The 115,343-nt window shown below is 62.3% G+C and carries 109 protein-coding genes and 2 pseudogenes (2 of these 111 running past the window's edge); 51 read left to right on the forward strand and 60 right to left on the reverse strand.

What is annotated here, in order from left to right; translation table 11 throughout:
* Positions 1-2,568: the 5' portion of a TonB-dependent receptor gene (locus tag EKO19_RS33720; RefSeq protein WP_129781827.1), read on the reverse strand. Its footprint begins 117 nt before the window's first position; 2,568 of the gene's 2,685 nt are visible here — the first part of the coding sequence; its start codon is at positions 2,566-2,568; its stop codon lies beyond the left edge, outside the window.
* 366 nt (positions 2,569-2,934) lie between these two features.
* Here EKO19_RS33720 and EKO19_RS33725 point away from each other — a divergent pair, with 366 nt between their 5' ends.
* The 4 genes from EKO19_RS33725 to EKO19_RS33740 all read left to right on the forward strand — a co-directional run bounded on the left by EKO19_RS33725 (position 2,935) and on the right by EKO19_RS33740 (position 8,189).
* Positions 2,935-3,687 (forward strand): winged helix-turn-helix domain-containing protein, encoded by a 753-nt coding sequence (locus EKO19_RS33725; RefSeq protein ID WP_157995568.1) that lies wholly within the window; start codon positions 2,935-2,937, stop codon positions 3,685-3,687.
* Between the two features lie 147 nt (positions 3,688-3,834).
* Positions 3,835-7,068, forward strand: a complete 3,234-nt coding sequence (locus tag EKO19_RS33730; protein ID WP_129781829.1) for a sensor histidine kinase — start codon at positions 3,835-3,837, stop codon at positions 7,066-7,068.
* On the forward strand, positions 7,065-7,712 hold the full coding sequence (locus EKO19_RS33735; protein WP_129781830.1) for a response regulator: 648 nt from the start codon (positions 7,065-7,067) through the stop codon (positions 7,710-7,712). The genes EKO19_RS33730 and EKO19_RS33735 overlap by 4 nt, the downstream gene beginning before the upstream one ends.
* Before the next feature lie 66 nt (positions 7,713-7,778).
* A complete protein-coding gene (locus EKO19_RS33740; RefSeq protein WP_129781831.1) occupies positions 7,779-8,189 on the forward strand; it encodes a DoxX family protein in 411 nt (136 codons plus the stop codon).
* A 48-nt stretch (positions 8,190-8,237) separates the two neighbouring features.
* On the opposite strand, the gene EKO19_RS33745 is transcribed toward EKO19_RS33740, so the two are convergent.
* From EKO19_RS33745 to EKO19_RS33765, 5 genes are all read right to left on the reverse strand, one after another.
* The gene (locus EKO19_RS33745; RefSeq protein ID WP_129781832.1) at positions 8,238-8,651 is read right to left on the reverse strand and encodes a GFA family protein; all 414 of its coding nucleotides are present in this window, start codon (positions 8,649-8,651) and stop codon (positions 8,238-8,240) included.
* 795 nt (positions 8,652-9,446) lie between these two features.
* Entirely contained in the window at positions 9,447-12,389 is a 2,943-nt protein-coding gene (locus EKO19_RS33750; RefSeq protein ID WP_175597287.1) for a TonB-dependent receptor plug domain-containing protein, read from the reverse strand.
* Positions 12,390-12,492: 103 nt separating this feature from the next.
* On the reverse strand, positions 12,493-13,452 hold the full coding sequence (locus EKO19_RS33755) for an alpha/beta fold hydrolase (RefSeq protein WP_157995569.1): 960 nt from the start codon (positions 13,450-13,452) through the stop codon (positions 12,493-12,495).
* A gap of 86 nt (positions 13,453-13,538) precedes the next feature.
* On the reverse strand, positions 13,539-14,030 hold the full coding sequence (locus EKO19_RS33760; RefSeq protein ID WP_129781835.1) for a DUF3237 domain-containing protein: 492 nt from the start codon (positions 14,028-14,030) through the stop codon (positions 13,539-13,541).
* Positions 14,031-14,070: 40 nt separating this feature from the next.
* Positions 14,071-15,021 carry a LysR family transcriptional regulator gene (locus EKO19_RS33765; RefSeq protein ID WP_129781836.1) on the reverse strand — a complete coding sequence of 317 codons (951 nt, stop codon included), beginning with the start codon at positions 15,019-15,021 and terminating at the stop codon, positions 14,071-14,073.
* 98 nt (positions 15,022-15,119) lie between these two features.
* Here EKO19_RS33765 and EKO19_RS33770 point away from each other — a divergent pair, with 98 nt between their 5' ends.
* The 9 genes from EKO19_RS33770 to EKO19_RS33810 all read left to right on the forward strand — a co-directional run bounded on the left by EKO19_RS33770 (position 15,120) and on the right by EKO19_RS33810 (position 24,764).
* The gene (locus EKO19_RS33770; protein ID WP_129781837.1) at positions 15,120-15,974 is read left to right on the forward strand and encodes a p-hydroxycinnamoyl CoA hydratase/lyase; all 855 of its coding nucleotides are present in this window, start codon (positions 15,120-15,122) and stop codon (positions 15,972-15,974) included.
* 46 nt (positions 15,975-16,020) lie between these two features.
* Entirely contained in the window at positions 16,021-18,120 is a 2,100-nt protein-coding gene (locus EKO19_RS33775) for an acetate--CoA ligase family protein (RefSeq protein ID WP_129782009.1), read from the forward strand.
* Between the two features lie 15 nt (positions 18,121-18,135).
* A complete protein-coding gene (locus EKO19_RS33780) occupies positions 18,136-19,587 on the forward strand; it encodes an aldehyde dehydrogenase (protein ID WP_129781838.1) in 1,452 nt (483 codons plus the stop codon).
* A gap of 63 nt (positions 19,588-19,650) precedes the next feature.
* Positions 19,651-20,448: an enoyl-CoA hydratase-related protein gene (locus tag EKO19_RS33785; RefSeq protein ID WP_129781839.1), complete on the forward strand. Its 798-nt coding sequence runs from the start codon at positions 19,651-19,653 to the stop codon at positions 20,446-20,448.
* A 15-nt stretch (positions 20,449-20,463) separates the two neighbouring features.
* The gene (locus EKO19_RS33790; protein ID WP_129781840.1) at positions 20,464-21,108 is read left to right on the forward strand and encodes a glutathione S-transferase family protein; all 645 of its coding nucleotides are present in this window, start codon (positions 20,464-20,466) and stop codon (positions 21,106-21,108) included.
* A gap of 4 nt (positions 21,109-21,112) precedes the next feature.
* Positions 21,113-21,421: a YciI family protein gene (locus tag EKO19_RS33795; RefSeq protein WP_129781841.1), complete on the forward strand. Its 309-nt coding sequence runs from the start codon at positions 21,113-21,115 to the stop codon at positions 21,419-21,421.
* 117 nt (positions 21,422-21,538) lie between these two features.
* Positions 21,539-22,279 (forward strand): GntR family transcriptional regulator, encoded by a 741-nt coding sequence (locus EKO19_RS33800; RefSeq protein WP_175597288.1) that lies wholly within the window; start codon positions 21,539-21,541, stop codon positions 22,277-22,279.
* A gap of 101 nt (positions 22,280-22,380) precedes the next feature.
* A complete protein-coding gene (locus tag EKO19_RS33805; protein ID WP_129781842.1) occupies positions 22,381-23,202 on the forward strand; it encodes a TauD/TfdA dioxygenase family protein in 822 nt (273 codons plus the stop codon).
* Positions 23,203-23,204: 2 nt separating this feature from the next.
* Positions 23,205-24,764, forward strand: a complete 1,560-nt coding sequence (locus EKO19_RS33810; protein WP_129781843.1) for an ABC transporter substrate-binding protein — start codon at positions 23,205-23,207, stop codon at positions 24,762-24,764.
* Here EKO19_RS33810 and EKO19_RS33815 read toward each other — a convergent pair.
* From EKO19_RS33815 to EKO19_RS33840, 6 genes are read right to left on the reverse strand one after another with little or no spacing between them, the layout of a single operon-like run.
* Positions 24,761-25,744 carry an ABC transporter ATP-binding protein gene (locus tag EKO19_RS33815; RefSeq protein WP_129781844.1) on the reverse strand — a complete coding sequence of 328 codons (984 nt, stop codon included), beginning with the start codon at positions 25,742-25,744 and terminating at the stop codon, positions 24,761-24,763. The two genes, EKO19_RS33810 and EKO19_RS33815, sit on opposite strands and share 4 nt — an antisense overlap.
* Positions 25,741-26,736, reverse strand: a complete 996-nt coding sequence (locus tag EKO19_RS33820) for an ABC transporter ATP-binding protein (RefSeq protein WP_129782011.1) — start codon at positions 26,734-26,736, stop codon at positions 25,741-25,743. Before EKO19_RS33820 ends, EKO19_RS33815 begins: the two co-directional genes overlap by 4 nt.
* A gap of 34 nt (positions 26,737-26,770) precedes the next feature.
* Positions 26,771-27,688 carry an ABC transporter permease gene (locus EKO19_RS33825; RefSeq protein ID WP_129781845.1) on the reverse strand — a complete coding sequence of 306 codons (918 nt, stop codon included), beginning with the start codon at positions 27,686-27,688 and terminating at the stop codon, positions 26,771-26,773.
* 15 nt (positions 27,689-27,703) lie between these two features.
* Positions 27,704-28,597, reverse strand: a complete 894-nt coding sequence (locus EKO19_RS33830; protein WP_129781846.1) for an ABC transporter permease — start codon at positions 28,595-28,597, stop codon at positions 27,704-27,706.
* The gene (locus tag EKO19_RS33835) at positions 28,594-29,583 is read right to left on the reverse strand and encodes a D-2-hydroxyacid dehydrogenase (protein WP_129781847.1); all 990 of its coding nucleotides are present in this window, start codon (positions 29,581-29,583) and stop codon (positions 28,594-28,596) included. The genes EKO19_RS33830 and EKO19_RS33835 overlap by 4 nt, the downstream gene beginning before the upstream one ends.
* 18 nt (positions 29,584-29,601) lie before the next feature.
* On the reverse strand, positions 29,602-30,600 hold the full coding sequence (locus EKO19_RS33840; RefSeq protein ID WP_129781848.1) for a TauD/TfdA family dioxygenase: 999 nt from the start codon (positions 30,598-30,600) through the stop codon (positions 29,602-29,604).
* Between the two features lie 185 nt (positions 30,601-30,785).
* Between EKO19_RS33840 and EKO19_RS33845 the strand changes: the two genes are divergently transcribed.
* Positions 30,786-33,584 carry a TonB-dependent receptor plug domain-containing protein gene (locus EKO19_RS33845; RefSeq protein WP_175597289.1) on the forward strand — a complete coding sequence of 933 codons (2,799 nt, stop codon included), beginning with the start codon at positions 30,786-30,788 and terminating at the stop codon, positions 33,582-33,584.
* Between the two features lie 68 nt (positions 33,585-33,652).
* Here EKO19_RS33845 and EKO19_RS33850 read toward each other — a convergent pair whose 3' ends face one another.
* From EKO19_RS33850 to EKO19_RS33875, 6 genes are read right to left on the reverse strand one after another with little or no spacing between them, the layout of a single operon-like run.
* Positions 33,653-34,822, reverse strand: a complete 1,170-nt coding sequence (locus EKO19_RS33850) for an enolase C-terminal domain-like protein (RefSeq protein WP_175597290.1) — start codon at positions 34,820-34,822, stop codon at positions 33,653-33,655.
* Position 34,823: 1 nt separating this feature from the next.
* On the reverse strand, positions 34,824-36,035 hold the full coding sequence (locus EKO19_RS33855) for a mandelate racemase/muconate lactonizing enzyme family protein (RefSeq protein ID WP_175597291.1): 1,212 nt from the start codon (positions 36,033-36,035) through the stop codon (positions 34,824-34,826).
* 28 nt (positions 36,036-36,063) lie between these two features.
* A complete protein-coding gene (locus EKO19_RS33860) occupies positions 36,064-36,690 on the reverse strand; it encodes a fumarate hydratase C-terminal domain-containing protein (protein ID WP_129781852.1) in 627 nt (208 codons plus the stop codon).
* A gap of 9 nt (positions 36,691-36,699) precedes the next feature.
* Positions 36,700-37,569 (reverse strand): fumarate hydratase, encoded by an 870-nt coding sequence (locus EKO19_RS33865; protein WP_129781853.1) that lies wholly within the window; start codon positions 37,567-37,569, stop codon positions 36,700-36,702.
* Between the two features lie 9 nt (positions 37,570-37,578).
* The gene (locus EKO19_RS33870; RefSeq protein ID WP_129781854.1) at positions 37,579-38,556 is read right to left on the reverse strand and encodes a phosphoglycerate dehydrogenase; all 978 of its coding nucleotides are present in this window, start codon (positions 38,554-38,556) and stop codon (positions 37,579-37,581) included.
* A gap of 48 nt (positions 38,557-38,604) precedes the next feature.
* Positions 38,605-39,546: a D-2-hydroxyacid dehydrogenase family protein gene (locus EKO19_RS33875; protein ID WP_129781855.1), complete on the reverse strand. Its 942-nt coding sequence runs from the start codon at positions 39,544-39,546 to the stop codon at positions 38,605-38,607.
* 149 nt (positions 39,547-39,695) lie between these two features.
* On the opposite strand from EKO19_RS33875, the gene EKO19_RS33880 reads away from it, so the two are divergent.
* From EKO19_RS33880 to EKO19_RS33900, 5 genes are read left to right on the forward strand one after another with little or no spacing between them, the layout of a single operon-like run.
* Complete coding sequence (locus EKO19_RS33880; RefSeq protein ID WP_129781856.1) at positions 39,696-40,346, forward strand: glutathione S-transferase family protein; 651 nt, start codon at positions 39,696-39,698, stop codon at positions 40,344-40,346.
* Positions 40,343-41,569 (forward strand): CaiB/BaiF CoA transferase family protein, encoded by a 1,227-nt coding sequence (locus tag EKO19_RS33885; protein WP_129781857.1) that lies wholly within the window; start codon positions 40,343-40,345, stop codon positions 41,567-41,569. The genes EKO19_RS33880 and EKO19_RS33885 overlap by 4 nt, the downstream gene beginning before the upstream one ends.
* 33 nt (positions 41,570-41,602) lie before the next feature.
* Entirely contained in the window at positions 41,603-42,241 is a 639-nt protein-coding gene (locus tag EKO19_RS33890; protein ID WP_129781858.1) for a carboxymuconolactone decarboxylase family protein, read from the forward strand.
* Positions 42,238-43,137: an amidohydrolase family protein gene (locus tag EKO19_RS33895; RefSeq protein ID WP_129781859.1), complete on the forward strand. Its 900-nt coding sequence runs from the start codon at positions 42,238-42,240 to the stop codon at positions 43,135-43,137. The genes EKO19_RS33890 and EKO19_RS33895 overlap by 4 nt, the downstream gene beginning before the upstream one ends.
* On the forward strand, positions 43,137-43,901 hold the full coding sequence (locus tag EKO19_RS33900; protein ID WP_129781860.1) for an enoyl-CoA hydratase-related protein: 765 nt from the start codon (positions 43,137-43,139) through the stop codon (positions 43,899-43,901). Before EKO19_RS33895 ends, EKO19_RS33900 begins: the two co-directional genes overlap by 1 nt.
* Positions 43,902-43,906: 5 nt before the next feature.
* Here the strand turns inward: EKO19_RS33900 and EKO19_RS33905 are convergent, their stop codons facing one another.
* The gene (locus EKO19_RS33905; RefSeq protein WP_129781861.1) at positions 43,907-44,497 is read right to left on the reverse strand and encodes a HupE/UreJ family protein; all 591 of its coding nucleotides are present in this window, start codon (positions 44,495-44,497) and stop codon (positions 43,907-43,909) included.
* 87 nt (positions 44,498-44,584) lie between these two features.
* On the opposite strand from EKO19_RS33905, the gene ureG reads away from it, so the two are divergent.
* From ureG to EKO19_RS33940, 7 genes are read left to right on the forward strand one after another with little or no spacing between them, the layout of a single operon-like run.
* A complete protein-coding gene (gene ureG / locus EKO19_RS33910; protein ID WP_129781862.1) occupies positions 44,585-45,217 on the forward strand; it encodes an urease accessory protein UreG in 633 nt (210 codons plus the stop codon).
* On the forward strand, positions 45,214-46,047 hold the full coding sequence (locus EKO19_RS33915) for an urease accessory protein UreD (protein WP_129781863.1): 834 nt from the start codon (positions 45,214-45,216) through the stop codon (positions 46,045-46,047). The genes ureG and EKO19_RS33915 overlap by 4 nt, the downstream gene beginning before the upstream one ends.
* 23 nt (positions 46,048-46,070) lie before the next feature.
* Positions 46,071-46,373 (forward strand): urease subunit gamma, encoded by a 303-nt coding sequence (gene ureA, locus EKO19_RS33920; protein WP_129781864.1) that lies wholly within the window; start codon positions 46,071-46,073, stop codon positions 46,371-46,373.
* A 20-nt stretch (positions 46,374-46,393) separates the two neighbouring features.
* Entirely contained in the window at positions 46,394-46,699 is a 306-nt protein-coding gene (locus EKO19_RS33925) for an urease subunit beta (RefSeq protein ID WP_129781865.1), read from the forward strand.
* A gap of 29 nt (positions 46,700-46,728) precedes the next feature.
* Complete coding sequence (gene ureC / locus EKO19_RS33930) at positions 46,729-48,399, forward strand: urease subunit alpha (protein WP_407676676.1); 1,671 nt, start codon at positions 46,729-46,731, stop codon at positions 48,397-48,399.
* Positions 48,400-48,409: 10 nt separating this feature from the next.
* A complete protein-coding gene (gene ureE, locus EKO19_RS33935; protein WP_129781867.1) occupies positions 48,410-48,871 on the forward strand; it encodes an urease accessory protein UreE in 462 nt (153 codons plus the stop codon).
* Positions 48,858-49,535, forward strand: coding sequence for an urease accessory protein UreF (locus EKO19_RS33940; protein WP_129781868.1), 678 nt, complete (start codon positions 48,858-48,860; stop codon positions 49,533-49,535). Before ureE ends, EKO19_RS33940 begins: the two co-directional genes overlap by 14 nt.
* Here EKO19_RS33940 and EKO19_RS33945 read toward each other — a convergent pair.
* The 15 genes from EKO19_RS33945 to EKO19_RS34015 all read right to left on the reverse strand — a co-directional run bounded on the left by EKO19_RS33945 (position 49,508) and on the right by EKO19_RS34015 (position 67,788).
* Positions 49,508-49,702: a hypothetical protein gene (locus EKO19_RS33945; protein ID WP_129781869.1), complete on the reverse strand. Its 195-nt coding sequence runs from the start codon at positions 49,700-49,702 to the stop codon at positions 49,508-49,510. The two genes, EKO19_RS33940 and EKO19_RS33945, sit on opposite strands and share 28 nt — an antisense overlap.
* 7 nt (positions 49,703-49,709) lie before the next feature.
* A complete protein-coding gene (locus EKO19_RS33950) occupies positions 49,710-51,299 on the reverse strand; it encodes a flavin monoamine oxidase family protein (RefSeq protein ID WP_246039014.1) in 1,590 nt (529 codons plus the stop codon).
* Positions 51,296-52,141: an alpha/beta fold hydrolase gene (locus EKO19_RS33955; protein WP_129781870.1), complete on the reverse strand. Its 846-nt coding sequence runs from the start codon at positions 52,139-52,141 to the stop codon at positions 51,296-51,298. The genes EKO19_RS33950 and EKO19_RS33955 overlap by 4 nt, the downstream gene beginning before the upstream one ends.
* On the reverse strand, positions 52,138-52,560 hold the full coding sequence (locus EKO19_RS33960; protein WP_129781871.1) for a c-type cytochrome: 423 nt from the start codon (positions 52,558-52,560) through the stop codon (positions 52,138-52,140). Before EKO19_RS33960 ends, EKO19_RS33955 begins: the two co-directional genes overlap by 4 nt.
* The gene (locus EKO19_RS33965; RefSeq protein WP_175597292.1) at positions 52,557-55,358 is read right to left on the reverse strand and encodes a TonB-dependent receptor domain-containing protein; all 2,802 of its coding nucleotides are present in this window, start codon (positions 55,356-55,358) and stop codon (positions 52,557-52,559) included. The genes EKO19_RS33960 and EKO19_RS33965 overlap by 4 nt, the downstream gene beginning before the upstream one ends.
* 275 nt (positions 55,359-55,633) lie before the next feature.
* A complete protein-coding gene (locus EKO19_RS33970; protein ID WP_129781873.1) occupies positions 55,634-56,026 on the reverse strand; it encodes a RidA family protein in 393 nt (130 codons plus the stop codon).
* Positions 56,027-56,055: 29 nt separating this feature from the next.
* A complete protein-coding gene (locus EKO19_RS33975) occupies positions 56,056-56,865 on the reverse strand; it encodes an ABC transporter permease (RefSeq protein ID WP_129781874.1) in 810 nt (269 codons plus the stop codon).
* A 30-nt stretch (positions 56,866-56,895) separates the two neighbouring features.
* Positions 56,896-57,858 (reverse strand): PDR/VanB family oxidoreductase, encoded by a 963-nt coding sequence (locus tag EKO19_RS33980; RefSeq protein WP_129781875.1) that lies wholly within the window; start codon positions 57,856-57,858, stop codon positions 56,896-56,898.
* Between the two features lie 10 nt (positions 57,859-57,868).
* Entirely contained in the window at positions 57,869-59,179 is a 1,311-nt protein-coding gene (locus tag EKO19_RS33985) for a Rieske 2Fe-2S domain-containing protein (RefSeq protein ID WP_129781876.1), read from the reverse strand.
* A gap of 19 nt (positions 59,180-59,198) precedes the next feature.
* On the reverse strand, positions 59,199-60,254 hold the full coding sequence (locus tag EKO19_RS33990; RefSeq protein WP_129781877.1) for a nitrilase-related carbon-nitrogen hydrolase: 1,056 nt from the start codon (positions 60,252-60,254) through the stop codon (positions 59,199-59,201).
* Complete coding sequence (locus tag EKO19_RS33995) at positions 60,251-61,231, reverse strand: ABC transporter substrate-binding protein (protein WP_129781878.1); 981 nt, start codon at positions 61,229-61,231, stop codon at positions 60,251-60,253. The genes EKO19_RS33990 and EKO19_RS33995 overlap by 4 nt, the downstream gene beginning before the upstream one ends.
* Positions 61,228-62,088, reverse strand: coding sequence for an alpha/beta fold hydrolase (locus EKO19_RS34000; RefSeq protein ID WP_129781879.1), 861 nt, complete (start codon positions 62,086-62,088; stop codon positions 61,228-61,230). The genes EKO19_RS33995 and EKO19_RS34000 overlap by 4 nt, the downstream gene beginning before the upstream one ends.
* A complete protein-coding gene (locus EKO19_RS34005; protein ID WP_246039015.1) occupies positions 62,085-63,323 on the reverse strand; it encodes an alpha/beta fold hydrolase in 1,239 nt (412 codons plus the stop codon). Before EKO19_RS34005 ends, EKO19_RS34000 begins: the two co-directional genes overlap by 4 nt.
* A gap of 14 nt (positions 63,324-63,337) precedes the next feature.
* A complete protein-coding gene (locus EKO19_RS34010) occupies positions 63,338-64,924 on the reverse strand; it encodes a flavin monoamine oxidase family protein (RefSeq protein WP_129781881.1) in 1,587 nt (528 codons plus the stop codon).
* A gap of 2 nt (positions 64,925-64,926) precedes the next feature.
* A complete protein-coding gene (locus tag EKO19_RS34015) occupies positions 64,927-67,788 on the reverse strand; it encodes a TonB-dependent receptor plug domain-containing protein (protein ID WP_129781882.1) in 2,862 nt (953 codons plus the stop codon).
* 217 nt (positions 67,789-68,005) lie between these two features.
* Here EKO19_RS34015 and EKO19_RS34020 point away from each other — a divergent pair, with 217 nt between their 5' ends.
* The 5 genes from EKO19_RS34020 to EKO19_RS34040 all read left to right on the forward strand — a co-directional run bounded on the left by EKO19_RS34020 (position 68,006) and on the right by EKO19_RS34040 (position 72,410).
* Positions 68,006-68,824 (forward strand): GntR family transcriptional regulator, encoded by an 819-nt coding sequence (locus EKO19_RS34020; protein ID WP_129781883.1) that lies wholly within the window; start codon positions 68,006-68,008, stop codon positions 68,822-68,824.
* Positions 68,825-68,979: 155 nt separating this feature from the next.
* The gene (locus EKO19_RS34025) at positions 68,980-69,996 is read left to right on the forward strand and encodes a nitrilase-related carbon-nitrogen hydrolase (RefSeq protein WP_217705773.1); all 1,017 of its coding nucleotides are present in this window, start codon (positions 68,980-68,982) and stop codon (positions 69,994-69,996) included.
* Positions 69,997-70,045: 49 nt separating this feature from the next.
* A complete protein-coding gene (locus tag EKO19_RS34030) occupies positions 70,046-70,984 on the forward strand; it encodes a dihydrodipicolinate synthase family protein (protein WP_129781885.1) in 939 nt (312 codons plus the stop codon).
* Positions 70,975-71,760: an SDR family oxidoreductase gene (locus EKO19_RS34035; RefSeq protein ID WP_129781886.1), complete on the forward strand. Its 786-nt coding sequence runs from the start codon at positions 70,975-70,977 to the stop codon at positions 71,758-71,760. Before EKO19_RS34030 ends, EKO19_RS34035 begins: the two co-directional genes overlap by 10 nt.
* Positions 71,760-72,410 carry an aspartate/glutamate racemase family protein gene (locus EKO19_RS34040; protein WP_129781887.1) on the forward strand — a complete coding sequence of 217 codons (651 nt, stop codon included), beginning with the start codon at positions 71,760-71,762 and terminating at the stop codon, positions 72,408-72,410. Before EKO19_RS34035 ends, EKO19_RS34040 begins: the two co-directional genes overlap by 1 nt.
* A 25-nt stretch (positions 72,411-72,435) precedes the next feature.
* On the opposite strand, the gene hydA is transcribed toward EKO19_RS34040, so the two are convergent.
* Both hydA and EKO19_RS34050 read right to left on the reverse strand, forming a co-directional pair.
* Positions 72,436-73,911, reverse strand: a complete 1,476-nt coding sequence (gene hydA / locus EKO19_RS34045; protein ID WP_129781888.1) for a dihydropyrimidinase — start codon at positions 73,909-73,911, stop codon at positions 72,436-72,438.
* 31 nt (positions 73,912-73,942) lie between these two features.
* The gene (locus EKO19_RS34050) at positions 73,943-74,257 is read right to left on the reverse strand and encodes an NIPSNAP family protein (RefSeq protein ID WP_129781889.1); all 315 of its coding nucleotides are present in this window, start codon (positions 74,255-74,257) and stop codon (positions 73,943-73,945) included.
* Between the two features lie 117 nt (positions 74,258-74,374).
* Here EKO19_RS34050 and EKO19_RS34055 point away from each other — a divergent pair, with 117 nt between their 5' ends.
* Positions 74,375-75,256, forward strand: coding sequence for an ABC transporter ATP-binding protein (locus EKO19_RS34055; protein ID WP_217705774.1), 882 nt, complete (start codon positions 74,375-74,377; stop codon positions 75,254-75,256).
* A gap of 7 nt (positions 75,257-75,263) precedes the next feature.
* Here EKO19_RS34055 and EKO19_RS34060 read toward each other — a convergent pair whose 3' ends face one another.
* Positions 75,264-75,953 carry a transposase gene (locus EKO19_RS34060; protein ID WP_129781890.1) on the reverse strand — a complete coding sequence of 230 codons (690 nt, stop codon included), beginning with the start codon at positions 75,951-75,953 and terminating at the stop codon, positions 75,264-75,266.
* 56 nt (positions 75,954-76,009) lie between these two features.
* Here EKO19_RS34060 and EKO19_RS34065 point away from each other — a divergent pair, with 56 nt between their 5' ends.
* Complete coding sequence (locus tag EKO19_RS34065; RefSeq protein ID WP_217705775.1) at positions 76,010-76,384, forward strand: hypothetical protein; 375 nt, start codon at positions 76,010-76,012, stop codon at positions 76,382-76,384.
* Between the two features lie 25 nt (positions 76,385-76,409).
* On the opposite strand, the gene EKO19_RS34070 is transcribed toward EKO19_RS34065, so the two are convergent.
* Entirely contained in the window at positions 76,410-77,342 is a 933-nt protein-coding gene (locus tag EKO19_RS34070; RefSeq protein ID WP_129781891.1) for a universal stress protein, read from the reverse strand.
* Positions 77,343-77,534: 192 nt separating this feature from the next.
* Between EKO19_RS34070 and htpX the strand changes: the two genes are divergently transcribed.
* Genes htpX through EKO19_RS34085 form a run of 3 tightly spaced genes read left to right on the forward strand, consistent with a single transcriptional unit; the run spans position 77,535 to position 80,038 of the window.
* On the forward strand, positions 77,535-78,449 hold the full coding sequence (gene htpX / locus EKO19_RS34075; protein ID WP_129781892.1) for a protease HtpX: 915 nt from the start codon (positions 77,535-77,537) through the stop codon (positions 78,447-78,449).
* Positions 78,450-78,464: 15 nt separating this feature from the next.
* Positions 78,465-79,265, forward strand: coding sequence for an ATP-binding cassette domain-containing protein (locus EKO19_RS34080; protein WP_129781893.1), 801 nt, complete (start codon positions 78,465-78,467; stop codon positions 79,263-79,265).
* Positions 79,266-79,267: 2 nt separating this feature from the next.
* A complete protein-coding gene (locus EKO19_RS34085) occupies positions 79,268-80,038 on the forward strand; it encodes an ABC transporter permease (RefSeq protein ID WP_129781894.1) in 771 nt (256 codons plus the stop codon).
* A 35-nt stretch (positions 80,039-80,073) separates the two neighbouring features.
* Here EKO19_RS34085 and EKO19_RS38770 read toward each other — a convergent pair whose 3' ends face one another.
* From EKO19_RS38770 to EKO19_RS34115, 7 genes and pseudogenes are all read right to left on the reverse strand, one after another.
* Positions 80,074-80,586 carry a flavodoxin family protein gene (locus EKO19_RS38770; protein WP_175597277.1) on the reverse strand — a complete coding sequence of 171 codons (513 nt, stop codon included), beginning with the start codon at positions 80,584-80,586 and terminating at the stop codon, positions 80,074-80,076.
* 45 nt (positions 80,587-80,631) lie between these two features.
* A pseudogene (locus tag EKO19_RS39675) lies at positions 80,632-81,238 on the reverse strand (PEP/pyruvate-binding domain-containing protein); the annotation flags it as partial.
* A gap of 546 nt (positions 81,239-81,784) precedes the next feature.
* Positions 81,785-82,822, reverse strand: coding sequence for a universal stress protein (locus EKO19_RS34095; protein ID WP_129781895.1), 1,038 nt, complete (start codon positions 82,820-82,822; stop codon positions 81,785-81,787).
* A gap of 303 nt (positions 82,823-83,125) precedes the next feature.
* Positions 83,126-83,590 carry a CDP-archaeol synthase gene (locus EKO19_RS34100; RefSeq protein WP_129781896.1) on the reverse strand — a complete coding sequence of 155 codons (465 nt, stop codon included), beginning with the start codon at positions 83,588-83,590 and terminating at the stop codon, positions 83,126-83,128.
* A 22-nt stretch (positions 83,591-83,612) separates the two neighbouring features.
* Complete coding sequence (locus tag EKO19_RS34105; RefSeq protein WP_129781897.1) at positions 83,613-83,978, reverse strand: hypothetical protein; 366 nt, start codon at positions 83,976-83,978, stop codon at positions 83,613-83,615.
* Positions 83,979-84,003: 25 nt separating this feature from the next.
* The gene (ftsH, locus tag EKO19_RS34110) at positions 84,004-85,917 is read right to left on the reverse strand and encodes an ATP-dependent zinc metalloprotease FtsH (RefSeq protein WP_129781898.1); all 1,914 of its coding nucleotides are present in this window, start codon (positions 85,915-85,917) and stop codon (positions 84,004-84,006) included.
* Positions 85,918-85,921: 4 nt separating this feature from the next.
* Positions 85,922-86,911: a sugar phosphate nucleotidyltransferase gene (locus tag EKO19_RS34115; protein ID WP_129781899.1), complete on the reverse strand. Its 990-nt coding sequence runs from the start codon at positions 86,909-86,911 to the stop codon at positions 85,922-85,924.
* Between the two features lie 112 nt (positions 86,912-87,023).
* Between EKO19_RS34115 and EKO19_RS34120 the strand changes: the two genes are divergently transcribed.
* Both EKO19_RS34120 and EKO19_RS34125 read left to right on the forward strand, forming a co-directional pair.
* On the forward strand, positions 87,024-87,317 hold the full coding sequence (locus tag EKO19_RS34120) for a hypothetical protein (RefSeq protein ID WP_129781900.1): 294 nt from the start codon (positions 87,024-87,026) through the stop codon (positions 87,315-87,317).
* An 8-nt stretch (positions 87,318-87,325) separates the two neighbouring features.
* Positions 87,326-88,132, forward strand: coding sequence for a Clp protease/crotonase-like domain-containing protein (locus tag EKO19_RS34125; protein ID WP_129781901.1), 807 nt, complete (start codon positions 87,326-87,328; stop codon positions 88,130-88,132).
* 16 nt (positions 88,133-88,148) lie between these two features.
* Here the strand turns inward: EKO19_RS34125 and EKO19_RS34130 are convergent, their stop codons facing one another.
* The gene (locus EKO19_RS34130) at positions 88,149-90,131 is read right to left on the reverse strand and encodes an SDR family oxidoreductase (protein ID WP_129781902.1); all 1,983 of its coding nucleotides are present in this window, start codon (positions 90,129-90,131) and stop codon (positions 88,149-88,151) included.
* A 154-nt stretch (positions 90,132-90,285) separates the two neighbouring features.
* Here EKO19_RS34130 and EKO19_RS34135 point away from each other — a divergent pair, with 154 nt between their 5' ends.
* The 8 genes from EKO19_RS34135 to EKO19_RS34170 all read left to right on the forward strand — a co-directional run bounded on the left by EKO19_RS34135 (position 90,286) and on the right by EKO19_RS34170 (position 98,916).
* Positions 90,286-91,725: a WS/DGAT/MGAT family O-acyltransferase gene (locus EKO19_RS34135; protein ID WP_129781903.1), complete on the forward strand. Its 1,440-nt coding sequence runs from the start codon at positions 90,286-90,288 to the stop codon at positions 91,723-91,725.
* 116 nt (positions 91,726-91,841) lie between these two features.
* Entirely contained in the window at positions 91,842-92,345 is a 504-nt protein-coding gene (locus tag EKO19_RS34140; protein WP_129781904.1) for a phasin family protein, read from the forward strand.
* Positions 92,346-92,354: 9 nt separating this feature from the next.
* Positions 92,355-93,563 (forward strand): patatin-like phospholipase family protein, encoded by a 1,209-nt coding sequence (locus EKO19_RS34145; protein ID WP_129781905.1) that lies wholly within the window; start codon positions 92,355-92,357, stop codon positions 93,561-93,563.
* A 107-nt stretch (positions 93,564-93,670) separates the two neighbouring features.
* On the forward strand, positions 93,671-95,362 hold the full coding sequence (locus EKO19_RS34150; protein ID WP_129781906.1) for an AMP-binding protein: 1,692 nt from the start codon (positions 93,671-93,673) through the stop codon (positions 95,360-95,362).
* The gene (locus EKO19_RS34155) at positions 95,334-96,038 is read left to right on the forward strand and encodes an FFLEELY motif protein (RefSeq protein ID WP_129781907.1); all 705 of its coding nucleotides are present in this window, start codon (positions 95,334-95,336) and stop codon (positions 96,036-96,038) included. The genes EKO19_RS34150 and EKO19_RS34155 overlap by 29 nt, the downstream gene beginning before the upstream one ends.
* Positions 96,038-97,642, forward strand: a complete 1,605-nt coding sequence (locus EKO19_RS34160; protein WP_129781908.1) for a GMC family oxidoreductase — start codon at positions 96,038-96,040, stop codon at positions 97,640-97,642. Before EKO19_RS34155 ends, EKO19_RS34160 begins: the two co-directional genes overlap by 1 nt.
* A 219-nt stretch (positions 97,643-97,861) precedes the next feature.
* A complete protein-coding gene (locus tag EKO19_RS34165; protein WP_129781909.1) occupies positions 97,862-98,212 on the forward strand; it encodes an HPF/RaiA family ribosome-associated protein in 351 nt (116 codons plus the stop codon).
* A complete protein-coding gene (locus EKO19_RS34170) occupies positions 98,209-98,916 on the forward strand; it encodes a dienelactone hydrolase family protein (protein ID WP_129781910.1) in 708 nt (235 codons plus the stop codon). The genes EKO19_RS34165 and EKO19_RS34170 overlap by 4 nt, the downstream gene beginning before the upstream one ends.
* Here the strand turns inward: EKO19_RS34170 and EKO19_RS34175 are convergent.
* Genes EKO19_RS34175 through acsA form a run of 5 tightly spaced genes read right to left on the reverse strand, consistent with a single transcriptional unit; the run spans position 98,861 to position 104,099 of the window.
* Positions 98,861-99,142, reverse strand: coding sequence for an acyl carrier protein (locus EKO19_RS34175; RefSeq protein WP_129781911.1), 282 nt, complete (start codon positions 99,140-99,142; stop codon positions 98,861-98,863). The two genes, EKO19_RS34170 and EKO19_RS34175, sit on opposite strands and share 56 nt — an antisense overlap.
* Positions 99,139-100,338, reverse strand: coding sequence for a dihydrolipoamide acetyltransferase family protein (locus EKO19_RS34180; protein WP_217705776.1), 1,200 nt, complete (start codon positions 100,336-100,338; stop codon positions 99,139-99,141). Before EKO19_RS34180 ends, EKO19_RS34175 begins: the two co-directional genes overlap by 4 nt.
* Positions 100,339-100,345: 7 nt before the next feature.
* The gene (locus EKO19_RS34185) at positions 100,346-101,350 is read right to left on the reverse strand and encodes an alpha-ketoacid dehydrogenase subunit beta (RefSeq protein ID WP_175597293.1); all 1,005 of its coding nucleotides are present in this window, start codon (positions 101,348-101,350) and stop codon (positions 100,346-100,348) included.
* The gene (gene pdhA, locus EKO19_RS38775; protein ID WP_175597294.1) at positions 101,347-102,324 is read right to left on the reverse strand and encodes a pyruvate dehydrogenase (acetyl-transferring) E1 component subunit alpha; all 978 of its coding nucleotides are present in this window, start codon (positions 102,322-102,324) and stop codon (positions 101,347-101,349) included. The genes EKO19_RS34185 and pdhA overlap by 4 nt, the downstream gene beginning before the upstream one ends.
* Entirely contained in the window at positions 102,321-104,099 is a 1,779-nt protein-coding gene (gene acsA / locus EKO19_RS34195; protein ID WP_217705777.1) for an acetate--CoA ligase, read from the reverse strand. The genes pdhA and acsA overlap by 4 nt, the downstream gene beginning before the upstream one ends.
* A gap of 348 nt (positions 104,100-104,447) precedes the next feature.
* Here acsA and EKO19_RS34200 point away from each other — a divergent pair, with 348 nt between their 5' ends.
* Together EKO19_RS34200 and EKO19_RS34205 are read left to right on the forward strand one after the other, a co-directional pair.
* Complete coding sequence (locus EKO19_RS34200) at positions 104,448-105,989, forward strand: hybrid sensor histidine kinase/response regulator (RefSeq protein ID WP_129781916.1); 1,542 nt, start codon at positions 104,448-104,450, stop codon at positions 105,987-105,989.
* 22 nt (positions 105,990-106,011) lie between these two features.
* Positions 106,012-106,857 (forward strand): phosphoribosyltransferase, encoded by an 846-nt coding sequence (locus EKO19_RS34205; protein ID WP_217705778.1) that lies wholly within the window; start codon positions 106,012-106,014, stop codon positions 106,855-106,857.
* On the opposite strand, the gene EKO19_RS38515 is transcribed toward EKO19_RS34205, so the two are convergent.
* From EKO19_RS38515 to groL, 8 genes are all read right to left on the reverse strand, one after another.
* The gene (locus tag EKO19_RS38515) at positions 106,854-107,009 is read right to left on the reverse strand and encodes a hypothetical protein (RefSeq protein WP_157995571.1); all 156 of its coding nucleotides are present in this window, start codon (positions 107,007-107,009) and stop codon (positions 106,854-106,856) included. The two genes, EKO19_RS34205 and EKO19_RS38515, sit on opposite strands and share 4 nt — an antisense overlap.
* 76 nt (positions 107,010-107,085) lie before the next feature.
* On the reverse strand, positions 107,086-107,601 hold the full coding sequence (locus EKO19_RS34210) for a host attachment protein (RefSeq protein ID WP_129781917.1): 516 nt from the start codon (positions 107,599-107,601) through the stop codon (positions 107,086-107,088).
* 16 nt (positions 107,602-107,617) lie between these two features.
* A complete protein-coding gene (glgP, locus tag EKO19_RS34215; protein ID WP_129782016.1) occupies positions 107,618-109,312 on the reverse strand; it encodes an alpha-glucan family phosphorylase in 1,695 nt (564 codons plus the stop codon).
* Entirely contained in the window at positions 109,302-110,300 is a 999-nt protein-coding gene (locus tag EKO19_RS34220) for an alpha/beta fold hydrolase (protein WP_129781918.1), read from the reverse strand. The genes glgP and EKO19_RS34220 overlap by 11 nt, the downstream gene beginning before the upstream one ends.
* 19 nt (positions 110,301-110,319) lie before the next feature.
* Positions 110,320-110,490, reverse strand: a complete 171-nt coding sequence (locus tag EKO19_RS38520) for a hypothetical protein (RefSeq protein ID WP_157995572.1) — start codon at positions 110,488-110,490, stop codon at positions 110,320-110,322.
* Positions 110,491-110,520: 30 nt separating this feature from the next.
* The gene (locus tag EKO19_RS34225; RefSeq protein ID WP_129781919.1) at positions 110,521-110,805 is read right to left on the reverse strand and encodes a DUF2934 domain-containing protein; all 285 of its coding nucleotides are present in this window, start codon (positions 110,803-110,805) and stop codon (positions 110,521-110,523) included.
* 55 nt (positions 110,806-110,860) lie between these two features.
* Positions 110,861-111,298: an Hsp20/alpha crystallin family protein gene (locus EKO19_RS34230; RefSeq protein ID WP_129781920.1), complete on the reverse strand. Its 438-nt coding sequence runs from the start codon at positions 111,296-111,298 to the stop codon at positions 110,861-110,863.
* Between the two features lie 284 nt (positions 111,299-111,582).
* On the reverse strand, positions 111,583-113,199 hold the full coding sequence (gene groL, locus EKO19_RS34235) for a chaperonin GroEL (RefSeq protein WP_129781921.1): 1,617 nt from the start codon (positions 113,197-113,199) through the stop codon (positions 111,583-111,585).
* 172 nt (positions 113,200-113,371) lie between these two features.
* On the opposite strand from groL, the pseudogene EKO19_RS38975 reads away from it, so the two are divergent.
* Positions 113,372-113,597 (forward strand): annotated as a pseudogene (locus EKO19_RS38975) (hypothetical protein); the annotation flags it as partial.
* A gap of 73 nt (positions 113,598-113,670) precedes the next feature.
* On the opposite strand, the gene EKO19_RS34250 reads toward EKO19_RS38975, so the two are convergent.
* Entirely contained in the window at positions 113,671-114,123 is a 453-nt protein-coding gene (locus EKO19_RS34250) for a universal stress protein (protein WP_129781923.1), read from the reverse strand.
* A 487-nt stretch (positions 114,124-114,610) separates the two neighbouring features.
* Between EKO19_RS34250 and EKO19_RS34255 the strand changes: the two genes are divergently transcribed.
* Both EKO19_RS34255 and EKO19_RS34260 read left to right on the forward strand, forming a co-directional pair.
* On the forward strand, positions 114,611-115,108 hold the full coding sequence (locus EKO19_RS34255; protein WP_129781924.1) for a CBS domain-containing protein: 498 nt from the start codon (positions 114,611-114,613) through the stop codon (positions 115,106-115,108).
* On the forward strand, positions 115,105-115,343 hold the 5' end (the start) of the coding sequence (locus tag EKO19_RS34260) for a BON domain-containing protein (RefSeq protein WP_129781925.1). It continues 427 nt past the right edge of the window; 239 of the gene's 666 nt are visible here — the first part of the coding sequence; it begins with the start codon at positions 115,105-115,107; the stop codon falls past the right edge of the window. Before EKO19_RS34255 ends, EKO19_RS34260 begins: the two co-directional genes overlap by 4 nt.

Here is a 115,343-nt window from a genome sequence, read left to right on the forward strand (position 1 = left end):
CAAGTTGTTACCCTCGAAGTAGACATTGATCTGATTCGACAGCTCGTAGCCGGCCTGGAGGTCGAGCGTCGAGAAGCGCTCTGCCCAGGCGGCCGAGCGACCTTCACCACGGATGTCGGGATCGACCAGGAAGGGATCGCGGCTGTTGTAGGCGAGCCGCAGGCTGAAGCCGTATTTCTCGTAGAACGCCACAATGTTGTAGGTGAACTTGGAAAGGCCACTGAACGGGTGCGACGGTATCTCGTTCACGGGATCGGCGTCCACTTGTCCCTTCGCATAGGTGAGATTGGCCTGGACTCCGAGGCCCGACCAGATCGATGGCAGGAAATCGAACGATTGTGCGTATCCGAGCTCCGCGCCTCTGACGTAGCCGCCCTGACCGTTCACCGGCAGCACCCGGTTGAATGTACGACCCTGGATATCGAACGCCTGTGCGCCTTTTTGGATGAAGGATCTGATCTGCTTATCGAACAACGACACGGACAGCAACGAGCCAGGACGCGCATACCACTCGAGCGACAGATCGTACTGATCGGCACGGAACGGATCGAGATCGGGATTGCCGCCTGAAACGAGCGCCGGGTTCACTGTCACCGAGTAACGAGGCACGAGCGATTCGAGGGTAGGTCGAGAGAGCACCCTGGCCGCGGAGAAACGCAGCAGCAAGTCTTGCGAGAGATCCACGATGGTATTGAGGCTCGGCAGCACGTCGGTGTAGCTGCGATCGAACGTTTGTTTGCCGGCCGGGGGCACGATCGCCGCCGGCGCCGGCGGCATCGGCGCGGGCTCGATGAATTGGATCGCGTCGAAGTCGACTGCCGAGTTCGTGATCGTCTGCTCCGTTCTCACCACACGCACGCCGAAGTTGCCCCGAACGGGACGCCGGGTACTGAGGCGAAAATCCGCCATGAGATAGGCAGCGCTGGTTTCCTCCGTGATTCGGTATTGATCGCCTGGATTGAGCTGTGGACGGGTCGTCGGCGCGCGGGCCCAGTTCCGATACGAGCCATCGAACGCAGCATCGAGGTAGAGCTGGCTATCGTAATAAGGAGCATCACCAGGGAGAACCGCCCCGCCATGGTAGTTCGCAAGCAGTCCGTGGACTGGCGAGCGCCCGGCGAAGCGACTGATGTCAGTGCCCGCCAGCGAGGAATCCAGCAGGAAGCGGGCGCCATTGTCCCGACTGCGATCGGCGAACCGCAGACCGCCCTTGATCGATTTGATGACGCCGAGGCTGCCGGTATAAGTGACGTCGAGTTGCTCGGACCAGAGCCGGTCTCGCCGATCGGTGACTTGGCCACCGATGTAACCGTTGAGGTATGAGCTGGGATCAGCGACGTCGAAGCGAGGATCGATGACAAACGAAGGGATCGGCTCGCCTGGAATGATATCGTATCCGCCGGAGACAGCCGTACCGAAGCCACGCGAGCCCCAGCGCAACAGGTCGAAGCCGATCTCCTCGGAATGTGTGGTCGACTCGCTGTAGGCTAGCTGGTTCTCGGCCTTCCATACCGTGGACAGCCACTCCAACCGCAGCGTGTGATTGTCGAGTTCGCCCTCGTCCCACTGGTGGAAATTTCCCGTCCCGATGTAGATATCATCCCCTACCGCGCGGGTGAGGACATTGGCCGAGTTCACTGCATAATCGAAGGTCGCCGGCTCGAAGGAGAAAACCGGTCTCAGTGCAAAGCTACCGGAGATACTGTCGCCTGCGAACTTTGCGTGGATCGTCGTCACGCTCGCCGTCATGGAATCGTTCAGCTCCAGCTGCACGGCACCGTAGTATGTCTTGGTATCGCGCAGCTGATCATTGAAGTTGGCGGAGTTGTTGTTGAGGATCAGCGCCGTGCCATTCGCCAACGACACGGGGTCCAACTGAGCTGTATCGGTCGCCTGCCCCTGGAAGAAACGTCGATTCCATGCGGCACCGACCGTCAGTCCCACACGACCTCCGAGCCAGCGATCGGAGTACAACCCGGCGAGGTTCGGCTCCGGCTCGTCCTTGATGTCGTACTTCTGTGCCTGCGCCGAGAACGCGATCCGGCGACCATCGATGTCGAAGGGTTGCAATGTTTTGATATTGATGGTCGCCGCAACGGCACCCTCCTCCAGATCGGCCCTCGCTGTTTTGTAAACAGCGAGCGCGGCGACGAAATCCGGAGCCAGCAGGCTGAAATCGAAGTTGCGATCGGCGCCGCGCACGATCTGGTTATCGCTCGCGCTCGTGACCGCCTGCCCGTTCAACGTCACGAAGTTGAACTCGGAAGGCAGTCCGCGCACGTTCACGAACTTGCCTTCATTCGCCTCTCGCGTGATCTGCACGCCCGTCACACGCTGCAGCGCTTCGGCTACGTTGTGGTCCGGAAACTTGCCAACGTCCTCGGCGGTGATGACGTCGGCGACCACATCCAGGTGACGTTTGTCCTCGATGGATTTGCTGACGCTCAGGCGGATGCCCGTGACCACCACCTCCTCCTCGGTGGTTTCAGGCTGCGCCGCATAGGCTCTCGGCCCGAGCACAGAGACAGCCACGACAGCCAGCAGGCCATTCGAAATGAATCTCTCCATTTGCTGCCCGTTAGCGGCCAGCCCTGGTGGCGTGGGAGCGAATAGTGTAGCCACGGAGATGACAGTAGCTGCGAGCCGCCGTTATACGTTGCGACTCGATTCTGGGAGTGCGACCGGCTTGCCGCACCCCTCCAAAGCAGCCAGCCTCCATCCCTCTTTCGAGTAACTCGGCGTAGCGACACGAGACGGTATTCGTTGCTCCATGGAGTGCTCGAAATGTTCTGCTTTGTGGGCTGTTCTCGAGCTGCGCGCACTGCCACGATTTGTCCAGGCTCGATCACCGCAGGGCCGTCCCGAGATTGCCGCCGCGGTTCGCCCGGTTTGCCCGACCAGTTCAAACGGATGTCTCTGCCGGAAGGAACTCTCATGACTGCCCTCGCAGATTACACATCTTTGCAGACTGCGTCTCGGGATCGAGTCATCGCCAGCACGCGTTCGGTGTCGCCGGTCCCGATGAGCGGCGAGATCTTCTGTTTCGGCCGCTGTCGGCTGATCGTTCGCGAACGCCAGCTACTGAAGGACGATGTGCTGGTGAATATCGGCGGCCGGGCGTTCGACCTGCTGCTGGCGCTGGTGGAACGTGCCGGCGAAACCATCGACAGCCGGGAATTGTTCGCACGGGTGTGGCCAAAAGTCATCGTCTCTCCAGTCAACCTGCGCGTCCACGTGGCCGGATTGCGCAGGGCGCTGGAGGACGGACGGGACGGCAATCGATTCGTCATCAGCGTGCCAGGCATAGGCTATCGCTTCGTCGCTCCCGTCAGTCGCCTGCAGCCTTCGGCGGCGCCGGCGTTGTCGCGTTTGCCAGCGCACACGCTGGCCGCTGATTACAGCGCGGTGTGCCGCGTCGACCTGGCCAGCGTCGAAGATCCCGCTCACGTCGCAAAGTCCGTGGCCACCGCGCTTGGCTGCGAGGCGGAGCCGCCCGACGCGCAGAGCTGTGTGATCGATTACCTACGGGACAAAGAACTGTTGCTGGCGTTCGACCATTGCGAACATGTATTTACCGGCGTTGCGCAACTCACCGAGCGATTGTTCACCGACGCCCCCATGGTCAACATCCTGATCAGCAGTCGAGCGACGTTGCATTGGTCGCGTGTTCGCACCGCTGACACCTGATCACAGGCCCGGCTCAACCTGCCGGGCCCTGCGCACGAATAACGTTCAACTGGTGGCGTCGATCCGATTGCTGCCACTATTAGGATTCGATCCGCGCTGCTACAGTCTTATAATTAAGTGAATCCACGTCAGCGGACGTCACGACGTATGAGACTTTCCGCCCAGCTGGCAGTGATACAGTTCGTGCTTGCCTTCGCGACCTGCTGCGCACAGGAAACTGCCGGGCCTGCACGCGCGCAGATCGACCCACACATCGTTCATCTTGGCGTGACCGACGCGACCGACCTGCGCTTCGTGCGTTTGTCCCGTTCGCAGGGGCTCTCGCAACAGCGCGTGACCAACATCGCTCAGGACGAGCGCGGCTTTCTCTGGTTCGGCACACAGTACGGTCTGAACCGCTACGACGGCTATCGATTCCGGGTGTTCAAGAACGAGCCCGACGATCCGGGCAGCCTGTGCGATGTCCACATCACCTCACTGATCAATGACCGCGACGGGCGGATCTGGGTCGGGTGTGCGAATTCGGTCGATCGATTCGATCCGGTGACCGAAAAATTCGTGCACTACCCTCTCGAGCCGGCAACCACCACGCACACCAACGGCGCGGTACGACACATCAGTCAGGACAGCGAAGGCCGCCTGTGGCTGTCGACTGGAAACGGACTGTACTCGCTCGATCCGGTCACAGGCTTCGTGCAGCGCTTCGCCCATGACAACGACGATCCGTTCAGCCTGAGCAGCAGTGAGATCCGGTCCAGCGGCGAGGATCGGTCCGGCGCCTTCTGGGTGGCGAGCACCGCCGGCATCGATCGTTTCGATCGACGCAGCGGTCGTGTCACGCTGCGCGTGCCGCTGCGTGAAGCGGAGGATCTGAGGTTCTATGAAGATCGGCAGGGGACGTTCTGGATCCTGCAAGATTCCGGTCATGGTCTGTCGATCCTGGACCGCCGCACGCACCGCCTGGTGCGTTATTCCTTTGCCACCACGGCATCTCCCGAGCTTTTCCTGACCGGCGTGCGCTCGATGCTCGAGGACCGCAATGGCACGCTGTGGGTTGGCACGATGGCCGACGGTCTTTTGAAATTCGACCGGGCGCGACGACAATTCACCCGCTATCGCAACGATCCCACCGACATCGAGAGCCTGTCCGAGAACCGGGTCCTGGCGCTCTACGAAGATCGTGAAGGTCACGTCTGGACCGGCTTCCATGCGATGGAACCGGGCTTCTTCATGACCCGGCCGCTGCCGTTCACGAAGCTGCCGTTCGACGCGCGCAATCCAAACAATCGCGGCGAGACGCTGGTCAATGTCATCTATGAAGATCGCCAGGGCATCCTGTGGATAGGAACGACCGGCGCACTCAACCGCTTCGATCGCAGCAGCGGACAGCTCACTCACGTCGATGTCCCCGGCGATGGCAGCGTCGGCGAAGTCCTGTCGCTCATCGAGGATCCCTCCGCCGAGGCGCTTTGGATCGGCACTGGCGGTCAGGGACTGTATCGCCTCGATACCCGAAGCCAGCGTTTGCAAGGATTCCGCCACGATGACACCAACCCGGCCAGCCTGAGCGACAACCGCGTGATACGCCTGTTCTATGACGCCCGCGGGCGACTGTGGATCGGCACCTTCGATGGCTTGAACCGCTTCGATCCCGCCACCGGCAGCTTCATCACCTATCGCCACGGCAACGGCACTACGCCGCATGTGTATCGCTCGATAGTGGAGGATGCGCGTGGCACCCTTTGGTTGGACGCCGACGGCGACGGCGTACAAACCTTCGATCCCGAGACCGGGCGCTTTACACCCGTAAATTTGCAGTCGGGTTCTGACAGCCCGCTGTTATACAAACGTGTGCAGTCCCTCCACGTGGATCGCGGGGGTGCCATCTGGGCCGGAACGGGCAATGGCTTGTATCGCTACGATGTCGAAACGGGGGCGAGCACCTACTACAGCGAACGCAACGGGCTGCCGAGCAATACGGTGAGCTGCGTGTTCGAGGATAACTTCGGTGAGCTGTGGATGGGCACCAGCGCGGGCTTGTCACGACTCGACCAGGCACGCAAGACCTTCAAGAATTACTCGATTGCAGACGGACTGCCGGGGCTGGATTTCACCGGCTGGAGCGCATGCTTCCGGGGCGCCTCAGGTGAAATGTTCTTCGGCGGCTTCGCGGGCGCGGTCGCATTCCGTCCGGAAAACGTGCGTGACTTCGATTACGCACCGCCGATGGCACTCACGGGTTTCAGGCTCGCGGGTGTTCCGGAGGAGCCCGGACCGGGTTCACCCCTGTCGCGTGCCCTTGGCTACACCCAGGCGGTGACGTTGCTGCACCATCAGAACAGCTTCTCGATCGAGTTTACGACGCTGAGCTTCCGCAGCCCGTCGACGAACCGCTTTCGCTATCGTCTCGAAGGTCTGGAGGATCGATGGCAGGAAGTCGGCAGCGACCGTCGCTTTGCCAACTACACGACCTTACCTCCCGGCCACTATCGCTTTCGAGTTCAGGGCGCCACCAGCCGAGGTCCCTGGAGCACTCCGGGACTCGAGGTCGCCATCGATATACAGCCGCCCTGGTGGGCAACGTGGTGGTTCCGCAGTCTGCTGGTGCTCATTGCGCTGGCGACGATAGTCGGCGCCTATCTGCTGCGCATCCGACAGATCGCGCATCAATTCAACATGCGATTGTATGAGCGGGTGAACGAGCGCACGCGCATCGCTCGCGAACTGCACGATTCGTTGTTGCAAGGCTTTCAGGGCTTGATCTATCGCATGCAAGCCGTGCGTACACTGTTACCGGATCGCGCTGCCGAGGCGGTGACGCTGCTCGAGACCGCTCTCGACAGCGGTGACCGCTCGATTGCTGAAAGCCGTGCAGCCGTGCACGACCTGCGTTCGAACGCGCCGGTCGCGAGCGATCTCGCCGATTCTCTGGCCGCGCTCGGTGAAGAACTGACGTCCGGCGGCCTGCATCCACTCACTTTCCGGATTCTGGTGGAGGGCAAGGCGCGGCCAGTCGCCCCTCTCGTGCGAGATGACGTCTATCGTATTGCCCGCGAAGCACTGCGAAATTCGGTTCAGCATTCGCAGGCACAAAATATCGAGGCCGAACTGCATTACGCAGAGCACACGCTTACGCTGCGATTGCGCGACGATGGCATTGGCGTCGATGCGAAAGTAATAAGCGAGGGCCGGCGCGCCGGCCATTGGGGACTGCAGGGTATGCGCGAGCGCGCCGAAGCCTTCGGTGCGCGCTTCGCTGTTTGGAGCGAACATGGAGCGGGAACCGAGGTTGAGCTCTCGGTCCCCGCGGCGATAGCCTATGGGGGTACGGTGAGTCATCGGTCCTGGTTCAAAATTCCTATATTCGGAGGCCGTCCATGAACGCCAACACGCCGATCCGCATCCTGGCCGCGGACGACCATCCGGTATTGCGTGCCGGGATCGCAGCCCTGATCGGCACCGAGCGCGACATGAAAGTCGTTGCGGAAGCTGCGACCGGACGCGAGACGGTCGAGCGATTCCGCGCGGTTCTTCCAGATGTGACTCTGCTCGACATCCAGATGCCGGAGATGAGCGGCATCGATGCGCTGATCGCGATCCGCAGCGAGTTTCCTAGCGCGAAGATCATCATACTGACTACTTATGGCGGCGATGTGCTCGCCCAACGAGCGCTCAAGGCCGGTGCATACGCTTACATTCTCAAAGGCCTGGTGCGCAAGGACTTGCTGGACACCATTCGGGCGGTGCATCTGGGCCAGAAGCGGATTCATCCTGAGGTAGCCGCAGGGCTGGCCGTCCATCTCGGCGAAGACCCGCTCTCGGAGCGTGAAGTTGAAGTGCTGCGACTAGTGGCAGCCGGTAATTCCAACAAGGAAATCGGCGTACGCCTGTCAATCACGGAACATACCGCCAAGGCCCATATGAAGCGCATCGTCGCCAAACTGGGGGCCAACGATCGGACGCATGCCGTAACGGTGGCGCTGGAGCGCGGCATCCTCACCCAGGCCATTCCCCCAAAGGGGTAATTGCCTGCTGCTTGTTCGGGGGACTCGGTTGAAAGCAAACGTTGGTAGGGTCGCTGCCGAACACTCATGCAGCGAATCTTCTCCACATTCCCCGACAAGTGGCCCGGCCGCGGCCTGTTGCTCCTGCGCATTGCCGGCAGCGTGCCGCTGTTCGTGGTTGGCCTGTCGAAACTGTGGGGAGACCCCGCCGACATAGCGGTTTGGATCCGAGTCCTCAGCTGTGTGTCGGCGACGTTGCTGCTGGCGGGATTCTGGACCCCATTCGCCGCGACCCTGCAGGCACTGCTCGAAGCATGGTTATCCTGCGCCGGGACTGCGTTCGAATGGACGCATCTCATCCACGCATTCATCGGTCTGAGCCTGCTGATGCTCGGGCCGGGATACTGGTCGGTCGACGCGCGCCGCTACGGCCGCAAGCGCATCGTTCTCGAATATTCGCAGCGCCCGCCGGGCGAGCGCGATCTCGAAGACCCTTGAAGCAACATCCGCGCCCCTGCTCAAGGGCCAGATGTTCGAGCCGCCGGCTCAGGCCGGCATACCAGGGAACTGAGGCAGGTCGAGCGGCTTCGCCCAGGGCAAACGTCGCTTGGTGAACATCTCAAGCTTGGGTGCGATCAATTCGGGCCGATCGAGGCTGCCCAGGGTGACGAACACCAGGCCCGGGAAGCTCTCCAGATTGCTGGAGAATATCCGGGCACCGCAGTCCGGACAGAAATTCCGGTCCAGTCCTTTGCCAGAATCGGCAATATAATGAAACGCCTTCGGCTTGCCCTGGGTCAGCGTGAAATCATCCGTCGGAACGCCGAAGAACGTGGCCGCCTCACCGCCCGACGCTTTCTTGCAATCGTTGCAGTGACAAACGGCGACAAACGCCGGGTCGGTCTCGAACTCGAACCTGCAAGCGCCACAGGCACACCGGGCAGTGTGTTTCTTCGTCATGTTCATGTCCTCGGATGCTGAGCTATAGAGGCATTGCCGCCCTCGCGAAGCACAGCTTATCCGCACCGATACTCGCCGTCCGTGCCTTTAACGCTTATTAACCGCTGTTACTTTTCCAACCGCCGGCCGGATCGATCTCAATTCAGCTTGCGCGCAATGAAGGCGCCGTCGCCCGCCTTTCGAATCTGCCGTCCTTATTACGTTTGCCGAGTTCGACCTTGCCTACCATCTCAGTCTCCAGGGAAAGCGCATAGCGCATCGCTCCGACCACCTTTCCCATGCGCGAGCATGACGCCAGATGTGCATCGTACTAAGCGAACGCCGATCAGCGTAATGTCCAGAGTTGAAGCACTTGGGGTTTCGCCACTTTCCCGGCGATGCTCCAAGTATCAGCTACAAACCTTATCGCCGGATCTCTCGGCGATAAGCTACCCTTGCTAGCGCCCCCAATAGGAACGCCTAAAAATCTATAAAAAACATCCGCCCCCCACTCTTAGGCGTTTTAGAAATGTTTCCATGAGATTGCCGCGTCAACCTCGCGATCTCCCCTGATCGTTTGATCTCACTCTCTTAATCAGATGGTCAACCGCTGTCGCACTGTGTGGGGAACTGTCGCAAACCGTCTCGACTCGTGGATTTCGCCGTGCACCGTTGAGTGGAATGGGTTTTCATTTCGAACCGGCATACGTTCCCGCACATTTTCGAAATGGACACGGCACCGCCTGCGACGCAGGATGAACGTCGCAAGACAGTCATGGACATCGTCCTTCGCGGGTGCCGCGTGCCTTCAGGCAGCTAAAAGCCGACCCGCACTCCAAGCTTATAAAATCGCCCCATCACATCGTAGTGAGTGCCATTGGTCTGAGTGAGCAGCGTCGCCGAAGGAATGATGGGCGGATCGCGATCGAACAGATTGTTGACGACCCAGAACAGCTGCGCACGGCCACCTGCCGTCAAGTCGTACGTGCCCGACAGATTGAACAGGAAATAGTTGCCGATATGGTTGGTCTCGGGATCGATATCGGCAGGTGCGGTAGCGGTCGGCGCCTCACGATAGGCATTGTCGATCTTGCCGGGCCCGACCCAACGGACTTGCGTGGTCAGGCTGAACGGCTGCAGGCTGTACGTGAGCGATACATTGGCTTTCCATCGCGGCGTCGCGCCTTCGCTGGTATCCAGCTGACCGGCTTGCTCGTTGATGGACGGCGCTTCGCCGGGAGCCCCCGGCACGGCGATTGTGAATCTGTCGACATAGGTTGCATTGGCTCGCAGACTGAGGCCGCCTGCCCCGAGGTCCATGCTGTACGTACCGACCAGATCCACACCGCGAGTGCGCAACGACGACAAATTCCTGAGCTCATTGATGACGCGAATCAGCGCGCCGGTGTTGTTGAACTCCAGTAGATCGCAGTAGACCTGCACGCCGTGTTCGCATAGCCGCGCTATTTCCACCTGACCTACGGTTGCGATCACGTCGTCCACGTCGATATCGAAGAAATCCGCCGACACGCTCAGTCCCGAAGCGAACGCCGGCGTATAGCTGGCCCCGAATGTCGTCGTGTGCGAGCGCTCTGGTTGCAGCCGCTTGTTGCCGATCGTGTCGATCTGCACGCCAGGATGAGTCGTTCCGTTGTAGAGCACGTTATTGAGCGACGTTGTCGCGGGTGAATCGAGTTCATAGATGCTTGGCGCGCGAATGTCGAGCGAGTGCGTGCCACGAATGAGCAGCCCGTCGAACGGTTCCCAGGTCACACCGCCCTTCCATGTCGTGGCGCCGCCGAAGTCGGAGTAGTCCGCATATCGAATCGCTCCGTTCAACGCGAGCGAATGCGCAAACGAAGCATCGCTGATCAGTGGCACGGTCGTCTCGAAGTAGCCTTCCTTGACGTTGAAGCTGCCTTCGAACTCACTGCCTAGCGAGAGATCGTAGACACCGGTTTTCGCCACTTCGTCGAGGACGGACTCGAGCGTCTCGTGACGCCACTCGGCACCGAACGCAACTGCGACCGGACCGGCCCAGTTATCGAAAATCGTGCCTTGGAAGTTGAGCTGCGCCGCCTGCTGGCGGTAAGTCACCCGGGCGAAAGGCGTGCCCGAGTAATACTCGAACGCTGCCCGAGAGGGCGTACCGTTGCCGAAGAGATTTACTGGCACGCAGCCGTTGTTTGGATCGGTGAGCGTCGATCGGCAGATGGGATCCACGACACCCGGCGTCGCGGGATTGTCGATCACGTCCGCGGCGAGCGCATAGAGCGCTCGATTGCGCATGTTGTAAGTACGGCGGAAATATTCGTTTTCGCCGTAGGTGTACGCGGCGTTCCAGGTCCAATTGCCGCCGAGCGCGCCATCGAGCCCCGTGGACGCGGTGTACGCAGTATCGCGCAGCACAGTCTGCGGTGGCTCATTGTCATAGGCGACTCGACCCAACACGAAAGATTGGGCCGGCGGAGTTGACGTCGAAGCCCCCGCAGGCATCGGAATGGCCGCTCTCAGGGCGTCCGGAATGAAGGGATTGTCCGCATAGATGCGTGCCTGTGTTCCAACCAGCGTCGTCGGATTGAACACGCTCACGCGATCTCGGATCGGCTGGTTGGTTTGATCTCCGGTCGATCGTCCCCACGAAGCGTCGAGAAACATGTCGAGACCGTCATTGATCCGATAACTGGTCCGGCCGTAGAGCACCTGCCGCTCCACCGCCGGAATCATGCTGTACTCAGCCCCATCCGGATTGTTGCCACCCGCCTGATTGGCCGCGAACGTGGTCGGTGTCGTCGCCGGATTGAACTCACCGCGCACGAACGGAGAAACACTGGTCGCAGAATCGAATTGCAAACCGATGAGTGCCGCGCGCTGCGCGGCGGTTCCACCAGCAGCATTCACGATGAGACCGCCTGGCGTGAAGTTGCCAGGCTGCGTGTTGCGCCTCATCACCATTCGCGGCCGGCCGTTCGCGGCGGAGGCTGAGGGATCGGTGTAGAACTGCCAGTAGTCGTCGGCCCAGTCGCGACTGCGGTAATTGCCAAGCCCGTCGTTCTTGGTGAAATCTCCGGAGAACACGACGTGCCCGCGCTCGTCCGCGAAAGAGAATCCACTCACCATGCCGGCCCGCCACTCGCGGCCGTCGCCCCGTTCGGACGTACCGCCTTGAATTTCGGCGTGAACCCCCTCCACTTGTTTCTTGAGGATCAGGTTGACGACGCCCGCGACGGCATCGGAACCCCATTGCGCGGAGGCGCCGCCGGTCACGATGTCGATGCGATCGATCATCAGCGCCGGAATCAAATTCAAGTCGACCTGATAGGGATTGCCGACACTGGCCGACGGCACGCTCGGAACAAAACGCCGGCTATCGACGAGCACGAGCGTGCGTGGCGAGCCCAGTCCGCGCAGATCGGCGAATGTTTGTCCTGGAGTTTGAGTTCGAACGCCGTTGGCGGCACCACTCAGGCGCGAATTGAACGCCGGCATCTCCTGCAGCAGGCTATAAACATTGTCGGCCCCCCGCTCCTGAAGTTCGACGGCGCCGATGGTCTGGGTGGGCGTCGGAGCGGTAAAAGGAGAACGAATGCGTGTGCCGGTCAACACGACCTCTTCGAGCACTCCGTCTTCAACCGCAGCTCGCAGGTGAGATTCGCTTGCGTCTGCAGGCTGCGTTTCCTGCCCGACGGCCACCGAGGCCCACGCGGCAAGACCAATGACAGAGCAATACGGCCGGCTCGAACGCGCGGAATCGGTCATGTCTCCCCCTTCGGACATTGTTCGTGGGCGCGCCAGTACCGGCGCTTACCCGTTAAAGTTCGTATTACTAGCCTTACGCATCTACCCCCTGAGCGTCAAGCTGTCATTTGCCACGCGCGCGGTGTTTGTTGAAGAACTCGAGCAGCGAGCGATTGAATGCCACCGGTTGCTCCCAGTAAGCCGAATGCCCCGACTCGCTCACGACGACAGCTTCGGCGCCCGGCACATGCCGCGCGAACTCGCGCAGTCTTGCGGGTGGCATGTACAGATCGGCATCGCCAGTGATCAGCAAAGCGGGTGTGCGAATCGTCTCGATCGCCGACCATGTCAGTGAATACGCGGTAGGCTGGCGCACACTCTCCTCGGCCCGATTCATCTGATGAAGCTCCGACCAGCGCGCGACACCCGTGGGATTGGCGGCGCGGTAGGAGGGTCCGATCTCCCGAAATTCGACTGGCAGGTCACGAAAGCCGCGTGGCATCAGAGCGCGCGTGACACTTTGATACTGCTCATCCTGCACCCCTCCCAAGCTGCAGGCGATCGTCAGGGATAGCAATTTCTCCGGATGCGATAGCGCGTAATCCGGCACGATAAAGCCGCCGGCCGCCGAGCCGACCAGATGAAAGCGGTCGATTTTCAGGTGTTCGATCAGCTCGTGAAGATCGCCGGACCCCGTGCCTGCCTGGTTGGGATTCATCTCCGAGGCAGCTACCTCCGAGCGAAAATAGCCGCGTCTCGAATAACCAATCACACGATAGCCCGCGGCAACCAGCGCCGGCTGCTGATACTCCCAGATTGCGCCGTGACCACTCGCCGGATGAAGAAGCACGACCGGCTCTGCGTCTCCACCGGTGTCCCAATACCAAAGCCGCGCGCCACCGGGCAGGTTCGCGATACCTTCTGTGACTCGTGCCTGCACAGGCGGCGAACTCCAACTCGTCTGAGCCGCCAGCACGCGCACCTGGGCATCTGTTGAGGCCGCCCGTGCACTGACCAGCGCTGCTCCGCTGGCGATCAGCGCGCCCTGCAGCAGCGCTCTGCGATTCCTGTTCTGAATGCTCACCTGGTGACCCTCTGCGTATTTTCTCTTCAGCTAGCTTTATAGCTCTAGAAAATACAGCGACACGAGGGCACGTCAATAGCGAGGGCTTAGAGCAGCTCGTGAAACCGGACGATCGCCGCTGTCGCAGTCCGCCGCGCGACGCCGACGAAGAGTGCACGATTGAGCCAGGCATGCGCGCTGTCGAGCGGCGCTTCGAACTCGGCGCAGGTACGGAAATAATACAAAGCAGGATCCACCGCCTCTCCCCGACTCAACTTGTCGATGATTTCCGGCGAGCCGTGGCGCAAGCCGCGATTGGTCACCATGATCGAGACACCGTCCGCGGCCTGCAGCGTGTATTTCGCCTCGATCTGCAATACCCCATCCGGACGCACGAATTGCCAGTCGGCGCCGCCCGGTATGACTCGGCCCTGCAGGCGCGGACCAGTCACCTCTCCGCCGGTGACAGGCACGATCCGCCGGAAGCCATGCGCACTCGGTCCGATGACGACCGGGCCATCGACCAGCACGTGCGCTTGGAAAGCGAAACGGGTTTGAACCGGCGCGGCCTCGGCGGCGAATTCTTTGCGATCGATCATCCCGATAGCCTATCGATCCAGCGCGTCGATGCAAACCACCTCAGCGCGAGCGCTTCTGAGTACGCTTGCGTCGCTCCGGCTCGCCGACCTGCAGGAACAGCTTGGAAATCAAACCGCGCAGCCAGCGGATTCTCGCATCGTTGTGAAATCGCGTATGCCAGTGCTGCCGGACCACCGGTGACTTGACCGTGAAAGGCGGTTCCATCAGTCGCAAGCCGGTGAGCTGCGACAGGCTCGCACCGATGGCATGCGGCACCGTAAATATCAGGTCCGACTGCTTCAATATCATTGGTACCGCGAGAAAGTTACCGACGCGAACGACGATACGGCGATGAAGACCCTGCTCCGCCAGCTCGTCCTCGAGAATGTCGTTGGTGCTGCCCTGCGCATGGACCACGCCATGCAAGGCTTCGATGAATTGCTTGCGACTGATCTCCTGCCCCAGGCGTCGGTTGTTATCGCGAGTGACGCAGACAAAGGAATGCGCGAACAACCGCTGCTGATACAAAGCCGCGCCCGTCAGGCTCGGGTACGAACCGATCGCCAGATCGACAGCGCCGGAACGCAGGGCCGGCTCGATCTCCTCTTCGGGAAGCTGGACGGTGGAGACGTCGAGACCGGGCGCGAGCTCCATGAACGCTTCGAGAATACGCGGCATGAGCACCAACTCGCCGATGTCGTGCATGGCGATCGTCACGGTGCCTCGGGCCGTCGCCGGCTCGAAGCTGGCCTGCTGCAGCACGTCCGAGCGAATTCGCTCCAGCACTTCCCGCACCGGAATCGTCAGTCGCTCCGCGAACGGGGTCGGCTCGATGCCTCGCGGCGTCCGAACGAACAGCTGGTCGCCAAACAGTTTGCGCAGCCGGTTGAGCGAATAGCTGGTCGCCGGCTGACTCATATCCAGCAGCTTCGCGGCAGCGGTCACACTACGTGCCCGCAACAGCACATCCAGAACCACGAGCAGATTCAAATCGATCTTGGCGATATCCATCGTCTTTATACTCTACATAAATCGCATCGAACTACTCAAAGCGAGCCCAGTGCCCGACACTTCCGGGTCTGATCCGACAGTCCAAAGAGTGAAGTTCCATGAGCACCCCCTCGGCCGCGGCGACCGACAGCGATAACAGCACATTGGTGAGTGTCGAGATCCGCGACCGCATCGCCTGGGTGAAATTCAACCGCCCCGACAAGCGCAACTGCATGAGCCCGCGCCTCAATCGGCAGATGATGGTGGTTCTGGACGAATTAGAATACCGCAACGACGTGGGCGTGCTGGTCCTGAGCGGCGCAGGCACGGCCTGGTCCGCAGGCATGGACCTCAAGGAATATTTCCGCGAGAATGAAGCCAAAGGGCTTGGCGCCATTCGCGGTTCGCAGCGTGAAGCCTACGGCTGGTGGCGCCGACTCCGCTGGTTTCAGAAGCCCACCATCGCGATGGTGAATGGCTGGTGCTTCGGTGGCGGCTACGGCCCCTTGTTCGGCTGCGATCTCGCTTTTGCTGCCGAGGAAGCTCAGTTCGGTCTGTCCGAAATCAATTGGGGCATTCTGCCCGGCGGCGGCGCCACCAAAGTCGCGCGCGAGTTGTTGTCGTTCCGTCGCGCGATGTATCACTCGTTGATGGGCGAGAACATCGATGGCCGCACGGCGGCCGAATGGGGCCTGGTGAATGAAGCCCTGCCCCTCGCCAAGCTGCAAGCACGCGTCGAGGCAGTGGCGCGAACTCTTCTGGCAAAGAATCCGGTCGCGCTGAAAGCCACCAAGGACGCGATCCGACGGGTCGGCGAGATGACCTACGACAACGCCGAGGACTATCTGATCCGCGCCCAGGAGGCGGCGAACTCCTTCGACAACGAAGGCCGCAAGGAAGGCATCCGCCAGTTCATCGACGACAAGACCTACAAGCCCGGGCTCGGCGCTTACGACCGCTCCAGGCAGACCTGAAGGACTTGTCGTGAAACCTGTCGTCGATATCACGTCCCAGCGACGTATGGATGCTATTGCGCGCCTGTTGCAGCCGCGGTCGGTGGCAATTGTGGGCGCGTCGGCGACGCCCGGAGCGCTCGGCGCTGCGGCGATCGCGAACCTGGATCGTTTGAAATTTCAGGGCGAGGTGCATCTGGTCAATCCGAATCGCGACCGGATTGGCGAACGCCCTTGCCTGTCGTCGGTCGACCAGTTGCCGCTCGGCGTCGACGCTGCCGTACTGACGATTCCTCGAGATGCAGTACTGGACACCCTCCGGGCGCTGGCACGCCGTGAGGTCGCCAGCGCTGTGATCTTTTCCGCAGGCTTCGCCGAAGGTGGCCAGGCCGGCCTCGATCAGCAGCGCGACCTCGCGCGGATCGCGAACGACCATGGGATGGCAGTCGAAGGACCCAACTGTCTCGGCTTCGTCAACTACGTGGACGGCGTAGCACTCACCTTCGTCGAAACACCCGCTCAACCACTCGCCGGGCGCACCGGCATCGGCATCGTCTCACAGAGCGGCGCGATGGCCGCCGTACTCGGAGTCATGCTCTCGAGCCGGCAACTCGGCATCTCCTATTCCATTTCAACCGGCAATGAAGCCGTCACCGGTGTCGAGGACTACCTCGAGTATTTGTTGACGGAACCGAACACCCAGGCATTCGGACTCATCGTCGAACAGTTCCGTCAACCGCGACGCTTCATCGAGCTTGCGCGTCGTGCGCGCGACCGTGGCAAGCTGCTCGTGTTGCTCCACCCCGGTCGTAGCAGCGCCGCTCGCGAATCGGCGGCCACGCACACAGGAGCAATCGCAGGCGACTACGATGTGATGCGTACGCTGGTGGAACGGGCCGGAGTCATCGTGGTGGACAGCCTCGAAGAGCTCGGAGACGTGCTTGAAGTGGTCACACGCTGTCCGACGCTACCGAGTGGCGGCACGGCGGTGCTCACCGAATCCGGCGCCTTCAAGGCACTGACGCTGGATCTGTGCGAGAAGATTGCGCTGCCTTTGCCACCGCTGACGGATGACACCCTGCCGTCGCTGCGCGCAGCACTGCCGGCTTTCATACCGGTTAGCAATCCGATGGACCTGACCGCACAGGCGTTGGTCGATCCTGATTTGTATCGTCGCACGCTCGAGGCGCTGCTGGCAGACTCACGTTTCGGCAGTATCGTGTTCGGAATCATCCAGACGAATCCCGGCACCAGTGACCTGAAGTTTCCCGCCATCATCAACGCCATTCGAGAGTTGCGGCCGAAGACGCCGGTGATCTTTGCTGGCCTCGATGAGGGCGCGGCGGTTCCGCCCGAATACATCGAGCGGCTGCGCGAACTGCGTGTGCCTTACTTTGCTTCTCCGGATCGCGCACTGCGCGCTGTCGCTAGAATCAGCGAGCTGGCAGCGCGTGACGACGCGGCCATTGCCGTGACTGCTGTCACGATCACAGGCAACCTGGCCGACGGCATGATGCCGGAGTATCGCGCCAAGGAATTGTTGGCAAGTGCCGGCATTGCGTTTCCGCAAGGACAATTTGTCACGACGCTGGAGCAGGCGTACACCGCCGCCGAGCGCATCGGTTATCCCGTTGTGATCAAGGCCCAAGCCGCAGCCCTGCCTCACAAGAGCGATGCCGGCGGCGTACTCTTGAACCTGAAGGATCGTGGCGCACTGAGCGACGCCTGGCATCGTCTGCACGACAACGTCGCTCGTCATTCACCCGGGCTCGTGCTCGATGGCGTACTGGTGGAACAGATGACTGCGCGCGGCGTCGAACTCATCGTTGGCGGTCGCAACGATGCGCAATGGGGGCCAGTGCTACTCATCGGCTTCGGCGGCGTCCAGGCCGAACTGATGAAGGACGTGCGCCTGTTGCCGGCGGACCTCACGCTCGAGCGCATCGTCGAGGAACTGCACTCGCTCAAGCAGGGCGCGCTCTTGCGAGGTTTTCGAGGTGCACCCGTGGCGGATGTGCAAGCCGTTGCGCGCATCGTGGCGCGTGTGGGCGCAATCGTCCGGGGCAATCCCGATATTCATGAGATCGAACTGAATCCAGTGATCGCGCATCCGCAGACGCAAGGCGCGCTGGCGCTCGATGCACTGATCGTGATTCGGCAAGCCTGATAAACGGAGCTGTGCATGCGTGAAGAAAGTCTGCTGATCGGCGGCCGCTACCAGGCTGCGAAAGGCGACCGCCGCTTCGAGCGGTCGAATCCAATCACCGGCGAAGTGGTCTGTCGCGCGGCGGCGGCCACGGTGGATGATGTCGACCTGGCCGTGAACGCGGCTCAAGCGGCGTTCCCTGCATGGGCCGCACTGTCACCGGGTGAGCGGCGCATGCGCCTGCTCAAGGCCGCGGATCTGCTCGACGCACGAACACCGGAGTTCATCAGCGTCGGCATGGCCGAGACCGGCGGTACGCCGGGCTGGTACGGATTCAACGTCATGCTGGCGGCCAACATGCTACGCGAAGCGGCGGCGATGACGACGCAGATCAGCGGCGAAGTCATTCCGAGCAATGTGCCGAACAATCTGGCGCTGGCGGTACGTCAACCTTGTGGCGTCGTGCTGGGCATCGCGCCGTGGAATGCACCTGTGATTCTCGGCGTGCGCGCGTTGGCAATGCCGCTGGCCTGCGGTAACACTGTCGTGCTCAAGGCGTCGGAACAGTGCCCGGGCGTTCATGGCTTGATCGCCAAAGTGTTGCACGAGGCTGGGCTCGGCGACGGCGTCGTCAATGTCATCAGCAACGACCCGGAGGATGCGCCCGCCATCGTCGAACGTTTGGTCATTCATCCAGCGGTACGTCGTGTGAATTTCACCGGCTCCACGCGAGTGGGACGCGTCATCGCGAAGCTGGCTGCGGAACATTTGAAGCCGGCACTCTTGGAGCTCGGCGGCAACAATCCGCTCATCGTGCTCGACGACGCGGACCTCGACGCCGCAGTCGCTGCGGCTGCCTTCAGCGCCTTCATGAACCAAGGACAGATCTGTATGTCCGCCAGCCGCATCGTCGTCGCGGCGAGCATTGCCGATGCCTTTATCGAAAAGCTGGCGAGCAAGACCGCTACTCTGAAAGCGGGCGCCCCCGGCAAGGAAGGTTTCGCGCTCGGGTCGCTGGTGAACCCCGAAGCCGCCGCCCGTTGTTCGAAACTTATCCGCTCCGCCGTCGAGAGCGGCGCTCGCCTGGTCACGGGTGGCCAGGTGGACGGTGCGATCATGCAACCCACAGTCGTCGATCACGTGACACCCGCCATGTCCATCTATACGGAAGAATCATTCGGCAATCTGGTGACGGTGGTTCGCGCGAACTCCGACGTCGATGCCGTGCGTATTGCAAACGACACCGAATATGGTCTGTCGGGTGCGGTCTTCAGCCGCGACATTGCTCGTGCGCTCGGGGTTGCGAAGCAGGTCCAGTCAGGCATTTGTCACATCAACGGTCCCACGGTGCATGATGAAGCGCAGATGCCGTTCGGCGGTGTCAAAGCCTCCGGCTATGGTCGATTCGGCGGCAAGGCGGCCATCGACGAGTTCACCGACCTGCGCTGGATCACCATCCAGACGGGATCGCGTCACTACCCCATCTGATCTGCTTCGCGCGCCGGGCGGGCGCTGCTTGACCCGCCCGAGATTCCCTCTTAGGCTAGCTTTATGGCCTTAGAACGCGCACCGACCCTGGACGGTCGAGTCAGCTCAAATCGGGAACCGGGCGGAGTTGCCTTGCTCACCATCGAGCGGGCCGCGAAGCGCAACGCCCTTTCTCTTCACATCAAAGCCGAGCTGGCCGATGCCGTATCTCGATGCGCAGCCGATCCCGAGGTTCGCGCGATCGTGCTTACGGGGGCGGGCGGCGTTTTCGTTGCGGGCACCGACGTGGCCGAGATGGTCGAGATGAATCCACTCGACCATGTGCACGCGCAGACCGACCGCGTCTTCACTGCCCTACGCAACTGCTCGAAACCTCTCATCGCCGCCGTGGAAGCCTATGCATTGGGCGGTGGATGCGAGCTCGCCCTCTGTTGCGACATCGTTATCGCCGGTAGCAGCGCGCGCTTCGGCCAGCCGGAAATCCGGCTCGGCATCATGCCCGGCGCGGGCGGCACGCAACGCTGGGTGAGAGCCATGGGTTCGTATCGGGCCCTGCCATACCTGCTGAGCGGCGAATCCTTGACCGCGGAGGACGCTCTCGCTGCGGGACTCATCTCGGAAGTCGCGCCACAAGGTGAAGCGTTACAGCGGGCAATGGCGCTGGCCACCACCATCGCCGCGCTTCCACCACTGGCGGTCAAAGCGATCAAGGCATCGGTGAAGCTCGGCGAGAACGCGGGGCTGGATGCCGCCCTCGCCTTCGAGCGTCACAATTTCCAATTGCTGTTCGGCAGCCACGATCAGCGCGAAGGCATGCGCGCCTTCCTCGAAAAGCGCGTGGCGCATTTCGAGGGGCACTGACAGTCAGGTGAACTCATGATTCTTCACTGGTCGCCCCGCTCGCCGTTCGTCCGCAAAGTAATGATCTGCGCGCACGAGCTCGGGCTGGCCGAGCGCATCGAAAAAGTTCGCTCCGTCACCAACATGCTGCTGCCCAACGAGCCGCTCATGCAATTCAATCCCTGGAGCAAGATCCCGACGCTCATCACGGATGAAGGCCAGGCGATGATCGACTCGGACGTGATCTGCGAGTACCTAAATACCCTGCAGCGAGCCCCTCAGCTGCACCCCGATGGCACGACAGAGAAATGGCGCTGCCTGCGCTGGCGCGCATTCGGCAACGAAATGCTACACGCGCTGATCCTCTGGCGGAATGAACGGGAGCGCCCGAAGGACAAGGCACTCGCACCGTTGATGACTGCCTTCGCACGCAAGCTCGAGGCTGGCCTCATCGCCCTCGAGAAGGAATCGGCGCAACTATCGTCGACGCCCTTCAGCGTCGGCCACATCGCCATCGGCACGGCCTTGGGTTACCTGGATCTGCGCTTCGCGGAGCTGCAATGGCGCCAGGCGGTCCCGGGCCTGAGCGCATGGAACGAGGCATTCAAGGGCCGACCGTCCGTACGTGCCACCGAGCCAGTGGACGATTACGTGCGCCCCGCCATTCTGGATCAGCCCTAACATCATGAGCTCAACCGCCCTGTTCCTGGTCAGATTGACCGACCACGCCGATAAATCCGCCGTGCGCAGCCAGTTCCTGGAGGCACACAAAGCCTGGCTCGCCGAAAATCGCGAGCGAGTGCGTGCCGCGGGACTCCTGCGTCCGGACACGGACCAGCCGGCGGTCGGCGCATGCTGGATCGTCTCGGCCGCGAGCCGCGCTGAGGTTGAAGGACTGGTGAAAAGCGATCCCTTCCATGTCCAGGGACTGCGCGCGAGCTGCGAGATTCTGCACTGGAGCCGGGGGTTCCCGGCGGGCGCAGTGTCGATCTAAGAACCGGGCATGGATTGCGACTAAAGTGCGCAAACTCCATACTATGCACCTATAGTCTTCGGTTCCCAGGGAAGCCGGACGCATCCTGTTCTTAACGCCGCAGTGAGACCTCGTGCCATGGACACGCACCGCCCTACCATTCAACTCGGTCGCAGTGCTGTCGCCCGGTATATCCAGCTGGCCACGCTGTTCCGGCGGCGCATCGAATCCGGCGTCTGGGCCTCCGGGTCGCAGATTCCCACCATCGATGAGCTGGTAGTCGAGTGCGGCGTGGCGCGCGCCACGGTCCGTCAGGCGCTCGGCCTGCTGGAAGAAGAAGGATTGATTGCCCGCCATCGGGCCAAGGGCACCTTTGTGCTCGAACGGCCACGAGAAGGCTTCTGGTGCGAAGTCACGACCGACTGGAACGGTCTGCTGATCTCACGCGCCGACGCCACCATCAAGGTGATTGGCGATCGTATCGTCGAGGCGCCGCCCCACGTGCCTCATCCCATCGGCGAGCTCTGCCCGTCCTACCGGCACCTGCGGCGCCAGCATTGGCGCAACAACCAGCCCTTCCTGATCGCGGATGTCTACATCGACGCCGCGCTCGCGAAGAAACTCCCCAAGGCGGCGTTCACGACTCAGACCGCCATGCGAATGGCGGCGAATCTGCCCGGGGTCGAGGTGACCGATGCGCGACAGACGCTGACAGTCGGCGGCGCCGACATGGAAACGGCCGAAGCCCTTGAAGTCGCCATCAATGCGCCGATCGCGCATGTCCATCGATCCGTGGTGGATCAGAACAAGCGGCTCGTGCTCATCGCGAGCGGCATCTACCGCGGCGACGTCATCAAGGTGGACGTCAAGCTCAAATAAATCCACGGCGAACGGTCGGGTGGCTTGGTTGCTTAAAAGGCTATAAAGGTAGATTATAGGCCATAGCATCATCACAGCCCGCGTCTCGAGGTCGATTTGCAATGAGCGATACCCTCCTGGTCCGTCCAATGTCTGGCCACGCCGGCGCCGAGATCGACAACGTCGATCTGAGCAAGCCGCTCTGCGTCGAGCAGAAAAACGGGATTCGCGACGCGCTCGCCCGCCACGGCGTGGTGTTCTTTCGCAAACAGTCCATCACTCCGGCGCAACACGACCGCTTCGCCCGCCTGTTCGGCGAGCCTACCGACGTGAAGATGGTCGATACCGTCCCTGATTTTCCTCACATGTCGCTCGTGGCCAAAGCCGAAGAGCAATTGGACAACATCGGCGGCGGCTGGCACGCGGACCAGACTTTCCACGACGTGCCGCCGTGGGGTACGGTGCTGGTCGCTCGCGAATTGCCGGCGTTCGGTGGCGACACGCTCTTTTCCAGCATGGGTGCCGCGTACGAGGCACTGTCGGAAGGGTTGAAGAAGATGCTGGACGGGCTGCGCGCCGTGCACGATAACTCCATGATCGGAAAGTTACTGGCTTCGAAAACCGGTAAGCCTCATATCCCTCGCACGGCGGTCCATCCCGTGGTCGTTCGCAATCCGCTCACCGGTCGCAAATCGCTCTTCGTCAATCGCGCCTACACCACGCATTTCGAAGGCTGGAGCGAGCGCGACAGCGAAGCCTTGTTGAGCTACTTGTTCATCCACGGCCAGCGGCCCGAGTTTCAATGCAGATTCCGCTGGGAACCGGGCTCCATCGCGTTCTGGGACAACATCCAGGTGTGGCATTACGCGGCGAATGACTATCACGGCCAGCGACGCGTCATGCACCGTATCGCTATCAAGGGCACGCCTCTCATCGCCGCTTGAGCATGTACTCAAAATCCGAGAGCGCGCCGACCAGACGCGACATTCTGCGCGGGGCCGCTGGACTCGTTGCCGGGGCCGCGCTGAATTGGAATCCGTTGCGAGCCAATGCGCGCGCCAACGACCGTGTGGTGGTCGCCATCAACCAGATGCCGCCCACACTGGACTACAGCCTGGCCGGCGGTGGCGTAAACGCGGTTCGGCCTTTGCTCGACAACATCATCGAAGGGCTGGTCGCACGCACGCCGACGGGCGACACGGTGCCGGCGCTTGCGGAGTGGACCGCGTCGCCCGATGCGCAAGTCATCCGCTTCAACCTTCGACGCGGCGTCCGCTTTCACAACGGCGCGCCGTTCACGAGCGCCGACGTCGAGTTCAGCCATCAGCGCCTGAGCAAACATGCGCCGTTGTATCGCAGCCGTACCCGTCATCTGCAAGAAGTGAGAGTCATCGACGAGCACACGGTCGATTTTCATTTCAAAGGGTCGGGACTGTCCTTCGTTCGTAGCGCCGTGCTGCAGATCTTTTCCAAGCGGCATCACGACGACGTTGGTGAACGACGCTTCGTCGCCGACCCGGTCGGCACGGGCCCGTATCGACTCGCACGTTACCGTCACTTCGAATATGCGGACCTCGACGCCTTCGAGGACTACTGGGGCGGCAAGCCGGAGATTCCCGGTGCGCGCCTGGTCTTCGTCCAGGAAGATATGACTCGCGTGGCGATGCTGCGCTCGGGCGAAGCGGACGTGATCATGGCGACGCCCTTCGCCATGGTGCCGATGTTACGAGAAGCCGGCTATCCCAGCGTCCAGGCCGACGTGCATCCCACGTTCAGCGTGCGTTTCCAGCTCGCGAATCGGAACACACCGTGGGCCGACCGTCGCGTGCGACTCGCCATCGCGCATGCCATCGATGCCCCGGCGATCATCCGCGGCTTGTTTGGCGACATGCCCAAACACTATGCGGGCTTTGCGCCCGGCGAGCTTGGTTACGATCCGGTGCTGATGCCTTATCCCTACGACCCCGGGCTGGCTCGCGCGCTGCTCAAGGAAGCGGGGCACGCGAACGGATTCAGCATGCCCCTCACCTATTGGGCCAACTCGTACTACGGCATCCGCGAGACCACCGAAGCGGTGGTGCTGTATCTGAAAGCCATCAACATCAACTGCGAGGTTGCAGGCATCGATACCACACAGGGCCTGTCGATGAATCGTTCCCTGGCGAAAGATCCGAACGGCCGCGCCGTGACCATCGCGCCAGCCTTGCTCGCAAGCTACGCCGATCCGATCGAAGCCATGCGCCAGGGCTACCACAGCAGCTCGGCCTATTCCTGGTACCACGACGCCGAGTTCGATTCGCTCGTGACTCGCGCAATGCAATCGACGGACGCTACGGTCCAAGCCTCGGCGCTGCGCGAATGCGCCCGCAAGTTGCATCACGACCTGCCCATCATTCCGATCTGGAACAACGTCGTCGTGTATTCGATGCGTGCGGGGCTGAGCTTTGCGGCGACAGCCCGCGACATTCCTTCGATGCTGCTGAAGAACCTGCGCTTCAGCTCCTAGCTGACCGCGGCTGGCGTTGCAAAGTGACAGGCCGCGCGGCTCACACCGGTGTCGACTGACGCCGGCACCTGTTCCGCACAGATGGCTTGCGCGTGCGGACAGCGCGTACGAAAGACACAACCCGACGGCGGATTGATCGGAGACGGCAACGGGCCCAGCAGCTTGATGCGCTCCGGCCGACGATCGGGATGCGCCGGTAGTACTGACGAGAACAGCGCCTTCGTGTAGGGATGCTGCGGCGAGCGGCGCACCGCCTTCATGGAGCCCGCCTCCACCACCCTACCGAGATACATCACGACCACATCCGTGCACATGTGCGAGACGATATCCAGATCGTGTGAGATGAGCAGATAGCTCAATCCATAGCGCTCCTGCAGATCCTGTAGCAGGTTGAGGATCTGCGCGCGAATGGAAACATCGAGCGCCGACACCGGCTCGTCCAGGATCACCAGCCTCGGCCGCAGGGCAATCCCGCGCGCAATAGCGATACGCTGCCGCTGACCTCCGCTGAACTCGTGCGGATACAAATTCGCCGCGTCCTCGCGCAGCCCGACGACCCGCAGCAACTCCGCCACGCGCTCGGAGATCTGCTCCTTCGTCAGTTCGCCAGCGGCAATCAGCGGTTCCGCAATCGCATCGCCGATTCGCCGACGAGGACTCAAGGAACTATACGGGTCTTGGAAAACCGCCTGGACGTTGCGCCGATACGCGCGCAGCTGGGGACCGGTCGCGCGCTGCACCTCCGTCCCGTCGAAACGAATCGCACCGTCGCTTACGTCTTCGAGCCGCAATAACAACTTTGCAGTCGTCGACTTTCCGCAGCCCGACTCACCGATCAATCCGAGGGTGCCGCCGCTGGGAACCTGGAAGCTCACATCTTCCACGGCATGCACGACAGACCCAGGGCCGCGGCGAAACATGCCGCCAGGCAGCGGATAATGTTTCTTGAGCCGTACCACATCGAGCAATGGAGCCGTCATACTTCCCCCGCGCGCCAGCAGCTAGCAACGTGACCATCACCCATCTCGCGCAGTGGCGGCGGCAACTCGTGACATTTCGGCCGAACATTCGGACATCGCGGCGCGAAGGCGCAACCTTGTGGCAGACGTGCGAGATCGGGCGGCTGTCCCTCGATGGTTCGCAGCCGACCCTGGCGGTCTTCCTGCGCCTGCGGAATCGCAGCCAGCAATGCTTGTGTATAGGGGTGGCGCGGATGATCGAAGATCTCACGCACCGGGCCGCGTTCCACCACCGAGCCCGCGTACATCACGAGCACGTCATCGCATAACCTCGCAGTCACACCGAAGTCGTGCGTGACGACGATCAACGCGAGCTGATAGGTATCGCGCAGTCGCGCCAGCAGATCGAGGAACTGAGCTTGCGCGGTCGGATCGAGCGCCGTCGTAGGCTCATCGGCGATCAACAGCGCCGGGTTGCACGCGATGGCGATGGCGCCCACCACTCGCTGCAACATGCCGCCACTCATCTGATGCGGGTACTGACCGAGGCGTGTTTCCGGAGAAGGAATACTGACCGCCTGGAGCAGACTGACCTGGCGCTCTCGCAAAGCCGCGCCAGACAGTTTCAGATGCCGCTCGAGCGGTTCGGCGAGCTGATCGCCGATCGTGAACAACGGATCGAGCGCAACCATCGGGTCCTGAAAGATCATCGAGATCTTTGCGCCGCGCAGCTCACGCATTTCCTTTTCGGACTTCGCCAGCAGATTCTCGCCGGCAAACTGAACCTGGCCGCCGGCGACACGCGCCGAGCCGGGCAAGAGCCCCATCAGTGCGAGCGCAGTCGTCGACTTGCCGCAGCCCGACTCACCGACGATGCCGAGGGTTCTGCCCCGATGCAGCGGAAAGCTCACGCCATTGACGACATTCAACAGGCGCGCGCCATCCCGGCTGCGCAGCTGAATGCGCAGATCTCGAACCTCGACCAGCGGCTCGCTCGGCGTGGGCTCGGGCATCAGCGGTAGTACCTTCGCGGCCATTGCATCGGCTTTACTCATAGCGGATTCGAGGATCGACCAGACCGAACAGCAGATCGACGAGCAGGTTCGCGCCGACGGTGAAGAAGGACACCAGCAACGCCCCCGCCTGAATGACCGCGAAGTCGCGTGCGTTCAAGGCTTCGACCATCAAGCGGCCGACGCCCGGCCAGTTGAACACGGTCTCGACGATGACCGCGCCACCGATGAGATAGGACAGTTGCAGCCCCAACACCGCGATGACGGGAATGGACGCGTTGCGCAGCGCATGCTTCCAGACGATGAGCGACTTGGACATGCCTTTGCTGCGGAGAAAACGAATGTAGTCGGCGCTCATCGTCTCGAGCATCGCCGAGCGCGTGAGTCGCAGGACGACGGCGACGGAGCTCAAAGCGAGCGCCATCGTCGGCAGCACCATGTGCGCCAGGCTCATCCGGCCGCTCGAGGGTAGCCACTGCAATTCCACGGAGAACAACAGAATGAGCATCATGCCGAGCCAGAAGCTCGGCGCCGCTTGACCTACGACGACTACGCCGCGCAGGCCACTGTCTATCCAGGTGTCCCGCTTCAGCGCGGTGACCACGCCTAGCAACACGCCGACGATCGTCGAGAGCACAAAGGCTGACAACCCCAGCTGCAGCGTCGCGGGCAACACACTCAGCACCAGCGACAGTGCCGGCTGTTGATAACGAATCGACGTGCCGAAGTCGCCCTGCGCGACATGCTCGACGAACACGACGTACTGCATCCAGATGGGTTTATCGAGCCCGAGCTCGCTACGGATCTGCGCAAGCTCCTCGGGCGTGGCGTCTTCCGGTGCGAGCTGTAACGTCGGGTCGCCGGACAACCGTGCGACGACGAATACGATCACGGAGATACCGACGATCGTGACCAGGGCTCGCCCGAGCCGTCGAAAGAAATAAAACAGCATCGCGCCTCCTGACGCTCAGAGCAAGCTGGCCCTGGCATCCAGCGCATCGCGCAGCCAGTCGCCGAGCAGGTTGGAGCCGAGACAGGTCAACGTGATCGCAAGTCCGGGGAATGCGGGAATCCACCAGGCCGTGGCCAGGAACGTGCGCCCTTGCGACACCATCAATCCCCATGCGCTGTCTGGAGGTTGCACACCGAGCCCGAGAAAGCTGATGCCCGCCTCGGTAACGATGGCACGCCCGAGTTGAATGGTGATCAGCACGATACAGGTGCCGAGCAGATTGGGAAGGATGTGCCGGGTGATGATCCAGTAGTCGCTGCAGTTGGCCACACGTGCCAGCGACACATAGCCGCGTTCGCGAAGAGTGAGTGTTTGTCCGCGGATCACCCGGGCGAAGCTCGCCCAGAACAACACGACGATGCTGATGACGATGGTGGCGAGGCCGGCTCCGATCGCACCGCCGAGCAGGATGATGAGCAGCGTCGCCGGAATCGACATCTTGACGTCCGCCAGCTGCATCAGCAGCGCGTCGACCCTGCCGCCATAGAATCCGGCGACCAATCCAATCGTCACCCCGATCAGCGCGGACCCGAGCGTGCCCACGACCGCAACGATGAGAGTGACCCGCGCGCCGTCGATGAGCGTGCTGAACAGATCTCGCCCGAAACTATCGGTCCCGAGAAGGTGGCTCCAATCGCCGCCATCGAGCCACGCAGGCGGCTGCTTGGTGTTCGCCAGATCGATGAGTGCTGGATCGTGCGGCCAGATCCAGGGGCCGAATACACCGAAAATCAGGACCGGCGCGATCATGAGAATGGCCAACCAGGGAAGGCGCTGCAGCCCGGACGCCCACTTGACCACTCGCGGCCACGCAGCGCCGCGGTTCGGCAGCGCAATTTCGCCAGTCATTCTCGGCTTGCTCCGGAGCTCGTCGGAAAGGTGAGGACATTCTCCAGAGCCTTGCCCGCCACGAAGCGCTGAAGATTGCGCTCTACAGTATCGGCCAGGCGTTGCGGTGACAACGTGCTACCGCCGCCACCACAGTGGGGCGAGATGATCAGGTTCGGCGCGTCCCAGAGCGGATCGTCCGCCGGCAGAGGTTCCGGATCGGTGACATCGACTGCGGCCCCGGCGATGCCGCCCGAGCTCAAGGAAGCCGCGAGTGCTCTTTGATCGATGAGCCCGCCCCGGCCCACGTTGACGAGGTAGGCCGAGCGACGCATCGCCGCCAGCGCCGACTCGTTCACGATGTGACGCGACTCGTCCGTCAACGGCAAGGCCAGCATCACCGCATCCGATTTGGCCAGCGCCGCGTGCAACTGCTTCGTGCTGAAGGACTCGTCCGCCAATTCATGCGACGAGCCCGACCGCGTCACGCTCAACACGCGAATCTGAAATCCCTTCAAGCGCTTTGCAATCTCGACGCCGATGTGACCGAAGCCCAGCACGGTCGCCGTCTGGCCGTACAAAGACTTGTATCGCTGCCGGAAATCTCCGCCCCAGGTGTGCCGCCCTTTATAAGCAACGAAGTCCGGGACCGCGTGCGCGATGGAGAGCAGTAGAGCCACGGCGTGCTCGGCAACCACGGGCGCGTTGTGCCCTCCGCTGCCGGTAACGGTGACGCCGGCGCGAATCCCGTGGGTCGCCAGCCCATCGTTGCCGGCCGCCACGGTCTGGAACCATCGCAGCGACGTGCCTCGCTCCTGGATCGTCGCCGCGACTTCCGCTGTGTATTTGGACGCTCCTCCGGAGATCATGCCTTCGGCGCCATCGAGCACCGGCCCGAGCTCCCTCGGATCGTCGATCACGATCAGCTCGACGCCCGAGGCCCCGCCGATCCGGTCGAGAATCGCTTTCTTGTACATCGGCACAGGAACCCAGACCACGATTCGCATCGATTCGCTCCTGTTCGCTCAGCCCGCCGCGGCCGCCGGCTGATTGTAGATCCACTCGAACGAGCGGCCTCGCAGCGTCAAACCCGGCGTCACCGGCCGACCATTCGCCACATCGAGCCAGAGTCGCAGCAGCAGCCGCTTGCGCTCCGCGGAGTTCTTGAACGCGCGGCGGGAATGCAAATGGGTGTAGTTGTTCCAGAGAAAAATGTCGCCCGGCTCGAGCAGGAATTCGGCCCGCACCTCCGGGCTGGTCGCGACGGCGTCGAAATACTTCAGCGCCTCATCCAGCTCGGCGGGAAAAGGAATCTTGCGCAGCTCCGCGGCGCGCCGCATGTACGAGGCCGCATAGTTACAGCTGACGACGCCGTCGACATTGCAGAACACCGGTACTTTGTCCGGCGTCGTGGGGCGTTCGGTGAATTGCAGCTCCTGCAACGTGAAGTAGAACCCTTCATATAAGGGCTCCAGCAACTCCGGCCGCGTACGCAGGATTTCATTGTGAATCGTCAGCGCGCTGGCGAGGCTGCTCTCGCCACCGGACTCCGCGCGCTGGACGCACATGAGGCCGATGAGCTCGAAGGCGTCCGTGTGCATGCCGAGAGCCGCCGAGCTGCGATAACCACGGTCGGTGGGATTCTCCTCCTCTTCTTGCACGTAGCCGAGCAAGTCGCCCTTGCGGCTCTGGGGAAGCCCGCGCCCCAGATACGTGCCGAGTCCCCAATAGATGCGCTCGAAATCCTCGTCACTATATCGATCGCGCGTGAGGCCCGTCAGGATGACCACCCCGCAGCCGTGCATGATGATCTCGCGCACTTCGTCCATCAGCGCGTTGATCGCCGGATCCTCGAACTGAGCCCTCGTAACACGAAGGGGCGCCGTGTCCCGCGTGGCCGCCAGCAATCGATCCAGCGCGGCGAGCTGCTCCGGCGAAAGCGGGTGAGAAAACGTGGACTTGTTCGCGGTCGCGGGCGTCCATGCATTCGGGTGGTCGATGATCTGGCGGTGAATACTGGTCATGTCGGTTCAATCCCCTTGGCTGCGGCGTCCGACTATAATGCTATAAAACTAGCCTTTCAACTTTAGCAGTGCTATAGATTGTCGAAATGGCGTCGAAAGCCAAGCACTACACCAGCCAGACTAGGGGATGAAGCATGCGAATCTGCTCCAGGGGTGATCGGCTAGAACGGTCGACTTTTCAGCGATTGCTCGGCGTATCCGGGCTCGCCGCCGCAGCGTTCAGTGGCGCCACATCCGCGCAGCAGGTCGATGCTGCCGCGGATGATGGCGTTACGGAAGTCATTGTCACCGCAACACGCGCCAATGTGGCTGGCTTCAGCGCACCGACGCCGACCACCGTCGTCAACGCGGAGGATCTCGAGCGCACTCAGGCGACCAACATTGCCGACGTGCTGATGACGATTCCCGCCTTCAAGCCCTCCGCCTCGCCGGCAGCAAACGGGGTCAAGACCCAACTCCCCGGAGCAAACCAGGCGGACCTGCGCAGCCTGGGCCCCAACCGCACTCTGGTGCTGGTGGACGGCATGCGCGTCGTGCCGCAAGCGCCCGCGAGCAATACCGGCACCCCCGTCGCACCGGACTTGAATCAGATTCCTTCGCTCATGGTCGAGCGCGTCGATGTGGTCACGGGAGGCGCTTCCGCTCAATGGGGATCGGATGCGGTGGGCGGCGTCGTGAACGTCCTGCTGCGCAAGCGGTTCGACGGCGTGCAGGTCACCGCACAAGGCGGCATGACCGAGCGCGGCGATGGCGACAACTACCGCGTCGGCGCTATTGCGGGTCAGAGCTTCTTCGACGATCGCCTACATGTCGTCGCAGCGTTCGATCACACCCGCTCGGACCCAGTCGGCGATATCTACAGCCGCGATTGGGGACGCAAGGAGTATCAGATCGTCACGAACTCCGCATCCGCCAGCAACGGACTGCCGGTCAATCTGATCGTTCCGGATGTGCACATCTACAGCTCGCCCGGAGCGCTCATCACCGGTCCGGCGAGCTTTCCGTTCCGAAACTATGAATTCCAGTCGAACGGCACGGTCACGCCCTTTCAAACAGGTTCGATCGTCAGCGGCACGTCCATGATCGGCGGCCAAGGCGCCTCGCAGGCCAAAGGTCTGTCCCTGTCGCCGGGCATCGAGCGGTTCGATCCCTACATCCGTGTTCAATATGACGTGAGCGACACGTTGAACATCTACGCAGTCGGCTCCTACTCCATGCTGCGAACCGAGCTCAATCCCCTCCCCGCACGCATCACGGGCGGCACGATCCGCGCGGACAACGCTTTTCTGAATCAGCTGTATCCACAGATCGCCGCGGCCATGGCGCCCAACGGCAGCTTCACGTTCAACCGCATCAGCTATGACCTGAACACGAATGGTGTCAACGGGCCGGCGATAGTCCACAACGATACGCCGCATTTCGCACTCGGAGCGGAAGGCAGCTTCGGCTCGATCTGGAGTTGGGATGGACACGTGGGCTGGGGCAGCAACCGGTACACGAATGAAACTTCCGGCAATGCCATTCGCCAGAGACTCGACTATGCGACCGACGCGGTTCTGAACAATGGTCAGATCGTCTGTCGCGCGCTGGTGCCTGGCAGCACCACGTACAATCCCACGGCTGCCGCAGGCTGCATGCCGATCAATCTCTTCGGCGAAGGCTCCCCCTCCGCCGAAGCAAAGGCCTACGTCATGGGGACCGCCCGCTCCGAGGCGCGTTATGACCAGACGACGGCCGCATTCAACTTGCACGGTCAACCCTTCTCGAGCTGGGCAGGACCGATTGCCGTGGCGGCCGGCCTCGAATATCGGCATGAGAAAGAGCGCGTCACGGCGGATGCGATCAGCGCGGTCGGCGGTTTCCTCATCGCCAACGCCGCACCGTTCGAGGGTTCGTTCGACGTGAAGGAGGTATATCTCGAAACCGTGACACCGCTGCTGGACGATGCTCCATTCGCGAAGTCACTCGATCTCAACGCGGCCGTGCGCGTTGCCGACTACAGCACCGTCGACACGCAGACCACGTGGAAAGCGGGCCTGACTTACCAGCCGATCTCGGGATTGCGTTTTCGGGGCACCCGATCGCGCGACATCCGTGCCCCCGCGCTGTTCGAGCTCAACAGCCCGGGCTCGATTACGAACAACAGCGTGAGCGTGCGCAATCCCGGCACTGGCACGACTTACACCAGCAACATCCCGGTCAACATTACCGCCGGCAATGAGAACCTCGATCCCGAGCGGTCCGACACTTCCACGCTCGGGGTGGTCTTCGAGCCTGTGTCTCTTCCAGGATTCAGCGCGTCGATCGACTACTACGACATCGACGTGCAGGACGCGATCACATCGCTCAGTTCCACCGCCGCCGCCAGCCTTTGTAACGCGGGTGACACGCTCTACTGTTCGGCTTTCACGTTCAGCCCCGCCGGTCCACCGACAGCACTGAATCTCGGCGTACAGAATCTGGCGAGCGTCCGCGTGAAAGGCGTGGATGTCGCGCTCTCGTACCGCTTCCCGCTGCCGTTCCTGCCAGGAAACGTCCAGACCAGCCTGACCGGCACCTACACGACCGATGTCCTGGTCGACACCGGTACCGGCGCGGCGGCCATCGACCGCTCGGGAGAGAACAGCGCGATCAACACTTACGCGACCCCGCGTGCGCGCATCAACGCATCGCTGGGTTATGCCCTGGGAGGATTCAGCACCACAGCGCAGCTCGCCTATGTGTCCTCGGGCAGGATCGACAACACCTTCAATACCTCACCCACGACCACCAGCAATCTGAATCATGTGCCGGCGGTCACCTACTTGAACCTGTTCACCGACTATGACTTCAATGGCTCGGTGCAATTGTTTGCCTCGGTTCGCAATGCCTTCGACAAAGATCCGCCGCCGGTGCCGAGCGTTTCTTTGAACGTCGCCACGAACGGGCAGTACTACGACACGCTCGGACGTAGCTATCAACTGGGCATGCGAGTGAAATTCTGAGGCGATGCCGAAAGCGAGGCGTGGATGAAAATCCACGCTTCGCGATCGAGGGCGTTACGAACGTGCGCTCAGACGGACCAGGGCGCAAAATCTTCGGGCAGAAACTCCATTCCAAAGCCCGGCGCATCGGACACCACCAACTTGCCATCGCGCGGCACAGGCATTCCCGGGATGCGATTCGCATCCTGCAACGACACGCCGGGCGGCGAGCGCAGGACGTACTCGACGAGCGTGGATTCCGCCGTCGCCGCAGCGAAGTGCTGGCCGGCGGGCATGCCGCCCCCGCCATGAGGAATGGTGGCAATGCCGGCAGCCTCCGCGATCGTGTAGATCTTCATGACTTCCGACAGGCCGCCGGCCCAGCGAATATCGGGCTGAAGCACGTCCGCGCAGCGCCGTTCCACCAGCTCGCGAAACGCGTGCCGGCCGTGATGATCCTCGCCAGTTGCGATCGGCAGCGTGGGCACCGCCTGTTTCAATCTCACCAACCCTTCCGTGTCGTAGGGCATGAGCGGCTCTTCCACCCAGCGCAATCGGTAGGGGCGCAAGCGCTCCATGACTCGAATGGCATATTCGACATTGAAGGACATGACCGGGTTGAGCATCAGATCGGCATCGGGACCGACCAGCTCACGCGCCTTCGCCACTTGTTCCTCGAGTCGATTGATGCCCTCGATGCCATCGTCATAGTGGGCGGAGTTGCGCATCTTGAAGGCTTTGAAACCCAGCTCGCGTGCCCATTCGAGATTGCCGGCCGTCACGTAGCAATCGAGCGTGCTCCGACAGGGGCCGCCCAGCAAACGATAAACCGGTTGCGCCAATACTTTTCCTTTGAGGTCCCACAGTGCCAGATCGATTGCGCTACGCGCGAGCGATGCCACGCCGGTCGCGCCGAAACGTTGCGCCGAGCGCCACATCAGATCGTTGAGCAGCTCGATCGCGAAGCAGTCGCGCCCGACCAGCAGCGGCCCGAAGAACTTATCGACCAGCGGCGCGGCGTAGTCGCCCCAATGCGTATGCCCGAGGCCCCACTCCCCATTCTCCGCCGTCACCCGCACCCACATTTCGCCGCTGACTTCGCCCGGCGTCGTGGCCGGAGTCCGCCCGAACTCTGGGTACTTGTGAATAGGAAACGGCACGCCAACGACGCGTGCACCAGCACCCGGCGCATTGGGAAGCGGCGCCGGCAGAGTATGAGCGCGGATGAGCCGAAGCGTCTCGACGGATCGAATCTTCATCTCAAGCATCCGCCCGCTTGCCGGACGGTCCTTTGCTGCCGGGATGCGCGCGTGCCACTTCTTCATCGATATCCGCGCCCCAACCGGGAGCATCGCTCAACACAAACTCGCCGTTCTCGACTCGGTTGGGCGCGGTCAACAAGTCCGTCCCCCAAGGCACCATGTCCGCTTCGTACTCCATGATGCGAAAATTGGGAATCGCCGCGCAGAAGTGTGCACTCATCAACGCACCCAGCGGCCCAGCGGAGCAATGCGCGGCGACGTTGACGTCATAGGTGTCGGCAAGATGCGCCATCTTGGTCGATTCGAGCACGCCATTCCATTGCGGATCGACGATGGCTACGTCCACCGCACCGGCGTCGAGGAACGGTCGGATGTTCTTTCGACCCAACTGCATTTCCAGAGAGCCGATGGGCGTGTGAGTGGAGTTGCGGATGCCAGCCAGCGCTTGCGGATCGGGCATGTCCATCTCGAGCCACATCAGATTGAAGCGTTCGACGGCGCGTGCGAGACGGCGGAACCCTTCCGGCTTGTAATTGAAATTCAGATCGACGAGCAAAGCCACATCGTTGCCGGCACCCGCTCGCAGCGCGCTGAGCTGATCGACCAGCGCGGCGATGATTCGATCGTCGACATTCAACTCGGGATGGCCTCGCAAACTGCCGCGCCCGATGCCGGGACTGTAGGTCGTCGGTTTCGGACCATCGAATCGCAACAGGTTGGTCTTCAACGCACGATAGCCAGCAGCCGCCACCTCCTCGCCGCAGCGACGCAGATCATCCAGAGTGCGCACCGCGGGCTTGCCAATCACTTGCTCGAAGAGATTGGCGTAAGAGAGACGAAACAGTCCGCAATGCGACCAGTAAACAGGCACGCGTTCGCGAACGGCACCGCCCAACAGCCGATGCACCGGCACTCCAAGGCTCTTCGCGGCCACATCCAGACAGGCATTGAGAATCGCGCCGGCAGCGCGGGCCACCAGCCCCCCCGGGGCAGGACGCTGCAATGTATAAAGCAGCGCATCGATCTCGTTGAGATGCGTGGGATCTCGTCCCAGGACGCGCGCGGCCATCGACTGAATGACGGCCGGAATCGTGTCATGCCCGCTGAATTCCGCCCACCCGACCAGACCGCTGTCCGTCGACAGCTTCAGATAGGAGAAGACGGCCCAGCCGCCATCGACGTGGATCGTTTCAAGCGCAGTGATCTTCATGCCTTCCCCAAAACGCGTCGTGACGCTCTCAGCGGGCTCGTTCGTTGCGACTCGCCGCAAGGTCCGCGAGGATCTGCGGCATGCGGCTCTCGGCCTGAGACTGCAAACTGTCATAGACACTGTTGCCGTGCGCATCGATCGCAACCGTGCCGGGGCCGAGATCCTCCACTCGCAACTTCACCAGCCGGTAGTGAAAGATGAAGTCCTGCCAGGCCACGGTCACGACTTCTCGAATGGCATTGGTGTACAGCGTGCAGGCGCCACCGGGAAACGACAAATAGACGCAGCCCTGCTCCTTCATCGCCTGCGCAGAAGCCGCGTCCAACCCGCCCTTGCCGCCCACCACACGCAATCCCAAGGAGCGTATCAACCGGGGCATGTAGGGATTGAAGCGCGTGCTCGTGGTCGGATTCATGTAGCGCACATCGAAGGTGCCGTCGCTCTCACTGTTGTATCCGCCGAAGTGAAGCAGCACAGCGCCGTTGAGGTCGATCGGCAGCGCCGCGCCAGAATCCAGATGAGAGATGAGCCGCTCATGCGTCGGCAAGCCGGCGCAAAGGGTGATCTCGCCCTTCAGATAGACGAAATCGCCGACCGCCAGCGAACGAACATCTGGTTCGCTCAAGGGCGTCCGCAGGTGGTGAGTGGTACTCATGGCAACAGCCTATTCCGAATACACCACTTCGCCGGAGTTGAAGATCCGCGCTCGCGCACGTCGATTGATCCAGCAATTGAAGCACACCGCGACCGGCGTGAACCCATGACCCGAAGCGTAGTTGATATGCACCGCCATCGCGGTCGTATCGCCGCCGGTGCCCATCGGACCGAAGCCGGTCGCATTCACCGCACGCAACAGGCGCTCTTCCATCCCTGCAACGATCGGCTCCGGATGCCGCTGGCCGAAGGGCCTGAGCACCGCCTCCTTGGCGATCTTCGCCGCGTAGTCGAACGTGCCGCCGATGCCGACGCCAACGACGACCGGCGGACAGTGCTGGGAGCCGGCGCGCAACACCACATCCAGGATGTACTTTTCAATGACATCCAGCGTGGGGAAGCTGAAAATTTCGAGCGCCGCCCAACGCCCCGAGCCGAGCGCCTTGGGCGAGCAAGTGATATCGACATAGTCGGCACCGTCGAGCAGATCGAATGTGACGATCGGCATGTCCTTGCCGTGATAGCCGCGCTCGAGCGTCAGCGGATTCGTGACATGCTGAAGCAGCGGCGGCTGAATGGTACGCACCAGGTCAGCGAAGCCATCGACGATGGCGCGCTTGAAATCGCCCTCGAACTGCACGCGCGTGCCGACTTGCACGAAGTACACCGGCACACCCGCGTCCGAGCAGACAAAGTGATGCTGGCGCTCGGCGGCCGCAGCGCTTTCCAACATCACTCGAATCGTCTTGCGAGCCGTATCGCTGCGCTCGGTCAGGCCCGCTCGCGCCAACGCCTGCTTGGTATCTTCTGGAATCTTCCTGAGCGAAGCGTCGTAAAGCTGCGCGGTGACGGCCTTCACCAGATCGTAAGTGACTGCCATGACTACTCGCTAAGCATAGATGTCGCGATTGACCACTGTAGACGGCCGTTCGCCATTCAGCACGGCGACGATGCTCCGTGCGGTCGAAATGGCCACACGCTCGATCGCTTCCCGCGTGAAGGTCGCCATGTGCGGCGTCACGATGATGCCAGGGACGCCGATCAAAGGGCTCTTACTGTTGGCGCCCTGCTCTTGCAGCACATCCACCGCCGCACCGGCCAACTGGCCGCTGCGAACGGCCGCGACGAGCGCCGGCTCGTCGACCAGGCCGCCGCGCGATGTGTTGATCAAGTAAGCGCCGCGTTTCATCCAGCCAAGCGTACGCTCGTTGATGAGATGGCGGGTATCCGGTGTGAGCGGGGCATGCAAAGAGACGAAGTCGGCAGTGCGGAGCGCGGTCTCGAGAGAAACGATCTCCACACCATGAGCGGCGGCGAACTCCCTATCGGGGTTGCGGCCCACCGCGAGCACTCGCATGTCGAAGCCGCGGGCGCGTCGTGCGACGCCTTTGCCAATTCTTCCGAGCCCCACGATCGCCAGCGTCTTGCTCCAGGTTTCGGTACCGGTCACGCGCTCCCACTTGCGCTGCTGGCAAGCCTGGGCAGCATCCAAGATGCCACGCGTGGCGGTCAGCAATAGCCCCAATGTGAAGTCGGCAACACTCTGGTCGTTGGTGCCCGCGGCAATCGTGATTGCGATTTTTCTTTCCGTGGCCGCCGCGGCATCCACCGTGTCATAGCCCACCGCCGGGCGCGCAATCACCTTGAGATTCTTCGCGGCCTCGATCAGACGGCGGGTCACGGGCTCCATCGTGAAGACCAAGGCATCGACATCCCGACAGTGCTCGATCAACGCCTGCTCAGCCAGCATCGCGGGGGTGATCTTCAGATCGACCTCGCATCCTGCCGAACGCAAAATCTCCAGCGCCGCCGGCGAGCCGGCGAGCGATTTAGCCGTGATCAGAACCTTACGGCGCGGCTGATTCATACTGCCCCCTCATAGCTAAAGGACAATAACCTAGCCCAATGAATCCGGTCAACCAGCCCGGCGGCACAGCCAGGCACGAAGGCTCTCGACGCACTGACCATAGATATGGCGGTAGTTGGCTTGGCCGACATAGCCGATATGCGGCGTGGCGAGCACATTATCCAAGCGGCGAAACGGATGCTCCGGCGGCAAGGGCTCTTGGTCGAAAACATCCAAGGCCGCGCCTGCGATCCTGTGCTCCTGTAGCGCGGCGATGAGCGCCCGTTCGGAAACGATCGGTCCACGGGAGGTGTTAACGATAAACGCGCTCGGCTTCATGAGGCGCAATTCTCGGTCTGCGACCAGACCGCGGCTGCGGGCGCTCAGCACCATGTGGATGCTCAACACGTCGGCACGTCGAAAGAGCTCGTCCCTTTCCACCCACTCGACGTCGTAACCGGCAGCAGTTTCGCGCGTGAGATTTTCACTCCACGCAAGGACTCGCATGCCGAACGCCTGGCCGTATCGAGCCACCCGCGCACCGACCTTGCCCAGGCCGAGAATACCCAAAGTTTTTCCGGACAATTCCATCCCCAAGCCCACCTGCCAGCCGCCTGCGCGAACCTCATTGACCTGCGGCACGAGGTTGCGCGCGAACGCCAGGATCAGGGCCCACGTCAGCTCGGGTGTGGCGTGCGGTATTGTCTCGGTGCCCACGATGTCGACACCGGCTCGCTTCGCCGCCTCGTAATCGATCGCGGCGTTGGTTTTGCCGGGACTCACGATCAGTCGCAAGTTCGGCAGCTGTTCGATCAGCGCGGCGTCGAGCCTGGTGCGCTCACGCATCAGTACCAGCACCTCGAAAGGTCGGAGCCGCGCAACCAGCTCGCGGTGATCACGCGCCGGCTCGTGGAAGAACGTAACGACGGCCCCCGACCCAAGCGATGACCAGGGCGCGAGCCCTTCGGCAACCCTCTGGTAGTCATCGAGAACAGCCACGGACACGGACATACGCGACTTCCTTCCGCCGAATGGCGTGGACCTGAAAACTCGGGGCATTCCGCGGCGCGGGCGCCCGGCTAGCATTATGACCTATAAAGACCATTCTCCTAGCCTATAGACCATGATAAGGTGACCGCACTCCGGGCTGGACTCGCCGCGTGAAACTGCACTGGTCGCCAAAATCGCCGTTCGTACGCAAAGTGATGATCGCCGCACACGAGTGCGGCGTGGCCGATCGCATCGAGCGGGTTCGCAACGTCGCCGCCATGACCCGGCCCAACGCCGCCATCATGGCCGACAATCCGCTCTCCAAAGTTCCCACTCTCAAACTCGACAATGGCGTGGTGCTGTACGACTCCACTGTCATCTGTGAATACCTCGACAGCCTGGCAACCCGCGACGAGCGCCAGCAGCCATTGTTTCCAGCGGACGGCGCGGCCCGATGGGAGGCTCTGCGTCGTAACGCGCTCGGCAGCGGACTGCTCGATATTTTGACTTTGTGGCGCAATGAGCGTGAGCGCAGCCACCCCTCGCACGAGCTGCTCGCCGCGTTTGACACCAAGACACGGGCCTGCCTCGAGCAGATGGCGACGGACCTGACCGCCGCGTCGGCGCATCGCTTCGACATTGGTGACATCGCGATGGGCTGCGCCCTCGCCTATCTCGACTTCCGCTTCGAAGATCTCGACTGGCGCGCTTCACAGCCTCTGTTGGCAACGTGGTTCGCACGATTCTCACAGCGTCCCTCCGTGCTCGCGACGCGCATCGTCGATGACTCCCCGAGCAATTTGCGAGCGCAGCTGCCATGAACACCGCCGGTCCGCTTTCTCACATTCGCGTCCTCGACCTCAGCCGCATCATGGCCGGTCCCTGGGCCAGCCAGATTCTTGCCGACCTGGGCGCGGACGTAATCAAAGTCGAGCGCCCCGGCGCAGGCGACGACACCCGCGCGTGGGGCCCGCCCTTCCTAAAGGACGAGGACGGCAAAGCTACCGCCAACTCCGGCTATTTCCTTTGCGTGAATCGGGGCAAGCGCTCGATCACGTTGAACCTCGACACTCCCGAAGGCCAGGACATCGTGCGCGCCCTCGCCGCCCGCAGCGATGTGCTGCTGGAGAATTACAAAGTCGGCACGCTGCAAAAATTCAATCTGGGTCCGGAGCGGCTGCGCGAAATCAATCCGCGCCTGATCTATGCATCGGTGACCGGCTTCGGACAGACGGGTCCGCGCAGTCACCAAGCGGCCTACGACTTCATGATCCAGGCGCTCGGCGGTTTGATGAGTGTCACCGGCGAGCGGGACGACCGTCCTGGCGGCGGGCCGCAAAAAGTCGGCGTGCCCATCGTCGATCTCATGACCGGCATGTACACGACCGTCGGCATCCTGGCCGCGCTCGCGCGCCGCGAACAGACGGGGCGTGGCGACTATATCGATATCGCCATGCTCGATGTGCAGGCCGCGTTCCTGGCCAATCAGTCGATGAACTATCTGCTCTCGGGCAAACCGCCCAAGCGTGCCGGCAACAGCCATCCGAACATCCAGCCGCAAGACGTCTTTGCTTGCCGTGACGGACACATCGCGCTTGCGGTCGGCAACGATGGTCAGTTCGTGAAGTTCTGCGAGGCCATCGCTCAACCTCAACTCGCGATCGACGTGCGCTTTGCAAAGAACGCCGATCGTGTGCGCAATGTAGCGGAGCTCACGGACATCGTTTCGACGGCACTGCGCGCCGACACGATGCAGGCCTGGGATGCAAAGCTGTCCGTGGCCGGCGTGCCGTGCGCGCCGATCAACACGGTGCCGGGCGTGTTCAACGATCCGCAGATCATCCACCGCCGGATGCTGCAGCAGGTTCCTCATCCACTATCGGGCACGGTGCCGCAAGTGATCAGCCCACTGCGCTTTACGGAAGCGCCACTTCGCTTCGACCGCGCCCCACCGCTACTGGGACAGCATACCGCCGACGTGCTGAACGAGCTCGGCATTGCCGCCGGCGAGCAGAGCGATCTGCAACGACGAGGCGTGATTTAGCTCTGTCCAGCACGATCATCCGGAGAACTCACTTTGCCCCGTATCGCCCCCATCGCCGAATCCACGCTCACTCCCGCGCAGCGGCGTGTCTATGAAAAGGTCATCGCAGGCCCAAGAGGTGCGGTGATCGGGCCGCTGCGCGCGGTGCTGCATTCGCCGGAGCTGGCGGATCCCTGGCAGGCCCTCGGTGAATATCTGAGGTTCAACTGCAGCCTGTCGCTGGCGTTGCGCGAGTTGGCCATCATTTGCGCAGGCCGCTACTGGAACAGTCAACTCGAATGGCAGGTCCACGCGCGTGTCGCGCGCGATGCGGGTATCACCGCCGAAGTCATCGAAGCGATCCGCACGGCTAGCGTTCCGGAATTCAACAATGCCGAGGAAGCCGCGGTCTATCGATTCGCACGCGAACTACTGCATCACGGCCAGACAACCGACGACACCTACGATGCCGTGCGCGATCGATTTGGCGTTGTCGGCGTCGTCGATCTGACCGCGCTGGTGGGCTACTACAGCATGGTCGCAATGACGCTGAACGCTCATGAAGTGCCGCTTCCCGAGCAGACCACGCGAATCGCGCCACTCCCCATCGACCGCACCAGCGGCTCGCTGCCGCAACCGACGTTGCTTGCGCAAGCACGCTTGGTCGAATCCGGGCGGACTGTGCCGGCATGAACGCAGCGACGATGGAACAAGCTCCGCCGCGAATGCCGTCGCCGCCGACGCTGCCGACACCAAAGCACGCCTGCGACACTCACACTCATGTGTTTGCACCGCTCGCGGACTTTCCTCTCGCTGGTCCCGCCAGCTATGCGCCGCCGTTGGCACCAGTCTCCTTGCATCTGCAAACGCTGGATGTGCTCGGCGTCGAGCGCGGCGTCATCGTTCAACCTGCGCCATACGGTTTGGATCTTTCAGTGCTGCTCGATGCGCTGAGTCGAGGGCGAGGGCGACTCCGAGGCATCGGCACCGCGACCGGCGAGACCGCCGATGCCGCGTTGACATCGATGCGGCACGCCGGCGTTTGCGGCCTGCGCTTCACCGAGGCTCGACTGCCCAACGGCGAGCGTTATCGGGGCAGCGTCGCGGCCGAGCAACTCGGCTCACTCGCCTCTCGCATGCGTGAACTATCGATGCACGCGCAATTGTGGCCTTCGCCCGAAGGCATTCCCGGGCTGCTGCAATCGCTGCTGCCATTCGATGTGCCGCTGGTGCTCGAGCACATGGGTGGCATCGACATCCGACGCGGTGTGAACGATCCGGCCTTTCAATTCCTGCTCGCGGTGCTGCGAGAAGGCCGAATCTGGATCAAGCTGACCGTGTGTCGCCGTTCGACGGCGGCGCCGGCCTATCCCGACCTGCGCCCGTTTCACGATGCGTTGGTGAACGCGAATCCGCAGCGACTGCTGTGGGGATCGGACTGGCCATTCGTGAGAATGGACGAGCGCGCGCCGGACGCAGGCCGCCTGCTCGATTTGTTTGGCGAGTGGGTCGATGACGCCGTGCTCCGGCACATGATTCTCGTCGACAACCCTCAATCGCTCTATCGCTTTGACAGGACAATCCAGTGATGAATGAGATCCACGTCGACATCGCCGGCAAGATCGCCACGGTCACTCTCAACAAGCAGCCGGTGAATGCCTTGACCGGCAAGCTCTACGAACAACTCGGCGATGTGTTCGAGACACTCAGCGGCAACAGCGAGATCAATTGCGCGATCCTGCGCTCCGCCAGCGTCAAGGCGTTCTGCGCCGGCAAAGACCTGAAAGAGTTTCTCGCCGCGCGAGTCGAGGATGACCCGGCAAACGCGGCAGTCGTACGACGAACCTTTTCCGCCATTCTCAACTGCGCGGTACCGGTGATTGCCGAAGTGAACGGACCGGCGTTGGGCGCGGGAGCCGTCATTGCATCCGTTTGCGACATTCGCGTCGCGTCGCGTGCGGCGACCTTCGCCTTACCCGAGATCAACGTCGGACGTTGTGGCGGCGGTGCGCACCTCGGGCGGTTGATCCCACAGGGCGCGCTGCGACGTATGTTCTTTACCGGACTGCCGATCGACGCGACCGAGGCGCACCGCATCGGCTTGGTCGATGTGCTGGTCGAACCTGACGAACTGCAGGCGGCAGCGCTCGAGCTCGCGAAGACGATTGCGGCGAAGAGCCCGCTGGGGTTGCGCATCGGCAAGAAGGCGCTGCGTGAGACGGAGAGCCTGCCGCTGGAAGAAGGCTATGCTCGCGAGCAACGCTACAGCACGGAACTCATGCACACCGAAGACGCCCGCGAGGCTACCCGTGCTGTAGTTGAAAAGCGTGCGCCGGTGTTCGTCGGCCGCTGACCTCTCTACAAAATGAGTGCTCCGAGCGAGCAGACACCCACCACCGCGATCGCGTTGCCGCTCCAAGACAGCAATGTCGGCCGTGACAGGGGCAACAGGGACCGGGTCACAAGCAAAACGCCGACGCCATGCAATAGCGCCGTGGCCAGCAGGAAACCGATGCCGTAGGTCGTAGCTGAAAGCCCCACGCCCATCTCTGTCCCATGCGCGTGTCCATGAAAAACGGCAAAACCGATCGTCAGCGCGAACAGCGCCGGCGCACTCAGAAGTCGCTTGGCGGCCAGCGCCAGTCCGAAGACGATGAGTGAGAGCGCGATGACACCTTCGATCAAGGGCAGGTAGATCCCGCTGGCGCCCAATAGCGCGCCCGTGCCCATGGCAACGACAAAACTCGCCGGCAACAGCCACCTAGTGCGCCCGCCGGAAATGCCGGCCAACAATCCCACCGCCAGCATGGCGAGCAGATGATCCACGCCGCTCAGCGGATGCAGCGCGCCAGCGATGAAGCCATGCGCGTCGCCGCCCGTGTGGGCCAGCGCGCTCGCGGGCAACGCCGCCCCCAAGAAAAAAACCACCCGAGAGCGAAGCGATGACATTGAGTGCGAACCTCGAGTCGAATGACGTAGGCGATGAAATCTCAGAGCCGTATGATAAGCACGAATCGAGACGCGCGAGGAAGATTCATGTCGAGAGCTGATGTATTGCGATTGGGCGTGGGCGGTCCGGTCGGATCGGGAAAGACGGCACTGGTGGACAGTCTGTGCAAGCGCATGCGCGAGCGCTTCAATATCGCTGTCGTCACCAACGATATTTATACCCGCGAAGATGCCGAGTTTCTGATTCGCAGCCAGGCACTGCCGCCGGAGCGCATTCGTGGCGTGGAAACAGGAGGCTGCCCACACACTGCCATTCGCGAAGACGCCTCCATGAATCTCGCGGCCATCGACGGTCTGATGCGGGAATTCACCGGCCTGGACCTGATCATCGTCGAAAGCGGCGGCGACAATCTGGCCGCGACCTTCAGCCCGGAGTTGTCCGACCTGACGTTGTATGTGATCGACGTTGCCGCCGGCGACAAGATTCCCCGCAAGGGCGGACCGGGGATCATTCGCTCCGATCTGTTGATCATCAACAAGATCGATCTTGCGCCCCACGTGGGTGCGTCTCTGGAAGTCATGGATCGGGACGCGCGCAAGATGCGCGGCGAGCGGCCCTTCGTGTTCACGAATCTGAAGACTGGGGAAGGACTGGACCAGGTGATCGCATTCATCGAACGCGCCGGCATGCTCCGTGCTGGTGCGAACTCGAGGGCATGAACACTCCAGAGCAGTCGCTTCCAGCACCAGGATGGCGCGCTCATTTGCAGCTGACGTTCGCTCAGCATGCAGGGAGAACCCGTCTCGTCGAACGACAGCATGTCGGTCCATTGCTCGTGCAACGGCCCTTCTATCCCGAAGGACCGTCGTGCCACGCATATATCGTTCATCCGCCGGGAGGCGTCGTCGGTGGCGATGAGCTGCGGATGGAAGTCGATGTAGGCGTAGCCTCACATACATTGCTGACGACGCCGGCCGCGGCCAAGTTTTATCGCAGCGACGGCCGTACGGCACGGCAGGATCAAATCCTGCGCGCCGAGGGCTCGGTGCTCGAGTGGCTGCCTCAGGAAAGCATTTTCTATCCGCGCGCGATCGTTCGAAGCACCACTCGCATCGAGCTGCGAAGCGGCGCGAAATTCATCGGTTGGGAGCTCGCCTGTCTGGGTTTGCCGGCGCGCGATCAACCCTTCCACGCCGGCGAGCTGCGCCTGAGTCTCGAGTTGTGGGTAGAAGGTTTGCCGCTGCTGATGGACCGTCTGCGCATCAACGGCGCCGAGGGACTGACCGGCACGCGCTGGGGCTTGGGCGGCCACGAAGCAATCGGTACGATGCTGGTCTATCCAGCAACGAGCGCGATGGTCGATGCCGTCCGGAGTTTGCAGCCCCGTGGTGTCGAGCTGGGTGTGACACTGGTAGACAACGTATTGGTCTGTCGTGCGCTCGCGGCTCAGGCCGAGCCGATCAAGCGCACATTCGTCGAGTGCTGGCGAACGTTGCGCCCACTTTTGATCGATCGGCCGGCGGTGCCGCCCCGAATCTGGGCGACTTGAGTCGTGCGCCGAGGAGAATCGCTGTGGAATTGACGCCGAGAGAAAAAGACAAATTGCTGATCTTCACCGCGGCGCTGCTCGCCGAGCGGCGCAAAGCGCGCGGCCTGAAGTTGAATTATCCGGAGGCGGTGGCGCTGATCTCGGCGGCGATCATGGAAGGCGCACGAGATGGCAAGAGCGTCGCCGAGCTCATGAGCTATGGCGCCACGATCCTGACCCGTGACGAGGTGATGGACGGCATCCCCGAGATGATTCCGGACGTGCAGGTCGAAGCCACGTTTCCCGACGGCACCAAGCTGGTCACCGTCCATCAACCCATCGCCTGATGCACCCGACGCGAGGACAAATGATTCCGGGCGAAATCTTTCCAGAGCCGGGCGAGCTGCAGCTCAACGTCGGCCGCCGTACCGTGACAATTACCGTGGCGAACACGGGCGACCGCCCCATCCAGGTCGGCTCGCATTATCACTTCTTCGAAACCAACGCGGCGCTGCGCTTCGATCGCGCGGCAGCGCGCGGTTTTCGCCTGAACATCGCCTCGGGCACCGCGGTTCGCTTCGAGCCCGGACAGGAGCGCGAGGTCGAGCTGGTCGCCTACGATGGCGATCGCGTGGTGTATGGCTTCAATCAGCAAGTGATGGGCCCGCTGTGACTGCCATCGGCCGCACCGCGTATGCCGAGATGTACGGCCCGACCACCGGCGACCGCGTGCGCCTGGGCGACACCGAGTTGATCGTCGAGGTCGAGCGCGATCACACGATCTATGGCGAGGAGGTGAAATTCGGCGGCGGTAAAGTCATTCGCGACGGCATGGGGCAAAGCCAGCGCAATGCCGCCGACGTCGTCGACACCATCATCACCAATGCGCTGATCATCGATCACTGGGGCATCGTCAAGGCGGACATCGGCATCAAGGAGGGTCGCATCGTGCGCGTCGGCAAGGGCGGCAATCCGGACGTGCAGCCGGGCGTGGACATCGTGATCGGCGCCGGCACCGAAGTGATTGCCGGTGAAGGACTGATCGCGACGCCCGGGGCGATCGATTCGCACATTCACTTCATCTGCCCACAGCAGGTCGAGGAAGCGATGATGTCCGGCGTCACCACCATGATCGGCGGCGGCACCGGGCCCGCGACTGGCACCAACGCAACCACCTGCACGTCCGGTCCCTGGTACATCGAACGCATGTATCAGGCCGTCGAAGCGCTGCCTATCAATTTCGGACTGCTCGGCAAGGGCAACGCCAGCTTGCCGCGTCCGCTGGAAGAACAGATCGAAGCGGGCGTGATGGGCCTGAAACTGCACGAGGATTGGGGCACGACGCCGGCAGCCATCGACAATTGCCTGTCGGTGGCGGATCGCTACGACGTGCAGGTTGCGATTCACACCGACACGCTGAATGAGTCCGGCTTCGTCGAGGACACGCTCGCCGCTTTCAAGGGACGCGCGATCCATACCTACCACACCGAGGGTGCCGGCGGCGGTCACGCACCCGACATCATCAAGGCCTGTGGCGAAGCCAACGTGCTGCCCTCCTCGACCAATCCGACGCGGCCCTACACTGTAAATACCATCGATGAGCACCTGGACATGCTGATGGTGTGTCATCACCTCGATCCGGGCATCGCCGAGGATGTGGCATTCGCCGAATCGCGTATCCGCCGCGAGACCATCGCCGCCGAAGACATCCTGCACGATCTCGGCGCCTTCTCGATGATCTCTTCGGACTCGCAGGCCATGGGTCGCGTTGGCGAAGTCGTCACGCGCACCTGGCAGACGGCGCACAAGATGAAAGTGCAGCGAGGCGCGCTGTCGCCGGACACGGCGCGTAACGATAACTTTCGCGTGCGTCGCTACCTCGCCAAGTACACGATCAACCCGGCGCTGACTCATGGTGTCGCGCACGAGGTCGGCTCCATCGAAGCGGGCAAGCTCGCCGACATCGTGCTGTGGCGGCCGGCGTTTTTCGGTGCCAAACCCGCCATGATCATCAAGGGCGGGATGATCGTCGCCGCTCCCATGGGCGATCCCAACGCCTCGATTCCCACGCCGCAGCCGGTCCACTATCGCGCGATGTTCGGAGCGCTCGGCCGCGCACGGAGTGCCACCTCGGTGAGCTTTGTATCCAAAGCCGCGCTGGACGGCGGCATGGCCCAGCGACTGAAACTGGACAAGCGACTGGTCGCGGTTCAAGGCACGCGCACCGTGCGCAAGCGCGACCTCGTGCTGAACGACTATCAGCCAACGATCGCTGTGGACTCCCAAACGTATGAAGTGCGTGCCGACGGTCAATTGTTGACCTGCGAGCCCGCCAAAGTGCTGCCGCTCGCGCAGCGATACTTCCTGTTCTGACCCGACGACCGTGCTCAACATCACCCGCAAACTCCCCTCCTCCAACGTTCGGGCCGACCTCAGGCTCGTGCTGCCGTTCCAACTACGCAACAAGAGCCGGTTGCTGACCGCTTTGGAGAATGGCGAAGAAGTCGGATTGATTCTCGAACGGGGCTCGGTCCTGCGTGGCGGCGACCTGTTGCTCGCGGACGATGGTCGGGTCGTCGAAGTGGTCGCCGAGGCAGAAACTGTTTCTACCGTGCGCGCGCTCGATGCGTGGGCGTTGTGCCGAGCCAGCTACCATCTGGGCAATCGTCACGTCGCCCTGCAGATCGGCGACGGCTGGGTTCGCTATCAGCACGATCATGTATTGGACGACATGGTGCGCGGCCTTGGCCTGTCCGTCTCGGTGGAAGCAGCGCCGTTCGAACCGGAGGCCGGCGCTTACGGCGGTCATTCGCACTCCGCGCTCGCACCGCATGCCCACGGATAGAACCCGCCTGCTGCGCATTCTGCATCTCGCCAGTCCCGCACTGCCGATCGGGGCATTCCATTTTTCCCAGGGTTTGGAGTATGCCGTCGAAGCCGGTTGGGTCACGGATGAGCCTACGGCGCTCGACTGGATCGGTGGAGTAGCGACACAGTCGATCGGCACACTGGACCTGCCGGTGCTGATCCGCCTGTATCGCGCTCATCGTGCCGGCGATAGCGAAACACGACGACGTTGGGGACACTTCCTGATGGCGGCGCGCGAGACACGAGAACTACGCGCCGAGGATCGTCACATGGGGTCCGCGCTCGCTCGGGTTTTACAACAGCTCGAGATCGACGGTCCGCCGCTGGATGCGCAAGGCGAGCAGCCCGGGTACGCCGAAATATTCGCTATCGCCTGCGTTCACTGGAGCATTACCGAAGCAGAGGCCGCGCAGGCGTACGCCTGGACATGGGCGGAAAATCAAACGCTCGCCGCGGTCAAACTCGTACCGCTCGGGCAAAGCGCCGGTCAGCGCATCCTGCATTCGTTGGTGCCGCTGCTGGAACAGCTCGCGACGCGGGCGCCCGACATCGCCGACGAGGACATCGGCGCTTGCGTCATCCGCCAAGGACTGGCCAGCGTGTGGCACGAATCTCAGTATACGCGCCTGTTCAAATCCTGAGGCGGCAGGCCGGCGCTCGGACCAACGACCAGCGGCGCATCGACTTGCACTCGCGCCTCGAAAACGAATCGACTCTTCAGTGCCGGCGGCTCGACGGCGGCCGCATTCGGAGCACCGTGCACGGCAAGCAGGGCGGCAGCCCCTAAAATCTCTCTGCGGTTGGTCATGATGACATCACCTCACCGCCGCGACGATGCGCCGGTGCAGTCGCTCGACGACTTCCAGCGCGGACATGATGGCGCCATCCTGCCAGCCATGACCCGACACCCCCTCGCCCGCCAGCACGAACCGCCCATCGATGGCCCGCGCATTGGCGTGATGCTTGCGAATCAGATCGGGCGTCCACTGCGCGTTGCAACCCATCGTATAGGGATTGCGATGCCAGGCGACGGCCATGCCGTTCTGGAACTCCTTGTGATATTGCGGATGAATCTGCGCTCCGTACTCGACCGCGCGTCGCACGCGCTCGGCGGGCGTCATGCCGGTGAATTCGTAGGTCGGCGGCCCCCGATGCAGTACCGCGCCATACAACAAACCCGGCCCCGGCGTGTTGAGCCCGCCGCTCGGATAGAAGATCTGGCGAATCGGCAGGTCGGTGATGCTGAAGCCACCGAAAATACCTTCGTCTTCCTCCCAGAAGCGACGCCGGAACTGCAACCCGATCTTGGTCTCGGAGCTGTAGGAGATCGCATCGATGGCCGCCTTCATCGGCGCCCCGATACGCAGCTCGAGCTGGCCGAGGATGGACAGCGGAATCGTGCAGATACACCAGTTCGCGCTCGCCTGCAGTGACGATCCCGGCCGCGAGACGTCTTCGTAAGTCACAGTGACGCGTGACTCGTCCTGAGTCATCGACAACACGCGCGCGTTAGTGCGAATCACACCGGGCAGCCGGCTGGCGAACGCCTTGGGAATCATGTCCATGCCGCCGACCGGCTGGAACAACGTCGTCTGGAACGACGCGAGTCCGGGATGATTCGCCCCCCGCCACATCGCCGCGTCTTCGCCCAGCTGTAGCACGTCCGCGAATTTCAACAGCTGCGAGTACGTGATCGAGGCATCCTCGAAGCTGATCGACTCCGGACCGCGCAAGCGACTGCTACTGGCACCAGTCACATAGCGTCCGGAACCATCCAATCCTCCCCAACTCGCCAACATCGGCTTGAGCAGCGCCAGATGCTCCGGCGCCAGCGGTTGATCCAAGCCGCCTTTGGACAAGGCCGCCGTCATCATCTCAGCGAGATAGCCCTGAAAATCCGCGGCCACGTGTGCGTAGCGCTGCGGCTTGCCGCCGAGCACGTTGCGCGAGTGAACGTAGCCTGCGTAGTTCAACTGCACGAACGGCTCGAGCGCCACGCCAAATCGCTTGCAGTAGTCGAGAATGGCCTTGTGCGTATGTGAAATACGCCAGGGACCGGGATTCATATAAACGCCGGGCGCAAACTCGCAGATCTGCTTCTCGCCGCCCAGTTCCGTGTAGACATCGCCGCCGCGCAATGTCCACGAGCGACCGCCGATACGATTGTTATATTCGAGCAACTGCACCTGGTAGCCAGCGTTGCGCAACTCATAAGCCGCGGTCAGGCCGGCAAGGCCTGCGCCCAGCACCAGCACGCTGGTCTTCTTCGGCGCGCCGTCGAGCTTCATCGGTCCGCGATAAGGCGGAGTCGTCATGCCCGCGCGCACCGCGCCGGTGGGCCCCAGCACGCTGCCCGCCCCGAGCAGCCCGGCGAGTGCCAGCAAATCCCGTCGTCGAATCGTCACTGGAATCCGTGCTCGCGCAAGAACGCCTGCAACAGCGGCACCACCATCTCGGGCGTTTGGAACGGCGCGTCGTGCCCGGACTCGATCACCTGATACGTGCCTTTGGGAATGTGAGTGACCAGTTCCTTGACCGACTCCGGTGTCCGGCGGCTGTACAACGTGGTGGCGACCATCAGCACCGGACACTGCAACTTGGGAAACACGTCGGCGAACGGCGTGGAATAGATCAACCGCTCGGTGAAGTGCTTGCCGTTCTCGTCGTTCGAAGCGTCCATGGCGAGATACTTCGCCCAGCGCTGCTCGTTACCGCGCAGTTGCACCGGATAGGTGATCGCGTAGGGATCGGCAGGCGGCGCGGGTCGCGGCTCATGCACCGGTCGCGGCGGCCGGCCGACCAATTGTGCCGAGGGACTGAAGTTGACGATGCCTTTCACCCGCTGCGGAAACTGTGCGGCGAACTGCATCTGCACCGAACCGCCGAACGCCGTGCCGATCATCATCACCGGCTTGTCGATCTTCAATGCGTCGAGCAGTGCGCGCAGATCGTCGACTTCATCCTGCATCGTGATCGGCTCTTGCAACCGTTGTGACAGGCCGATGCCGCGCAAATCGTACGTCAGGATTGTGCGCCGCTCGCTCGCGAGCAGCGGCAGGATCTCGTCCCAGTATTCCAGCGGTTTGCCGGTGCTGGGCAAGAGCACCAGCACATCCGGCCCATTGCCGGTCAGCTCATAACGCAGCGAGACATCGTTGACGCGCACCCAGGCAGGCGCGGCCGACACAGTCGACAGACTGGCGAGCAGCAGCCCGAAGATCAGAACAGGCGACCTGAAACATTTCATCTTGATTGTTCTCCATCGGTTGCGGGACGCACGGCGTTGACCTCGGCGGCGCTCACGGTGTCGGTGTAGCGATTGCCGAAGTTGCCGCGCACGTAGTTGACGACGGCGGCGATCTGTTCGTCGTCCAGCACGTCGCCGAAGGCGGGCATCGCCTTCAAGCCGTTGACGACGATCACGGCCGGATACAGCGGCGACTGCAAGTTGGGATTGGACGCCAGCGCCGGATAAGCCGCGGCACCACGCGCGCCCTTCGCATCGGCCATGTGACATCCCTGGCAAATAGCGCGATACAGATCGCCGCCGTTCCTGGCGATGAACTTGCTTGGATGGGCGAGCACAGGATCGGCGGGCGCCTCCTCGGCGCCCGCGATCTGTGCGGCCAGGGCGGCGATCGCCGCCACCCACGCCGCCCGACTCACGGCTTCACCCGGAAACCCACCATGAAGGTGCGCCCGATCACATCATGAAACGTGGCGTTGTACGGGTTGCCTTCGCTCGACGTCGGATCGAACGGCGGCGCCTTGTCGAACAGGTTCTGCACGTTCGCATACAACTGCACCTCGGCCGTATCGCGCCACGCCGGCAGGTCGTAACCCAGCGCGAGCGAAACATACGTCGCGCTCTTCACACTGTTGTCGTCGATGTCCTGAGCCGTGTACATCACGTTCTTCTTGCCATTGCCGACATAGCGCACGCCAAGCGTCGCCGACAACTCGTTGAGACTGTATGTGAAGTAACCGCTCCACTTCAGTTTCGGTCCGCCGTAGGGGGTCGATGCGGTGCCCATGTCGCCGGCGCGATTGGTGCTGCTGCTGCCGTTATCCACGATGATGTCGGGCTGGTAGGTGAGGAAGTAGTTCACATCGAGACGACCGGCCAGCGCGCTCGACAGACTGTCCAGCTCGAAGCCATAGCCCAGCTCGGTGTCGAACCCCTTCACCTTCAACCCCGCCAGGTTCAGCAGCGGAGCACGCACCACGGCGGACTGTTCCGAGAGCCGGGTGATCAGCGCACAGAAGCTCGCCGCGCCGGCATAACAGAAGTCCACCACCTGCTGCGTACTGACCGAGGAAATCACATCCTCGATGTCGATGTCGTAATAGTCCACGGCGAACTTCAAGCCCGGCACTGCCTGCGGCGTGAGCACGATGCCCGCCGTGAACGTCTCGGCCTTCTCAGGCGTGAGCGCCGCGTTGCCGGAGGTCTCGGTGCGCGTAGTCAGATTCGCGCCGTTCTCCGGGTTGATGACGTTGACGTTGCTGGAAGACACCGACGTGTACAGCTCGCTCAAGTTCGGAGCGCGGATGTCGCGTGAGAATGACGTGCGCAGACGAACGCTGCTGTTCAATGCATCGGTCAGGCCCACTTTCCAAGTTGTGACGCTGCCGCTGTTTCGGTAGTTCGTCTCGCGAACGGCGGCGTTCAACTCGAGCGACTCCGCGAACGGCTTGTCTTTCAGCAGCGGCAGCGCGGTCTCTATATAACCCTCCCGCACGGTGTCCGAACCGGACAGCGGCTGAGCGTTACCGAAAATATAGCCACGGGCCAATGCAATCGGATCGTTCTGAATCAGCTCCGCATCGTCCTCGCGATATTCCACGCCCGCGGCAACCGACGCCTCACCGGCCCAGGTCGAGAAAGGTTCACCGCTCACGTTGGCGGCCACGACCCAGCGATCGTAGATGGTCTCCGTGCGCTGCGAGCCCGAGTAGTACTCGAATGCTTCGCGGGTGACCGACCCGAGACCGAACAAATTGACCGGCACGCAGCCGTCGGTGGGATTGGTAAGCGTGGAGCGGCAGACGACGTTGCCGTTGCCATCCAGCACTGCATCCACCGAGCGAGCGAAGTTCGCGTTGATACGATACCCCGTGCCTCGCGTCTTCACGGCCGAGCGCGCGAACTGCGCGTAACCGTCCCAGGTCCAGCCGCCAGTGCGGCCATTCACGCCCAGCGTATAGATCTGATTGCGAGTGTAGTTGTCGATCTCGGTGCTGGTGCCGTAACCGTTGCCGTAAATATCTTCGCGTGCGAAGCGATTGAGGCCGAAGCTGGTGAGCCCCAACGTGTCCATGCGCGACTGCAGCTCATCGGGAATGAAAGGATTGCCGCTGCGGATCGTGATCGGCGCGTTGTCGCCAGCCGACGGCCCCCATGTGTTGACGTGCACGTAACCATAGTTCGCCTGACCGAACACTTCGATGTCCGGCGTGAGCTCGAAGCCGAGTCGCGCTTGGGTGACGACGCGCTCGACCGGCACCGATAGACGGCGGGCGACGCCATCGCCGAGACCGTAGCCTTCGCCGCCGGACATCGCGCCCGAGCCGTTGGGGCTGCCGTACACGAACGGGCGCGAGCTGCCATCAGAATTGAACGTCGTGCCCGCGAGCGGGCCGGTGCTGATGATGCCGGCCGCGACCAGTACATTTCGATGCACGTGAGGCGCGGTGAGTGTCCGGGGCAGACCGTTCGTGCCATAGCCAGTGTTGCTCACCAGCCCCCACTCTTCACGCCCCCAGTCACGCGTATACATGTTGCCGACGCCTTCGTTGTCGACCCATTCCGAGCCGATCGTGAAGTGCGCGCGATCATCGGCGAAGCTCGTGCCGTAGAGCGCCGCGACGCGCTTCTCGCGATTGTCGCCGTAGTTGCTCATGCCATAGCTCACATCGGTCTCGAAGCCATCGTAACGTTTCTTCGTGACCATGTTGACCACGCCCGCGACCGCATCGGAGCCCCACTGCGCCGACGCACCGCCCGTCACGACATCGACACGGTCGATGAGAATCTGCGGCACGGTGTTGAGATCCGTCTGGCCGGTGAGCGCACTCGGCGGCAAGCGCTGACCGTCTTGCAGGACCAGCGTGCGTTGCGAGCCGAGATTGCGCAGGTTTGCGTAACGCCGACCGGCGGCCCCGCCCAAAGTGTTGGTGGACGCATTCTGGTCGGATTGAAAGGATGGCATCCGACTCAACGCGTCGCCGATATTGGTCGCGCCGCTCTTGATCAACAGCTCACCGTCGAGCACCGTCGTCGGCGTCGGTGCGGTGAATCCTTCGCGCTGGATGCGCGAAGCGGTAACGCTCACTTCCTCCATCGGCGAGCCGGTCATGGAAACGTTGTCGGCCGCCGCCACTGGCCCCGTCACCGTCCCGCCAAAAACTGCCAGCGCACTCGCTGCGCCCCATGTGGAAACTTTGTTGGTTGTACGAATCATCGTCGCCGCCCTCCCGTTCCGTTCGTTGTCAGTTCTTGTATTCCTTTGGTATGCCATACGAACACCACGAATGGAATAGGCATCGGCGTCGAAGACGAAAAAATCTCGAATGCGCGGGGCGCGGAAGAAATAACGGGTCGCGGCAACCGCGGCACCGCTCACCGAGATGGAAACAAATGGAGCAGACAGGTGCGCGACACGCGCATTCATAGTGCGCGAGTCGCGAAGAATGGCGTCGCGAGCTACGACGACGGCATAGCTGAAGCGTGGACGAATCAACCCGCCGGCGGCGAGTACGCGATCACTTCGATCTCGACTTTGCAATCCGACATCAGGTCGGCGCGCACGCAGGAGCGAGCCGGCAACTCTTCCCCGAAATACTCGGCATAGACCCGATTGAAACTCCAGAAGTCACGCACGTCGTCGATCCACACTGTCGCCTTCACGACGTCGCGCAAGCCCAGTCCGGTCGACTCCAGGATGGCGCGCACATTCTCGATGGTGCGACGAGTCTGCTCGACGATGCCGCCTGCCACCACTTCTCCGTCCGGACCGATGCCGATCTGTCCGGAGACGAACACGAAATCGCCGGCACGCACCGCTTTCGCAAAAGGCAGGCGGGTGCCGCCGCCGCCCGTGCCGCCCAGACCGTAGCGCTGGATAGTCATGCAATCGACCTCATCGAATATTGGAACCGTCAGTGTTCGGCGTTGCGCGCCGAGACATGCCATGGAATGGCGCGACGTTCGATCCATTCCGTCGCCCAGAAGAACAGTAACCCGAGTACCGACAACAGCAGGATGGCGGAGAACTGACGGGTGACATCGAAAGTCGACGACGCCGACAGGATCACGTAACCCAAGCCCGCATCCGCACCGACGAACTCCGCGACCACGGCGCCGATCACCGCGAGCACCGAAGCCATCTTCACGCCGGCCAGAATGCTCGGCAGTGCCTGCGGCAGCCGGAAGCGCCAGAAAATCTGCGCCGTGGATGCGCCCATGGAACGCGCCAGATAGATCATCTGCGGCGTCGCCGAGCGCAACCCCACCACCGAGTTGATGACCACCGGGAAGAACGCAACCGTGATGATGATCGCCACTTTCGGCGTCATGCCGAAACCGAACCACGCCAGCATCACCGGCGCGATGGCCACCTTCGGCACCACCTGCGAGCCGACGATCAGTGGATACAACGCACGATCCAGCACGCGCGAGAACGTAATCAGGATGGCCACCGGTAGCCCCACTGCGATGCTCGCGAGGAAGCCAATCAGCACTTCGGCCGCCGTCATGCCGATGTGCGGCATGAAGTAGCGCCAGTTCTCCATCAGATCCTTGGCGATCGCCGTCGGCGCCGGCAATAGATAAGCGCCGATCTCGAACACGACACACGCCAGCTGCCAGGCCGAGACCAGCAACACCAGTGCGATCCATGCATAAGGAACTTCGAATCGCTTACGCGGCTTGGGCGTCATCGCGCCGAGATCCTGAATCGTCGTGCTCATGTCGTCTCCCCTGCAGGCAGCGCCCACAGCTCACAAATCGAGAACCAGCCTGGGTCCCAGGCTCCCCGAACAACAAATCATCATTTTTTTATTGGACGCCCGTTCGCGCTCCGACAGCACTTGATCGCGATGATCGGGCTCGCCTTCCAGCACCGCGGTCTCGCAGGTCCCGCAAACGCCGGACATGCAGGAGCGCGGCACTTCCAAGCCGCGCGCCAGCAACGTCTCGAGAATCGTCTTGTCGTCCGGAACGAACAACGTCGTGCCCGAACGCGCCAGCATCACCTCGAATCCGCCGCGGGCCGGTGCCTGTGCAGCGCTGAAATATTCCACATGAACCTGCGATGCCGGCACCGACGCCGTCGCCGCCTCGAACGCCGCAAGCATGCCCGCAGGTCCACAACAGTAGAAATGTGCCTGCGGCCCATGCGACGCGACGATCGCCTGCAGATCGAGCATGCGCGCGCCGGGCTCCTGATCGAACACGGTGACGAGCCGCCCAGGGGCGCGGGACTCCAACTGGCGCAACGGTTCCAGAAACGCCGCTCGTTCGCGCGTGCGCGTCGCGTAGTACAACTGCCAGCGGCGCCCGAGTTGCTCGAGCCTTTGCACCATGCACCACAGTGGCGTGATGCCAATGCCGCCTGCGATGAGCACGCTCAGCGGCGCGTCCTCGAACAGTTCGAACGAATTGCTCGGCGTGGTCACCTCAATGATGTCGCCGACCTTCAAGCCGTCAAACATGAATGCCGATCCGCCGCGGCTGGTAGCCGAGCGCTGCACGCCGATGCGATAGCGATACGACTCCAGCCCCTGATCCAGCAGCGAATAGCTACGCTCGATGCCGCCCGGCAGGAGCACATCGAGATGAGCTCCCGCCGTGTAACGCGGCAGATCGCCCCCTCCGGGCGACCGCAATTCGAAGGAACGAACGTCCTCGGCCTCGTAGGTCACCGAGTGAACGCGAACCGGCAACAGATCGGTGCGACTCATCCCTCGCGCATCAACCTGTGGTCACCGGCGCACGCACGGCGCGCTTCATCGCTTCTTCATAGCCTTCCAGCCAATCGGTGTTCTCCGGCACCACCATGTCGCCGCCGCGCGCAGTTCGACTGATGGCCGGGTTGTCCAACACTTCGGGCAACTTGCCAGTGCTGGCAAACTCGCGCGCGGCCGCTAGCATCGCCCGACGAGTCATCATCACCATGCGGTCGCTGGAGGCCAGGTGTTCGAGGGAACGATCGACGATCGGCCCCATGCTTTCGATCATCGCCTGGTCCTGCAACGGGATGCCGCTCACGCCGATGAAGGTGGACTTCAATGTTTCTTCGGTGCGGCCGTAGTCGTTGCCCCGATTCTGGGTCGGCCGCCAGCGGCCCATCCAGTCGTTGGTGCGCGGCAGGTACTCCAGCGGACGCGCCAGCGTCGGCACCACGGTGCCGTCCTTGTAGCGCATCGCCGTGTCCTTGCCTTCGCCACGGAACAGATCGATGTTGAAGATCATCGTGTTCTCGTCGTCGATGGGCACCCAGGCATTGACCGACACGTTGTGTTCGATCATGTCGCTCGGGTACGTGACCCAGAACGGAAAAATGAAACAGGCGAAGCGATGATGCTCTTCGCCCGGCCCGGCCGGCCGCTGCGCCGAATACATCGTGCCGAAGGGCATGTCGGCGACATTGATCTTGGGCGCCTTGTTGATGACGGTGTAGCGCTGCGGATCCTTCTCCTCGATCGCTTCTCCATCGATCAGACCGGCGTGCAGGAAGCCCAGGTGCGACGTATCGATATCGCCTTCGAGTGCCTGCAGCCAGTTGCAATCGCGTTGCGTGAGCGCGATACCGTCGCCATGCATGGGACCGAACGTCGCTTCGATATCCGGCAGCGGCGGCGGCACCGGACGCTTGCCCATATAGACGAATACCATTCCGCCCCGCTCGGCCGTCTTGTACGCCATGGCTTTGGTGCCGGCGGGGAAACGGTTCTTGTCCGGCAGATTCGGCTGGTCGAGACAGTTGCCTTCGACGTCGAACTTCCAGCCGTGATAGCCGCAGCGAATGCCGCCCTGCTCGTTGCGCCCTAACGCGAGCGAGGCGCAGCGATGCGGACAGCGATGATCGAAAATGCCGACGCGGCCCGCGGTATCGCGAAAGGCCACCAGCTTCTCGCCGAGCAGCATCAGCCGCATCGGCATGCCGTCGGGCGCCAGCTCGTTCGACTTGCAGGCGGGAATCCAGAACTCCCGCATGAAATTCCCCATCACGGTGCCACGGCCCACTCGCGTGAGCGCTTCGTTGTCAGCTGTTGTAAGCATGATCGATCTCCAAGACGAATCAGGGTGTGGCCGGGCGACGGACGACGCCGGTGGTGAGCAATGTCTGTAGCGCTGCCGCCGATGTTTCTTGTGTCTGCGCGGAATTGGTCATCGGCTGCGCGGCAAAGGCATTCGGCGGATAGCAGGTCACATCCCGCAGCAGCGGGCGATACATCTCCCAACGGGCGCGCAGCAGAGCATTGCCCAGTCCCAAATCGTTGCGCGCGCGGCGTTGCGCCTCGACATCGATCAGCGAACTCACCGTGAATGTTTCATCCGCATCCTGTCGATAGGCGACAGTCTCGCCTCGAAAGTCGACGATTCTCGAACGTCCTCCCGGCACCTTGCCGTCCCACGAGAAGCCGATCGGCCCGGCGACGTTCGCGCTGATCACATACATCATGTTCTCGGCGGCACGTGCGGTCTTCGCCGCCTCCTGGCCGGCGGACATCTCATCGTTGGTTGGATGAAGCAGCACTTCCGCCCCTCGCAACATGAATGCGCGCGACACTTCGGGCACGGCAATTTCCCCGCAAGCGATCACCGCCAGCCGTCCCAGCTCGGTATCGACCACCGGGAATGTTCCCTCGACGCCGTACTCCGCGAAGTAATCGTCCATGAAGTCATGCGGCGACGGCCACAGCGCGGTGTTGATGCGCCGATAGCGCAGGATCACCTCGCCGCGCGGATCGATCAGGAAACACGAGTTGAAGAAGCGCCCTGGCCAGCGCACATCGCGCTCGAACAGATTGCCGGCGATATAAATGCGATAACGCTCGGCGAGCCGCTGCAAGGGCGCGGTGGCCCGTCCTGGAATCGAGTCGCACGCCTTTTCGATCCATTCCTGCACCGTCGCCCGGTGCGGCGGACCTTGAAACGCAAACTCCGGCAGCACGACCAGGCGCGGTGGATGCTGAGATTCGCAAGCTTCGGTGACGAGTTTCACCGCACGCTGAACATTGGCATCGATGATGCTCCTGGCGGCGGTGGGCGAGTCTGCCCTGGCTGCGAGCTGCGAGGGCATCTGGATACACGTGGCGCGCCACGGTGCGATAGGTTGAGTTGAGGACATCATTCGACGAACTGACCGGTGTAGACCTTATCCGCGGTGATACGAGCAGGCAGCGAGTAATAGTCACGCATGACCTGGAGCATTTCTTCCACGTCCTCGCGTGCCAGCCAACCAAACGGCTTGCCGGCGCTGTGCTTGGTGTGCAGGTACGGCGGCAGGCCCTGCATTTCGGCCGCGAGCACTTCGCGGCTCAATTCCGGCCTCGCCCGCCGCACGGCATCCACGCCGAGCTGCGGATCCTTCGCAACGTCGGCGGCTCCTCGCTGAGTTGCGGCGATGAACTTCTTCAGCACGTCGGGTTTGGACTCGAGCGTCTTGCGCGTGACGAACATCGACGTGCCCAGCGTGTTGAGGCCGGCGTCGGCAAACCTCATCGGTTCACCGATCGGCTTCACGCGCGAGATCTTCAAACCATCCTGCAATGCCCAGGCGCAGATGAAATCGACATCGCCGTTCACCAGCGAGGTGATGGCCGCGCTGTGATTGAGCGTGACACGGCGAATCTTGCGCATGTCGAGTTTGTTTCGTGCGGCGAACGCAGTGAACAGGCGCTGCGCCTCATCGCCTGCGACCGCGCCCCAACGCTTGCCCTCGAGATCCTTGGGCGTGCGAATTCCGGAGGACTGCAACGTGATCACTGCCTCGGGCGCGCGCTGAATCACGCCGGCAATCGCGACAACTGGAACGTCGCGAGCGGCGGCCAGCGCCAGCGCCGAAATGTTAGCAAGCCCGATGGTCTCGTTGCCCGAGCCGACGACCTGCAGCGTCGAGATGCTGCCCTGGCCGTTGTTGATCTGCACGTCGAGCCCCTGCTCGGCGTAGTAGCCTTTGTCCTTGGCCACGAACAGCGCCGCGTGATAGGCGCCAGGCAGCCAGTCGAGTCGCACGGACACTTTCTCAGCCGCCACGGCCGGCAGCGCGAGCAGCGCCAGGGCCGCCCATAGCCAGGCGCGCAGCGTCGCCCGTATCGTTCGACTCATAATCCCAACTCCGTCATGAAGGCCTGAAACAGCGGCGTTACCCGTTCGGGCGACTGAAAAGACGCCACGTGCCCGGTATCGAGGACGGCGAAGCGGCCCTTCGGCAACGCCTCCGCCAGCGCTTTGACTGAATCCACCGGCCGCACGAACTGCGTCGTGGCGATCAGCAACACCGGGCACTGGACCTTGGGCAGCACGTCGGCGAACGCCGTCGTGTTGATCAATTTCTCGATCAGCATTTCGCTGTCGGGATCGACCGATGCGTGCATGCCCTGATACTTCACCCAGCGCTCTTCGTTGGCGCGAAACGGCTCCGGATATGTCACTTTCAGTGCGCGCTCGTCGGCCGCTCTCGCACCGGCGGGATCCACTGCCGGATCGATCCTCGGCCGCGCCGGACGCGCTTCGAGCAACGCCGACGGACTAGTGACCGCAATGCCCCTCACCCGCTCTGGATACTGCGCGGCAAATTGCAAAGCCACCGAACCGCCGAACGCGCCGCTCAGGAACACCACCGGCTGCCGCAGATCGAGCGCGTCCATCAGTGCGCGCAAGTCGTCCACCTGATCCTGCATCGTGGTGGGCTTGCGGAATTTCTCCGACAGGCCGACGCCGCGCGGGTCATAGCGCAGCACTCGACGATTGGGTGTCGACAACGAGGGCAGGATCTCGTCCCAGATCTCGAGCGGCTTACCCGACTCCTGCATGAGAACCACGGTGTCGGCACCGCTGCCGGACAATTCGTAGCGCAAGCTCACATGATTGACCGTCACCCACTCGGGGCTCGCCGCTGCGAGACCCGCTGACCCTAACAGCCACAATGCCGCCAGCACGCGTATCGCTCGTACCAAATTCATCGATCCAGCTCCGCAAGAAACTGCCGCACCAGCGGTTCGACCAGCTCGGGCGATTGCACACCGGCGTAGTGTCCGGTGTCCAGTTCGACGAAGCGCGCATTCGGAATCGCGTTCGCCATCTCACGCACCACTGAGACCGGTCGCACGAAGCGCTTCCCAGCGGCCATGATGACAGGACAACCGACCTTACCGAATGTTTCCTTGAACCCCACCGAGTACAAGGCACGCATCGTCAGGACCGCGCTGGTCGGATCGGTGGAGTATGCAGTGCCGAGGAAGCGCGCATAACGCTTTTCATCGGTCCGCAGACTCGGCGGATAGATCACATCGAAGCTCTTCTCGCGCGCTTTATGCGCAGCATCCGGATCGTCCGCGGCGATCGGGTCGGAGGATTCCGCTAGTGTCGCCGGCGCCGCGCCGGGCAACAGAGGATCGGGGAACTTCGCCAGTTGCTTGGGTTGTTGTGTGAGATTGCCGGTCGGCCCGAGCGCGACCACGCCGGCAGCGCGCTTCGGATAGGTCGCGGCGAATTGCAAGGCAATCGTCGCGCCGAAGGTATCGCCGACCAGCACCACGGGCTCGCTCAACCCCAGTTTATCGAGCAACGCGGCGAGATCCTCGACCCACACCTGCATACCGACGGGCTCGCGAATCTTGGTCGACAATCCCGCGCCCCGCTGATCGAAGCGCAGGATGGTCCGGTCGCGCCTCGCGAGCGCCGGCACCAATTCGTCCCAATGCTCCAACGCCGAACCCAGGGAATGCAGCAACACGACGGTGCTACGACCTGTGCCCGTGCGCTGATAACGCAGGAATGTGTGCGGAGAGACTTCGAGCCACTTCGCGGACATTGGCGTCGGCGCCGGGAGCATCGCGCGCACATCCTCGGCCGTGACTTTGTCCGTGAACGAGTTGCCGAAACTCGTGCGCACATAGTTGACGACAGCGGCGACCTGCGCTTCGTTCAACAGACTGCCGAAGTCGGGCATGCCCCGCTGACCGTTCAACACGACATGGATCGGATAGCCGGCGGCCGCCAGCTTGGGATTGCCGGCCAGCGCCGGATACGTGCCCGCCCCCGTGGCGCCCTTGCCGTCCTGCATGTGACAGCCCTGACACGCCATCTGATAGAGCTGGGCGCCATCGGTGCCCACGAATCGCCTTGGATCGGCGAAGGAAGGTTCGGCGGCGTGCGCGACTTGCAGTCCGAACGCGACCAGGCTCAGTAGACTCATCAACCGGCGCGCCATCATGCAGCCACCACACGCTTGTGAATGCGCTCGACCACATCGAGCGCCGACAAAATCGCCCCTTCCTGCCAGCCACCGACCGCGGCAGCGACCGACTCGCCTGCCAGCACGATGCGTCCATCGATCGCGCGTGTGTTCTGATAGTGCTCGACTCGCTTCTCAGGCGTCCAACGCGCGGTGCAGCCCAACGAGAACGGCTGACGATGCCAGGCGACCGAGACGCCGTTCTGGAATTCGGCTGGATACTGCGGATGAATCTGCGCGCCGTACTCGACGGCTTTCTTCACCCGCTCGGCGGCGGACATGCCGGCGAACTCATATGAATATGCGCCGAACATGAACGCGCCATACAACACGCCCGGCCCCGCTTTGTTGAAGCCATGCGTCGGATACGAGATGGTCCGAATCGGCAACTGCGTGTGGCTGAAACCACCGTAGATGCCGTCATCCTGTTCCCAGAAACGCCGTTTGAACTGCAGCGCGACCTTGACGGCCGTCGCGAACGGAATCGCATTGATGCCCGCCAGCATGCCGGGACTGACTTGCAAGTCCATCTGGCTCAAGATCGGAAACGGCACAGTGCAGATACACCACTGCGCCTTGGCCTGCTGCGGCCGGCCGGGGCGCGCAGTGTCTTCATAGGTGACGGTCACACCGCTGTCGTTCTGGTGAATGGCAGTGACCTTGGTGTTGAAACGAATCGCACCAGGGACCTGCTTCGCCATCGCCCTGGCGATCATGTCCATGCCGCCGACCGGATGGAACAGCGGATTCTGCAGATCGCGGTAGCCGCTGTGATTGGAGATCGCCCAAATGTCGGAGTCGAGGCAAAGCTTCAGCACTTCCCGAAGCGGCAGCGGCGCAGAGGCCGTTCGCGTGCCGGCGGAGAGATCCATCGAATCGTAGCCGCGCATCTTCGCGCTCTCCGCGCCCAGCGTGTAACGCGAGTTCGAATCGAGGCCTGCCCAGATCTTCAAGACCTCGCGCAGCATGTCCGCATCCGCAGCCGTGAGCTCTTCATCGAGCGCGTGCTGCTGCGAAGCCTTCGACAACAACTCCGCAACGTGTCCCTGCAGATCGGGAATCACATGCGCCAGCCGCTGCGGCTTGCCGCCGAACGCCGTGCGGGAATGCAGATAGCCGTTGTAGTTCACTTCCACGAACGGCTGAATCTCCACCCCGAGCCGGCGGCAATAGTCGAGGATCGCGCGGTGATGATGAGCGAACCGCCACGGCCCCGGATTCATGAACTCGCCTGGTGCGAACTCACAAGTCTGCGTCTCGCCGCCCAGCTCGGTGAACCGATCGCCGCCGCGAATCGTCCAGGAACGCCCGCCGACGCGAGCGTTGTACTCCAGGATCTGCACCTTGTAGCCGGCCTTGCGCAGCTCCATCGCTGCGGTCAGGCCGGCCAGTCCTGCGCCGATGATCAGCACGCTCGTGCCCTTGCCTGCATCGCCGAGCTCGAGCGGCCCGGCGTAAGGCGACTCGGCGGCGTGCCCGAGCGTGGTCATCGCGTGGTACATGGCGGCGCCGCCACTGGCGGCGCCGATCATCGAGAGCAGTTTGCGACGGGTGATCGACATCGTTACCACTTCGCCCGGAAGCCCAGGTTGTAGGTGCGCCCGATCACGTCGTGGAACACGGCGTTGACGGGGTTGCCGGAGCTGGCGGTCGGATCGATCGGCGGATCCTCGTTGAGGAGATTCTGCACGTTGGCATACATCTGCAGATCCAAACCGGACTTGAACGTCGGCAACTTGTAACCCAGCGACCACGACACGTAGAACACGCTGTCCACCGTGTTGTCGCTGATGTCTCTCGCCGTATAAGTTACGTCCTTCTTGCCCTCGCCGACGTAGCGCACGCCAAGCGTGGTCGAGAAGTCGTTGTAGCTATACGTGGCAAGCGCGTTCCATTTCCACTTCGGCCCGCCATACGGCGTCGCAGCCGTTCCCATGTCGCCGGCGCGATTGATGACGCTGGTGCCATTGTCGACACGCATGGTCGGCTGGTAGGTCGCGAACAGATTGAAATCCATGCGACCGGCGAGCGAGTCCCACACCGTATCGAGCGGCAAACCGTACGCGCCTTCCATATCCACGCCACGCACTTCGAGGCCCGCCAGGTTGAGCAACGGCAAACGCACGGTCGCGGTCTCAGGCGTCGTGTAAGTGATCAACGAGCAGAAGCTCGCGGCGCCACCGTTACAAAAATTCACCACGGTCTGTGCGCTCACCGCCGAAATCACATCGGTCATGTCGATGCTGTAGTAGTCGGCGGACAGCTTCAAACTCGGCGCGAACTGCGGCGTGAGCACGATGCCAAACGTCGTGGTACGTGCACGCTCGGGTTCGAGCAGCGGATTGCCTGAAGAGATCGTGGTTGCCGTCAGGTTGCCGCCGGTGACCGGGTTGATCAGATTGCTGCTGCCGCTGGAGGTCGATGTGAACAGCTCGCTCACGTTGGCTGCGCGGATATCGCGCGACACCGAAGCTCGCAGCCGCAGATTGTCATCGATGGTGTAGACGAGACCTGCCTTCCAAGTCGTCACGTTGCCGCTGGTGCTGTAATCCGTGAAACGAACCGCACCGTCGAACTCCAACGCTTTGGCCCACGGCTGATTCGCAAGCAGCGGCACCACCGACTCGAGATAGCCTTCGCGAACCGTAACCTCGCCGCTGATGGGCTGCGCATTGCCATAGTTGTATTGGCGAGCGAGCGCACGCGGATCGAGCTGCTTCATGCTGGCATCGTCCTTGCGATATTCCAAACCCGTGGCGAGCGACACCGGCCCTGCCCAAGTGGAGAACGGTGTGCCATGCAAGTTCACGGCACCGACGGTCCGATCGAAGTTGGTGACCGTGTGCTGAGTCCCGGTGAAATAGTCGAACGCCTCGGGAGTGACCGAGTCGCGCCCGAACAAATTCACGGGCACGCAGCCGTTGGTCGGATTGGTGAGCGTGGAACGACACACAATGTTGCCGTTGCCGTCACGGACCGCATCGACGGCCTCATAGAAGCGTGCTTGCAGGCGATAGTCCGCGCCCACGTAGTCCTGTTCGCTGGTGCCGTACTGCGCGTATGCGTCCCACGTCCAGTTCGCGCCCAACGTGCTGTTGATGCCGATCGTGTAGGACTGCGTGGTGTTGGTGTTCTCGATCGCGGGGCGCGACAGGCGATAGCTGTCACCGCTGACGTTGTCTTTCCAATAGCGGCCCATGCTGAAGGACGCGAGCCCCAGTGTGTCCATCTGCTGCTGGGTCGCGGCGGGAATGAAAGGATTGCCGCTTCTGATGACGAGTCCCGTGCCGGAGTAATCGATCGGCCCCGGACCGTTGGTGTTGACTTCCAGCCGGCTGTAGTTGGCGAGCGCAAAGATTTCCGTGCCGGGGGTTAGATCGAAGCCCACTCGCAACTGCGCAGCGCTGCGAGTCAGCGGCACCGACAGCGGCGTGCCTTGGCCATCGCCTTCCGCGTAACCGTCGCCGCCGGACTGCGTGCCAGCGCCGCTCGGACTGCCGTAAACAAATGTCTCCGGCGTGCCGCCCGGGCCGAACGTGGTACCCGCCAGCGGCCCGCTGATGATCAGACCGCCATCGGCGAGCTGATTGCGACGTACGTTGGGCAGCACCAGGATTCTTGGCAAGCCATTGGTTGCATAGCCGGCGTTGTTGACGAAGCCCCACTCCTCTCGTCCCCAGTCGCGGCTGTAGATATCGCGCACGCCGTCGTTATCGACCCACTCGCCGCCTACGACCAGGCGACCGCGACCGTCGGCGAAGGAATTGCCGAAAGCGATCCCGACGTGATTCTCTTTGTTGTCACCGTAGTCACTCTCGCCGTGCGAGAGGTCGATGTCGAAACCGTCCATCGAGTCGCGCGTAACGATGTTCACCACGCCGGAGACCGCATCCGAACCCCATTGCGCCGAGGAGCCGCCGGTGACCACGTCCACACGCTCGATCAGGAGCTGCGGCACACTGTTCAAGTCAGTCTGTCCGGTCAGCGCGCTCGGCGGCAGACGCCGGCCGTCCATCAACACCAGCGTGCGTTGTGAACCGAGGTTTCTCAGGTTCGCGTAGCGCCGACCCGCATTCGAGCCCAGCGGATTGGTCGAGGCGTTCTGATCGGCCTGGAATGCCGGCATCTGGTTCAGTGCCGAGGAAATGTTGGTGGTGCCCAACTTCTCCAGCATGTCCGCACCCATCACCGTGGTAGGTGTAGGCGCTTCGAACCCGGCGCGGCGCACGCGCGAGCCGGTGACAACAATCTCAGTCAGCACCTCGGACAATTCACTGCCTGTCGTCGAGGTGGCGTCAGCCCCACCAGTTGCCGCTGCATCCTGAGCGTGCGAGGGGATCGAGACCAGGGTGCACGCCAGCGTAGTCAACGCCAACGCCGCCCTTTCCAACCGAACTTTCGAACCGCGCATCGCCCATGTAGTCATCTAGCTCCCCTTACGTTGTTTAAAGCGCCGCACTATGGCGGCCGGTGGAAAGCAGTATGCACATGGTATACCACTGGAACTCCTTGGCTGTCCATCCAACCTCCGCAACTCTGGTCAACTCGCGTAGTTATGCGAGCGGAAGTGGCATACGATTGCGTGAATTCCCGCTCGGCAGGCTTTAAAAATAGCGGCGCGTGATTGCTCGCCGTGGCACAAAGTGGTGCGCCAACGGTACACTCGTGCCCCATTGTGTGGCCGTCGACGTGCCTTACCGGATGAAAATGGAATGGAGACAGACAGCGTGGCTTTGTTGAAAAAGAAGGACACAGCGAAGACAGGTGCCACCGCACGGGTGGGCCATATCAACGTGGCGGAGTTGAGCGCTGCCGAGCGTAGCCTGCGTGAAATCGCCTACGAGCGACTGCTGGATATGCTGCTCTCCGGCCAGTTGCTCTCGGGTTCACCGTTGCAAGAACGGCGCCTGGCGGACGCATTGAAGATTTCTCGCACCCCGGTGCGCGAAGCTTTGCGCCAGCTCGAAACCGAAGGCCTCATCATTCGTCAGATGGGCCGGCTGATGACGGTACCGCAGATCTCCCCGCAGGACTACATGGAGATCCTGAACGTGCGCAAACTGTTGGAAACCGAAGTGGCCGGCCTGGCCGCCGGGAAGATTTCCAAAGGCACGGCCGAAAGCCTGCGGCAAGCGGTCTGGCAGCTCATGGAGGAAGAGGACCCCTCTCCGTCGCGCCACTGGGAGGTGGATGACCTAGTGCACTTCACCATCGCCGAGGCCGCCGGCAACAAGCTGCTCACCACGATGATCCGCGACTTGCGCCGTCGCACCCACGTATTCAACACCCGCCGCATTCCCTCGCGACGCCGCCCTGGCGCGCTCGAACATCTCGCGCTCATCGACGCGATCGCCGCTGGCGATGCAGAGAAAGCCCGCCGCCTCATGTCCGAGCACCTCGAGAACGTCAAGTCATCGATCATCGAGCAGGTGGTGTCGGTGGCGAATCGCGCCGAGCCCTGACCCCTTTCGAACTTTGACGCCGTTTCGCGCCGGTGCCAGCGGCGCGCACGGGCTGCGCTTGACGAACTTGGTATTCCAATGGAATATCATTGGCGCACACCCACTCTACGGCCGTTCCCATGACAATTGCCCCCTGGCGCGCGACCTGCGTCCAAATGACGAGCGACCTGGCCGTGTCGGCCGCCAACCCGGAAGCGGCGTGGGACATCATCCGCCGTAATCTGGCAACCGGTGTACGGATGATCGAAGCAGCGCAACGGCACACCCCGGCGCAGCTCTACGTCACGCCCGAATTCGCTTTCCAAGGCGCGCCCCACTCGATGCCGGTCGCGCGCTGGATCGAACAAGCCTGTTGTGAATTGCCGGGTCCGATCAGCGAACCGCTACAGAAGCTGGCTGCCCGCCTCGGCGTTTACATCGGCGGCAATCAGTTCGAAAGCGTGGCTCGATGGCCGGGCCGATACTTCAACACCAGCTTTCTCATCGACCCGCGCGGCGAAGTGATATTGCGCTACCGCCGTCTCACCACCGCGGCCTTTCCGTCGCCACACGATTTCATGGACGAGTATCTGGCGCAAACCGAGCCGCAGCAGGTGTTTCCCGTGGCCGACACGCCGCTGGGACGCCTCGCGATGATTCCCTGCAGCGAGATCGCCGTACCGGAAGTGGCACGAGTGATGATGATGCAAGGTGCAGAAGTCATCCTGCATCCGACGAACAGTCGGAAGATCCCGGCCGAGGACGCCGCGAAGATTGCCCGGTGCAGCGAGAACAAATGTTATTTGATCAGCGCCAACGTCGCCGGTCCGATCGGCTTTTCGGAGGACCGCACCGAGCTCGGCGGCCGCTCGCGTATCCACGATTTCCACGGCCGGCTGCTCGCTTACCACGAACCGTCGGATGAAACGACCAACGTGTCGGCCCTCATCGACATCGAAGCTCTACGGCGCGACCGCGCCGAAGACGACGGTCCATCGGGCCTGCTTCGATCACGCTGGGAAATGTATCGCCCGTTCTTCGCGAAAGCTTCGTTCTATCCCGCCAATGGCTTCTTGCGTGAGCCGATGGGCGCGGTATCCGAAACCGCTCGATTGCTCGAAGGCGCGCGCCAGAACATGCAGCAAGCGGGCATCGTATTGAACAACTCCGGAAAGGCCGGCGGCCGTCACTGAAGGCCGCGCCTCCCCTACTCATCTCGAATTGAATCCAGGAAACGATCGGATGTCTCAACTTGACGAACACGCCCGCGGTGTTTACATCGTCACCGCCACTCCCTTCAACGAGCGGGGCGACATCGACTTCGACAGCACCGACCGCATGGTCGATTTCTATCTGGAGCATGGCGCGAGCGGCATGACCCTGCTCGGCATGATGGGCGAGGCAGCCAAGCTTTCCGCCCAGGAGTCGCGCAAGTTCGTTCGACACATCGCGGCCCGCGTCGCGGGCAAAGTGCCGCTCGTGGTGGGTGTTTCCAATCCAGGCTTCGTCGCCATGGGCGAACTGGCGCGGGCCGCGATGGACGACGGTTGTGCCGGCGTCATGGTCGCACCGCCCAATACGCTGCGCACCGACGATCAGATCTTGCAGTACTTCCAGCAGGCAGCGCGCCAACTCGGCTCGATTCCGTTCGTATTGCAGGATTTTCCGCTCGCCACCGGCGTGCAGATGGCAACCTCCGTCATCAGCCGCATCATTTCCACCACGCCGACCTGCGTGATGCTCAAACACGAAGACTGGCCGGGCCTGGGGAAGATCACAGCACTGCGCCAGGCCACCGAACAGGCGGGCCTGCGACGCATCAGCATTCTGGTCGGCAACGGCGGCTTGTTCCTCAGCGAGGAACTACTACGCGGCGCCGACGGTGCAATGACCGGATTCGCTTTTCCCGAAATGATGGTGGGCATCTGCAAGGCGCATGATGCCGGCGATCTCGAACGCGCTCGCGATCTGTTCGATGCCTACCTGCCGCTGATGCGCTACGAACAACAACCGAACGTCGGCCTGGCCGTACGCAAATATGTGCTGGCCAAGCGCGGTGTGATCGGTTCGGCGGCGCTCCGCGAACCTCGAACGCAGCTCGGGCCTCGCGAGATTCAGGAGATAGAAACATTGCTGGCGCGCCAGGAGCGCCGGCTGAAGGAGTTGGACGCATGGACCTGAACATCAGTCAACGGCGCGCACTCGTACTCGGCGCCAGTCGCGGCCTCGGCGCCGCCATCGCCAAGTCCCTGCTACGCGAAGGCGTAACGGTGTATGGCGCGGCTCGCAATTCTGACGATATCGATCGCATGCGGTCCACGCTGGACGCGGAGTATCGAAGCAAGCTGCACGCCGTGCAGCTCGATCTCGCCGATCCCGCCAGCGTCCAGCGAGTCACGACGGCACTGCTCGCAGATGGCGGCGTCGATATCCTCATCAATAACACGGGTGGCCCACCCGCCGCGGCCGCGAGCGCTGTCGACAACAATCTGTGGGCCGGCCAGTTTCAACAAATGGCGGTCTCGCTGTTTACGATTACGCAGGCACTGCTCCCGGCGATGCAGGAACGCAAGTGGGGACGCATCCTCACCATTGCCTCATCCGGTGTGCCGCAACCGATTCCCAATCTCGCGATTTCCAACGCCATTCGCGCCTCGGTCGTCGGCTGGTCGAAAACACTTGCGTCAGAAGTGGCCGCGCACGGCGTCACGGTGAACGTGCTGATCCCGGGTCGCATTCACACCGATCGGGTCGATGCACTCGATCAGATCGCTGCCACCAAGCAAGGCAAGACGGCGCAGGAAGTCGCTGCCGCATCGATAGCAACCATTCCCGCGGGCCGCTACGGCAAGCCCGAGGAATTCGCCGCGGTGGCAACGTTCCTCGCGAGCGAACAAGCGTCTTACGTAACCGGCAGCATGATCCGCGTCGACGGCGGACTCATCCGGAGTGTGTGATGGCACGCATTCTCGTCATCAATCCAAACTCCTCCACCGCGGTCACCGCGCAGATCGACACTGCAATCGGCACATTACACCGCGACGGCGGCCCAAGCATCGACGTCTTGGGACTCGCCGACGGACCGCCCGGCATCCAGAGCCAAGTTCATGTCGAGAGCGTCGTGCAGCCCCTGCTCCGCTGTGTGCGCGAAGAGCCAGCGGACGCATATGTCATCGCCTGCTTCAGCGACCCAGGGCTGCACGCCGCGCGTGAGATTGCTCGAGCGCCGGTGTTCGGAATCGCCGAGTGCGCCGTGTTCTCGGCGCTGCAACGAGGCTCACGCTTCGGCGTCATTGCCATCTTGAACAATTCGATTCCTCGACACCTGCGTTACTTCGGCGCGATGGGCGTCATGTCGCGTTTCGCGGGCGATCGTGCCATCGGCATGGGCGTCGCCGAGCTCGCCGATGAACACAAAACTTTCGAGCGCATGCGCAAAGCGGCCATCGATCTTCGGGACATCGATGGAGCGGACGTGCTCATCATGGGTTGCGCCGGTATGGCACAGCAGCGCCAACGCTTGGCCGACGATGTCGGCTTGCCTGTGATCGAACCTACGCAAGCCGCCGTGAGCGCTGCTATCGGCGCGCTCACGCTCGGTTGGTAGCAATTCTCCGTAACTAGCGCGACGTCTATGTCGACGTCGCGCCCTTGGCCGCCAGATCCTTCTGCATGCGCTCTATTTCCGGCGTGCTACGGCCGAGCGGCGCGGCACTCGCAGGCGTAGCGCAAGGAAGAAACTCGCCACTCCCCGCCTGCACTCGCAACTGTCCCTCGCTCACAACGATGCGGCCGCGATTCACGACGGTTTCCGGCCAGCCTACGAGGCGACGTCCCTCATACGGCGTGTAACCGACATTGTCATGCAGGTTCGCAGCCGCAATGGTTACTTCACGCTCGGGATCCCAGATGGCGATGTCGGCATCGGAGCCGACGGCAATCGTACCTTTGCGTGGATGCAAGCCATACATCTTGGCGTGATTGGTGGAAGTAAGCGCGACGAACTCCGTGAGGCTCAGTCGTCCCTTGCGCACACCCTCGCTGAACAACAGCGCCTGACGCAACTCGATGCCTGGCACACCGTTGGCAATCTCCTTGAAGGTCGTCGCCTCGCCCTTCGGCAACTTGCCGCTGCTGTCGAAACGATATGGCGCATGGTCCGAGGAGAACACCTGGAACGTACCGTTGGTCAGACCCAACCACATCGATTCCTGGGACGCGGCGTCGCGTGGCGGCGGACTGCAGCAGTATTTCGCGCCCTGCACGCCATCGCGATCGAGATCGGCCGCCGTCAGAAACAGATATTGAGGGCAGGTCTCGCCGTAGATTCGCAACCCTTTGCCGCGGGCCTCGCGGATCGTCGCAGCTGCGTCCGTGCTCGACACATGCACGATGAGAATGGGGACATCCAGCAACGTGGCGAGCGCGATCGCTCGCCCGGTCGCCTCGCTCTCGGCGATGCGTGCATGTGCCAGCGAGTGGTGAAATGGCCGCGTCAAGCCACCATCCACCAATCGCTTGGCGAGCCACTTGATGACGTCGTTGTTCTCGGCATGAACCATCACCAACGCGCCGTGTTCGCGCGCCGTACTCAACACATCGAGAATCTGACCGTCCTCGAGCTTGAGCTTGTCGTAGGTCATGTAGATCTTGAACGACGTGTAGCCCTCGGCGATCAGCGCCGGCAGTTCCTTGTCCAGCACCTCGGCGCTCGGATCCGAGACGATGAGATGGAATGCGTAGTCGATGACCGCCTTCGGGCCCGCGCAAGCGTGATAGTCCTGCACCACCTTGCGCAGCGAATCGCCTCGATGCTGGGCCGCGAACGGGATCACCGTGGTGGTTCCGCCGAAAGCCGCCGATACGGTCGCCGAATGAAAATCATCGGCGGTCATCAACCCCGTGGAGGATTTCTGCTCGATGTGACAATGGCTATCGACACCTCCCGGCAATACCAGCTTGCCGCGCGCGTCGAGGTCCACCTTGCCTTTGGGCAGCCCCCGCCCGAGCATGGCGATGAGCCCATCGCGAATGCCTACGTCCGCATCGAACTCGTCGCTCGCGGTCGCCACTCGGCCATTGCGCACAACAATGTCGAAATCGCTCATCTTCGGCTGTTCCGTAAAAGGTCGCTGTTGCTCAAGAAATCGGCGAGAACGACGCCGGCACCAGAATGCGATTCTCCTGTCGCAAAATTACTTGCGGGCTCGATTTCAAGTAAGCCTGCCAATCCGGATCGGCGGCGAGCACCGCGCGCAACCGCTCGCGCTCGGCGTAGCTGTCGAAGCCCCAAAGCTGGATCGCCTGGTTCAATTCGCCAATGTCGGCCACGAAGAATCCCAGGAATTTACCCAGGATGCGCTTCTGCGCCGGCAGACCATGCTCGGCGTAGTAGTCACGGTAGATATTCATCTTGCCTACCTGGATGGTGTAGGTACGCTGTTCGACGATCACTAAGGCTTCTCCTGGTTTGTCAGTCGACGGCAGGCGCTGAAATTCAGTTCTCGCCGGCCGTCGCTTTATGGTATACCAATGGTATGTAGCCTTTGGCAAGCGCGGTGAGGCAAGTTAGTGAGCGACGACAACGGCGAATACCCCGGCGAGCGGGGCATGCTCGGTGGAGATCAGGTCGAGTCCATGCAACGACGGCTCGACATCGGCAGTGTGCCAGCGCAAGAGTCCCCGATGATCCGCATCCAGAACGCTTCCAAGGAGTTCGACACCGCGCGCGGTCGCCTGCGCGCGCTCGATCCGGTCAACCTGGACATCGCCAAAGGGGAATTCGTTTCGGTCATCGGCCCGAGCGGCTGCGGCAAGAGCACGCTCATGATGATGCTTGCGGGCCTGGAGTCCCCCACCACAGGCACGCTGAGCATCGACGGCATCGACGTCCAGGGGCCGGCCGAGCGGCTCGGCATCGTATTCCAGCAGGACGTGCTGCTCGAATGGCGCACGGCACTCGAGAACATCATGTTGCAAGCGGAAATCCGCAAGCTCGACCGGCAGGCATCGCTCGAACAGGCGCACCGCCTGCTGGCCATGGTGGGATTGGAGAAGTTCGCCAACGCGTATCCGCACGAACTGTCCGGCGGCATGCGTCAGCGTGTTTCGATCTGCCGCGCGCTGTTACACAACCCCTCGCTGCTGGTGATGGACGAACCTTTCGGGGCACTGGACGCACTCACCCGCGATCAGCTGCAGATCGACCTGCTGCGCCTGTGCGCCAATCATCGGATCACGGTTCTGTTCATCACTCATTCCATCGTCGAGGCGGTGTTCCTGAGCGACCGCGTGGTTGTAATGTCGCCGCGGCCCGGCAAGATCGAAACTATCGTTCCGATCGATCTGCCACGTCCCCGACGACTGTCCGTGCGTGAATCGCCCGAGTTCCTGCGCGATATACAGACGGTCACGTCCGTGTTCGAGTCCCTCGGCGTTCTGCACGAGGACTGAGCGAGCGTCAGATAAAGAGAGATCGTTGGACAGGGACCGCAGCCCCAGCCCGGAGCAGGCGGTACTTTCGATTCACCAAGGCGCGGTTGAATGACACGAGCGCCAATGGCTTCAGCACGATGGCCGAGCGCAGCAGACGAGCCGGACGCGTCAGGCCCGCGTTTCGGGCGCGAGACCGCACTACGTAAGTTGTCGGGATCGTGAGCGCAGCAACACCGCCCATCGATTCATACATTCGAACGTGACAGTCGAGCCGCACCGGTAGCGCCTGTGACAACGTGGCGATCGCGAAGGTGTACGAGCTCGCGCCCAGGGCCCGTACAAACAACTGTGTCCGAACCAGCTCGCCCGAGTCCGGAGCGATCATCGCGATGCCGTCGCAGAAGTCGACGAACACTTTCTCACCGGCGCGATGGCGTTGGCGCAGGACGACGGAGAGCTTCTTCTCAAAGCGTCGATACAAGTCGACGAACTGCGAGTATTGATAGCCGTCCGGATGCTCGGCTTTGTATTCGGTCCACAGCAGCGCCAACGTCACGTGATGATCGCGTCGAGCCCGCTCCTCACGCACCTTGCTCCAGTCGGGCAGCGGTCGGTGCCTGCGAATGATGGGCACAGTTTCAGCCTCGACTGAACCATCGGGCGGTCGGTACGTAGCCGTTGAGGGCATTTCCTCGTGGCCTGCATCGTTGCTCACGTGCGAAATCGATGCACCAGCCAACACGGTGCGCTTCAGCTCACGGAGAATGCCGCTTGCCTCTCAGACACCCATTCCCGGCGTCCCCGGAAGGCCCGCCTGCTTCGCTGCCAGATGCCCGACTCGGCATGGTGATTCGTGAGATCGAATTGGTGCTGGCCGAAAAGCGCACGGCGTTGTCGTTACTGCGCACGGGCATCGCCATATTCGCATTGCCGCTTTCGGTGCTGAGCCTGTTGATCGCCACTTCGCATCTATACGAAGCGGCGCGCGTTCTTCCGATGCTGGTGGCGTTGCTGGCAATCAGCGCGGCCTTGACGTTGCTCGGCATCTTTCTCGTGGTCCGGGCGCTGCATCGTATTCATTCCTGCGATGCCAAGATCCGAAGCATGAAAGCCCACTATCGAGATCTTGCGCCCTACCTCGAATAGGCTTGCCACTGCCCGGTCAAAGGGATCAAGGCGCGGAGCGCACCCGCGTCTTGAACGAACGCGGTTTGACGACCAGCACGTCACAATCGAGCGTATCGAGGATGCGTTCGGCGGTATTGCCGATGAAAGCACGCTTGAGGCCGCTGCGTGAGACCGCCCCCATCACAAACACGTTTGCACGCCATCGCTTGGCGATCGCGGGGAGTAACTGTCCCGGTTCGCCTGGCACGAGCGTTCGATCCTTGCGCATCACCTGCCTCGCGCCAAGCAGCCGCTCCACGGCACCCTCCGCCTTTGATCGCAATTCACGCTCCTCCTGTGCGGTGAGCGGAACCACAACGGGGGTGCCTGGAACCGGCACGGCCGTGAAGGGCAACGGATATACATAACAAATGCCTAGCCGCCCCTGAAGCGCGTCAGCGAAATCGCCCGCCGCGGACACGATCTCTTTATCCAAGCGAGCCGATTTCGCGTGCGCATGCGAAGGATCGACCGCCGCCATCACGGTCGGTCGGGCCGGTAGCGACGCCGAGCGGCTGATCCAAAGCGGGCACGGACACTCGCGAATCAATTCCCAATCGGTGTTCGTCAGCAGCCATCGCTCGACACGATTGCGCGGAGCCGCTTGAATGATGAGCATATCAGGCCGATGCTCGAGGACCTGTCTCACCAGCGCTTCCCCCGCCGGATAATCCCAAACCACCGAAGCAGTGACCGGGACACCAGAGCGACGTAGCCGCTGCACCAGCCGATCCAACTGCGCTTGCAGTGGTTCGACGACGGCGCCGATCCGCTCCGCGCGGCGCTTTCCCGAAGGCAGGTGCGGATGGCTGAATATATGTACCACGTGCAACGAGGCGCCAACTCTTTGCGCCAGTTGCGAAGCTTTGGCAAGAAGCCGGCTGGCGGAGCGATCGAGATCTGCCACCGCGATCATCAGGCAATTCCAACGCGCCATGAGCGAATCCTCGAACCCTGAACTCGTTGCCGATTCTTGAGCAGCCGCGTAGGCGACGACATGAGGGCTCCCCCTGAACGGCCTGTGGCTGTCCCTGCCGACATTGCGTAGCCGCTCCGCAAATCCTCCGATGGCCGCCGCACCTGCCGTTCACTAGCGTATTGTGGAACCCATCGTTCCGGGGATGATTCGATGAAACGCATCGCGCTGTTCGTCCTCACCAATCTCGCCGTGCTGGTCTTGTTGTCGATTGTGGCGAGGCTGTTCGGCCTCGATCTCGCATTGGCGCGACAGGGCATCGACATGGGCAGCCTGCTAGTGATGGCCGCAGTGATCGGCTTCGTCGGCTCGTTCATCTCACTCGCCATTTCGAAATGGTCCGCGAAGCACTTGATGGGGGTGCGTATCATCGAAACACCTCGAGACGGCGCGGAACAGTGGCTCGTCGATACAGTACGTTCGCATGCGCAACGCGTTGGCATCGGTATGCCTGAAGTGGGAGTCTTCGATGCGCCGGAGATGAATGCATTCGCGACCGGTGCACGACGAAACAGCGCACTCGTTGCCGTTAGCACGGGGCTCTTGCGCGGCATGTCCCAGGATGAAGCCGAGGCGGTGCTCGGCCATGAGATCACACACGTCGCCAATGGCGATATGGTGACGCTCGCGCTGATTCAGGGCGTCGTCAACACGTTCGTCATATTCCTCTCACGCGCCATCGGCTCGCTCATCGACGGCGCGCTCCGAGGCGGCTCGCAAGATCAACGGCGTGGACCGGGGCCGTTCTATTTCCTGATCGTCATGGTGCTGCAAATTGCACTTGGACTGCTGGCCAACATCGTCGTGATGTGGTTCTCGCGGCAGCGAGAGTTTCGTGCTGATGCGGGCGGCGCGGAGTTGACCGGCACCTCGAGCATGATCGGCGCACTCGAGCGCCTGGAATCGCAGTCAGGCGCGATCCTGCCCGGTCAGTTCAAGGCCTTCGGCATCGACGGCGACGTCGCACGAGGCTTGCAACGTTTGTTCATGAGTCATCCGCCGATTTCGGAGCGCATCGCCGCGTTGCGAAGCGCTCGATACAGCGGGCTGTCGATGATGCCGCAGTAGGCCGGCAACGGCGCCGTGGCCAATCCATACGCGATCGACACCCGCCGACTGACCCGTCGATTCGACGACATCGTCGCCGTCGACGGTGTCGAGCTGCGGGTGGCCTCCGGAGCGATCTTCGGCCTGCTGGGCGGCAACGGCGCAGGCAAGACCACGATGGTCAAGATGCTCACGACGCTGCTCGCACCCACTTCCGGATCAGCCACCGTGGCCGGCTTCGACATCGTCTCGGCACCACACGAGGTCCGACGCCGCATCGGCTATGTGCCGCAAATGCTGTCCGCCGACGGCGCGCTCACCGGCTACGAAAACCTCTTGCTGTCCGCCAGGCTCTACGCCGTCCCTCGCGCTGAGCTGGCGACTCGCATCGCCGACGCACTCGGCTTCATGGGCTTGAACGAGGCCCGCAACCGACTGGTGAAGACTTACTCCGGCGGAATGGTGCGCCGGCTGGAACTCGCGCAAAGCATGTTGCATCGACCGGCAGTGCTGTTCTTGGATGAACCGACCATCGGCCTCGACCCGGTGGCCCGGCACCTCGTGTGGCAGCGCCTGCGGGATCTGAATGCCAGATTCGGCATGACCATTCTGCTGACCACGCACGACATGGAAGAAGCCGATCATCTGTGCGGCGATCTCGCCATCTTGCATGCCGGCAAGCTCGCGGCGCATGGATCGCCCACTACGCTGAAAGCCGCACTGAGCAGCAGGGCGACGCTCGATGATGTCTTCGCGCACTATAGCGGCACGATGGATCAAAGTGGTCGTCTACGCGATACCGACCAAACACGTCGCGCAGCTCAGCGATTGGAGTAAACATGCACCAGTTCGCGCTCGAGGTGTTCGCGATCGGCGCCGTGGAGTTCCGGAAGCTGATGCGCGACCCGACGGAATTGATATCGCGGGCCATCCAGCCGGTGCTGTGGCTGGCCGTGTTCGGACAGGTATTGAGTCACGCTCGCGGCATCGAAACCGGGCGCGCCGGTTATCTCGCCTTCATGACACCCGGCATCCTCGCGCAGAGCGTTCTGTTCAGCGCCATCTTCTACGGCATCGCCGTCATCTGGGAGCGCGACTTGGGCATCGTGCACAAGCTGCTCGTCAGTCCCGCCAGCCGAACCGCTCTGGTGATCGGCAAAGCAGTCTCCGCCGATTTTCGTGGTGTGGCGCAGGCGATCCTGGTTTACATCATCGCGCTCGTGTTGCGAGTGCCGATTCGCTGGGAGATCGGTGCAATCGTCGGAGTGCTCTGTATCGTCGCACTGGGATCGGCCATCTTCTCGACCTTCTCGCTGGCAATGGCGTGTATCGTGAAAACGCGCGAACGTTTCATGGGCATAGGTCAAGTGCTGACCATGCCGCTGTTCTTCGCCAGCAACGCGATCTATCCGTTGTCGCTGATGCCAGAATGGCTCCGCCGGGTCGCGAAACTCAATCCGCTGACCTATCTGGTCGATGCGCTTCGAGGCTTGATGGTCCAGGGCGAACAAAGCGTTTACGGCCTCGCGGTCGACTGCGCCGTGCTCGCCGTGGTCTTCGCGGCACTGGTGCTCGTGACCGTCAGAATCTATCCGAGACTCGCGCAATAGTCGGCGGCGCCCTTCATAGCCGACTCGCCGCGCGGCTACGCAGCCCGGCGCGGCGATCCGGACGAGTGCGTGATTTCATCCACAAATGTCGCAAGCTTCGTTTCGTAGGCGACCGCGTCCGCCAGTTCCTTCGCATTGAACCCCGCCGCAGCGACCGCCCTGTGGCCCGCTGCCACTTCGAGCGCTGGCTGCAACTTCCCAACGTCGGTATCGCCGGAGGTAACGAAGAACGCCACGCTATGAATGCGATCGCTCATCCGATTGAGATAGCCGCGAATCGCCGGTGTCATCCGCCACATCCAGACCGGCGTGCCCACGATCATCAATGGATACCTGGCGGGATCGAGCTGAGGCGTCCCGATCTTCGCTGGCGCTTTCCTCCACGCATCGAATGCGGCCGACACTTTCGATAGACCGCCGGCGCCGTGGCTCAGGTCACGAATACTCTCGATATCAGCCCCGAGGCGAGTGGCGAGATCGCGGGCAACCCGCGCTGTGTTGCCGCTCAGAGAGTAGTAGACCACCAATACACGTTTGGTCGCGTCCATGACATCACCTCCGCTGTTCGACGCGCGCCACTTCCCTGGCGGTCGCGACGAAGCTGTCGGGGACCGGACCATGCGCTGAACGCCGATGGATAGCGCGACTCGCAGGTGATCGAATCCCTTCGTCTGGCGATAGGAGATCGCCCGGTCCGTGAACAACGAGGCGTAGCAGCGCCGGCACGCATCGAGTAACTCGCGCTCGCCGTGCACATTTAGAAACGTTTCCCTGCTGCCCGGCGAGGCTGGCGTCAGGAAGGTCTTCGGCTGTGGCACTCGAGCGCACGGCAACACTCGCCTCCGTCGCGCCCGACAGTTTCCGGTACGCCTCGCAAATGGCGGCAGCAATGTCAGCGGGGAACTCGCCATCGAGGAATAGCCGGCGCACGGCTTCACCCGTCTCATGCAGACTTGCCTTGCCACCTGCCAGCGCCTCGAGTCGCCGCGCAAGAGATCGCGCAATGCCGTTTGCTTCTACATACATTCGATAGGCCGCCGAGGTGGTGGCGAACCCGGGCGGGACAAGCACGCCTTTGGATTTCAGGCGTCGCACCATCTCACCGAGCGAGGCGTTCTTGCCACCCACCAGCGGCACGTCATCCCTGCCCAGATCCTCCAACCAAACGACAAACCGGGTGTCAGTCAGCTGAGCGGCCATGGCGACCTCCGCAGAATTTGCGCAAGCGCGAATAGAGCGCAGTCTGCCGCACGCCGCTATTTGCCTCTCTACCGAGGTCCGCGTAGTCGCTCGGTGATTCCTGCGGCCTGTCCCCCAGCTCAGGAAAGGTACGCAAACCTGTTCTTGTTTCGCGGATGTTGCGTCATGCCCGACCAGCATACGGTCAAATCACAAAGAAGGAAGATACCCGTCATGTTCGGATATCTTCCAATGTTTCCCCCAGTCTGCGCCGTCGGCAGTCTGCGCCGTCGGCAGGATGAGCCGCCCGGCCAGTGTTCAGCCGTTGCGCGTCGAAGATCGTTCCACCGGTCACATCGCGGCGTCATTGGAGAGTCACTCATGAGCACGGCGTGCCTGCGTTCGGATAAAGACTTCGATGAGTGCCGTCACGCAATGCATCGGAACTGCCGCGACGGGCGATCAAGGAACCGCGCATGACGTGTGCTCGTCGGGCGGCATATGTTCTCATCACCTTTCGCCAGAGTCCTCGGATATGTGAACTGTCCGAAGTCATCATGTAACCCTCTAATGAGCGACGTGGGTGATATCACCGCCGGATTGCCGCCGCCGTGACGTAAGGAGGTGTCGGCGCGGCCGCTCGGTACGGTCGCGATAAGTCCGACGATCGACGGGACTCTGGAAGCCACGCGGTTTGACGACAAGCACGTCACACGGGAGCTTATCGAGCACACGCTCGGCGGTATTGCCGATGAACACTCGCTTCAGTCCGCGGCGCGAGACCGCGCCCATCACGACGATGCTGGCACCGTATTTCTTGGCGAGTCGCGGCAGCTGAATGGCTGGGTCGCCGCGCACGACCACCGAGTTCTCGGCTGGAATATCTGCGTTCCTCTGCAGTCTGGCGATGCCTTGCTCGAGATCCTGCTGGTGAGCGCGTTGATCTTCCTGCGACATCGCAAACCAGTACGCCTCCGGGCTATCGATCAGGGCCGGCTCCCGCACATCGAACGCATGACATAGCATGACCTTGTCGGCGCGCGCGCCCGTGGCCTCGATGGCGTTGGCGACTACGATGTCGTCGAGCATCGCGGGCTTCGCATGCGAATGCAGCGGGTCCACCGCGGCCAGCACCGGCGCACGTGGATCGAATTTCACCGACTTGCTCAGCCAGAGCGGACACGGGCAGTTGCGGATCAGCTCCCAATCCATGTTGCTCAGGAATAGTCGGGTGAACCGGCCGTGCCCATTGGATTCCATCAGTAGCATTCGGGCGTCGGATTCCATGGCTTCTCTGATCAGCGCATCCTGGACGGGATAGTCACGGCGCACCGCCGTGCTCACCGGCAGGCCCCGCAGGACCGCCAGCTCCCCTAACCTCTTCAGCTGCGAAATGCGGTCCTCGAGATCGGCCTCGGCCGCCTCTCGAATCGTGGCGCTCGCTCGCGCCAGTGAGCTTTGCGGAATCGGGAGCACGTGCACGAACCTGAGCGGCGCCTGGTACAACTTCGCAAGCGCCGCCGCCTTACGCAGGATCGGACGGGCCGCAATGGCGGGCGCGCGTACCGCGACGAGAATCGGCCGGCTATTCCACGTCCTGTTCATGTTGCTGCCTCCGGTGCGAGTAATGGCGACTTCCACACGACCCAAAGCGTAGCAACGTGCTTGAAAATTGAATTAAGGAGACCCGCCTATTTGGTCTCGGTCCACACGGTTCACGAGCACCCGCGCGAGCCCGGGGAACCACGCAGGAACTGAGCACATTCGCTGAATGTTCTGGCGATGTGACAAAGACTACGTTGCCCGTGTGGCCACTCCCCTTACGCAGATGCGGCACGCCCCCATGGAACGGCATCGCGAACGATTGCTACGAGCCCTGCTCGTGCTGTTTGGGGTTGAGGTGGGCGGCTAGTGACGCAGCTGTGCTAACGCGATATCCAGCGCGGCAAAGACGACCGTCACAGTGACGACTTCCGCTGCGTCCAACGATAAGAATCGCGAGAAAAGCAGCAGCGGCAGCAAAGCCTCTCCCAGTTGATCGAGTCCTACGGTCTCTGTGCCCGGCCGCAACTTCAAACGACGCTTGACCGCGCTCGACAACACATCGGCGATGAGAGCAGCGACGCCAAAGCCGGCGCCGACCCACGGCGGCAGCCCCATCGACCAAGCGGCCAACGTGCTTGCAAGCGTACCGGCAACGAGACCCCGCCAGGTTTTGTGAGCGCCGAACAGTCGCTCGCCGTCACGCAGTACATAGCCGAAGTCGAGCGGCCATGCCCAGCGCCACCTCGCCAGCTTTGCAACGACGACGGGAGTGGCGTTCGCCGCGACGAGCAACGCAAAGGCTTGGAGGGCTTCGATTCCGATGAGCATGAGATGCCGTAGATAAGAAACCTCAGACTGTCCTGGTTCCTCGATAGAGCGAGGATCCGGTGAGCTCCGCGGCCATGACGTACGCGAGGGTGACAATCATCAATGTGCCGACTACGGTGTGCGTGATCGGCACGAAGCTCACAGCGGCAACGAACGCAAGGCAGGGAATGGCCGCTGTCAGTGCCGCCAGAATGAGTGTCGAAACGAGCAGTACAGTGCCCGGCCTGCTCTTGAAGAATGGTCGGCGTGTGCGCACCAAGCTCGCGATGGTCAATTCGGTGAGCAATGATTCGACGAAGCAGCCCGACGTCAGCCATCGACTGGAACCGACGACTTGCGCTGTCGGCGCCGGCCGTTGAAAACCAGTCTTGTCATCGGCTTTGAGCACACAGATCGTCGGCGCAAATATGCGCTCAGGCAATGGCGGCCCGCTCCGCCGTCGTCGGGACCGGTCGCGAGCGCTGCGTCTCATGCAGGATCTTCGTGAGCGCCTCGCGCTCGACGGTTTCATGCGTCAACAACAGCTGCGCGAGCGCGTTCAACGCCGACCGGTTCGCAGCAAGGGTGTCGCGAACCCGAGCTTCCGCCTGCAGCAGCAGCTGCTGGATCTGGGAGTCGATCTGGCGCGCCGTCTCCTCGCTGAATTCCCTCGCGACGGGCAATCCGGCGTCATTCAAATAGCTACCGTGCGTCCTGGTTTCGAATACCGCCGGCCCGAGCGTCTCGGTCATGCCGTACTGAGTGACCATGTGCCTGACGAGATCCGTCGCGCGCTGCAAGTCATTGCTCGCGCCGGTGGAGACCTCACCGAACACCAACTCCTCGGCGACACGGCCACCGAGCAGCACGTCGAGCCGGTCGAGCAACTCACCGCGCTTCATCAAATAACGATCTTCCGTCGGCAATTGCTGCGTGAATCCCAATGCACCGATGCCGCGCGGGATGATCGAGACGCGGGAGACTTTATCCGTCGTGGCACGCAGCTCGGCAATCAATGCGTGACCGGCTTCGTGGTAAGCCACCGTTTCTTTCTCCTTGGGATTCATCACACGGCCGCGCTTTTCCAAGCCGGCAATCGCGCGATCGATAGCCGCGTCGAAATCGCTCATGGCGACGGCGGACTTACCCTCCCTCGCCGCATGCAACGCCGCCTCGTTGACGATATTCGCGAGGTCGGCGCCGGCGGTACCCGGCGTTTTGCCTGCAACCATGGCCAGATCCACATCGGCGCCGAGCACCAGCCGCTTGGCATGCAGGCGCAGGATTTTTTCGCGGCCGCGAATGTCCGGCCGGTCGATCGCGACATGGCGATCGAACCGTCCGGGCCGCAGCAACGCGGGATCGAGAATTTCCGGACGGTTGGTCGCCGCCATGATGATCACACCGCGATTGGTCTCGAAGCCATCCATCTCGACCAGCAATTGGTTGAGCGTCTGTTCGCGCTCCTCGTGCGAGCTGAAGCCATTGACGCCACGCGCTCTTCCCAACGCATCGAGCTCATCGATGAAGATGATGCAGGGAGCAAGCTCGCTGGCTTGATGAAACAGATCGCGCACACGTGCCGCACCCACGCCCACGAACATCTCGACGAATTCCGAGCCGCTGATGAGGAGAAAAGGAACGTTCGCCTCGCCCGCCACAGCTTTGGCCAGCAGTGTCTTGCCCGTCCCCGGCGCACCGACGATCAGAATGCCTTTCGGGATATGTCCGCCCAGCTTGGTGTATCGATTGGGATCGCGCAGGAACTGCACGACTTCCATCAGCTCGGCCTTGGCCTCATCGATGCCTTCCACATCCGAGAATCGGACGCCGACGTTCTTCTGCACGAACAACTTGGCCTTGCTTTTGCCGACGCCGATGAGATCGCCCGCGCCTCGCGCACCGAGTTTTCCGATAAAGAAGAACCACACCGCTGCGAAGATCACTGCCGGCGCAAGCCACGACAGCAACATGACGAGCCACTTGCTCTCGCGGGCGCCGCCGAAATGGACCTTGGCCGCGGTCAGGTTCTGATACAGCGTGGGATCGTCGACCCGGACGGTGCTGAACTCGACGGTCTTCTCGTGCTGAGCGCGCTGGAGTTGCTCCTTCACGGCATCGGGCAGTTGCGAAGGATCCGCCGGAATAGTCAGCGTGCCCTCGACCGTGTCCTCGGTTATTTCAACGTTGGCGATCAGCCCCGAGCCCAGCAATACTTTGAAATCACTGTAGTCGAGCGTCACCGTGGCGTGCTGAGCGAACCACAGCTGCATCACGAGCACGGTCAGCAACGCCAAGCCGAGCCAGCCATAGCCACTTTGCGGCCGCTTCGTTGACGGGTCGGCCATGATCTCAACCGGCAGCGCACATCGCCGGCATTCGGCCAGCCAGGTTCAAGAATGCCGATGGCTCGGCGTGCGAAGCAAACTCGGCCGCTTGCGACTTGATCTTGCGCACGGTCTCGATGACCCGACGCGGCGTACCGAGGTCGCTCCAACCGCACGCCGGCACTTTGAGCACGCGTAGAGAATCAGGATCCCGTTGCAGGATGTCTCGCGAGAAATCGATCGTCGCTGAGCGTGCGTACAGCTCGGCGAGTCGATATGCCTGTGCCGCCGCCGGCGTTCGAGTCACGATATGCCGCATCTCCCCAACGAGATCGGGGCAGGTCCGCTCGAAACGACGCAGCAGGTGCTGGCCATTGACCGCGAAGATGAATGAGTTCCATACACCTCCTCGGGCGATCAGAGCGCGAGCAGTGGCGGCGTCGGGTTTCTCGACGAAGTCACGAACCGCGGCTACATCTCCAGCACCTTCGGCCACGATATAGCCCAGCTCTGGGTCTGCCTCCTCGGCCGTCATTCCCAGTAGCAGCATGCTTTCGGGAGTTCGAACGACTTCGCTCATCGCCTCGCGCAGGCTGGCCGCCAGCACCAACTCGTTGCTGACGTAGTGATCCGATGGCAATAACAGAATGCTGGCTTCCGGATCCCGATGCAGGATCCGCAACAAGGGCAAGAGAATTCCCGGCGCCGTGCCGCGATTGCTCGGCTGGCTGATCAGATTGCGGCCGGGTATCGGCAGGTCGAGGTTCTGCCACCAGCGACGGTGATGCTCGGAAACGGCGATCATGGTCTGTTCAGGTGAACCGACCAGGCTCGCGCGGGTCACGGCGTCGTGCAACAGCGAGCCGCTGTGACCGAGCGAACAGAATTGCTTGGGTACTGCGATTCCCGACGCCATTCGGGTCAACGCTTGCAGGCGAGTCCCCTCGCCCCCGGCCAGAATCAACGCCCAGTTGTGTCCGGCGTCCCAATGGGTTTCCCAGCGCTGTAGTGACATTGAAGTTCCCCTGCGTTCGCGCGGTCGTGGTTACAGAGAGATTGTCAGCTCCCGCGCCCTTCAACAGCCGTGAACGGCCCTGGGACGTTACGTAGTACACCGGAGTGGCTGCGTGGGTTCGGCGCTGGCCGCGCTCGCCGCAGTGGCGCAGAGTATTTCCATGCTGCTGTTCGCCCCCAAAGCTCCCTTGGACCGCGTCGTGGACGCGCTGTGCAGAGCCTGTGTGGCTGCGCGAGCGCCTCTACCAACGACAAGCTGCAACGTCGTCGTGCGCCGTGTGGATCACGGCCCGGTATTCATCGAGTGCATGGACCCGACGCTGCTCGGCACGCCGATGATCAATGCCGAGCTCGCTCTGGCGTCCCGGATTCGGCGTCGGCTGCGATGGGCGATCGGCTGGATCTAGGTGACGATATGGCGATCGGTCACTGGCGTGCGGTACTTCCCTGGCTACTCCCGCTACCCTTGTTCGCCGGCGGTGCCCATGCCGAATCGACCGACATGCGCATCGTCACCAAAGTTCGGCTCACCGAGTGCTGCATCGAATATCGCGGGCTCATTACCTCCGAGGCGAACGACGGCGTGTACGAGCTGTACGACGAAGCTTCGCCCAAACCAACCACCCTCGTCATCGAAAGCGACGGCGGCGGCGCGGCGGCGGCGATGGAGCTGGGCAACTGGATGCTCGACCATGACATGGATGTCCAGGTCGATTCGCACTGCTATTCGAGCTGCGCCAACTACATCTTCCTCGCCGGGCACGCCAAGCTGCTTGCATCTCACGCTTCACTCATGTGGCACGGCGGTACCATGCAGCCGATCGATCGGGCCGAGCTGGAACATCTGCTAGATGACATGCTCGGCCAGCTCGAGCCGGAAGCGCGCGAAGCGGTGCTTGCCGAGCGTCCACGGGAAAAACTTATACTGCAGTTGGATGAATCGCGACTCGAGTTGCTCGCGCGTGAGACACGGTTCTTCGCACGCATCGGCGTCGATGAGCGCATTACGGTGCTCGGCCATCTGTTCGAGCATGAGCTGCTCGCCAACGACCATGACTATTCCGGCTGGGATCTATCGCTGGACGATCTGGCCAAGCTCGGTGTGCGCGGAATCAAGGTCGTCGACGCTACCGAATGGCAGCCATGGCCGAGCCGCGATGGCCTGTTGGTCTATCGCATTTCACTCGACCGCCTTCCCGGCTTCGACCCTCGCCTGCCCTGAGCTCGATAGCCAGCTGCTACCAATGCAGGCCCTTCATTACCTTGGCAAAGGCCACCGCTTCTTCCGTAGGCGGTGCCTCGCAGCTCGTACCCAGCGCCGCGGCCGAGTCCGGGAACATGCGGAAAGCGGCACTGTTGATTGTGTCGGCAATGGTCGGTGCAAACAGCTCCAGCAATCTCGCGAACATGCCCAGCCGACTCACGATGCGCGGCGACTGATGCACGATGGCATCCACCACCAGCTCGGCGGCTTGCTCAGGCGTCAGTGCCGGTAACTTTGCGTATGCCGTCGTCGGCGCAATCATGGGGGTACGCACCAAGGGCATGTTGATGACACTGAAGCGCACGCCTCGATCACGGTACTCGGCGGCCGCACAGCGTGCGAAGGTTTCGATAGCGGCTTTGGACGCCGCGTAAGCGGAGAAGCGCGGCGCATTGCTCAACACACCGATGGATGAGATCACCACGACCTGCCCCTGCCCTCGCGCCTCCATGCCCGGCAACAACGCCAGCGTCAAGCGCACAGCGGCGAAGTAATTCAGCTTCATCAGGCGCTCGAAGTCGTGCTGACGCTGATAGGACGCTGCGATCGCGCGCCGGATCGAGTGGCCGGCGTTGTTGATGAGAATATCGATGCCGCCGTGCTCGGCGAGCAGTCGCTGAAGGAACCCGTCGCAAGCGCTGTCATCGGTGATGTCACAAGCGTACGTGTGCGCCGTTCCGCCGCGATAGCGAATCTCCGCTTCGGTCTCGGCCAGACGCGTTGGATCGCGAGCCGCGATGATCACAATGGCGCCAGCATCCGCCAGACGCAGCGCCGTCGCACGGCCGATGCCAGAGCTGCCGCCCGTGATCAACACCCGTTTTTTCGCCACCTTCCCCCTCAGGCTATGGTCGAGGGTGAGATCGGGATCCAGCCGACGCTCCCAGTAGTCCCAGATCCGCCAGCCGTACTCCTCGAGTCTCGGCAAGCGCACGCCGCTATTTTCCAGCAAGAGGCGCGCGCGCCGGTTGTCGAACAATGTCGGCATATTGACGAACGTCAACACGCTGCGAGGCAGTTGCAGGTCGTCGAGCAGCTGATCGACGACTGCCCGGGCCGGCTCATACGAAGCGAGAATCGACGATAAATCGATGGGCAGCGAGCGAAGCAGCTCGGTATCGACGCGCAATCCCATCAACGGCGCATGCCCGGCACGCGCGAACAGATTCAGTATCTCGCCGGCATGACGTGGCTGTGGATCGGTCAGATGAAAGCAACGGAAGTCCTGATCCGGTATCTGCGACAGGTGCACCAGCGCCGCCGCCACATAGTCGACAGGCACAAGATTGACGTACCCGCCTTCGAAGCCAATGGTCGGCAGCCAGGACGGCACATGACGCCGCATGATCTGCAGCGCCTTGAAGAAATAGTACGGGCCATCGACTTTGGTGATGTGACCGGTACGCGAATCGCCGATGACCATGCCTGGCCGATAGATACGCCACGGCAGATGTGTTTGTTGGCGTACCAATGCCTCCGCATCGTGCTTGGTGCGAAAGTAGGGGTGGTCGAGACGACAAGCCTCCTCGAACATGTCCTCGGTAAATACACCGTCGTACAGACCCGCCGCGGCGATGGAACTGCAGTGATGGAAGTGCCGCGTACTCATCGCCCTCGCGAACTCCAACGCATGCCGCGTACCGTCCACGTTCGCCCTCAGTAATGCTTCGCCATCGGCTTCGATGTCGTAGAGGGCGCCGAGGTGAAAAAAATGTTCGATGGGCTGCCCGATCCGGGCCCGCCCGGCCGGCGACACACCCAACTCCGGGTCGCGCAAATCCCCTTCTACTGCAATGACTCTGCAGGCTTGCGGTCCCCACCACTGGCGCAGCTCATCGAGCTTTTCCAGCGCCGACCATCGGACCAGCACGTACACCGGCCCCGGCACCCGCGCCAGCAGCTCTCGCACGAGATAGCGGCCGATGAAGCCCGTTGCGCCGGTGACGAAACAACCCATGAGTCCCCGCGAGCGGAGGAAGTCAGTGATCGCAGGCTAAGAACCTCGCGCCGTTTCAAACATCGGGACTAGCCCGTAATGTCTCAGGGGCAGACGCGCTTTACGCGAGGCGCGCTTTGGCAGTTAGATATCTGAATCAGGAGCGGCATGAATCATGTCCGGCGAATCGATCGGCCCGGTGGATCTGGCATGGCTGCGCATGGATCGCCCGACCAATCCCATGGTGATCGTCGCCGTTCTGATCCTGAGCGAGCCGCTCTCGTACGGCCGGCTGAAGAGTGTACTCGCGCAACGTTTACTGACATTCGACCGCTTTCTGGATCGGCCCGTTTGCGACGCAATCAGCGGCCACTGGCAGCGTGACTCTTCTTTCCAGCTCGGTGCGCATTTACGTCGTTTGAAGCTTCCGCCGCGCGCACACGAGGCTCAGTTGCAGGCGGCGGCCAGCAGGCTCGCCAGCACGCCATTGAATCCCGCGCGGCCGCTGTGGCAGTTTCACCTGGTAGAGCGCTTTGGCAAAGGCAGCGCCATCATTGGCCGCGTCCACCATTGCTACGCGGACGGTGTTGCCCTCATGCGCGTGCTGTTGTCACTCACCAGTAGCGTGCCACACGATCCGACACCGCCTCACGACGGTGCTGGAGACAAGTCGCCCGGCGGGGCTCTTTCGCTGCTCGCACCGCTCACCAAAGCACTGGACTCCGCCGGAACGATGGCGCAACGAGCGATCGAAACGACTGCGGATATCGTCAGCACATCGTTGCAAGCGCTCGCCCACCCGGCACAAGCGGCGACCCTCGTTCAACGAGCCACCGACGCCACGCGCGAGCTCGCGAAAATCGCATTGATGCCTCAAGATCCGCAGACGCCGCTGAAAGGCGCGCTGAGCAGGCACAAGCAGGTGGCCTGGGCTGCGCCTTTGTCCTTCGCCGAAGTTAGAGCGGTCGCGCATGCGCTCGGTGTTTCGATCAACGACGTGCTACTGGCGACAGTCGCCGGTGCGCTGGGCGCCTATCTGGAAGATCAGGAAACAGCGATCGAATCGATGTCTCTGAAGGCACTCGTGCCGGTCAATCTGCGCCCCCCCGATCAGCCGCCGCGCCTCGGCAACGAGTTCGGCCTGGTGTTCGCGAGCCTACCGATCGGAGAGCGCCATCCACTTGCCCGATTGTATGCCGTGCACCGCGACATGGAGGCCCTGAAACATTCCTCGCAAGCCAGCGTCGCGTTCTGGCTGCTGACCGCGATGGGCTTGTTGCCGGGCATCGTCGAACAGCAAGCCATCGAATTGTTCACGACCAAGGCAAGCCTGGTCATCTCCAACGTACCGGGTCCCCGCGAACCGCTGTATGTCGCCGGTGCACGCATCGAACGACAATTCTTCTGGGTGCCGCAGGCCGGCAGCATCGGTGTTGGCGTCAGCTTGCTCACCTACGACGGCAGCGTGCATTTCGGCGTCATGGCGGATCGAAACCTCATTGACCATCCCGAACAGATCGCGGCGCGTTTCGTTGGGGAGTTTGAGCGGCTGCTGCTGCATGTACTGGCCGGAACGGCGGTCGCCGAGATTCCGCGCCCGGCGACCACTCCGTAATCACCCGCGGGTTTTCGCTATACCTTCGGCGACGGACAGGCTCGCACACTCGGTTACGTTGCCTGCACCGCTGCATGCGCAACCAACTACGATCGACTTTCTATGGAGGATGAATCATGGCCACCCGAAAGAAGCGCAAGTCCAAGCACGCATCCGCCCAGCCGAGCGGTGCACTCGGAAATGTCATCGAGACCGGGCAACACATCTGGCTTGCTGGACTGGGCGCCGTCGCTCGCGCACAGCGCGAAGGACCGAAACTGTTCGAAGCTCTCGTGATGGAAGGCAGCGAATTTCAGGACAGCACGCGAGAGAATGTGCAGGAGCGCAGCGCCGACCTGCTGAATGAGTTGCGTTCCAAGCTGGATGCCCGAACCGCGGGCATGCGTGGCAAAGCGGCGGAAACCATGGGCAATCTCGAGGAGATTCTGCAGGCGCGCGTTCTCAAGGCGTTACAACAACTCGGTGTACCGACATCGCACGAGATCGAGGCGCTGAGCCGCAAAGTCAATGAACTGAACCGCTCGGTGCAGGCTCTCACCCAGACCAGATCGGGAAATGCCAGTGGGCGCAAAAGAGCCGGGGCTGCCGCAGCCACGGCCCAGCAAGGCGCTGCCGTCTGAGCAACGTCCATGCTGCAAGTGGAACCCGCCGCCAGGAAGCGAGGTAGCCACCGGCGCATCGCGTTGGCGTTGGCTGGCGGCGGGCCCTTGGGCGCGTTCTATCAGCTCGGCTGCCTGCACGCGCTCGCGGACTGCACCGCTGGTTTGGATCTGAGCCATCTGGATGCATACGTCGGGGTGAGTTCCGGCGCAATCATCGGCGCGGCGCTCGCCAACGGCATCGACACCGGACAGATGGTTCAGCTGTTTTTTCTGGAGGACGGCGCCGAGGTGCATCCGCTCACGCCAGGCATATTGATGCGGCCGGCGTTGGGCGAATACTGGCAGCGCGCCCTCCGTGTTCCCTCACTGCTGGCTCGAATCGCAAGAAATATTTCGAAGGATCCACTGGGCCAGAACTGGGCCGCATTGCTCAGCCCGCTGACCGAGGCGATTCCCACGGGCGTATTCGACAATCGCCCTTTCGAACAGTATCTCAGAGAGCTGCTGGGCTCGCCTGGACACACCAACGATTTCCGCAAGCTCGATGCGATGCTCAGGATCATCGCCACCGATCTGAACACCGGCGAGGAAGTGCGATTCGGCGAGCCCGGGTTGGATCACGTGCCGATCTCCGAGGCCATTCGCGCAAGCACCGCCTTGCCAGGGCTGTACACACCCGTCCGCATCGCCGGTCGCACACTGGTCGACGGCGCCTTGCTACGCACGGCGCATGCGTCGTTGGTGCTCGACAGTGGCGCCGATCTGGTGATCACCGTCAATCCCCTGGTCACGTTCTCCGGATCGCCGCACGCCCGCCACAGCGATCTGTCCGAGGGCGGCTTCATCACCGTCATGAATCAGACTTTCCGGGCGCTGATTCAATCGCGCATGCAAATTGGCATGGCGGCATACCGCGAGCGCTATCCCCACAGCGACCGGCTGCTGTTTCAACCGGATCGCGACGACAAGATCATGTTCTTCGCCAATATCTTTCGTTACGCCGAGCGCTATCGCCTGGCAAGCCACGCATACCAGCAGACTCGACAGGATCTGTTGCAACACACTTCAGCTCTGGCCCCAGTACTGAAGCGGCACGGCATCCGGCTGCGCATGGAACGCTTGCGAGACCCGCAACGCTGGCTCGCTCCGAGCACGGACGTCCATTTCGGCACCGGAACGACCGTCCATCTACATCACGCGCTCGATCGCCTCTCTCACTGGTTGACAGCGCACTGACCCCATCGTTGCCAGTTCCACTGAGCGACTACGCGAGGGTCACGACGCGCCCGGCTCCGCTAAGGCAATATCTTGTAGCCCGTCGATCGCAGGTTCAGGGGCTCGCGATGAACAAGCCATGGCTGAAGCACTATCCACCCGGCACGCCCGCCGAGATCGAGCTCGACCAACGCGCCACCCTGGTCGAGATGTTTATATCCAGTTGTGCACGCTTCAAGGATCGGCCCGCATTCCACAACTACGGGACGACGCTGACCTACGCAGAGCTCGAACAACGCTCGCGCGCCTTCGCCGCCTGGCTGATCGCGCAAGGATTTCACGTCGGCGAGCGCATTGCTCTGATGCTGCCGAATGTCCTGCAGTATCCCATCGCGATGTTCGGCGCGCTACGCGCGGGACTCGTCGTAGTGAACACGAACCCGCTGTACACACCCCGCGAGCTCGAGCATCAGCTGCGTGACTCAGGCGCAACGTGCATCGTCGTGCTTGCGAACTTCGCGCACGTCGTCGAGCGAGTGCTGCCCAATACGAACATTCGTATCGTCATCACGACCGAGCTCGGCGACGTGCTGCGATTTCCCAAGGGTGTCGTCCTCAGCTGGGCCGCCCGTCATTTGAAGCATCTGGTCCCAGATTTCCACATACCAGGCGCCGTGCCGTTTCGCCAGACGCTGGAGGCCGGCGCACGCCTGCCGTTCGCGCCGCCGCTGACCGTCGCCGACGATCTCGCGTTCCTGCAGTACACCGGCGGTACGACTGGCGTAGCCAAGGGCGCGATGCTATCGCATCACAATCTGATGGCCAACCTGGAGCAGGTGTCGACGCTGTGGCGCTCGTACATCCTCGACGGTGCCGAGATCATCATCACGCCGCTGCCGCTTTATCACGTGTTCTGTCTGACCTGCAATTGCCTGACGTTCTTCAAGCACGGTGGGTTGAACGTACTCATCACCAATCCACGCGACATCCCCAGCTTCGTCGCGGAGTTGGCACGGTGGCCCTTCACGATCATCTCCGGCGTCAACACGCTGTATAACGCGCTGCTGGAACATCCCCGCTTCGCGCACGTGAACTTCTCGAAGCTGAAGCTGAGCGTTGCCGGCGGCATGGCCCTGCATCCAGACGTCGCCGCGCGCTGGCAAAAGCTGACAGGCAACGCGCTCATCGAAGGCTATGGGCTGACCGAATCGTCGCCTGTCGTCGCCTGCAATCTGCCGGGAGCGTCACGGCTCGGTAGCGTGGGCGTGCCATTGCCATCCACGGAGATTTCCATTCGTGAGGACGGAAATGAAGTCCCGTCCGGGCAAGCCGGTGAACTCCATGTTCGCGGCCCGCAGGTCATGTGCGGCTACTGGAACATGCCATCGGAAACGGCCCAGGCGCTCGATCGGGAAGGTTGGCTGCGCACCGGCGATATCGCCACTGTGGATGACGAGGGCTTCGTTCACATCGTGGATCGCAAAAAGGACATGATCATCGTGTCCGGCTTCAAAGTGTTCCCGAACGAGATCGAGGCGGTGCTGACCATGCACGATGCGATCGTCGAGGCAGGCTGCATCGGCGTGCCCGACGATCGCTCGGGTCAGGCTGTCAAGGCGTTTGTCGTGACTCAGACGGAGCTGAGCACGGAACAGATCATCGAGTTCTGTCGCGCCCGATTGACCGCGTACAAGGTACCGAAGTACATCGAGTTTCGCGCAACCCTGCCGAAGACCAACATCGGCAAGATCCTGCGCCGGGCTCTGTTGGAAGATGCAGGCAAGGACTCCCATGGCGCAACCGGCACAGCTGATCATTGAGTCCATCGCACGCCACCGCGCGCAGATCGATCGCGATCCGCAGCGGCGCGAGCGCCTGCGAGCACTACAACGCTTGCAAGTCGAGCGCTTGCGGTGGACCTATACCGACTATGCGGCGCAGCCGAGATATCGAGCCGCACTGGAGTTCTTCGTCGCCGATCTCTACGGTCCGCACGCTCATACCGGCCGGGATCAGGGCTTGCGCAAGGTCCTGGATCAATGGGCTCGGCTCTTGCCCAGCCGGGCGCTCCACGCGCTCAGTCGCGCTCTGGAGCTGGAGTTACTCACCCAGGCGCTCGATATTGCCGTCCTTGAAGCCTTGCAAGGCGCGCCGGCCGACTTTGACACCTATCCCGCAGCGTATCGCACCGCTGGCCGATACGAAGATCGCCGCCGACAGATTGCGCTGATCCTTGCAGCAGGCCGCGATCTCGATGCCTTGATCGAGATTCCTGCGCTCGGCGCGGCCTTACGCGTCGCCCGAGTGCCAGCCCGCGTGCTGGGGGTGACGGATTTGCATCGGTTTCTGGAACGCGGCTTCCGGGCGTTCAAGCAGATGAACGGTGCCAGTGCGCTGTTACGGATCATCGCGCGGCGCGAGACGGATCTCATGCGGCGACTCATCCAGGGAGTCGCCGATCCCTTCCGCTTCCACAAGCCGTCCGTGAGCCCGTGATGTCAGCCCACTCCAGCTACGACTTCATCATCATCGGCGCGGGTTCCGCGGGGTGCGTGCTGGCTCGTCGGCTCTCCGCACAATCGTATCGCCGGGTACTCCTGCTCGAAGCCGGCGGTCGCGATCTGAATCCCTTCATTCACATGCCGGCGGGGCTGGCGCAGCTCGTACACAACCGTCGCATCAACTGGAACTACTACACCGAGCCGGAACCCGAACTGGAAAATCGCCGTTTGTATTGGCCGCGCGGCAAGGTTCTCGGCGGCTGCAGCTCGATCAACGCGATGTGTTACATCCGAGGTCAGCCTCAAGACTATGACGACTGGGCTCGCAATGGTGCCGTGGGTTGGAGCTACGACGACGTCCTGCCGTTCTTCCGCAAATCCGAGCGGTATCAGCACGGTGAATCCGCGTATCACGGCAGCAATGGCCCGATTTCCGTCGAAGATCTGCGCTATCGCAATCCGCTCACGGATACGTTCCTGGCGGCGGCAGTGTCGAGCGGACTGCCGCTCAATCACGATTTCAACGGCAAACGTCAGGAAGGCGCCGGTTACTACCAGGTGACTCAGCGCCGGGGGCGACGTTGTAGCGCCGCCAGCGGCTATCTCGAAGTCGCGCGCCAGCGCCCGAACCTGAGCATGCGAACGCATGCGTTGGTCGAACGTGTGTTGATCAGCCATCACCGGGCGGTCGGCGTGGCATATCGCGTCGGTGCCAAACGCCACATCGCCTACTGCGACGGCGAAGTGTTGTTGAGCGCCGGCACGATCAATTCACCGCAGGTTTTGATGCTATCCGGCATCGGTCCAGCGGACCACTTGCGCGGTCACGGACTGGACGTGGTCGTCGATCAACCGTCGATCGGCGAGAACCTGCAGGATCATTTGGACGTATGCACGCTCCACAAGTGCAGGCGGCCGATCACCTACGACTTCAATCGGCGGCAGGAATTGCAAGTGCTGTTGCGGTACTGGCTGAAGCACCATGGCCCCGGCCTGTCGAACATCGCGGAAGCTGGAGCGTTTGCCTGCAGCTCCCAAGCCGCGCTCGACCGGCCGGACATACAGATGCACTTCGTGCCGGCACAGCTCGACGATCATGGACGCAATCGCCTGCCGGGCCACGGCTACACGCTGCACGCCTGTCATCTCCACCCTCGCAGTCGTGGACGAATCCGATTGCGTTCGAACAGTCCCGCCGACGCGCCGCTGATCTTTGCCAATTATCTGCAGGACTCGCGCGATCTGCAGGCGATGCTGGAAGCATTGCGTCTGTCCCGGGATATTCTACGCTCGCCTGCGTTTGATGAGTTACGTGGTGAGGAAGTCTTTCCCGGCATCAACGACGGCAGCGACGCACAGCTCACCCGCTTCATTCGCCACAAGGCGGAAACCGTCTATCACCCGGCCGGCACTTGTCGGATGGGTACCGACTCGAGCGCGGTCGTGGACGAGAGGTTGCGTGTCCGGGGCATTTCCGGGCTGCGCGTCATCGACGCCTCCGTGATGCCGAAGATCGTCAGCGGCAACACCAACGCGCCCACCATCATGATCGCCGAAAAGGCCGCGCACCTCATCCTCACCGACGCAGACAAGTCATGAAGACCGATCCTGGATTGGCTGCTGCGAACGTGAGGACGTGGAGAAAGCCGCAGGCGATGCCTCGGGCGTCACGGAAGTGAAGAACGACCTGATCGTCAGCGTGTAATCGACCCGGCGAACACTCTCCGGGGTCATACCGAGACAGCGCGTGGATGTTCCTATTCGATACCGACCCGAAGCGAGGAAACATACGAGCACGAGCACTCAAGAGGACCGAAGATGCAAACGCCGTTGCGAATTTCTTTTCGGCACATGGAGCCGTCTGCCGCCGTCGAAGCCCGAGTCCGCGAGCACCTCGAGCGCCTCGAACGCTTTCACGAAGACATCATCGGGTGTCACGTGATCATCGAGGCGCCGCCGGCGCACCGACGACACGGCGCGCCTTTCGACGTGACCATCGACCTGACGATCCCAGGTCGGGAAATCGCCTTTCATACCGGCCACGCCGAACGCGCGGAACATGAGGATGTCTATGTCGCCATCCGCGACGGCTTCGATCGCGTCAAGCGCCTGCTGCACGAACAGGAGCGAGGAAAGACCAGAATTCACCCTACCCAGAGCCCGCCATGAATGCCAACCTTCCCACCGAGGTCGAATTCCAGATCGACCAGGATGCTTGTCTGAAAGGCTTTCTGCGCACGCCGCCCGAACCTCGGGGCATGATCGTCTTCGTACACGGCAGCGGCAGCAGTCGCTTCAGCACACGCAACCATCAGGTCGCACGCGCTCTGACCCAAGCCGGCTTTGCGACGCTGCTCATGGATTTGTTGACGGCATGCGAGGAGCAGACCGACGCGATCACGCGCGAGCTTCGCTTCGACATTCCACTGCTGGCCAGGCGAGTGATCGCGACGATCGATTGGCTGGGAAGCCAGGCGCCACTTGCCGAGCTGCCTGTCGGCTTGTTCGGAGCAAGCACCGGTGCGGCCGCGGCGCTGGTCGGCGCCTCCGAGCAACCGGAACGCGTGGCGGCAATCGTCTGCCGGGGCGGCAGGCCCGACCTTGCGGGTGAGTCGCTCAAGCTCGTACGCGCGCCGACGCTGATGATCGTCGGCAGCCTGGACACGACAGTTCTCGAACTCAACCGCTACGCTTCGTACCGAATGTTCGCCCCGCTGCGACTGGTCATCATCGACGGTGCAACTCACTTGTTCGAGGAGCCGCGCGCGCTCGAGCAAGTCTCCCAGCATGCGCTGGGCTGGTTCACGAAGTACCTGATCAGGTTGCCGCCGGACCGGTCGAGCGCTTTCCGTCCTGCTGAAGCGCGGACCTGACGAACGCAGCGGTCTTCGCCAGGCTCGCAAGTTCTCGATATTGCGTCTCGGGTACGTCGATCCCGAACTGTTGGTGCAGGCCGATCGCGAAGTTCAACGTGTCCATCGAATCGAAGTCGAACTGATCGCGAAACGGGATCTCGGGCTTCAACTTCGCCGGATCGACGTCCGGAGCGACCTGCAGGAACGCGTTCAGTATCTGTTGCTCGATCGTGGGAGTATTCATAATTGCTCCGGTGCTTGCAGAGCATTGCGAATGGTCGCAAGAAAGCGCGTGCCCGCGCGGCCGTCGGTGACCCGATGATCGGCGGCCAGGGAAATCGGCACAGTGAGCTCCGCCCTCACCTGCCCCTCGACCACCCACGGCCGCTCGCGAATGGCGCCGACCCCGACGATCGCGACTTGCGGTGGATAGATCACGGGGATGACGGAATCCACGTCCTCCTCCGCGAAGCTCGTGACGGTGAGGGTTGGCATCGATAACTCGCTCGAGCGCATGTGGCCGGCGCGGACTCTTGTGGCGAGATCGCGCAGATCGATCATCAATGCAGCGAGCGATTTCTGGTCCGCATTCAGAAGGGCCGGCGCGACGAGCCGCCCGCCGCGCATGGCGATCGCCACGCCGAGATGAACGTCGCTGGCTGCCTGGAATGCATCGTCTTTGTAGAAGCCATTGAATTCCGGCATCGCCTTTGCGGCCTGTGCGACCGCCTTGAGCAGCACGCAGGACGGCAACAACCGCGATTCGATATCGACCCTGGCGTTGTACCGGTCCAGAAAAGCACGTGCCTTCGCGAAGCTGCAGGTCAGCGACAGGTAGTAGTGAGGAATTTCACGTTTGGAGCGAGACATCGCGCGGGCAATGATCTGACGCATGTCATGCGCCGGTTCGGCGATCCCAGGCTTGTCCACCGTCTGTGCCGCTCGCACCACATCCTCGATCGTGATCGCCGCGCCCATGCCGGTGCCAGTGACCCGCTCGAGATCGACGCCGAGCTCACGGGCGCGCGCGCGAGCGGCCGGCGAGACTTTGCGCCGATGAGCCTCCGGCGACGGTACAGAGCTGATCGTCGGCGGCACGATCGTTGTCGTCGGTGTTGTACTCGTCGCGGCGTGCGTTGCCGGCACAGGCGCCGACCGCGCCAGCGGCTGCGGTGCCTCCGAGGGTTTGCCGACTTCGATGACTTGTCGGGTGCGAGTCGCGCCCCCGTTCAACTGCGCGAGCAACGTACCGACCGCCACATGCGTGCCTTCCGGCACCAGCAGTTGGTCCACGACGCCGTCCGAGAAGATCTCGACATCGATGATGCCTTTCTCCGTTTCGACCAAGGCGACGATATCGCCGCGCTTGACGGCATCCCCAGGCTTCACGCGCCATTGCACCAGGGTCCCGGCCTCCATGTCGGGACCGAGCGAAGGCATGCGAAATTCACCCGACATGCTTCACCATCGAAGCGGCCAGCGTCACGATCTGCTCGACTCGAGGCAACGCAGCCTCTTCCATGTGCTTGGCATAGGGAACGGGCACTTCGACGCCGCAAACCCGTTCGACCGGGGCGTCGAGATCGTAGAACGCCTGCTCCATGATGCGCATGCCGACTTCCGCCGCGAGCCCGACGCTGCGCCAACCCTCATCGACAATGAGCGCGCGCCGGGTCCTGCGCACCGACTGGATGAATGTTTTTTCATCCAGCGGACGCAGGACGCGCAGATCGATGACTTCCGCCTCGATACCCTGAGCCGACAGCTGCTCGGCTGCGGTGAGACATTTGTAGAGCGACGCGCCGTAAGTAATCAGGGAGATATCTTGGCCGGCACGCCGAATCGCCGCGCGCTCGATATTGATGCTCGCCGCATCGACACTCAGCTCGCCTTGCACGTTGTACAGATTCATGTGCTCGAAAATGATCACCGGGTCGCGAAACTCGAGCGCGGCACGAAGCATCCCGGCGGCGTCATCGATGGTCGCCGGGGTCACGATGCGCAGGCCCGGAATGTGGCTGTACCAACCCTCCAGGCTGTGCGAATGCTGAGCGGCGACTTGCCGCCCCGCGCCCGTGGCCATGCGGATGATCAGCGGGACCGGGCACTGCCCGCCCGACATGTGGCTCAACGTGGCCGCCGTATTCAATATCTGATCGAGCGCGAGCAGGCTGAAATTCACGGTCATGATCTCAACCACTGGGCGCATGCCGGCCAATGCCGCACCGATACCGGCGCCCACGAACGCAGACTCCGAAAGCGGCGCGTCGCGGATCCGCGCTTCGCCGAACTCCTCTAGCAATCCCTTGGTCACTGCAAAGCAGCCGCCGTATTTGCCGATGTCCTCACCGATCAGGAACACATCCGGATCATTGAGCAATACCGATCGCAGGCCTTGCCTCAGAGCCTCACGATAGGTGATCGCTCGAGCGGTTTGGGGAAGTGCGCTCATGCCGTTTGCTCCGCGTATGTGAAGCGTGTGAGCTCTTCCACCCGTTCCAGTGAGCCTTGCTCGGCAAAGCTCACCGCATCGTCGACCTCTTCGTTCGCCATCCGTTGCAGGCGAATGAAATCCTCCTCCGCCATCAGGTTCTCGGCCTTCAAACGCTGCGTCAGGCCGATGAGCGGACCTTTGTTCTCCCAGTCCTCGACCTCCGCCTTGCTGCGATAGAGTTGCGGGTCGTACATGGAATGGGCCCGGAATCGATAGGTCCGCGCTTCGAGGAACGCGGGCATGCGCTGGTGACGAACGTACTCCGCCAGCTCGCGCGCTCGATCTTCGACTGCCAGCACATCCATGCCGTCGACGCTCTCGGCACGCATGTGATAGCCGCAGAGCTTCGCGATCAGATCCGTTTCCGCCTCGGATCGCGACCAAGCGGTGCCCATGGCGTACTGGTTGTTCTCGCAGATGAACAGCACCGGCAGATGCCATAGCGAGGCAAGATTCATCGATTCATGAAACTCGCCTTCGGCCACGGCGCCTTCACCGAAGAAACAGGCGGCGATGGCATCACGTCCCATGAGACGCTCACCGAGCCCCAGCCCGACGGCCAGCGGCAGACCGCCGCCAACGATGGCATTGCCGCCGAAGAAGCGGCGCTCTCGATCGAAGATGTGCATCGACCCACCGCGACCGCGACAACAACCTTCGAGCTTTCCGTACAGCTCGGCCATGAGCGAACGCATCGGGATGCCTCGCGCGATCGCATGCCCGTGCTCACGATACGTGCCAGCAATGTCGTCCTCGGGTCGCAATGCCTGCATCACACCGACGGCGACCCCTTCCTCGCCGTTATACAGATGCAAGAAACCCCGGATCTTGCCGGCGCTATATAGCTCGGCGCAGCGGTCCTCGAAGCATCGGATGCGCAACATCTCCGATAGCAGATGTAAGGCGTGCTCGCGTGTCGGCAGCAGAGTCATGCGCTCGGCTCCAACGTCGAAAGATCGCCTTCCGGCAACCCCAATGCGCGTACTCGCAGCAAACGGCGCATGATTTTGCCGCTACGAGTTCGTGGCAATGAGACGACGAAATCGATACCACGCGGCGCAATCGCGGCGCCAAGCGACCGGCGGGCATGCGCCATGATGGAACGTCGCAGCTCGTCGTCGCCGGCATAATCCGGCCGCAGCTCGACGATGGCCTGGACCACCTGGCCCGCCACGGGGTCCGGCAAGCCAATGACCGCCGATTGCATGACCGCCGGATGCAAGTTCAACGCGCATTCGACTTCAAAGGGGCTGATCAGGTGGCCCGAGGACTTGATGACGTCATCGGTACGACCGATGAACCAGAAGTAGCCGTGCTCGTCCCGGTACGCCTGGTCGCCCGAGAAATACCAGCCGTTCGTGAAGCTCTCCTGATAGCGCTGCTCGTTGTTCAGATAGCCGCTGAACATCGAGGGCCAGCCCGGCCGCAACACGATCTCGCCGACTTCGTTCGGCGCCAGTATCTCGACCGTGCCGTCGTCGCGCCGGCGGCCGATCTCCGCGTGAACACCCGGCATCGGGCGGCCCATCGCGCCTGGCCATACCGTTTGTGACAGAAAGTTTGCGATCATGATGGCGCCGGTCTCTGTCTGCCACCAAGTGTCGTGAACGGGCATGCCGAAGGCTCCCATGCCCCACATCACCGCCTCGGGATTGAGCGGCTCGCCAACGCTGGCGATCAAACGAAGTGCCGGGTAGGTGTGCCGCTTGACGGGCTCCAAGCCCGCTTTCATCAGCATGCGAATGGCCGTGGGCGCCGTGTACCAAACGTTCACTTCGTTCTCCGCGAGCAGTCGATACCAGCGTTCGACGTCCAGTTCCTCGCGATCGACCAGCAACGTCACGCCACAACTCAACGGCGCCAGGACTCCATAGGAGATCCCGGTCACCCATCCCGGATCGGCCGTGCACCAGAACACATCTTGGGGATGCAGATCGAGCGCGAGCCGCGCGCTCGCGTGGTGAGCGACGATCGCATCGTGAACGTGAACTACGCCCTTGGGCTTGCCGGTCGTGCCGCTCGTGAAATGCAACAACGCGGGTGTGTCCGCGCTCAGAGGCACGGTTTCAAATGTCTCCGACAGCCCCGACATCGCTTGCGTGAGATCTTGCGTGCCATGGGGAAGTTCTCCCTCGGCCACCTCACGAACGATAAATATGTGCCGTAACGTGGGCAAAGTGCTTCGTATTGGTGCGACCTTGCGCTCGTAAAGATGCTGGGTCGTCACCAGCACCCGCGCACCAGCGAGCTCGAGTCTCGAACGAATGGGCTCAGGGCCGAACGCGGCGAATAACGGCGCGAAAATGGCACCGCACTTGAGGGTACCCAGCACCGTCGAATACAACTCGGGGCAGCGGCCCAGCAACGATGCGACGACGGCTCCTGGCTCGATAGCGACCAGCCGCAATAAATTGGCGAAGCGATTCGCGCTTCGAAGCAACTCTCCGTAAGTCAGCTCGGTGCGAGTGAACTCCGCGTCGACAAAGCGCACTGCCGGCTTGTTCGGCGTGAGCTTGGCATGCCCGTCGATTGCGACCATGGCGATATTCATCTTGTCGTCGCTACGATCGAACAGGTCGGCGCGCAGTTGGTCCCACGAGAAATGCCGGCACATCGCCTCGTAGTCCCACAAATTTGCCGCACGCACCGTGCGTAGGGACTTCTCTATCGGGCTGAATCGCGCCAGCGTGGTCTTTGCAGGTTGCACAGTGATTCCTCCGCTCGACCTGCGCTTACTGTCACGCGCGAGCCTGCGCGATCCCATGCGGAACTTCGCGGAAGCCTTCCGGGGAAGTCGCGTCACTGGACCAGCCGCAGTTTTCGGCGGAAATCTTCCCCGCCCCACGGATGCGCCGCTTCATGACGAACTGATTAACCTGTGTAAACGACGTTTGATACATCTGGCTGGGGATGTACTATTTGCATTCAAGTGTTACCCACGCCCGCCGGCACCTCCGTGCGCGCGAATGGCGCCAAGCGAAGCCCGAGAGGCGCTTGCGAATCGAGCCGGCGAGTGCCTCTTTCGCACGAAGCCGTCGCCGTAGAGGACGGGCCGATGACGTTTCACCAGCAACTGCTTGCCGATCTGGTCGAGTTCGCGCCGGACGCCATGCTCATCGTGGACGCATCCGGTCAGATTCTTTATGCAAATCAGCGTGTAACTCACGTATTCGGGTACGAGCGAGAGGACATCGTCAACCGCAGTGTGGATCTGCTGTTGCCGGACAGGTTGCGTACACGACACGCCCATCACCGTCGCAACTTCGCGCAGGATCCTCGCACACGTCCCATGGGTGCCGGTTTCGAATTGCTGGGGCGGCGCATGGATGGCAGCGAGTTCCCCCTGGAAATCAGCCTCAGTCCATTGCGTGACGGCTTGGCCGCAGCCGCCATCCGAGATGTCACCGATCGCAAGCGAGTAGAGCAGGAACTGATCCACGCCCGCGAAGCGGCCGATCAGGCTCGCGAAGAGGCGGATCGAGCCAATCTGAGCAAGAGTCGTTTTCTGGCAACGGCCAGTCACGATCTGCGTCAACCTTTGCAGGCCCTCTCGATGTTGCATGGCACGCTGTGCCGTGTGGACATGCATCCCAACGGACGCGAAGTGCTCGCTCAGCAGGGGCTGGCGATCGATGCGATGAAGCGTTTGCTGAGCGCATTGCTCGATATCAGCAAGCTCGAATCGGGGGCAGTCAACCCGCAGCCCTCGCAATTTCCAGTCCGTCAGCTGTTCGAACTGCTCAGCACGGAATTCTCGACGGCCGCTCGATCCAAAGGTCTGGCGCTGGTCGTCGAGCAGACTGATCTGAGCACGTGCACGGATCAGTCCCTGCTCGAACAGTTGTTGCGCAATCTGATCTCCAACGCCATCAAGTACACGCGCGCGGGAACAGTCACGCTTCGGGCGACCCCGCTGGGGAGCGGCATGCAGATCGAAATCTGCGACACCGGTGTAGGCATTCCGGCCGACCAGCAGGCTTACATCTTCGATGAATTCTTCCAGGTGGGCGTTGCGAGGAACACCACGCGTGAAGGCTACGGTCTCGGACTTGCGATCGTGCAGCGAATCGCGAAGCTGCTCGGCCTGCGGATCCACGTGCAGTCGGAAGTCGGCAAGGGCTCGACTTTCACACTGCAGCTGCCCCGCGCCGAGGCTGTGAAATCGGACTGCCCGGTCGACACGCCCGCCTCTGGCAATCATCTGACGAGGCACGCACAGAGCGGCAAAATCCTGGTCACCGAGGACGAACCCAGCGTGCTACGGGCAACTCGACTGCTGCTCGAACTGGAGGGATACCAAGTCATCCCCGCCAGCAGCCGCGAGGAAGCTCTGCTGCGAGGTCGAGAGCATCCCGACATCGATTTGCTGGTCAGTGACTACCATCTCAAGGAAGACCAGACTGGCTTGAATGTCATCTCCGGCGTTCGCGAGCAACTTGCCCGAAACATTCCAGCCATCCTGGTGACCGGAGATACGTCCAGCGCCATGCGTAAGCTGCCCGCCGATCGACAGTTGCGCCTGGCGAGCAAACCGGTCGATGCGGAGGAGTTGTTGACGCTGATAGGAGAGCTGCTGAATACGCACCGCGCGACGTGAGCTCGGCGCTTCAGACGCGCCCATGGGCGCGCGGTCCGCGCCGATCGTCCACATCCCGGAAATTCCCGAGACATCCACGCGTTTTCCCACAACGGATGTTCTATTTCCGGAAGATCCACGGCTGACCCCGGACATTCTCGGAGAGCGCGGCCCCCACGAGCGGCGTACATGGAGAGAATCATTCCCGGAATTGGCAGCCATGAATGACTTCAGCAACCGAACCGATGCGGGCCGGACGCTCGCCGATCTGCTCACGGCATACCGCGAACGCGAGGATGCGATCGTACTGGGACTACCCCGCGGTGGCGTTCCCGTCGCCTTCGAAGTGTCAAAGAGGTTGAACTTGCCGCTGGACGTGATGGTGGTGCGCAAGCTGCGGGCTCCTGGCCAACCGGAACTTGCGGTCGGCGCCATCGCGTCGGGCGGCATCTCCGTTCTGAATGAAGACCTCGCCTCACTGCTTTGCGATCCCGTCCAACTCCGGGCCGAACTGCAGCATCAGAACCAGGAGCTGCAACACCGCGAGAACCTCTATCGCAATGGCCGGCTACCACTCGACATCAAGCGTCGCGCGGTCATTCTCGTAGACGATGGCGCAGCCACCGGCGCATCGATGCGAGCGGCGATCAGAGCGGCACGAAAGTTCGGGGCCGCGCGCGTGATCGCCGCCGTTCCAGTTGCGTCCAGCGACGCGGTCACGCAATTGAGCGCAGAAGCGGATGAGGTCGTGTGCGCTCTGCAGCCCGATTTCTTTCAATCGGTTGCCGATTGGTATCGGGATTTCGAGCAGACCGACGATAGCGAGGTTACCGCCCTCATCGCTCAGTCTCGCGGCCGGCCTCAACGAATCGCGCACGCGGAGCACTAGGTCAAAGCGCTTCTCGCATATCGCTCGGCCAACGCAATATAGCCGTGCGCCTTGCCGGCCCACGGCGTGAGCGATGCAACCGTTGGATCCAGAACGTGCCACGCCAGAATCTTCGCACGAACCAGCTGTCCGGCGATGGGTTCTCGCGGCACTCGCTCGATTTCTATCAGAGCTGCCGGGCACTGCGCTCGTCCGTGACGCCCATGAATTTTTCCCTCGCAACGGCGCTCATGCCAAAGCGGCGCGAGCCCCCCGTTTCCGGACCCGGTGCGAACGATAGCTCACCTCGGGCTTCGAAAGTTCCTTCTCGGCGATTCGCAGCGCCGGCTCGATGCGCTTTCTGAGCGCACCGCTGGGCTGACGCGCCAGATCCAATGTCACTTGTTTGTGGATCAATCGTTGCGCCGACGCCGGCAAGCATTGCCTCAGCATCGGCAGCAATCGAGGCGAGGCAAACAAGATCAGCCCCGTGCTGTCTCGTGCATCGAGCAACTCGCGGATCGGGCGAGCGATGTCCTTCAGCCACGATTGCAGGGCATGCTCACGAGCCGGGGTATGACCTTGCAGCGCCTGGTGCGCGCCCGACGCCGAGTTGATGACGCGCCCCGGGCGATCGCTCACCAGTTCGCGCTCTGGTTTGCCGCCGGCGGGATTGGCGAACACCGCCAGCTCCAGCGGTGCTCGGTCAGCCACGGCTTCGAAGACTCGCAGACGCCGTGTGTCCGCCACGATCGCATGAATCATATCGCCCTCCTCCGCCTCAGCGCAGGTACGCCTCGGTTGCGTACCGGCGCATCATGCGGTGACTGTTGAAATAGGATGCGTTCTTGCTGATCGCACCCTTCATGACTTTGATCCAGCCCGAGCGGTCTTCCGCGTAGTACAACGGCAAGACCGATTCCTGCAGCTTCTCGTACAGCGAATGCGCATCGTTGTCGGCGACGCCCGTGCTCTGTACCGCCCAGCCCGTCGCTCCCTCGATACAGCCCTCCACCCACCACCCATCGAGCACCGACAGATTTGGCACGCCGTTGAATGCGGCCTTCATGCCGCTCGTCCCCGATGCCTCCAAGGGAGGCAACGGCGTGTTCAACCACACATCCGAGCCGGCGACCAGCAGCCGTGCCAATGCGAAGTCGTAATTCGGCAGATAAACTGCCTGGATCACGTCGCCGATACCTTGCAGGCAGCCGTGAACTATTTCGATCAAACGTTTGCCTCCCTCGTCGTGCGGATGCGCCTTGCCAGCCATGACGACGGCAAACGGGTGGCGGAGCCCGATCGCTTTGAGCCGTTGCAGGTCGTTGAACAGCAAGTCCGGCCGCTTATACGCAGTCATGCGCCGTGCGAAGCCGAGCAGCGGCACTCGCGCATCCAGCGCAGCCCCCGTGCTCGACCGAATGTAGTCGAGCAGTTGCTGTTTCGCTTGCACATGGGCGTTCCACAACTGCGCATCGGGTATCGCCCCGTCGGCCCGCACGAGCAGTTCCGGCTCATGGCACCAGCTCGGGATGTACTGGTTGTATAGCTGACGCAGACTCTCACTGGTCCACGTGAACGGGTGGACGCCATTGGTGATCGCATGAACCCGATAGCCCGGAAACATCTTTCTGGAGATCTCGGCATGCCTTTCGGCGACGCCGTTCACGTACTCGCTCAAGTTGAGCGCGAGGCGCGTCATGTTCAGATCGCCCTCGCCCGCCAGATGCTTGAGCGTGTCGAGCTCGATGAAGTCGGCTCCCAAGGTTCGAGCCACGAGCTCATAACTGAAGCGATCATGGCCGGCCTCGACGGGGGTGTGCGTCGTGAACCGACACTGGTCGCGCACGACAGGGATGTCGTAGTGAGAATCTCCCGGCCGCAGGTCCTCTGGCGAATACGCATTCCGTCGCAGCAGCTCGACACCCAGCAAGGCGCTGTGACCCTCGTTCATGTGGTACTGACGGACCTCGAAGCCAAGGGCGTGTAGCAGCCGTACCCCACCGATCCCCAGCACGATTTCCTGCTTGAGCCGATACGCCTCGTCGCCGCCGTACAAACAGTGAGTGATCTGCCGATCTTCAGGCGCGTTCTCCGGCAGGTCCGTATCGAGCAACAGCACCGGCTGGCGCGTGCCCCACTGGCTTTCGAGCACATACAGCCACGCACTGATCCAGACCAGCCGTCGCTCGATCGGCACGGCGACCTTCGCTTCGAGCGAGCGCGCCCACATCGAGGGCTCCCAAGGATCTGGCTGATCGACCTGTCGGCCTTGAATGTCAAGCTGCTGATGGAAATAGCCGGCGCGACTCACCAGGCTGACCGCCACCATCGGCAGCCCGAGATCGGCCGCCGATCTCATCGTATCGCCCGCCAGGATGCCGAGACCGCCCGCATAGGTCGGAATCTCGTTGCGAAGCGCGATTTCCATGGAAAAATACGCCACGCGAGGCTCGTAGATGAATTCATCGACCATCGCCGGACTCACTGCGTTCGCTTTGTGAACACCCATGGGCAAACGACGCCACGGCCTTCATCAGCGTGTCCTGATGGCCGACCCACAAGTGACCGCCGCGGTCATAGGAAATGAACTGGGCTCCATGGATATGCTCGGCCGAGTAATGCGCGCCTGCGAACATTCCGTACAAATCATCGCGAAGAGCGACGACCAACGTTCGTACTCGTATGCTTTCGAGGTCGTAGCGATCAAGCGCCTGCGCCACGCGAGCGTCGTTGCGCAACCCGGCTGCGCGACTGCTCAACGGCAGAACGCTGTACAGCACCTCGTTGATACGGATTTGCTCGTTCTGATCCGCCGCTTTCACGAGAGCGGGCGGAGTGCCCAGCACCGTCCCGATGATCAGATCGCGTGCTATGCGCAAACCCAGCCAGTAGATGGGATCCGAGGCGACCAGCCAACGAAGCATCACCTCGGCAAGACGCGCCGGCCTGTGCACCGAACGCAGCGCGTCGCCCGGCGCCCAGGTCAGCGGCACGAGCAACACCAATCCGCTGCAACGTTCCGGATGGCGAAGTGCGAACTGCATCGCAGAGGGCGCGCCGGCCGATGCGCCGATGATGACCGTGTTACGAATCCCCAGTGTATCGAGCAAGTCCGCGTGTGCGTCCGCCTGGGCTTGCGGCGAGGCGTCCTCCGGCAGAGGCGTACGCAAGTAGCCGAATCGGGACACCGACGTAATCTTGAAGCCACGTTGCGCGAGACCGCGAGAGAACAACAATCCCTGATCGAAGCCACCGCCCGCGCCGTGCACTACGAGGATCGATTCGCCCTCACCCTCCTGTGCGTACTCGATACGCCCGTGCGCGGTCTCCGCAACGCAACTGCCGTTACCCACCCGAAGCCGTGCGGTGCGAAGCTCCTGCTGGAAGCGTCGATAGCTCGTTCCCGCAAGCAAGCCCACTGCGGCGGCACCGGCGACGGCAAGCGACTTTCGAGAGAACATTCGGCGCCCTTCGGATGAGTTATAAGACGACCAGCTCCGCGTAGCGGATGTCCCGAGCGGCCTTCGTGTCACAGATGAACAGATCCAATCGCGCCGCAAGTTTCTCAGCGAGCGGCGCACCTTTGGCAACGGCCGGCTGCTGTTTCGCGGTCGGATCGACGATGACCAGGATGTTGCGGATCGGGTTCATGATCCTTCCTCGTGGAGTGGACTCGGAGACTTACCCTTCCGATATCGCGGCACTGACCTGCAGGTCGTGCACGAACTCGGTTTCGGCAGCGACCCAATCTTCCAGCTCATGACCGGGCTCGAACCCACGTTCTTGCGCGCGGAAATAAGCCGCCAATGCGATCATGTTGTGCCGATTGGTGGCGCGGCCCGCCGCCTCCGACTCAGCCATACGGACAATTTCCGCGTGATCGACGCGCTGGTTCCTGCGCGGTGTGACCTTTGGCGCGGACGCGCCGGGCTTGGGCGGATGAAGGCCTTTGGGTTGTGAGCTCATGACATCACCTCTTGGCTCATCGGCAGGCGCACGAGCCGCCTGCCGACAGCGATGATCATTTCACCTCGATGGAAATTGGCTGCTCGGGCTTGGTCGGCGTCGTCTTCGGGACGCTGACCTTGAGCACGCCGTCCCTGGACTCGGCGCGGATGTTCTTGGCATCGACATTGTCGGGCAGCGAGAAACTGCGCGAGAAAGAGCCATAGAAGCTCTCCACGCGAATCTCGTTCTGGTTCTTTTGTTTCTTCTCCTGACGACGCTCGCCGGAGATGGTCAGCAAGCCATGCTCGAAGGTGACATTGACGTCCTCCTTCTTCACTTCGGGCAGCTCGGCCTTGATGACGTACTCGGCGTCGGTCTCGGTGATATCCGCGACCGGGCGCCACTTGCTCTCATCGCCCTCGAAGCGGCGCATCGCACGCGAGAGGAACGGTGAATATTGCCGAAACATATCTTCGACTTCGCGAAAAGGTTCCCAGCGGGTAATGTTCATGTCGCATCTCCGATAAAGAATTTTCAGTGACGGGCGGATGAAATGTTTGACATGCCACGGCGCAATCGCCATTCGGGGAACGCCCTAGTCGTTACGGGATCTCTGCGGCGCAGTGGCTGAGCAACGCGACTGCCCGCACCGGCTCCGCAGATCCCCGAGTACGGTCCGCTCGCGCATTGCGACACTCGTGTCCTTGAGATCACCACCATGGCGGCCCCATGAGAAGGCAGGCGCGCGATGAGTCTGCGCAGTGGCGTCGCGGAAGGCCGTAACCCCTGCGGACTTCAGACTTCCATCTCCGGTACCGGCGATTTCTTCTCCACAGGGATCTCGGTCATGGTCGCCTCGGTGAGCAGAAGCACGCTCGCCACCGAGACGGCATTCTCCAGCGCGACTCGCACCACCTTGGTTGGATCGATGATGCCGGCCTCGAACAGGTCCACGTAACGATTGCGGGCGGCATCGAATCCGACGTTCGATCTGGCCTCGATCATCTTGCTGACCACGACGCCGCCATCGACGGCCGAATTCACAGCGATCTGTCTCGCGGGCGCCTCGAGCGTCCGCTTGAGTATCTGAACGCCGGTGCGCTCATCGCCCTCGCACTGCGCCTCGACGGCCCCAACCGCCGGGATACAACGCAGCAGCGCCAACCCGCCGCCGGCAACGATGCCTTCAGCCACCGCGGCTTTGGTAGCACTGATGGCATCGTCCAATGCGTCCTTCTTGGATTTCATTTCCGATTCGGCAGGCGCGCCGACGCGAATCACAGCTACACCGCCGGCGAGTTTCGCGAGCCGCTCCTCGAGCTTTTCCTTGTCATACGTGCTGGTCGACTTGTCGATCTCCCGGCGAATCTGCGCCATGCGGCTGTCGATCTGCTTGCGCTCACCCGCGCCGCCGATCAATGTGGTGCTGTCTTTATCGATGACCACCCGTCGCGCACGACCCAGCTGTTCAATGGTCGCATCTTCGAGCTTGAAGCCCAGTTCCTCGGCGATCAGCTGCGCCCCGGTGAGCACCGCAATGTCTTGCAATATTGCCTTGCGCCGATCGCCGAAACCCGGCGCCTTCACGGCGGCGCTTTTCAGCACCCCTCGAATCTGATTGACGATCAGCGTCGCGAGCGCCTCGCCTTCGATGTCCTCGGCGATCACGAGCAGTGGCCGGCCGTTCTTCGCGATCTGTTCCAACAGCGGGATCAGATCTTTCATGATATTGATCTTTCGATCGGCCAACAGGATAGAGGCATCCTCGAGCACGGCTTCCATGTTCTCGGTGTCGGTGACGAAATATGGAGACAGATAGCCCCGATCGAACTGCATGCCCTCCACCACCTCGAGCACGGTCTCGGTCGTCTTGGATTCCTCGACGGTGATCACGCCCTCACCGCCCACCCTCTCCATCGCGTCGGCCACGAGCTCCCCGATTCCTTCGTCGTTGTGCGCAGAGATGGCAGCGATCTGCGCCTTCTCCTTGCGGCTCGAGACCGGCTTGGACTGCGCTCGCAATGCCTCGACCGCGGCCTTCAGGCCTCGATCGAGACCGCGCTTCAAATCGATCGCGCTCGCACCGGCGGTGACGTTGCGAAGACCCTCAGAGAAGATGGCGTGCGCGAGAATAGTCGCGGTGCTGGTGCCGTCGCCAACCAGCTCGCCGGTCCTCTCCGCCGCCTGCCGCAGCATCTGAGCGCCGAGATTCTCTTCCGCATCCTTGAGATCGATTTCCTTCGCGATAGTTACGCCATCGTTACAGACAATCGGCGCGCCCCATGATTTTTGAATGAGCACGGACTTCGATTTCGGCCCCAGCGTGATGCGTACTGCGTCGGCAAGCTGGGTACAGCCACGCAGAATCTTCTCGCGCGCCGCGGATTGAAACAGAATCTGTTTGTGCGCCATGAGGCGACTCCATGAAGTTGCACGGAGCGATACTGCCGCCAGCGCAGCGCGTTGCCTTTAGGGAAACATGGCAATCCAACGCGGGTTTCACGGGGATTGCTGCCTCCACGGCACAATCTGCGGGGTTTCCAGCATGCACCCACGGGATGTTCGTGTGGGCACACGTTCTGTCGAGAACACCAGGATCATCGCCCGAGCCATCACGCCGAACGGCCATAGCCACGCGTGCCTTGCCCGCGACGGCGCTCAGGACGGCGCCGGCACGGTGCACGGCTGGAAACCCATTGACGGCTGGAAATCCGGCAACACGATCGACGTCCATCATGACACTCACACGCGGACGCGGCGTGGATGTCGCAATTGAAGCGCTCGGCACGCAGCCGACGTTCGAAGCCAGCCAGGAGACTGCCTCCGGTGTGAACCGGACGTTCTCCAGATACTGGGCCGACATGTTTCGCTCCGGGATGGCTGTCAGATGTCAGTCCGCTCTCGAACCAATAGAACGGGAACGGGCGCCGAACGGACGACCAGCTCCGCATCGCTGCCGAGCGTGAGGCGCGACATGCCGCGGCGGCCGTGCGTCCCCATGACTATCAGATCGGCATGCCACTGCTTCGCCGCTTCGACGATGCAGTCCGAGGCGCGTCCACCGATGGTCTCCAACAATTCGGTATCGACGTCCGCATCCGCGAGTCGGGCAATCGATTGCGCCTGCGCCAGCACGTCCTTGCCGGTTTCTCGCATGCTCTCGATCAGTGCCTGGTGATATTCGGTCGCCGCGAGCGCCGGCTCGGAGATCAACTCATTGACGACGTGGATCACTTTGACCCGTGTCTTCGGCGCACTCGCCAACTTCAACGCTTCAGTCAAACCTTTGAGCGAACAGCTGCTGCCGTCGACTGGGACCAGGATTCTGCTGTACATGGCGCGTACTCCGAAGGGTTCGAATGAACCTAGTTCGATGGACTCTAGGCGCGAGTCATTCGAGGCCGCACCCGGGCTTCTCCGGAATCGACACGCACTTTCGCGGGTCATGCGCTGCGGTGCGCGCTAAGGAACGCCGCGTAGCCTCCCTCGGGAACGCTCGGGTTCCTGTGTTTCTTCACACGCCCATACTCCACGAACCCGAACGTCGCGGAGCCCGATCGATGGTGCGCGTTGCAGTCCTGACGAGTGGCGGCGATGCCCCCGGGATGAACGCGGCGGGCCACGCGAGGTCGGCGGCATCATTCATCAGGCCGGCACCCCGCTCGAAACCAGCCGCGGGCAATCCGGCTGCCTCGTCGGCATTCGTCGCGGTGAGATCGTCTATACGCCGCTATCGGAAGTGGCCGGGCACAACCGGCCGCTCGACCCTACTCTGCTCGGGCTGGCGCGGGCTCCGGCGACCTGACCCGAGGAGGTATTCACCATGCAACTGAACGAACTCTGCGTCCTCGACGCCGCCTGCTGCCAAAAGGGCATCAGCGTTGCGGAGGCCGCCAGACTCATGCGTCAACATCACACTGGGGACCTCATCGTCACCGACGATAGTGAGGGCACCCGGGAACCCGTTGGCATCATCACCGACCGCGACATCGTGATGCAGGTGATTGCCAGAGGCCGGGACCCGGATCGCACCCAAGTCGGCCAGATCATGGCGGTCCCGCTCGTGGTTGCATCCGGCTCAGAGAACATCGCCACGGCCATCGAACGCATGCGCTCGCATGGGGTGCGCCGTTTACCGATTGTGGACGACAACGACGCGGTAATGGGCATCGTCACCTTGGATGACCTGTACCGAGTGCTGGCCGACCACACGGCGGCGCTCGCCGCCATCGTCAGCAAAGAGCAGACGCGCGAGAACAGAAGTCGACGTTGGCTCGTTGCACCCCACTTTCCACCACATCGCTCAGGAGTCGTGTCATGAAAACAGATGAGCAGCTCAAGCAAGACGTCCAGGCCGAACTGAACTGGGATCCGAGTATCAACGACAGCGGCATCGTGATCTCGGCCAAAGAGGGTGTCGTGACACTGGCCGGACATGTACCGTTCTACGCCGACAAGGTGTCCGCGGAGAAAGCAGCAAAAACTGTTTCCGGCGTGCGCGGCGTCGCAAACGACATCGAGGTCAAGCCGAACATGGCGCACCAGCGCTCCGACTC

Origin of the sequence: Peristeroidobacter soli, from assembly GCF_004138485.1 — a bacterium.
Lineage (GTDB): Bacteria > Pseudomonadota > Gammaproteobacteria > Steroidobacterales > Steroidobacteraceae > Steroidobacter > Steroidobacter soli.

Bases quoted from the DNA above. Each gene is read 5' to 3' on its own strand.
- EKO19_RS33725 (WP_157995568.1), top strand. From the start codon at position 2,935: ATGACTGCCCTCGCAGATTACACATCTTTGCAGACTGCGTCTCGGGAT.
- EKO19_RS33730 (WP_129781829.1), top strand. From the start codon at position 3,835: ATGAGACTTTCCGCCCAGCTGGCAGTGATACAGTTCGTGCTTGCCTTC.
- EKO19_RS33735 (WP_129781830.1), top strand. From the start codon at position 7,065: ATGAACGCCAACACGCCGATCCGCATCCTGGCCGCGGACGACCATCCG.
- EKO19_RS33740 (WP_129781831.1), top strand. From the start codon at position 7,779: ATGCAGCGAATCTTCTCCACATTCCCCGACAAGTGGCCCGGCCGCGGC.
- EKO19_RS33745 (WP_129781832.1), bottom strand. From the start codon at position 8,651: ATGACGAAGAAACACACTGCCCGGTGTGCCTGTGGCGCTTGCAGGTTC.
- EKO19_RS33750 (WP_175597287.1), bottom strand. From the start codon at position 12,389: ATGACCGATTCCGCGCGTTCGAGCCGGCCGTATTGCTCTGTCATTGGT.
- EKO19_RS33760 (WP_129781835.1), bottom strand. From the start codon at position 14,030: ATGATCGATCGCAAAGAATTCGCCGCCGAGGCCGCGCCGGTTCAAACC.
- EKO19_RS33765 (WP_129781836.1), bottom strand. From the start codon at position 15,021: ATGGATATCGCCAAGATCGATTTGAATCTGCTCGTGGTTCTGGATGTG.
- EKO19_RS33770 (WP_129781837.1), top strand. From the start codon at position 15,120: ATGAGCACCCCCTCGGCCGCGGCGACCGACAGCGATAACAGCACATTG.
- EKO19_RS33775 (WP_129782009.1), top strand. From the start codon at position 16,021: ATGGATGCTATTGCGCGCCTGTTGCAGCCGCGGTCGGTGGCAATTGTG.
- EKO19_RS33780 (WP_129781838.1), top strand. From the start codon at position 18,136: ATGCGTGAAGAAAGTCTGCTGATCGGCGGCCGCTACCAGGCTGCGAAA.
- EKO19_RS33785 (WP_129781839.1), top strand. From the start codon at position 19,651: ATGGCCTTAGAACGCGCACCGACCCTGGACGGTCGAGTCAGCTCAAAT.
- EKO19_RS33790 (WP_129781840.1), top strand. From the start codon at position 20,464: ATGATTCTTCACTGGTCGCCCCGCTCGCCGTTCGTCCGCAAAGTAATG.
- EKO19_RS33795 (WP_129781841.1), top strand. From the start codon at position 21,113: ATGAGCTCAACCGCCCTGTTCCTGGTCAGATTGACCGACCACGCCGAT.
- EKO19_RS33800 (WP_175597288.1), top strand. From the start codon at position 21,539: ATGGACACGCACCGCCCTACCATTCAACTCGGTCGCAGTGCTGTCGCC.
- EKO19_RS33805 (WP_129781842.1), top strand. From the start codon at position 22,381: ATGAGCGATACCCTCCTGGTCCGTCCAATGTCTGGCCACGCCGGCGCC.
- EKO19_RS33810 (WP_129781843.1), top strand. From the start codon at position 23,205: ATGTACTCAAAATCCGAGAGCGCGCCGACCAGACGCGACATTCTGCGC.
- EKO19_RS33815 (WP_129781844.1), bottom strand. From the start codon at position 25,744: ATGACGGCTCCATTGCTCGATGTGGTACGGCTCAAGAAACATTATCCG.
- EKO19_RS33820 (WP_129782011.1), bottom strand. From the start codon at position 26,736: ATGCCCGAGCCCACGCCGAGCGAGCCGCTGGTCGAGGTTCGAGATCTG.
- EKO19_RS33825 (WP_129781845.1), bottom strand. From the start codon at position 27,688: ATGCTGTTTTATTTCTTTCGACGGCTCGGGCGAGCCCTGGTCACGATC.
- EKO19_RS33830 (WP_129781846.1), bottom strand. From the start codon at position 28,597: ATGACTGGCGAAATTGCGCTGCCGAACCGCGGCGCTGCGTGGCCGCGA.
- EKO19_RS33835 (WP_129781847.1), bottom strand. From the start codon at position 29,583: ATGCGAATCGTGGTCTGGGTTCCTGTGCCGATGTACAAGAAAGCGATT.
- EKO19_RS33840 (WP_129781848.1), bottom strand. From the start codon at position 30,600: ATGACCAGTATTCACCGCCAGATCATCGACCACCCGAATGCATGGACG.
- EKO19_RS33850 (WP_175597290.1), bottom strand. From the start codon at position 34,822: ATGAAGATTCGATCCGTCGAGACGCTTCGGCTCATCCGCGCTCATACT.
- EKO19_RS33855 (WP_175597291.1), bottom strand. From the start codon at position 36,035: ATGAAGATCACTGCGCTTGAAACGATCCACGTCGATGGCGGCTGGGCC.
- EKO19_RS33860 (WP_129781852.1), bottom strand. From the start codon at position 36,690: ATGAGTACCACTCACCACCTGCGGACGCCCTTGAGCGAACCAGATGTT.
- EKO19_RS33865 (WP_129781853.1), bottom strand. From the start codon at position 37,569: ATGGCAGTCACTTACGATCTGGTGAAGGCCGTCACCGCGCAGCTTTAC.
- EKO19_RS33870 (WP_129781854.1), bottom strand. From the start codon at position 38,556: ATGAATCAGCCGCGCCGTAAGGTTCTGATCACGGCTAAATCGCTCGCC.
- EKO19_RS33875 (WP_129781855.1), bottom strand. From the start codon at position 39,546: ATGTCCGTGTCCGTGGCTGTTCTCGATGACTACCAGAGGGTTGCCGAA.
- EKO19_RS33885 (WP_129781857.1), top strand. From the start codon at position 40,343: ATGAACACCGCCGGTCCGCTTTCTCACATTCGCGTCCTCGACCTCAGC.
- EKO19_RS33895 (WP_129781859.1), top strand. From the start codon at position 42,238: ATGAACGCAGCGACGATGGAACAAGCTCCGCCGCGAATGCCGTCGCCG.
- EKO19_RS33900 (WP_129781860.1), top strand. From the start codon at position 43,137: ATGAATGAGATCCACGTCGACATCGCCGGCAAGATCGCCACGGTCACT.
- EKO19_RS33905 (WP_129781861.1), bottom strand. From the start codon at position 44,497: ATGTCATCGCTTCGCTCTCGGGTGGTTTTTTTCTTGGGGGCGGCGTTG.
- ureG (WP_129781862.1), top strand. From the start codon at position 44,585: ATGTCGAGAGCTGATGTATTGCGATTGGGCGTGGGCGGTCCGGTCGGA.
- EKO19_RS33915 (WP_129781863.1), top strand. From the start codon at position 45,214: ATGAACACTCCAGAGCAGTCGCTTCCAGCACCAGGATGGCGCGCTCAT.
- EKO19_RS33925 (WP_129781865.1), top strand. From the start codon at position 46,394: ATGATTCCGGGCGAAATCTTTCCAGAGCCGGGCGAGCTGCAGCTCAAC.
- ureC (WP_407676676.1), top strand. From the start codon at position 46,729: ATGTACGGCCCGACCACCGGCGACCGCGTGCGCCTGGGCGACACCGAG.
- EKO19_RS33940 (WP_129781868.1), top strand. From the start codon at position 48,858: ATGCCCACGGATAGAACCCGCCTGCTGCGCATTCTGCATCTCGCCAGT.
- EKO19_RS33945 (WP_129781869.1), bottom strand. From the start codon at position 49,702: ATGACCAACCGCAGAGAGATTTTAGGGGCTGCCGCCCTGCTTGCCGTG.
- EKO19_RS33955 (WP_129781870.1), bottom strand. From the start codon at position 52,141: ATGAAATGTTTCAGGTCGCCTGTTCTGATCTTCGGGCTGCTGCTCGCC.
- EKO19_RS33965 (WP_175597292.1), bottom strand. From the start codon at position 55,358: ATGATTCGTACAACCAACAAAGTTTCCACATGGGGCGCAGCGAGTGCG.
- EKO19_RS33970 (WP_129781873.1), bottom strand. From the start codon at position 56,026: ATGACTATCCAGCGCTACGGTCTGGGCGGCACGGGCGGCGGCGGCACC.
- EKO19_RS33975 (WP_129781874.1), bottom strand. From the start codon at position 56,865: ATGAGCACGACGATTCAGGATCTCGGCGCGATGACGCCCAAGCCGCGT.
- EKO19_RS33980 (WP_129781875.1), bottom strand. From the start codon at position 57,858: ATGAGTCGCACCGATCTGTTGCCGGTTCGCGTTCACTCGGTGACCTAC.
- EKO19_RS33985 (WP_129781876.1), bottom strand. From the start codon at position 59,179: ATGCTTACAACAGCTGACAACGAAGCGCTCACGCGAGTGGGCCGTGGC.
- EKO19_RS33990 (WP_129781877.1), bottom strand. From the start codon at position 60,254: ATGATGTCCTCAACTCAACCTATCGCACCGTGGCGCGCCACGTGTATC.
- EKO19_RS33995 (WP_129781878.1), bottom strand. From the start codon at position 61,231: ATGAGTCGAACGATACGGGCGACGCTGCGCGCCTGGCTATGGGCGGCC.
- EKO19_RS34000 (WP_129781879.1), bottom strand. From the start codon at position 62,088: ATGAATTTGGTACGAGCGATACGCGTGCTGGCGGCATTGTGGCTGTTA.
- EKO19_RS34005 (WP_246039015.1), bottom strand. From the start codon at position 63,323: ATGAGTCTACTGAGCCTGGTCGCGTTCGGACTGCAAGTCGCGCACGCC.
- EKO19_RS34010 (WP_129781881.1), bottom strand. From the start codon at position 64,924: ATGTCGATCACCCGTCGCAAACTGCTCTCGATGATCGGCGCCGCCAGT.
- EKO19_RS34015 (WP_129781882.1), bottom strand. From the start codon at position 67,788: ATGACTACATGGGCGATGCGCGGTTCGAAAGTTCGGTTGGAAAGGGCG.
- EKO19_RS34025 (WP_217705773.1), top strand. From the start codon at position 68,980: ATGACGAGCGACCTGGCCGTGTCGGCCGCCAACCCGGAAGCGGCGTGG.
- EKO19_RS34030 (WP_129781885.1), top strand. From the start codon at position 70,046: ATGTCTCAACTTGACGAACACGCCCGCGGTGTTTACATCGTCACCGCC.
- EKO19_RS34035 (WP_129781886.1), top strand. From the start codon at position 70,975: ATGGACCTGAACATCAGTCAACGGCGCGCACTCGTACTCGGCGCCAGT.
- EKO19_RS34040 (WP_129781887.1), top strand. From the start codon at position 71,760: ATGGCACGCATTCTCGTCATCAATCCAAACTCCTCCACCGCGGTCACC.
- hydA (WP_129781888.1), bottom strand. From the start codon at position 73,911: ATGAGCGATTTCGACATTGTTGTGCGCAATGGCCGAGTGGCGACCGCG.
- EKO19_RS34070 (WP_129781891.1), bottom strand. From the start codon at position 77,342: ATGGCGCGTTGGAATTGCCTGATGATCGCGGTGGCAGATCTCGATCGC.
- htpX (WP_129781892.1), top strand. From the start codon at position 77,535: ATGAAACGCATCGCGCTGTTCGTCCTCACCAATCTCGCCGTGCTGGTC.
- EKO19_RS34085 (WP_129781894.1), top strand. From the start codon at position 79,268: ATGCACCAGTTCGCGCTCGAGGTGTTCGCGATCGGCGCCGTGGAGTTC.
- EKO19_RS38770 (WP_175597277.1), bottom strand. From the start codon at position 80,586: ATGGACGCGACCAAACGTGTATTGGTGGTCTACTACTCTCTGAGCGGC.
- EKO19_RS34095 (WP_129781895.1), bottom strand. From the start codon at position 82,822: ATGAACAGGACGTGGAATAGCCGGCCGATTCTCGTCGCGGTACGCGCG.
- EKO19_RS34100 (WP_129781896.1), bottom strand. From the start codon at position 83,590: ATGCTCATCGGAATCGAAGCCCTCCAAGCCTTTGCGTTGCTCGTCGCG.
- ftsH (WP_129781898.1), bottom strand. From the start codon at position 85,917: ATGGCCGACCCGTCAACGAAGCGGCCGCAAAGTGGCTATGGCTGGCTC.
- EKO19_RS34115 (WP_129781899.1), bottom strand. From the start codon at position 86,911: ATGTCACTACAGCGCTGGGAAACCCATTGGGACGCCGGACACAACTGG.
- EKO19_RS34125 (WP_129781901.1), top strand. From the start codon at position 87,326: ATGGCGATCGGTCACTGGCGTGCGGTACTTCCCTGGCTACTCCCGCTA.
- EKO19_RS34130 (WP_129781902.1), bottom strand. From the start codon at position 90,131: ATGGGTTGTTTCGTCACCGGCGCAACGGGCTTCATCGGCCGCTATCTC.
- EKO19_RS34135 (WP_129781903.1), top strand. From the start codon at position 90,286: ATGTCCGGCGAATCGATCGGCCCGGTGGATCTGGCATGGCTGCGCATG.
- EKO19_RS34140 (WP_129781904.1), top strand. From the start codon at position 91,842: ATGGCCACCCGAAAGAAGCGCAAGTCCAAGCACGCATCCGCCCAGCCG.
- EKO19_RS34145 (WP_129781905.1), top strand. From the start codon at position 92,355: ATGCTGCAAGTGGAACCCGCCGCCAGGAAGCGAGGTAGCCACCGGCGC.
- EKO19_RS34150 (WP_129781906.1), top strand. From the start codon at position 93,671: ATGAACAAGCCATGGCTGAAGCACTATCCACCCGGCACGCCCGCCGAG.
- EKO19_RS34155 (WP_129781907.1), top strand. From the start codon at position 95,334: ATGGCGCAACCGGCACAGCTGATCATTGAGTCCATCGCACGCCACCGC.
- EKO19_RS34160 (WP_129781908.1), top strand. From the start codon at position 96,038: ATGTCAGCCCACTCCAGCTACGACTTCATCATCATCGGCGCGGGTTCC.
- EKO19_RS34165 (WP_129781909.1), top strand. From the start codon at position 97,862: ATGCAAACGCCGTTGCGAATTTCTTTTCGGCACATGGAGCCGTCTGCC.
- EKO19_RS34170 (WP_129781910.1), top strand. From the start codon at position 98,209: ATGAATGCCAACCTTCCCACCGAGGTCGAATTCCAGATCGACCAGGAT.
- EKO19_RS34175 (WP_129781911.1), bottom strand. From the start codon at position 99,142: ATGAATACTCCCACGATCGAGCAACAGATACTGAACGCGTTCCTGCAG.
- EKO19_RS34180 (WP_217705776.1), bottom strand. From the start codon at position 100,338: ATGCCTTCGCTCGGTCCCGACATGGAGGCCGGGACCCTGGTGCAATGG.
- EKO19_RS34185 (WP_175597293.1), bottom strand. From the start codon at position 101,350: ATGAGCGCACTTCCCCAAACCGCTCGAGCGATCACCTATCGTGAGGCT.
- pdhA (WP_175597294.1), bottom strand. From the start codon at position 102,324: ATGACTCTGCTGCCGACACGCGAGCACGCCTTACATCTGCTATCGGAG.
- EKO19_RS34200 (WP_129781916.1), top strand. From the start codon at position 104,448: ATGACGTTTCACCAGCAACTGCTTGCCGATCTGGTCGAGTTCGCGCCG.
- EKO19_RS34205 (WP_217705778.1), top strand. From the start codon at position 106,012: ATGGGCGCGCGGTCCGCGCCGATCGTCCACATCCCGGAAATTCCCGAG.
- EKO19_RS34210 (WP_129781917.1), bottom strand. From the start codon at position 107,601: ATGATTCATGCGATCGTGGCGGACACACGGCGTCTGCGAGTCTTCGAA.
- glgP (WP_129782016.1), bottom strand. From the start codon at position 109,312: ATGGTCGATGAATTCATCTACGAGCCTCGCGTGGCGTATTTTTCCATG.
- EKO19_RS34220 (WP_129781918.1), bottom strand. From the start codon at position 110,300: ATGTTCTCTCGAAAGTCGCTTGCCGTCGCCGGTGCCGCCGCAGTGGGC.
- EKO19_RS38520 (WP_157995572.1), bottom strand. From the start codon at position 110,490: ATGAACCCGATCCGCAACATCCTGGTCATCGTCGATCCGACCGCGAAA.
- EKO19_RS34225 (WP_129781919.1), bottom strand. From the start codon at position 110,805: ATGAGCTCACAACCCAAAGGCCTTCATCCGCCCAAGCCCGGCGCGTCC.
- EKO19_RS34230 (WP_129781920.1), bottom strand. From the start codon at position 111,298: ATGAACATTACCCGCTGGGAACCTTTTCGCGAAGTCGAAGATATGTTT.
- groL (WP_129781921.1), bottom strand. From the start codon at position 113,199: ATGGCGCACAAACAGATTCTGTTTCAATCCGCGGCGCGCGAGAAGATT.
- EKO19_RS34250 (WP_129781923.1), bottom strand. From the start codon at position 114,123: ATGTACAGCAGAATCCTGGTCCCAGTCGACGGCAGCAGCTGTTCGCTC.
- EKO19_RS34255 (WP_129781924.1), top strand. From the start codon at position 114,611: ATGCAACTGAACGAACTCTGCGTCCTCGACGCCGCCTGCTGCCAAAAG.